Origin of the sequence: Parasphingomonas caseinilytica (genome assembly GCF_036663755.1) — a bacterium.
Lineage (GTDB): Bacteria > Pseudomonadota > Alphaproteobacteria > Sphingomonadales > Sphingomonadaceae > Sphingomonas.
This window is the reverse complement of the sequence record NZ_JAXOJL010000001.1, coordinates 457,268-570,476: the sequence shown is the minus strand read 5'-3', so window position 1 is coordinate 570,476 and position 113,209 is coordinate 457,268. Positions and strand designations below refer to the sequence as shown.

At 65.0% G+C, this 113,209-nt stretch carries 106 protein-coding genes, 1 tRNA gene and 2 pseudogenes (2 of these 109 cut by a window edge); 53 read left to right on the top strand and 56 right to left on the bottom strand.

The window, feature by feature from the left end:
• A protein-coding gene (rimO, locus tag U1738_RS02625) for a 30S ribosomal protein S12 methylthiotransferase RimO (RefSeq protein WP_332787470.1) crosses the window boundary here: on the bottom strand, positions 1-1,221 show its 5' portion. It extends 108 nt beyond the left edge of the window; the window shows 1,221 of its 1,329 coding nt (coding positions 1-1,221); it begins with the start codon at positions 1,219-1,221; the stop codon falls past the left edge of the window.
• 212 nt (positions 1,222-1,433) lie between these two features.
• On the opposite strand from rimO, the gene U1738_RS02620 reads away from it, so the two are divergent.
• The 5 genes from U1738_RS02620 to U1738_RS02600 all read left to right on the top strand — a co-directional run bounded on the left by U1738_RS02620 (position 1,434) and on the right by U1738_RS02600 (position 4,172).
• Entirely contained in the window at positions 1,434-1,733 is a 300-nt protein-coding gene (locus tag U1738_RS02620) for a GIY-YIG nuclease family protein (protein WP_332787469.1), read from the top strand.
• Positions 1,649-2,308, top strand: coding sequence for a DOMON-like domain-containing protein (locus tag U1738_RS02615; protein ID WP_332787468.1), 660 nt, complete (start codon positions 1,649-1,651; stop codon positions 2,306-2,308). The genes U1738_RS02620 and U1738_RS02615 overlap by 85 nt, the downstream gene beginning before the upstream one ends.
• Positions 2,305-3,501 (top strand): exo-beta-N-acetylmuramidase NamZ family protein, encoded by a 1,197-nt coding sequence (locus U1738_RS02610; RefSeq protein ID WP_332787467.1) that lies wholly within the window; start codon positions 2,305-2,307, stop codon positions 3,499-3,501. Before U1738_RS02615 ends, U1738_RS02610 begins: the two co-directional genes overlap by 4 nt.
• A gap of 56 nt (positions 3,502-3,557) precedes the next feature.
• Complete coding sequence (locus tag U1738_RS02605; RefSeq protein WP_332787466.1) at positions 3,558-3,899, top strand: PilZ domain-containing protein; 342 nt, start codon at positions 3,558-3,560, stop codon at positions 3,897-3,899.
• A gap of 129 nt (positions 3,900-4,028) precedes the next feature.
• Positions 4,029-4,172 (top strand): hypothetical protein, encoded by a 144-nt coding sequence (locus tag U1738_RS02600; protein WP_332787465.1) that lies wholly within the window; start codon positions 4,029-4,031, stop codon positions 4,170-4,172.
• A gap of 4 nt (positions 4,173-4,176) precedes the next feature.
• On the opposite strand, the gene U1738_RS02595 is transcribed toward U1738_RS02600, so the two are convergent.
• From U1738_RS02595 to U1738_RS02540, 12 genes are all read right to left on the bottom strand, one after another.
• Complete coding sequence (locus U1738_RS02595) at positions 4,177-4,479, bottom strand: hypothetical protein (protein ID WP_332787464.1); 303 nt, start codon at positions 4,477-4,479, stop codon at positions 4,177-4,179.
• Between the two features lie 40 nt (positions 4,480-4,519).
• Positions 4,520-5,698, bottom strand: a complete 1,179-nt coding sequence (locus U1738_RS02590; RefSeq protein ID WP_332787463.1) for a vWA domain-containing protein — start codon at positions 5,696-5,698, stop codon at positions 4,520-4,522.
• 22 nt (positions 5,699-5,720) lie between these two features.
• Positions 5,721-6,833 carry a hypothetical protein gene (locus U1738_RS02585; protein WP_332787462.1) on the bottom strand — a complete coding sequence of 371 codons (1,113 nt, stop codon included), beginning with the start codon at positions 6,831-6,833 and terminating at the stop codon, positions 5,721-5,723.
• 72 nt (positions 6,834-6,905) lie between these two features.
• Positions 6,906-7,472, bottom strand: a complete 567-nt coding sequence (locus tag U1738_RS02580) for a CHAP domain-containing protein (protein ID WP_332787461.1) — start codon at positions 7,470-7,472, stop codon at positions 6,906-6,908.
• A 203-nt stretch (positions 7,473-7,675) separates the two neighbouring features.
• A complete protein-coding gene (locus tag U1738_RS02575; RefSeq protein WP_332787460.1) occupies positions 7,676-8,530 on the bottom strand; it encodes a DUF817 domain-containing protein in 855 nt (284 codons plus the stop codon).
• A 12-nt stretch (positions 8,531-8,542) separates the two neighbouring features.
• On the bottom strand, positions 8,543-9,397 hold the full coding sequence (locus U1738_RS02570; protein ID WP_332787459.1) for an AAA family ATPase: 855 nt from the start codon (positions 9,395-9,397) through the stop codon (positions 8,543-8,545).
• 202 nt (positions 9,398-9,599) lie between these two features.
• Positions 9,600-10,265: a DUF6975 family protein gene (locus U1738_RS02565; RefSeq protein ID WP_332787458.1), complete on the bottom strand. Its 666-nt coding sequence runs from the start codon at positions 10,263-10,265 to the stop codon at positions 9,600-9,602.
• A gap of 110 nt (positions 10,266-10,375) precedes the next feature.
• Entirely contained in the window at positions 10,376-10,888 is a 513-nt protein-coding gene (locus U1738_RS02560) for a PAS domain-containing protein (RefSeq protein WP_332787457.1), read from the bottom strand.
• Between the two features lie 267 nt (positions 10,889-11,155).
• The gene (gene rpoD / locus U1738_RS02555) at positions 11,156-13,183 is read right to left on the bottom strand and encodes an RNA polymerase sigma factor RpoD (protein WP_332787456.1); all 2,028 of its coding nucleotides are present in this window, start codon (positions 13,181-13,183) and stop codon (positions 11,156-11,158) included.
• The gene (gene dnaG / locus U1738_RS02550) at positions 13,183-15,063 is read right to left on the bottom strand and encodes a DNA primase (RefSeq protein ID WP_332787455.1); all 1,881 of its coding nucleotides are present in this window, start codon (positions 15,061-15,063) and stop codon (positions 13,183-13,185) included. Before dnaG ends, rpoD begins: the two co-directional genes overlap by 1 nt.
• A gap of 6 nt (positions 15,064-15,069) precedes the next feature.
• Positions 15,070-15,435 (bottom strand): endonuclease domain-containing protein, encoded by a 366-nt coding sequence (locus U1738_RS02545; protein WP_332787454.1) that lies wholly within the window; start codon positions 15,433-15,435, stop codon positions 15,070-15,072.
• 126 nt (positions 15,436-15,561) lie between these two features.
• Positions 15,562-16,014, bottom strand: a complete 453-nt coding sequence (locus U1738_RS02540) for a GatB/YqeY domain-containing protein (protein WP_332787453.1) — start codon at positions 16,012-16,014, stop codon at positions 15,562-15,564.
• Positions 16,015-16,152: 138 nt separating this feature from the next.
• Here U1738_RS02540 and carA point away from each other — a divergent pair, with 138 nt between their 5' ends.
• The 6 genes from carA (at position 16,153) to U1738_RS02510 (ending at position 22,618) form a co-directional block, all read left to right on the top strand.
• Positions 16,153-17,340, top strand: coding sequence for a glutamine-hydrolyzing carbamoyl-phosphate synthase small subunit (gene carA, locus U1738_RS02535; protein WP_332787452.1), 1,188 nt, complete (start codon positions 16,153-16,155; stop codon positions 17,338-17,340).
• On the top strand, positions 17,337-17,717 hold the full coding sequence (locus tag U1738_RS02530; protein WP_332787451.1) for a hypothetical protein: 381 nt from the start codon (positions 17,337-17,339) through the stop codon (positions 17,715-17,717). Before carA ends, U1738_RS02530 begins: the two co-directional genes overlap by 4 nt.
• Entirely contained in the window at positions 17,714-18,088 is a 375-nt protein-coding gene (locus U1738_RS02525) for a ribonuclease E inhibitor RraB (protein WP_332787450.1), read from the top strand. The genes U1738_RS02530 and U1738_RS02525 overlap by 4 nt, the downstream gene beginning before the upstream one ends.
• A 2-nt stretch (positions 18,089-18,090) precedes the next feature.
• On the top strand, positions 18,091-21,423 hold the full coding sequence (gene carB, locus U1738_RS02520) for a carbamoyl-phosphate synthase large subunit (protein ID WP_332787449.1): 3,333 nt from the start codon (positions 18,091-18,093) through the stop codon (positions 21,421-21,423).
• 78 nt (positions 21,424-21,501) lie between these two features.
• Positions 21,502-21,978 (top strand): transcription elongation factor GreA, encoded by a 477-nt coding sequence (gene greA, locus U1738_RS02515; RefSeq protein WP_332787448.1) that lies wholly within the window; start codon positions 21,502-21,504, stop codon positions 21,976-21,978.
• Positions 21,979-21,988: 10 nt separating this feature from the next.
• On the top strand, positions 21,989-22,618 hold the full coding sequence (locus U1738_RS02510) for a rhomboid family intramembrane serine protease (RefSeq protein ID WP_332787447.1): 630 nt from the start codon (positions 21,989-21,991) through the stop codon (positions 22,616-22,618).
• A 157-nt stretch (positions 22,619-22,775) separates the two neighbouring features.
• On the opposite strand, the gene U1738_RS02505 is transcribed toward U1738_RS02510, so the two are convergent.
• The 5 genes from U1738_RS02505 to U1738_RS02485 form a co-directional block, all read right to left on the bottom strand.
• Positions 22,776-23,000 (bottom strand): DUF4170 domain-containing protein, encoded by a 225-nt coding sequence (locus U1738_RS02505; protein WP_332787446.1) that lies wholly within the window; start codon positions 22,998-23,000, stop codon positions 22,776-22,778.
• Between the two features lie 195 nt (positions 23,001-23,195).
• On the bottom strand, positions 23,196-23,645 hold the full coding sequence (locus tag U1738_RS02500; protein ID WP_332787445.1) for a hypothetical protein: 450 nt from the start codon (positions 23,643-23,645) through the stop codon (positions 23,196-23,198).
• Positions 23,642-24,001 (bottom strand): DUF3618 domain-containing protein, encoded by a 360-nt coding sequence (locus U1738_RS02495; RefSeq protein ID WP_332787444.1) that lies wholly within the window; start codon positions 23,999-24,001, stop codon positions 23,642-23,644. Before U1738_RS02495 ends, U1738_RS02500 begins: the two co-directional genes overlap by 4 nt.
• Positions 23,998-24,339: a phage holin family protein gene (locus U1738_RS02490; protein ID WP_332787443.1), complete on the bottom strand. Its 342-nt coding sequence runs from the start codon at positions 24,337-24,339 to the stop codon at positions 23,998-24,000. Before U1738_RS02490 ends, U1738_RS02495 begins: the two co-directional genes overlap by 4 nt.
• A 23-nt stretch (positions 24,340-24,362) precedes the next feature.
• Entirely contained in the window at positions 24,363-24,788 is a 426-nt protein-coding gene (locus U1738_RS02485) for a hypothetical protein (RefSeq protein WP_332787442.1), read from the bottom strand.
• A gap of 246 nt (positions 24,789-25,034) precedes the next feature.
• Between U1738_RS02485 and eno the strand changes: the two genes are divergently transcribed.
• Both eno and U1738_RS02475 read left to right on the top strand, forming a co-directional pair.
• On the top strand, positions 25,035-26,315 hold the full coding sequence (eno, locus tag U1738_RS02480; protein WP_332787441.1) for a phosphopyruvate hydratase: 1,281 nt from the start codon (positions 25,035-25,037) through the stop codon (positions 26,313-26,315).
• Positions 26,316-26,380: 65 nt separating this feature from the next.
• Entirely contained in the window at positions 26,381-26,692 is a 312-nt protein-coding gene (locus U1738_RS02475) for an FtsB family cell division protein (protein ID WP_332787440.1), read from the top strand.
• Positions 26,693-26,872: 180 nt separating this feature from the next.
• Here U1738_RS02475 and U1738_RS02470 read toward each other — a convergent pair whose 3' ends face one another.
• Positions 26,873-27,745, bottom strand: coding sequence for an alpha/beta fold hydrolase (locus U1738_RS02470; protein WP_332787439.1), 873 nt, complete (start codon positions 27,743-27,745; stop codon positions 26,873-26,875).
• A gap of 129 nt (positions 27,746-27,874) precedes the next feature.
• On the opposite strand from U1738_RS02470, the gene U1738_RS02465 reads away from it, so the two are divergent.
• The gene (locus tag U1738_RS02465) at positions 27,875-29,599 is read left to right on the top strand and encodes a DUF885 domain-containing protein (protein WP_332788203.1); all 1,725 of its coding nucleotides are present in this window, start codon (positions 27,875-27,877) and stop codon (positions 29,597-29,599) included.
• On the opposite strand, the gene U1738_RS02460 is transcribed toward U1738_RS02465, so the two are convergent.
• Both U1738_RS02460 and U1738_RS02455 read right to left on the bottom strand, forming a co-directional pair.
• Entirely contained in the window at positions 29,596-30,990 is a 1,395-nt protein-coding gene (locus U1738_RS02460) for an MFS transporter (RefSeq protein WP_332787438.1), read from the bottom strand. The two genes, U1738_RS02465 and U1738_RS02460, sit on opposite strands and share 4 nt — an antisense overlap.
• Positions 30,987-31,439, bottom strand: coding sequence for a cupin domain-containing protein (locus U1738_RS02455; protein ID WP_332787437.1), 453 nt, complete (start codon positions 31,437-31,439; stop codon positions 30,987-30,989). The genes U1738_RS02460 and U1738_RS02455 overlap by 4 nt, the downstream gene beginning before the upstream one ends.
• A gap of 88 nt (positions 31,440-31,527) precedes the next feature.
• On the opposite strand from U1738_RS02455, the gene U1738_RS02450 reads away from it, so the two are divergent.
• On the top strand, positions 31,528-31,872 hold the full coding sequence (locus U1738_RS02450; protein ID WP_055780721.1) for a hypothetical protein: 345 nt from the start codon (positions 31,528-31,530) through the stop codon (positions 31,870-31,872).
• Positions 31,873-32,458: 586 nt separating this feature from the next.
• Here U1738_RS02450 and U1738_RS02445 read toward each other — a convergent pair.
• Entirely contained in the window at positions 32,459-32,746 is a 288-nt protein-coding gene (locus U1738_RS02445) for a hypothetical protein (RefSeq protein ID WP_332787436.1), read from the bottom strand.
• A 345-nt stretch (positions 32,747-33,091) separates the two neighbouring features.
• Between U1738_RS02445 and U1738_RS20360 the strand changes: the two are divergent.
• Both U1738_RS20360 and U1738_RS02435 read left to right on the top strand, forming a co-directional pair.
• Positions 33,092-34,174 (top strand): annotated as a pseudogene (locus tag U1738_RS20360) (DUF4062 domain-containing protein); the annotation flags it as partial.
• A gap of 87 nt (positions 34,175-34,261) precedes the next feature.
• A pseudogene (locus tag U1738_RS02435) lies at positions 34,262-34,432 on the top strand (GcrA family cell cycle regulator); the annotation flags it as partial.
• 17 nt (positions 34,433-34,449) lie between these two features.
• On the opposite strand, the gene U1738_RS02430 reads toward U1738_RS02435, so the two are convergent.
• Positions 34,450-36,771: an ATP-dependent helicase gene (locus U1738_RS02430; RefSeq protein WP_332787435.1), complete on the bottom strand. Its 2,322-nt coding sequence runs from the start codon at positions 36,769-36,771 to the stop codon at positions 34,450-34,452.
• Between the two features lie 103 nt (positions 36,772-36,874).
• On the opposite strand from U1738_RS02430, the gene U1738_RS02425 reads away from it, so the two are divergent.
• From U1738_RS02425 to U1738_RS02400, 6 genes are all read left to right on the top strand, one after another.
• Complete coding sequence (locus tag U1738_RS02425) at positions 36,875-37,273, top strand: GFA family protein (protein ID WP_332787434.1); 399 nt, start codon at positions 36,875-36,877, stop codon at positions 37,271-37,273.
• A gap of 90 nt (positions 37,274-37,363) precedes the next feature.
• Positions 37,364-38,617, top strand: a complete 1,254-nt coding sequence (locus tag U1738_RS02420; protein ID WP_332787433.1) for a BtaA family protein — start codon at positions 37,364-37,366, stop codon at positions 38,615-38,617.
• Positions 38,618-38,642: 25 nt separating this feature from the next.
• Positions 38,643-39,275: a class I SAM-dependent methyltransferase gene (locus tag U1738_RS02415; RefSeq protein ID WP_332787432.1), complete on the top strand. Its 633-nt coding sequence runs from the start codon at positions 38,643-38,645 to the stop codon at positions 39,273-39,275.
• Positions 39,276-39,323: 48 nt separating this feature from the next.
• Positions 39,324-39,716 (top strand): nuclear transport factor 2 family protein, encoded by a 393-nt coding sequence (locus U1738_RS02410; RefSeq protein ID WP_332787431.1) that lies wholly within the window; start codon positions 39,324-39,326, stop codon positions 39,714-39,716.
• Between the two features lie 83 nt (positions 39,717-39,799).
• The gene (locus U1738_RS02405) at positions 39,800-41,449 is read left to right on the top strand and encodes an inorganic phosphate transporter (RefSeq protein ID WP_332787430.1); all 1,650 of its coding nucleotides are present in this window, start codon (positions 39,800-39,802) and stop codon (positions 41,447-41,449) included.
• Between the two features lie 163 nt (positions 41,450-41,612).
• Positions 41,613-42,884: an MFS transporter gene (locus U1738_RS02400; RefSeq protein WP_332787429.1), complete on the top strand. Its 1,272-nt coding sequence runs from the start codon at positions 41,613-41,615 to the stop codon at positions 42,882-42,884.
• A 131-nt stretch (positions 42,885-43,015) separates the two neighbouring features.
• On the opposite strand, the gene rsmD is transcribed toward U1738_RS02400, so the two are convergent.
• Together rsmD and U1738_RS02390 are read right to left on the bottom strand one after the other, a co-directional pair.
• Entirely contained in the window at positions 43,016-43,552 is a 537-nt protein-coding gene (gene rsmD / locus U1738_RS02395) for a 16S rRNA (guanine(966)-N(2))-methyltransferase RsmD (protein ID WP_332787428.1), read from the bottom strand.
• 3 nt (positions 43,553-43,555) lie between these two features.
• The gene (locus tag U1738_RS02390; RefSeq protein ID WP_332788202.1) at positions 43,556-44,788 is read right to left on the bottom strand and encodes a pseudouridine synthase; all 1,233 of its coding nucleotides are present in this window, start codon (positions 44,786-44,788) and stop codon (positions 43,556-43,558) included.
• A gap of 268 nt (positions 44,789-45,056) precedes the next feature.
• On the opposite strand from U1738_RS02390, the gene U1738_RS02385 reads away from it, so the two are divergent.
• The 3 genes from U1738_RS02385 to U1738_RS02375 all read left to right on the top strand — a co-directional run bounded on the left by U1738_RS02385 (position 45,057) and on the right by U1738_RS02375 (position 47,659).
• The gene (locus U1738_RS02385; protein ID WP_332787427.1) at positions 45,057-45,494 is read left to right on the top strand and encodes a response regulator; all 438 of its coding nucleotides are present in this window, start codon (positions 45,057-45,059) and stop codon (positions 45,492-45,494) included.
• 84 nt (positions 45,495-45,578) lie between these two features.
• Positions 45,579-46,916 (top strand): AmpG family muropeptide MFS transporter, encoded by a 1,338-nt coding sequence (locus tag U1738_RS02380; protein WP_332787426.1) that lies wholly within the window; start codon positions 45,579-45,581, stop codon positions 46,914-46,916.
• The gene (locus tag U1738_RS02375; RefSeq protein ID WP_332787425.1) at positions 46,913-47,659 is read left to right on the top strand and encodes a tetratricopeptide repeat protein; all 747 of its coding nucleotides are present in this window, start codon (positions 46,913-46,915) and stop codon (positions 47,657-47,659) included. Before U1738_RS02380 ends, U1738_RS02375 begins: the two co-directional genes overlap by 4 nt.
• Here U1738_RS02375 and U1738_RS02370 read toward each other — a convergent pair.
• The 9 genes from U1738_RS02370 to U1738_RS02330 all read right to left on the bottom strand — a co-directional run bounded on the left by U1738_RS02370 (position 47,656) and on the right by U1738_RS02330 (position 54,972).
• Positions 47,656-48,099: a DUF6628 family protein gene (locus U1738_RS02370; protein ID WP_332787424.1), complete on the bottom strand. Its 444-nt coding sequence runs from the start codon at positions 48,097-48,099 to the stop codon at positions 47,656-47,658. The genes U1738_RS02375 and U1738_RS02370 overlap by 4 nt on opposite strands.
• 70 nt (positions 48,100-48,169) lie before the next feature.
• Positions 48,170-49,477 carry a bifunctional folylpolyglutamate synthase/dihydrofolate synthase gene (locus tag U1738_RS02365; protein WP_332787423.1) on the bottom strand — a complete coding sequence of 436 codons (1,308 nt, stop codon included), beginning with the start codon at positions 49,475-49,477 and terminating at the stop codon, positions 48,170-48,172.
• Complete coding sequence (locus U1738_RS02360; protein ID WP_332787422.1) at positions 49,477-49,908, bottom strand: endonuclease domain-containing protein; 432 nt, start codon at positions 49,906-49,908, stop codon at positions 49,477-49,479. The genes U1738_RS02365 and U1738_RS02360 overlap by 1 nt, the downstream gene beginning before the upstream one ends.
• A 44-nt stretch (positions 49,909-49,952) precedes the next feature.
• A complete protein-coding gene (gene accD / locus U1738_RS02355) occupies positions 49,953-50,807 on the bottom strand; it encodes an acetyl-CoA carboxylase, carboxyltransferase subunit beta (RefSeq protein WP_332787421.1) in 855 nt (284 codons plus the stop codon).
• Positions 50,804-51,607 carry a tryptophan synthase subunit alpha gene (trpA, locus tag U1738_RS02350; protein ID WP_332787420.1) on the bottom strand — a complete coding sequence of 268 codons (804 nt, stop codon included), beginning with the start codon at positions 51,605-51,607 and terminating at the stop codon, positions 50,804-50,806. The genes accD and trpA overlap by 4 nt, the downstream gene beginning before the upstream one ends.
• Positions 51,608-51,740: 133 nt before the next feature.
• The gene (gene trpB / locus U1738_RS02345) at positions 51,741-52,970 is read right to left on the bottom strand and encodes a tryptophan synthase subunit beta (protein WP_332787419.1); all 1,230 of its coding nucleotides are present in this window, start codon (positions 52,968-52,970) and stop codon (positions 51,741-51,743) included.
• Between the two features lie 200 nt (positions 52,971-53,170).
• Positions 53,171-53,809, bottom strand: coding sequence for a phosphoribosylanthranilate isomerase (locus U1738_RS02340; RefSeq protein ID WP_332787418.1), 639 nt, complete (start codon positions 53,807-53,809; stop codon positions 53,171-53,173).
• A gap of 135 nt (positions 53,810-53,944) precedes the next feature.
• On the bottom strand, positions 53,945-54,619 hold the full coding sequence (gene pyrF, locus U1738_RS02335; RefSeq protein ID WP_332787417.1) for an orotidine-5'-phosphate decarboxylase: 675 nt from the start codon (positions 54,617-54,619) through the stop codon (positions 53,945-53,947).
• Positions 54,619-54,972: a hypothetical protein gene (locus tag U1738_RS02330; RefSeq protein WP_332787416.1), complete on the bottom strand. Its 354-nt coding sequence runs from the start codon at positions 54,970-54,972 to the stop codon at positions 54,619-54,621. The genes pyrF and U1738_RS02330 overlap by 1 nt, the downstream gene beginning before the upstream one ends.
• Positions 54,973-55,114: 142 nt before the next feature.
• Here U1738_RS02330 and U1738_RS02325 point away from each other — a divergent pair, with 142 nt between their 5' ends.
• The gene (locus U1738_RS02325) at positions 55,115-55,621 is read left to right on the top strand and encodes a hypothetical protein (protein WP_332787415.1); all 507 of its coding nucleotides are present in this window, start codon (positions 55,115-55,117) and stop codon (positions 55,619-55,621) included.
• A gap of 86 nt (positions 55,622-55,707) precedes the next feature.
• Here the strand turns inward: U1738_RS02325 and U1738_RS02320 are convergent, their stop codons facing one another.
• The 9 genes from U1738_RS02320 to U1738_RS02280 all read right to left on the bottom strand — a co-directional run bounded on the left by U1738_RS02320 (position 55,708) and on the right by U1738_RS02280 (position 67,305).
• Positions 55,708-58,002: a patatin-like protein gene (locus U1738_RS02320; RefSeq protein WP_332787414.1), complete on the bottom strand. Its 2,295-nt coding sequence runs from the start codon at positions 58,000-58,002 to the stop codon at positions 55,708-55,710.
• A 334-nt stretch (positions 58,003-58,336) separates the two neighbouring features.
• Positions 58,337-59,032, bottom strand: a complete 696-nt coding sequence (locus U1738_RS02315) for an endonuclease/exonuclease/phosphatase family protein (RefSeq protein WP_332788201.1) — start codon at positions 59,030-59,032, stop codon at positions 58,337-58,339.
• Positions 59,033-59,062: 30 nt separating this feature from the next.
• A tRNA-Thr gene (locus tag U1738_RS02310) sits at positions 59,063-59,138 on the bottom strand.
• A gap of 94 nt (positions 59,139-59,232) precedes the next feature.
• Positions 59,233-60,942, bottom strand: a complete 1,710-nt coding sequence (nagE, locus tag U1738_RS02305) for an N-acetylglucosamine-specific PTS transporter subunit IIBC (protein ID WP_332787413.1) — start codon at positions 60,940-60,942, stop codon at positions 59,233-59,235.
• Positions 60,939-63,449: a phosphoenolpyruvate--protein phosphotransferase gene (ptsP, locus tag U1738_RS02300; protein WP_332787412.1), complete on the bottom strand. Its 2,511-nt coding sequence runs from the start codon at positions 63,447-63,449 to the stop codon at positions 60,939-60,941. The genes nagE and ptsP overlap by 4 nt, the downstream gene beginning before the upstream one ends.
• A gap of 3 nt (positions 63,450-63,452) precedes the next feature.
• On the bottom strand, positions 63,453-64,598 hold the full coding sequence (gene nagA / locus U1738_RS02295; RefSeq protein ID WP_332787411.1) for an N-acetylglucosamine-6-phosphate deacetylase: 1,146 nt from the start codon (positions 64,596-64,598) through the stop codon (positions 63,453-63,455).
• Between the two features lie 11 nt (positions 64,599-64,609).
• On the bottom strand, positions 64,610-65,617 hold the full coding sequence (locus U1738_RS02290; protein WP_332788200.1) for an SIS domain-containing protein: 1,008 nt from the start codon (positions 65,615-65,617) through the stop codon (positions 64,610-64,612).
• Between the two features lie 101 nt (positions 65,618-65,718).
• Entirely contained in the window at positions 65,719-66,456 is a 738-nt protein-coding gene (locus U1738_RS02285; protein WP_332787410.1) for a GntR family transcriptional regulator, read from the bottom strand.
• Positions 66,457-66,537: 81 nt separating this feature from the next.
• A complete protein-coding gene (locus U1738_RS02280; protein ID WP_332787409.1) occupies positions 66,538-67,305 on the bottom strand; it encodes a copper homeostasis protein CutC in 768 nt (255 codons plus the stop codon).
• Positions 67,306-67,692: 387 nt separating this feature from the next.
• On the opposite strand from U1738_RS02280, the gene U1738_RS02275 reads away from it, so the two are divergent.
• The 10 genes from U1738_RS02275 to U1738_RS02230 all read left to right on the top strand — a co-directional run bounded on the left by U1738_RS02275 (position 67,693) and on the right by U1738_RS02230 (position 91,701).
• On the top strand, positions 67,693-70,488 hold the full coding sequence (locus U1738_RS02275; protein ID WP_332787408.1) for a TonB-dependent receptor: 2,796 nt from the start codon (positions 67,693-67,695) through the stop codon (positions 70,486-70,488).
• 89 nt (positions 70,489-70,577) lie between these two features.
• Positions 70,578-72,767 (top strand): glycoside hydrolase family 2 protein, encoded by a 2,190-nt coding sequence (locus U1738_RS02270; RefSeq protein WP_332787407.1) that lies wholly within the window; start codon positions 70,578-70,580, stop codon positions 72,765-72,767.
• The gene (locus U1738_RS02265) at positions 72,764-75,046 is read left to right on the top strand and encodes a beta-N-acetylhexosaminidase (RefSeq protein ID WP_332787406.1); all 2,283 of its coding nucleotides are present in this window, start codon (positions 72,764-72,766) and stop codon (positions 75,044-75,046) included. Before U1738_RS02270 ends, U1738_RS02265 begins: the two co-directional genes overlap by 4 nt.
• Positions 75,046-77,637, top strand: a complete 2,592-nt coding sequence (locus tag U1738_RS02260; protein ID WP_332787405.1) for a beta-mannosidase — start codon at positions 75,046-75,048, stop codon at positions 77,635-77,637. The genes U1738_RS02265 and U1738_RS02260 overlap by 1 nt, the downstream gene beginning before the upstream one ends.
• Positions 77,634-80,279 (top strand): beta-mannosidase, encoded by a 2,646-nt coding sequence (locus tag U1738_RS02255; RefSeq protein ID WP_332787404.1) that lies wholly within the window; start codon positions 77,634-77,636, stop codon positions 80,277-80,279. The genes U1738_RS02260 and U1738_RS02255 overlap by 4 nt, the downstream gene beginning before the upstream one ends.
• The gene (locus U1738_RS02250; protein ID WP_332787403.1) at positions 80,276-82,822 is read left to right on the top strand and encodes a glycoside hydrolase family 3 protein; all 2,547 of its coding nucleotides are present in this window, start codon (positions 80,276-80,278) and stop codon (positions 82,820-82,822) included. The genes U1738_RS02255 and U1738_RS02250 overlap by 4 nt, the downstream gene beginning before the upstream one ends.
• Complete coding sequence (locus U1738_RS02245; protein WP_332787402.1) at positions 82,819-84,255, top strand: glycoside hydrolase family 125 protein; 1,437 nt, start codon at positions 82,819-82,821, stop codon at positions 84,253-84,255. Before U1738_RS02250 ends, U1738_RS02245 begins: the two co-directional genes overlap by 4 nt.
• A complete protein-coding gene (locus tag U1738_RS02240) occupies positions 84,252-86,558 on the top strand; it encodes a GH92 family glycosyl hydrolase (protein ID WP_332787401.1) in 2,307 nt (768 codons plus the stop codon). The genes U1738_RS02245 and U1738_RS02240 overlap by 4 nt, the downstream gene beginning before the upstream one ends.
• Positions 86,555-88,921, top strand: a complete 2,367-nt coding sequence (locus tag U1738_RS02235; RefSeq protein WP_332787400.1) for a glycoside hydrolase family 95 protein — start codon at positions 86,555-86,557, stop codon at positions 88,919-88,921. The genes U1738_RS02240 and U1738_RS02235 overlap by 4 nt, the downstream gene beginning before the upstream one ends.
• Positions 88,918-91,701 carry a family 78 glycoside hydrolase catalytic domain gene (locus U1738_RS02230; protein WP_332787399.1) on the top strand — a complete coding sequence of 928 codons (2,784 nt, stop codon included), beginning with the start codon at positions 88,918-88,920 and terminating at the stop codon, positions 91,699-91,701. The genes U1738_RS02235 and U1738_RS02230 overlap by 4 nt, the downstream gene beginning before the upstream one ends.
• Positions 91,702-91,716: 15 nt before the next feature.
• Here U1738_RS02230 and U1738_RS02225 read toward each other — a convergent pair whose 3' ends face one another.
• The 3 genes from U1738_RS02225 to U1738_RS02215 are packed head-to-tail and all read right to left on the bottom strand — an operon-like array spanning position 91,717 to position 94,243.
• On the bottom strand, positions 91,717-92,586 hold the full coding sequence (locus tag U1738_RS02225; RefSeq protein WP_332787398.1) for a hypothetical protein: 870 nt from the start codon (positions 92,584-92,586) through the stop codon (positions 91,717-91,719).
• Entirely contained in the window at positions 92,583-92,933 is a 351-nt protein-coding gene (locus U1738_RS02220; RefSeq protein WP_332787397.1) for an MmcQ/YjbR family DNA-binding protein, read from the bottom strand. The genes U1738_RS02225 and U1738_RS02220 overlap by 4 nt, the downstream gene beginning before the upstream one ends.
• Positions 92,930-94,243, bottom strand: coding sequence for a replication-associated recombination protein A (locus U1738_RS02215; protein WP_332787396.1), 1,314 nt, complete (start codon positions 94,241-94,243; stop codon positions 92,930-92,932). Before U1738_RS02215 ends, U1738_RS02220 begins: the two co-directional genes overlap by 4 nt.
• 216 nt (positions 94,244-94,459) lie before the next feature.
• On the opposite strand from U1738_RS02215, the gene U1738_RS02210 reads away from it, so the two are divergent.
• Genes U1738_RS02210 through U1738_RS02200 form a run of 3 tightly spaced genes read left to right on the top strand, consistent with a single transcriptional unit; the run spans position 94,460 to position 95,753 of the window.
• Positions 94,460-95,074, top strand: a complete 615-nt coding sequence (locus U1738_RS02210) for a PadR family transcriptional regulator (protein WP_332787395.1) — start codon at positions 94,460-94,462, stop codon at positions 95,072-95,074.
• Positions 95,071-95,403, top strand: coding sequence for a DUF2218 domain-containing protein (locus tag U1738_RS02205; RefSeq protein WP_332787394.1), 333 nt, complete (start codon positions 95,071-95,073; stop codon positions 95,401-95,403). The genes U1738_RS02210 and U1738_RS02205 overlap by 4 nt, the downstream gene beginning before the upstream one ends.
• A gap of 56 nt (positions 95,404-95,459) precedes the next feature.
• Positions 95,460-95,753, top strand: a complete 294-nt coding sequence (locus U1738_RS02200) for a hypothetical protein (RefSeq protein ID WP_332787393.1) — start codon at positions 95,460-95,462, stop codon at positions 95,751-95,753.
• On the opposite strand, the gene U1738_RS02195 is transcribed toward U1738_RS02200, so the two are convergent.
• The gene (locus U1738_RS02195; protein ID WP_332787392.1) at positions 95,750-96,901 is read right to left on the bottom strand and encodes a glycosyltransferase family 4 protein; all 1,152 of its coding nucleotides are present in this window, start codon (positions 96,899-96,901) and stop codon (positions 95,750-95,752) included. The two genes, U1738_RS02200 and U1738_RS02195, sit on opposite strands and share 4 nt — an antisense overlap.
• Before the next feature lie 69 nt (positions 96,902-96,970).
• On the opposite strand from U1738_RS02195, the gene U1738_RS02190 reads away from it, so the two are divergent.
• Positions 96,971-97,675 (top strand): glutathione S-transferase N-terminal domain-containing protein, encoded by a 705-nt coding sequence (locus tag U1738_RS02190; RefSeq protein WP_332787391.1) that lies wholly within the window; start codon positions 96,971-96,973, stop codon positions 97,673-97,675.
• Between the two features lie 66 nt (positions 97,676-97,741).
• On the opposite strand, the gene U1738_RS02185 is transcribed toward U1738_RS02190, so the two are convergent.
• A complete protein-coding gene (locus tag U1738_RS02185; RefSeq protein ID WP_332787390.1) occupies positions 97,742-98,398 on the bottom strand; it encodes an outer membrane protein in 657 nt (218 codons plus the stop codon).
• A 162-nt stretch (positions 98,399-98,560) separates the two neighbouring features.
• On the opposite strand from U1738_RS02185, the gene radA reads away from it, so the two are divergent.
• The 7 genes from radA (at position 98,561) to U1738_RS02150 (ending at position 104,462) form a co-directional block, all read left to right on the top strand.
• Positions 98,561-99,937 carry a DNA repair protein RadA gene (radA, locus tag U1738_RS02180; RefSeq protein ID WP_332787389.1) on the top strand — a complete coding sequence of 459 codons (1,377 nt, stop codon included), beginning with the start codon at positions 98,561-98,563 and terminating at the stop codon, positions 99,935-99,937.
• Between the two features lie 57 nt (positions 99,938-99,994).
• Positions 99,995-100,552 (top strand): CvpA family protein, encoded by a 558-nt coding sequence (locus U1738_RS02175; protein ID WP_332788199.1) that lies wholly within the window; start codon positions 99,995-99,997, stop codon positions 100,550-100,552.
• Positions 100,553-100,625: 73 nt separating this feature from the next.
• Entirely contained in the window at positions 100,626-101,063 is a 438-nt protein-coding gene (locus U1738_RS02170; RefSeq protein WP_332788198.1) for an iron-sulfur cluster assembly scaffold protein, read from the top strand.
• Positions 101,063-102,841, top strand: a complete 1,779-nt coding sequence (locus U1738_RS02165; RefSeq protein WP_332787388.1) for a cation:proton antiporter domain-containing protein — start codon at positions 101,063-101,065, stop codon at positions 102,839-102,841. Before U1738_RS02170 ends, U1738_RS02165 begins: the two co-directional genes overlap by 1 nt.
• Positions 102,838-103,206: a diacylglycerol kinase gene (locus tag U1738_RS02160; RefSeq protein ID WP_332787387.1), complete on the top strand. Its 369-nt coding sequence runs from the start codon at positions 102,838-102,840 to the stop codon at positions 103,204-103,206. The genes U1738_RS02165 and U1738_RS02160 overlap by 4 nt, the downstream gene beginning before the upstream one ends.
• A 2-nt stretch (positions 103,207-103,208) precedes the next feature.
• Entirely contained in the window at positions 103,209-103,541 is a 333-nt protein-coding gene (locus U1738_RS02155) for a DUF423 domain-containing protein (protein ID WP_332787386.1), read from the top strand.
• Between the two features lie 141 nt (positions 103,542-103,682).
• The gene (locus U1738_RS02150; RefSeq protein WP_332787385.1) at positions 103,683-104,462 is read left to right on the top strand and encodes an SDR family oxidoreductase; all 780 of its coding nucleotides are present in this window, start codon (positions 103,683-103,685) and stop codon (positions 104,460-104,462) included.
• 48 nt (positions 104,463-104,510) lie between these two features.
• Here U1738_RS02150 and U1738_RS02145 read toward each other — a convergent pair whose 3' ends face one another.
• Genes U1738_RS02145 through U1738_RS02130 form a run of 4 tightly spaced genes read right to left on the bottom strand, consistent with a single transcriptional unit; the run spans position 104,511 to position 107,137 of the window.
• Positions 104,511-105,275 (bottom strand): MerR family transcriptional regulator, encoded by a 765-nt coding sequence (locus U1738_RS02145; RefSeq protein ID WP_332787384.1) that lies wholly within the window; start codon positions 105,273-105,275, stop codon positions 104,511-104,513.
• A gap of 42 nt (positions 105,276-105,317) precedes the next feature.
• Positions 105,318-105,476 (bottom strand): DUF2256 domain-containing protein, encoded by a 159-nt coding sequence (locus U1738_RS02140; RefSeq protein WP_332787383.1) that lies wholly within the window; start codon positions 105,474-105,476, stop codon positions 105,318-105,320.
• Positions 105,477-106,577, bottom strand: coding sequence for a 3-dehydroquinate synthase (gene aroB / locus U1738_RS02135; RefSeq protein ID WP_332787382.1), 1,101 nt, complete (start codon positions 106,575-106,577; stop codon positions 105,477-105,479). It lies immediately after the preceding gene.
• Positions 106,574-107,137 carry a shikimate kinase gene (locus U1738_RS02130; RefSeq protein ID WP_332787381.1) on the bottom strand — a complete coding sequence of 188 codons (564 nt, stop codon included), beginning with the start codon at positions 107,135-107,137 and terminating at the stop codon, positions 106,574-106,576. Before U1738_RS02130 ends, aroB begins: the two co-directional genes overlap by 4 nt.
• Positions 107,138-107,222: 85 nt before the next feature.
• Between U1738_RS02130 and U1738_RS02125 the strand changes: the two genes are divergently transcribed.
• The 4 genes from U1738_RS02125 to U1738_RS02110 all read left to right on the top strand — a co-directional run bounded on the left by U1738_RS02125 (position 107,223) and on the right by U1738_RS02110 (position 111,196).
• Positions 107,223-107,360: a hypothetical protein gene (locus U1738_RS02125; RefSeq protein ID WP_168371727.1), complete on the top strand. Its 138-nt coding sequence runs from the start codon at positions 107,223-107,225 to the stop codon at positions 107,358-107,360.
• Entirely contained in the window at positions 107,341-109,173 is a 1,833-nt protein-coding gene (locus U1738_RS02120; RefSeq protein WP_332787380.1) for a hypothetical protein, read from the top strand. Before U1738_RS02125 ends, U1738_RS02120 begins: the two co-directional genes overlap by 20 nt.
• Positions 109,174-109,300: 127 nt before the next feature.
• Complete coding sequence (locus tag U1738_RS02115) at positions 109,301-110,236, top strand: tyrosine recombinase (protein ID WP_332787379.1); 936 nt, start codon at positions 109,301-109,303, stop codon at positions 110,234-110,236.
• 12 nt (positions 110,237-110,248) lie between these two features.
• Positions 110,249-111,196 (top strand): acetyl-CoA carboxylase carboxyltransferase subunit alpha, encoded by a 948-nt coding sequence (locus tag U1738_RS02110; RefSeq protein ID WP_332787378.1) that lies wholly within the window; start codon positions 110,249-110,251, stop codon positions 111,194-111,196.
• Between the two features lie 29 nt (positions 111,197-111,225).
• Here the strand turns inward: U1738_RS02110 and U1738_RS02105 are convergent, their stop codons facing one another.
• The 3 genes from U1738_RS02105 to U1738_RS02095 all read right to left on the bottom strand — a co-directional run bounded on the left by U1738_RS02105 (position 111,226) and on the right by U1738_RS02095 (position 111,935).
• On the bottom strand, positions 111,226-111,396 hold the full coding sequence (locus tag U1738_RS02105) for a Flp family type IVb pilin (RefSeq protein ID WP_332787377.1): 171 nt from the start codon (positions 111,394-111,396) through the stop codon (positions 111,226-111,228).
• Positions 111,397-111,472: 76 nt separating this feature from the next.
• On the bottom strand, positions 111,473-111,640 hold the full coding sequence (locus tag U1738_RS02100; RefSeq protein WP_055779010.1) for a Flp family type IVb pilin: 168 nt from the start codon (positions 111,638-111,640) through the stop codon (positions 111,473-111,475).
• A 127-nt stretch (positions 111,641-111,767) separates the two neighbouring features.
• Positions 111,768-111,935 (bottom strand): Flp family type IVb pilin, encoded by a 168-nt coding sequence (locus U1738_RS02095; protein ID WP_332787376.1) that lies wholly within the window; start codon positions 111,933-111,935, stop codon positions 111,768-111,770.
• Between the two features lie 80 nt (positions 111,936-112,015).
• Here U1738_RS02095 and U1738_RS02090 point away from each other — a divergent pair, with 80 nt between their 5' ends.
• Complete coding sequence (locus U1738_RS02090; RefSeq protein WP_332787375.1) at positions 112,016-112,444, top strand: (deoxy)nucleoside triphosphate pyrophosphohydrolase; 429 nt, start codon at positions 112,016-112,018, stop codon at positions 112,442-112,444.
• On the opposite strand, the gene U1738_RS02085 is transcribed toward U1738_RS02090, so the two are convergent.
• On the bottom strand, positions 112,441-113,209 hold the 3' portion of the coding sequence (locus tag U1738_RS02085) for a hypothetical protein (RefSeq protein ID WP_332787374.1). Its footprint extends 29 nt past the window's final position; only the last 769 of its 798 coding nucleotides appear in the window; its start codon lies off the right edge, out of view — the gene reads right to left on this strand; its stop codon occupies positions 112,441-112,443. The genes U1738_RS02090 and U1738_RS02085 overlap by 4 nt on opposite strands.

The following is a 113,209-nucleotide window of genomic DNA, read 5'->3' as shown; positions in this document are numbered from 1 at the left end:
GATCTCGGGCGCATCGGCCTTTGAGCGGCCGGTGGCGCCACCGTCCTCGTCCACCGCATCGATGATCACATCCAGCGTGCGACCGATCTTGGCCTGGAGCTTTTCGGCCGAGATGCGCGCGGTGAGGTCCATCAGGCGGGCGTAGCGCTCCTCCTTGATCTCCTCTGGCACCTGGTTCGGCAGATCGTTGGCCGCTGCACCCTCGACCGGTTCGAAGCGGAATGCGCCGACGCGGTCGAGCTGGGCTTCCTCCAGCCAATCCATCAGATATTTGAAATCGTCCTCCGTTTCGCCGGGAAAGCCGACGACGAAGGTCGATCGGATCGCGATATCGGGGGCGATATTGCGCCAGTTCTTGATGCGCTCCAGCACCTTCGCCTCGTTGGCGGGGCGGCGCATCAGTTTCAGGACGTTGCGGCTGGCATGCTGGAAGGGGATGTCGAGATAGGGGAGGATCAGTCCCTCGGCCATCAGCGGGATGACCTGATCGACGTGCGGGTAGGGATAAACATAGTGCAGGCGGACCCACGCCCCGAGCTTGCCTAGTTCGCGCGACAGATCGGTCATGTGCGCGCGGACTTCATTGCCGTGCCACATGCGGGGTTGGTGGCGAATGTCCACGCCGTACGCCGACGTGTCCTGGCTGATGACCAGCAATTCCTTCGTGCCGGCTTCGATCAGCTTTTCCGCTTCACGCAGGATCGCATCGGGGCGGCGGCTGACGAGATCGCCGCGCAGGCTCGGGATGATGCAGAACGAACAGCGGTGGTTGCAGCCTTCGCTGATCTTCAGATAGCTGTAGTGGCGCGGGGTAAGTTTCAGGCCGCTATCGGGCACGAGATTGAGGAACGCACTGGGCGGCATAGGGGCCGCATCATGGACCGCGCCCACGACCTCTTCGTATTGGTGCGCGCCGGTGACGGCGAGGACGTTCGGGAATTTGGCGCGGATCATCTCCGCCTCCTTGCCCATGCAGCCGGTGACGATGACGCGGCCATTCTCGGCGATGGCTTCGCCGATCGCCTCGAGGCTTTCCTCCTTGGCGGAATCGAGGAAGCCGCAGGTGTTGACCAGCACGACGTCCGCCCCGGCATAGTCCGGCGACATGGCATACCCGTCCGAGCGCAGCTTGGTGAGAATGCGTTCGCTATCGACCAGGTTCTTCGGACAGCCGAGCGAAACCATGCCGATCTTCGGCGGGGAGGGGAGTATCGTTGCCATGGGAGGGGCGGCATGTAGGGCAAGCGGGGGGATTTTTCCAGCGTGTTGCTTTGCGTACCAATTCGCACAACTTTCGCGCTTCCCCGGCGAAGGCCGGGGCCCAGGAGTCGGGCGATGATTGGCGCATGCTGCGCTCAGTTATATCCACCTTCGCAACTGGGCCCCGGCCTTCGCCGGGGAAGTGCTCGTGTTGAGAGTAGGATGTTGCTGCAATGAAAGGAGGGCCAGCATATGTTTACATCATGGCCAGCCAGCGCAACGGCACAATTTACATAGGGTCCACAAACGAACTCGCGCGACGCGCTCGGGAACATCGCGAGGGGCTGATTGAAGGTTTCACCAAAACATACGGTTGCAAGTTTTTGGTCTGGTACGAGGTTCACGATACATCGGAATCCACGACAGTTCGAGAATTCCGGATGAAGGAATGGAAACGGGCGTGGAAGATACGGGAGATCGAAGGGCTGAATCCGAACTGGGACGATCTGTACGATCGGATCGCACAACCATGATGGACATTCCGACTGGGCCCCGGCCTTCGCCGGGGAAGCCCGAGTGGAGTTTGATTGTGCATCCGGATACGCCGTCGAAGGGCGTTCAGGCGGTGCGGGTCGAGGCGATTTATGATGGTTGCGCCTTGTTGCTCACTTTCATCGTCGAGGGCAGCGAGCATGTCGCGCTTCCCGATTGGGTGACCTCCGTCCGTGCCGATGGCCTTTGGAAGACGACGTGTTGCGAGCTGTTTCTCGCGCCGCTCGGGTCCGAAGCCTATTTCGAGTTCAACTATTCGCCCTCGACACAATGGGCTGCTTACCGGTTCGACGGGTATCGGGCCGGGGGCACGGATTTGACGCTGGCCGTGACGCCGCATGTCGATCGGGGTGATGATGAATCCGACTTTCTGGTCGAGGTGGATCAGGATCTGTCCGATCTTCCGTCGGGACCGTTGCTGATGGGTTTATCCGCCGTGATCGAGGAGATCGACGGGACGAAATCCTATTGGGCGCTTGCTCATGCGCCGGGGTCGCCGGATTTCCATAACCGGGATTGCTTTATCGCGACCCTCCCGGCACCACGCCGCCCATGAAATTCGGTATCGATCGCCTGCTCGCCGACCCAGACCTGCGCAAACCGCTGGAGGGGAAGCGTGTGGCGCTCCTCGCGCATCCGGCCTCGGTGACGGCGGATTTGACGCATAGCGTGGACGCGCTGATCGCGGCGGGGCTGAACGTATCCGCGATGTTCGGGCCGCAACACGGGGTGCGGGGCGATCTGCAGGACAATATGATGGAGTCTCCGGACTTCACCGATCCGCAGTACAATATTCCGGTGTTCAGCCTGTATGGCGAGGTGCGGCGGCCGACCGGGCAATCGATGGGCACGTTCGACGTGATGCTGATCGACCTGCAGGATGTCGGGTGCCGGATCTACACGTTCGTGACGACCCTGCTCTATGTACTGGAAGCAGCGGCCGCGCACGGCAAGGCGGTGTGGGTGCTCGACCGGCCCAACCCGGCGGGCCGGCCGATCGAGGGGCTGACGTTGCTGCCGGGGTGGGAGAGCTTCGTCGGGGCAGGGCCGATGCCGATGCGGCATGGCATGACGCTGGGCGAACTCGGGCACTGGTTCATCGCGCACTACAAGCTGGACGTAGAGTATCGCGTCGTGGCGATGGATGGTTGGCAGCCGGATACCGCGCCGGGCTTCGGCTGGCCGGAGGATCGGGTATGGATCAACCCCAGTCCAAACGCCGCCAACGTCAACATGGCGCGGGATTACGCCGGCACGGTGATGCTGGAGGGGACCAACCTGTCCGAGGGACGCGGCACGACGCGGCCGCTGGAAATGTTCGGCGCGCCCGATATCGACGCGAAGGCGGTGATCGCCGAGATGCGCCGGATCGCGCCGGATTGGCTGGCGGGATGCACACTGCGCGATTTCTGGTTCCAGCCGACATTTAACAAGCATGTCGGGCAACTCTGCCACGGCGTGTTCATTCACGCCGAGGGGGCGGGATACGACCATGCCGCATTCCGGCCGTGGCGGGTGCAGGCGGCGGGATTCAAGGCGATCCGTGCGCTGTATCCCGATTACGATCTGTGGCGCGATTTCCCGTACGAATATGAGTTCGGCAAGCTGGCGATCGACGTGATCAATGGCGGGCCGGGCCTGCGCGAATGGGTTGATGACGCGGCGGCGAAAGCGGGCGATCTCGATGCGGCAACGCGGCCGGATGAAGCGGCGTGGGCGGAGACAATACGGCCGTTTCTGCTGTATTGATTAACCCTTTTACAGGGGTTTTGGGCCAGAATATCGATCGAACAGGAGTTTGATCGATGAGCGAGACGGTTGCTGGCGGACGGGCGAAGCGCGACAGCGTGTTTCGAACCGCCGGCATCATGCTGGATGGCGGACGACGGATCGAGTGTCGCGTGCGCAACGTGTCGCCGACCGGCGTCGGGGTATCGCACAAGGGCGATCTCAGCACCGGAATGGCGATCCGCATCGCGATCGGAAAGACGCCCGAAGTCGCGGCAACGGTCGCCTGGGCGACCGAAGACCAGGCTGGCATCGCGTTCGGCGCCATGCCGAAATCGGATGACATCAAGATCGCGAGCGCGCTGCCGACAGTACAGGCGGGCTGGATGGCCGAAATCGACGATCGGTACAGGAAGTGACGGTGAATGACGCGACGCACAACGACTGATCGCGGACTCGCGTCATCCTGTCACAAAGCGTTGTGAACCGTCGTAATTTTGCAGCATGCCCCGAATCGACAGGGGAATTCGTTTGCGGGGACGACTTCGATGGTATCGGATCATCACTATTACCAACGGCGCGCGATGCAGGAGCAGGTCGCCGCGCGTAACGCGCTGACCGACGAGGCACGCGAGCGTCGGCTGGCGCTGGCGCAACTGTATCAGGCTAAACTGGCGGCGTTGACGGCCTGAACGACTAGCGTATCGGCTGGAGCTTCGGCCGAGCCTTGAGGGCGGGCCGATCATTGCCCTTGATGCCGATCCCTTCCCGCAAGACCACCGGCTGCGGACAGCCATCCACATTTCGATACACGGCGAGTATCTGAGCGGCCGAAGGCTCCCTGCTGAGCGGGCGGGCATTGAGAGGCTTGGCCGGATTGCCGACCAAAGTCTGTTCCGAACCGCATTTCGCATCCAGAGGCGAGTGGCGATCCGCGGCTTGCGCGGCGGACGGAGCAAGTGATGGGGCGATCAAAGCCAGCATCATCAGACGGCGCATGATAGTGATCCCTTCGCTTGCCTGTCGCCAGTTCACACCATCACCGCTTGCGCGTCAATTCCCGCATCGCATCGTCCAGCCCCGCAAGCGTCAGCGGGAACATCCGGTCGGTCATCAGTTCGCGGATGATGCGAACGCTCTGCGAATAGCCCCATTGGTCCTTCGGCACCGGGTTGAGCCACGCGGCCGCCGGGTAGGTATTGGTCACGCGATGCATCCAGACCGCACCGGATTCCTCGTTGAAATGTTCGACCGAGCCGCCGGGATGGCTGATCTCGTACGGACTCATCGAGGCGTCGCCGACGAAGATCAGTTTGTAATCATGGCCGAATTTGTGGAGCACGTCCCACATCGGCGTCCGCTCGGCGAAGCGGCGCTTGTTATCCTTCCACACGCCTTCGTACGGGCAATTGTGGAAGTAGAAGAATTCGAGATTCTTGAACTCGGTGGTCGCGGCGGAGAACAATTCCTCGCAGAGCTTGACCCATGGATCCATCGATCCGCCGACGTCTAAAAACAGCAGCAGTTTGACGGCGTTGCGGCGCTCGGCGCGCATAACTACGTCGAGCCAGCCCTGTCGCGCGGTGCCGTCGATCGTGGCATCGATATCCAGTTCGTCGGCCGCACCTTCGCGCGCGAACTTGCGCAGGCGGCGGAGCGCCACCTTGATGTTGCGGGTGCCGAGTTCCTTGGTGTTGTCGAGATTCTTGAACTCGCGCTGATCCCAGACCTTCAGGGCGCGCTTGTGCTTGCTCTCGCCGCCGATGCGCACGCCTTCGGGATTGTAGCCGCCATTGCCGTACGGGCTGGTGCCGCCGGTGCCGACCCATTTGTTGCCGCCCTGATGCCGTCCCTGTTGTTCTTCGAGCCGCTTCTTCAGCGTCTCCATGATCTCGTCCCACGATCCGAGCGACTTGATCGCCTCCATCTCCTCGGGGGTGAGGAATTTCTCGGCGACGGCCTTCAGCCAATCGGCGGGGATTTCGGCGTTCTGCGTGCCGAAGGTGGTGGCGATGCCCTTGAAGACCTTGGCGAAGACCTGATCGAACTTGTCGAGCAGCCCCTCGTCCTTCACGTACACCGCACGGGAGAGGTAGTAGAAATCCTCCGGCGTGCGATCGATCACCTCGGCATCGAGGGCCTCGAGCAGGAGCAGATGCTCTTTCAGGCTGGCGGGAATGCCGGCGGCGCGAAGTTCGTCGAGGAAGTTCAGAAACATACGCTCACCTTTGGCCGCGCGCTCATTTCAAGGCGTCGCTGTTGATCTCAATGCTGGTGTTTCCGTCCGTCGTAAAGACGGTACGCGAGCGACGCTTTCCGCCTTTCTTGTCGCTGCCGTCGAGCATTGCGGAAAGTTGAGCGTTGTTCGGCATGGTTTCGAAGCTGCCGAACACCTCCACTTGGGCGATGTCGTAGCGTTTTACGGTGTAGCCCTTCCCGAACAATACCGGTTCGGCGGTGATCATTCGCCCGGCGTCGTTCAGCAGGATGATCGCGACATTCCCATCCGCAGAGCTGGCCGGGCGCAATATGGCATGGCCGTCTTTCGTCGCACCACTGACGCAGAGCGCGGATCGCCCATTGTTCGGGAATGCGGGCAAGGATTTGTCTTTGGACGCTGTCCCCTTCTTCGCACCCTTCTTGTCTTCGAGCACGATGGATCCACCGATCAGCGATGCAAGCAACGCCATGCCAGCCTGATTCTTGTCGGCAAGCGTCTCGGCCCGGTTTGCGCTGGTTTCGGGGCAAGCCGCGGCCATCTTGAGCGGCATGGCCGGCACGGGTTTTGCCTTGCCGTCGAATCGCAACCCGGCGACCAACGTGTCGAAGGCGGCGTCCGCTTCTGCCCGGCGTGATGCCGGCGCGGTTACCCGCGTCACGACCATCCAGCTATCGGCCCGTACGAAGCCAGCCAGCGTGACCAGCGGTTTGCCAGGGGCAAGGGCGACATTGTCGTAGATCCGCTTGATGCCACCATCGGCGATGCCCGCGACCGGCACGACAGCGTCCAGCGCGATCGTCGGGTCCTTGCCGAAACGCTCGCGGATCGCGGCATCGGTAGCGTACGTTGCCAGCGCGGTATCCGCATAGGTCGGATAGAAAATGTAGACCGTGCCGAACACCTCCCCATCTTCCGACTCATACTGTGCGATATTGTCGATACCCTTGCCGTTCTCCGACGCTTCTCCGGTCTTGATCAGCGACAGCGCGCCAGCGCGAACCGGCATGGAGATTTGGGGCTTTGTGACGGTGGCGCGATCACGATCCGTTTTCCAGACCTCGGTCGGTGTCGGGTCCTTTGCAACCGCCGTTCCCGTGATACTCAAGGCAAGACCGAAGACCAGTGCGCGCATATAATCCCCCGACAGCCATGCTTGGCGATTGAGATTATGGCAGCCTCGTCGGCACTTACAATGCGTATGCGATCAGTATGCGTCGATCAGCGCGCCGACATAGTCCGGGTTGCGGCCGGTAAGTTCCGGGGCCGTGTGGGCGCGGGTGGCGGTTCGGGTGCCGTCGGGCGCGCCGTAGATGAAGCCGTAGACGGGGTAGATACTGCTGCCGAGGCCGTCGCGGTCACGGTACCAGACCTTCACCTCGGTCCAGTCGTTATCGGGGCTGACATCGGTGAGCGTCACATCCTGTTCGGCATGGCCGCGTTCGCCGTTCTGGCGCGACCAATTGGCGTGCGTGACCATGACGACGCGGCTGGTGACGACGCGGCTGACGACGGCGACATGGCCGAGGCGCAGGCGGGCGGATTTCTCGAACACGATGACCGCGCCGACCTTAGGGATGTCACCACGCTGGTAGCGGCCGTCGGCCTGGCCCCACCAGGTCCAGGCGTCGCCGTAGATCTGGATGCCGGAAGCGGCGCGGGCGAAGGGTACGCATTCGCCGACATAATCGAGGAGGGAGCTGGCGCGTGCGGGGGTTGTGGCGATTGCGGCCGCTGTGATCAGCGTCGACAGAAGTACGAAAATGCGTCTCATTTCCGAGACTCCCCTGGCCTTGTTTCGGCTGTCGGGAAGGTGGGGGATAATGGTTAACAAGACGTTAATTGGGACGGGTGAGGTTTGTCGTGGGGAATTACTTTGTCACCCAGGGGCTTGAACCGGGGACGTGCTGTTCTTCCTGCCGAGAAGAAGCGGGACCCCGGATCAAGTCCGGGGTGACGATGGGTGGTGGTCCCGCCTTACGCGTTTTTGCGAGGGAGGTGGGCCAGCGACACCAGCACGAACGAGATGATCATCAGCAGATACCAGGCGCCAAGCTTTTCCGGCGCGACGGGGGCCCAGCCGGCGGTCTGCGCGGGATAGACCCAGGCGCGGGAGAAGGTGGCGATGTTCTCGGCGAACCAGATGAAGGCGGCGACGAGCAACCAGCCGACCAGCAATGGCATCCAGCGTTCGCGGCGGAACGATATGAAATGGATGCGCGTGCGCCAGAACAATAGGGCGGTGGCGGCGAACAGACCGATGCGGATGTCCGGCAGCCAGTGATGGGTGAAGAAGTTTGCGTAGATCACGGCGGCCAGCACGATCGTCGTCCAGCGCGGGGGATAATGATCGAAGCGGAAGCGGAAGATGCGCCAGACGCGCGCGATATAGCTTCCGACCGCCGCGTACATGAAGCCGGAGAATAAGGGCACGCCACCGATCCGGAGCAGGCTCGGTTCGGGATAGGCCCATGATCCGTGCGCCGTCTTGAACACCTCCATTACGGTGCCGACGATATGGAAGGCCAGGATCAGTTTGGCTTCGCTCAGGCTTTCGAGGCGGAAGGCGAGCATGCCGAGCTGGATCGCCAGCGCACCGACGGTGAGTACGTCGTAGCGTGCGATCGGCGCATCGGCGGGATAGAGCAGGTGGGTCGCGAACAGCATGAGCAGCAACAGGGCGCCGAAAAGGCACGCCCAACCCTGCTTGAAGCCGAACAGCAGGAATTCATAAACCGCCGCCGTCCAGCCGCGCGTCGGTTGTTTCGCCTCCAGCGCGGCCCGGACGCGCGCGAACCGCGTTGCGCCCGGCGGTGCCGCATCATCGGTCAAATCGTGTAGCCTTCAGCCCTTATTCTGCGCCCGCTTGGCCATGAAGGCGAGGCGTTCGAAGAGCATCACGTCCTGTTCGTTCTTGAGCAATGCGCCGTGCAAGGGCGGGATCGCCTTGGTCGGGTCGCGGTTCTGGAGCACGTCCAGCGGCATATCCTCGTGCAGGAGCAGCTTCAGCCAGTCGAGCAGCTCGCTGGTGCTGGGCTTCTTCTTCAGGCCGGGCACGTCGCGGACGTCGTAGAAGATGTCCATCGCGCGGTTGACGAGGATCTTCTGGATGCCGGGGAAGTGGACGTCGACGATCGCCTGCATCGTGTCGCGATCGGGGAATTTGATGTAGTGGAAGAAGCAGCGGCGCAGGAACGCGTCGGGCAGTTCCTTCTCGTTGTTGCTGGTGATGACGACGATCGGGCGTTCGACGGCGCGCACCGTCTCCTTCGTCTCGTAGACGTGGAATTCCATCCGATCGAGTTCCTGCAACAGATCGTTGGGGAATTCGATATCGGCCTTGTCGATCTCGTCGATCAGCAGGACGGGGGGCTTGGGGCGGGTGAACGCTTCCCAGAGTTTGCCCTTGCGGATGTAATTGCCGATGTCGTGGACGCGTTCGTCGCCCAACTGGCCATCGCGCAGGCGGGCGACGGCGTCATATTCGTACAGGCCCTGTTGCGCCTTGGTGGTGGATTTGATGTTCCACTCGATCAGTTCGGCATCGACCGCCTTGGCGATTTCATAAGCCAGGACGGTCTTGCCGGTGCCTGGTTCGCCCTTCACCAGCAACGGGCGACGGAGCGTGACGGCGGCGTTGACCGCGACCTTCAGGTCGTCGGTCGCGACATAGCTCTGTGTGCCCTCGAAGCGCTTCATCCCGGCATCCAATCCCGTTTCGACTATCGGGTATGGCGATAGAGGGATTTCACGCGCGAGCGCAAGCGTGGCGGTGGAATATTGGAGATGGATGGTTTGCCTTCGCCGTTCGTCTTGAGCTTGTCGAAGGGCGTGCCCGGAACACGCCCTTCGACAAGCTCAGGACGAACGGGGCAAGAATGGGTTCGTCGGGGTGAGGGGCTTAGATGTGGTCGCGGGCGCTGGCGCGAGCTTCGAGCAAGTCCCACAGGCCGCGATGCTGGGCGAGCAATTGCTGCGCGCCGAACGCCATGGCGCGCTCTACACCCGGTGTCTCGCCGAGCGTGGCGATGACGGTGGCGATCTCATTGTCGATCGGCAGGACGCATTCCGGCGGCGTGATGCCGAAGCGGTGGGCGGCGAGATCGAGCATGGGGCGGATCGTGGCCCAATCGAGCAGCAACGCGGTGGCGGCTCCGGTGGCGCAGCCGGCGCGATCGGACTGGGCGAGCATGCCCAACGCGTGACGCTGCCCCAGGACGGCGGTTTCGGATTCAGCTTGGCCGGGGGTGGAGGGCGCGTGGCCGGCGGCGACGGCGAGCTTGGCGAGGTAATTGCGTTCCTCGGTAAAGGCGTCCGAGGCGGCGAACAGCCAATCGCGAGCGAGCGGCTGGGCATTGCGCTCCGCCGCGTGCTCAATCACGCCGGGGTGGCGACCGTGGAGCGTGCACAGCGCATGGACGGCATCGGCCAGGTCGCGCACCGAAACGGTTCGCGCCGACAACTTGGGCATGATCGGGTGAGTCGCGCTGCCGTCGGCGTCGGCCAGTGCGGCGATGATGCCCCAACTGCCCTGCGCCCGCGCCAGATTTAACGATTCGAAAACCATAGACCCCCGGTGGATGCCGGCGTCGCCCACATGCGCGCCCGAACCCCTGTTCGGGCAAAGGGTTATACCGAACCGCGTAAATACGTGGTGTACGCGGGGTTAGGGGTGTTTCAATCTAGGTTAAGAGGTGCGGAAACATCCTCGATGCGCATCGCAACGCCGCGACGGTGCGGTTCGATCGTCAGCGTGAGCAGGCCGTCGACGCGGCGCGGGGAAGGGAGGTCGACGATCTGCGTGACGCCGGCCGCCATGACATGACGCAGCGTCTTGAGCAGGACGTCGCGCGAAGGGATTGGTACGAGCGTGTCGAGCGAGATGCCGGGCGCGACGCCTTCGCCGAAATAGGCGCGTGCGCTGCGGCTGGTGGCGGTGATGCGCAGATCCGCGTCGGCGATGACCACCATGTCGCGCACGAGATCGAGCAGGGCGGTGGAGTCCGGCCCCTGGATCTCGCGATCGGGAATGTGCGGGGCGACGAGCGCCTCCATCACCTCGATCGAGGTGAGGACCAGACGGGGCCGGCCGCGGAACATGACATAGACCGGAGCGCGGGTGGCGCGTTCCTGCCAGAGGCCGAAATGGCGGACGAGTTCCGATGCGGTGACGATCTCGGACCGGGCCACGTCGGTGCGGGGGCGTGTGCTGGGGGAGCGCTCATGGGGTCACGCAACCATATCTTGCGTGGGCGATGCAATGAGGCCGATCCGTAGCGGTGGCAATTTTGGTTGGGGGCGTCGAACCTACCCGTCTGCCCTGAACTTGTCGAAGGGCTGTCTTTCTTCGCACCGCGGGAATTGCGGCATGAAGAAGGACAGTGCTTCGACAGGTTCAGCACGGACGGGGAGTTGATCGCGAAACCGCGCCCCGTTTCGCGGGAACGCGGTCGTGTTCTACTGGTCCAGGAAACTACGCATCTTGCGCGAGCGGCTCGGGTGCTTGAGCTTGCGCAGCGCCTTTGCCTCGATCTGGCGGATGCGTTCGCGCGTTACGCTGAACTGCTGGCCGACTTCCTCCAGCGTGTGATCGGTGTTCATGCCGATGCCGAAGCGCATGCGTAGCACGCGTTCCTCGCGCGGGGTGAGCGACGCCAGAACCCGCGTGACGGTTTCCTTGAGATTGGCCTGGATCGCGGCATCGACCGGGATGATCGCGTTCTTGTCCTCGATGAAATCGCCGAGGTGCGAATCCTCCTCGTCGCCGATCGGCGTTTCGAGGCTGATCGGCTCCTTGGCGATCTTCATCACCTTGCGCACCTTTTCCAGCGGCATGGAGAGACGCTCGGCCATCTCCTCCGGGGTCGGTTCGCGGCCCTGTTCGTGCAGGAACTGGCGGCTGGTGCGGACCAGCTTGTTGATCGTCTCGATCATATGGACCGGAATGCGGATCGTGCGTGCCTGATCGGCGATCGAGCGGGTGATCGCCTGACGGATCCACCAGGTGGCGTAGGTGCTGAACTTGTAGCCGCGACGATATTCGAACTTATCGACGGCCTTCATCAAGCCGATATTGCCCTCCTGGATCAAATCCAGGAACTGAAGCCCGCGATTGGTGTATTTCTTGGCGATCGAGATGACGAGACGCAGGTTGGCCTCGACCATTTCCTTCTTGGCGATACGCGCCTCGCGCTCGCCCTTCTGCACCATGTTGACGATGCGGCGGAATTCCGGGAGCGCCATGCCGGTCTGCTGGGAGATTTCGGAAATCTCCATGCGGATGCGATCGACCGAATCGGTCTCCGCAGCGACGAAGGCGGCCCATTTCTTGTCGAGCTTGCCGAGGTTCGGGATCCACTGCTCGTCCAGTTCATGGCCGATATAGCGATCGAGGAAGTCCTTGCGCGGCACCTTGTGGCGCTCGGCGAGGCGCAGCATCTGGCCGCCCAACGCGGTCAGGCGGCGGTTATAGGCGTAGAGCTGATCGACGAGATATTCGATCTTGGCGTTGTGGAACTGGACGCTCTCGACCTCAGCCGTGAGTTCCTCGCGCAGCTTCTGATATTTGCGCTCGTCGGCATTCGACAGCTCGCCGCCCGCGCCCATCGCGTCGAGGCGCTGAACCTGCATCTTGCTGAACTTCTTGTAGAGCGCCGTGATGCTGGCGAAGCGTTCGAGCGCGATCGGCTTCAGCTGCTCTTCCATCTGCGCGAGCGAGAGGGTGTTGTCCTCCTCCTCGTCATCGGACGGACGCGGCGTGCGCCGCTCCTGCATCGAATCCTCTTCCTCGTCGGCAGGGGCCTCTTCCGGCTCTTCCTCTTCCTTGAAGCTGGGGCCGGCGGTCTTCTCGCTGATCTCGCCCGAACCTTCTTCGTCGTCGGTGAGCGATTCGGGGGCGGGATCCTTGGACAGCATCGCATCGAGATCCATGATCTCGCGCAACTGCATCGTGCCTTCGTTGAGCGCGGTCGACCAGTCGATGATCGCGTTGAAGGTGATCGGCGATTCGCACAGGCCGAGGATCATCGTGTCGCGGCCGGCCTCGATGCGCTTGGCGATGGCGATTTCGCCCTCGCGACTGAGCAGTTCCACCGCGCCCATTTCGCGCAGATACATGCGCACGGGATCGTCGGTGCGATCGACGACCTCCTTCTTCTTGACGTCGATATGCTGCGAGCCGTCGTCCGACGCATCGACCGATTCGACCTCGTCGTCATCGGCGGGCTTCTCGTCGCCTTCCTCGCCGGCTTCGTCATTCTCGACGATGTTGATGCCCATCTCGCTCAGCGCCGAGGAGATATCCTCGATCTGATCGGACGACATCTCGCCCTGCGGCAGTGCTTCGTTGAGCTGTTCGTAGGTGATGTAGCCACGCTTCTTGGCGCGCGCGATCACCTTCTTGATCGATGCGTCGTTGAGATCGATCAGCGGAGCATCGCCGTTTTCCGTGATGTCGGTCGCTTCCGCCATGTCCGTCTTCGCCATTAATTGCCCTCAGCACCAAAAGCCCTGGCGTCTTCGTTCGCCTGCACCAGATTTGCAAGCCGAGCGTCGAGCGCCTGTTGTTCCATCACGAGCGCCACTTGCCGCTCGAACGCTTCATCAGAGTGAAGCCTTTGCATTTCCGCCGTTGCATCGGCCAGCGCCGCATCCACTTCGGGGCGCGCCACCAGGATTGCGATCGCCTCGTCGAGGTCCTCGCGCGCCCGTTGCGGCTCCGCATCCTTCAGGGTGAAGGAGAGCGAAAGCTGGTCCGGCCGAAGCAATTCGTGCGCGATTATATCAAATCCAGATGTCGCCAATATGGTGAGAAGGCGGTCACTATCAAGCGCCTGATCTTCTAACGCCAAATCTACGACCGCTTCGAACAGTCTGCCGAGCGCGCCATCGGCCAGTTTCAGGCTGCCGAGCACCTCCATGTGGCGGGCGATTTCGGCCGGGTGGCGGATCAATCCGGCGAGCACAGCCTTGGCGAGGACGCGATCGATGCCGCCGGCGCGGATGCCCTTGGGACCTTCTCCGACCGGGCCCGGCGGGGCTTTCCAGGGCTGGCCGGGTTTGCGTTGGCCGCGCGGCTGGGGCGTGAAGGGGCGGAAGGGTTCGCGCTTGCGGGCGTAGAGATCGTCGAAGCGGCGGCGGAATTCGGCGATATATTCGTGTTTGACGTTCTGATCCGCGATCAGGCCGGCGAGCTCGTTCAGGCGGTGTTTGAGGCCTGCTTTCTGTTCGGGCGTGTCGAGTGGTTCGAGCGCGAGTTCGTGCGCCCAGAGTTTGTCGACAAGTGGATCGGGGGTTTTCAGCAGCGTTTCGAAGGCGGCGGCACCTTGTGCGCGGACGAGATCGTCGGGATCCTGGCCCTGCGGCAGCGTGACGAAGGCGAGGCTGCGGCCGGGGCTGAGCATCGGCAAGGCGCGGTGGGCGGCGCGGATCGCGGCTTTCTGACCGGCGCTGTCGCCGTCGAGGCACAAGATCGGTACGTCGCTCATTCGCCACAGCCGTTCGAGCTGCGCTTCGGTAAGCGCGGTGCCCAAAGGCGCGACGGCTTCCTCGAACCCGGCCTGGGCTAGAGCGATGACGTCCATATAGCCCTCGACCACCAGCACGCGGCCCGACTTGCGCGCGGCTGGGCCGGCGCGATCGAGATTGTAGAGCGTGCGGCCCTTGTCGAAGAGCGGCGTTTCGCGGGAATTCAGGTATTTCGGTTCGCCGTCTCCGATGATGCGCCCGCCGAACGCGACGGTGCGCCCGCGCGGATCGCGGATCGGAATCATCAGGCGGCCGCGGAAGCGATCGTAGGGCGCTTTCTGCTCGACCGAGATGAGCAGGCCGGCCTCGACCAGCATCGGGTCGCCGTAGCTTTTCAGCGCCTCCTTCAATTTGGTGCGCGAATCGGGGGCGAAACCGAGCGCGAAGGCGCGGGCGGTCTCGGGCTCGATGCCGCGCTTTTCGAGGATCGTACGCGCCTCGGCACCGGCGATGCCGTTGAGCTGATCGGTGAACCAGATCGCTGCGTCGGCGCACGCCTCGTGCAGGCCCTTGGCGGCCTCGGCTTTCTCCGCCGCACGCGGGTCCATCGCGGGCATTTCCATGCCGGCGGACTGCGCGAGTTCCTTCACCGCATCCATGAACGGCAGACCGCGCTGGTCGGTCATCCAGCGGATCGCGTCGCCATGCGCGCTGCACCCGAAGCAATGGTAGAAGCCCTTGTCGTCGTTGACGTAGAAGCTCGGGCTCTTCTCGTTATGGAAAGGGCAGCAGGCACGATATTCGCGGCCGGCTTTCTGAAGCTTGGTGGTGCGGCCGATCAGCGCGGACAGGAGCGTGCGGGCGCGCAGTTCGTCGAGGAATTGGGGGGAGAGCGACATATCTTCTTACTCCCCCTGCCCGCTTGCGGGAGGGGGTTGGGGGGTGGGTTCCCGGCCGGATCGGGTCGCTGCGTTCACAATAGCCTCCAGCACACCCGCCATATTCGATGTCAGATCGTTGTTCCAGAACCGGATGACCCGGTAGCCGGCCTGTTCGATCGCGCGAGTACGGGCGGCATCATATTCTGTCGCATCGCCGTGCTGGCTGCCATCCAGTTCGACGACCAGCTTGCGCGACCGGCATACGAAATCGACCCGATAGCCGACGATCGGCATCTGGCGGCTGAATTTCAGTCCTGCGAGGCGACTGCCCTTAAGTTGTAGCCAAAGCATCGACTCGTGTGGGGTGGGATTGTTTCTGAGCGTGCGCACTTCCGCCGTTGGCCGGCCCAGTCTGAACCGCGAGCCCACCCCCGGCCCCTCCCGCAAGCGGGAGGGGGGAAGAAGTGGAGTGCCCTCCTCCGACGGTCGGGGAAGAAGAGGCGCGCGTTCTTCCATCTACGAAAGCGCCGCCTTCACCAGCCCGCTCGCCTTGCTCATGTCCAGCTCGCTCGCGTGGCGGGCCTTAAGCTCCGCCATCAGGCGGCCCATGTCCTTCATGCCATCGGCACCGATCTCGGCCTTGATCGCGGCGATGGCGGCCACCGTTTGCGCCTCGTCCATCTGGCGGGGGAGGAAGCGTTCGATCACCGCGACTTCGGCGGCTTCCTTGTCGGCGAGTTCCTGACGGCCGCCCTTCACGAACATGTCGATCGATTCGCGGCGTTGCTTGACCATCTTCTGCAACACTTCGATCACCAGCGCGTCGTCGCCCTCCGGGGCCTTGCCGGTGCGGGCCTCGATGTCGCGGTTCTTGATCGCCGATTGCATCAGGCTGATCGCGCCGCGTGCTTCCTTGTCGCCGGCTTTCATCGCGGTGATCTGTGCGGCCTTGATGTCGTCTCGAATCATTTCACGTCCTTAAACTTCGTGCGCGATGCCTAGCGGGTTTCGGCGATCGACGCTCGGTTTATCAGATTGACCTTGGCATCAACCGCCACTAGCCAACGCCGCTTAGCGACATCGAAAACAAACGGAGTGCCCGCCGACATGGCCGACGCCAAACCTATTGCTGCGCCTGAAGGAGCGACCGGAGTCCTGGTGCTCGCGAATGGCGAGGTTGCGTGGGGGCGCGGATTCGGCGCGGAAGGCGAGGCGGTGGGCGAGGTGTGCTTCCACACCGCGATGACCGGATATCAGGAGGTGATGACCGACCCCTCTTTCGCGGGGCAGATGGTGACCTTCACGTTCCCGCATATCGGCAATGTCGGCGCGAACCCGGACGATATCGAGGCGAACGACCCGCACGCTTTGGGCATCATCGTGCGCGAGGACGTTACCGCGCCGTCGAACTTCCGCAGCGTGGAGCATCTGGATGCGTGGATGGCGCGGCATGGGCGGATCGGCCTTTCGGGCATCGACACGCGCGCGTTGACGCGGCGGATCCGCACCGGCGGCGCGCCGAACGCGGTGATCGCGCATTCGGCTGCGGGCGTGTTCGACATTCCGGCGCTGCTGGAAAAGGCGCGGGCGTGGCCGGGGCTGGAGGGCATGGACCTCGCCATCGAGGTGACGACGCAGACGCATTATGGCTGGGACGGCGGCGTGTGGCGGCTGGGGTTCGGGTATGACGCGACCGACGAAGCGGGCGCTGAGCAGGCTGCGAGCCGACCCCACGTCGTGGCGATCGATTACGGTGCCAAGCGCAACATCTATCGCAATCTGGTTAAGGCCGGGGCGAAGGTGAGCGTGCTGCCGGCGACCGCGACGTTCGAACAGGTGATGGCGCTGCAGCCCGACGGCATCTTCCTGTCGAACGGCCCGGGCGATCCCGCCGCGACGGGCGAATATGCCGTGCCGGTGATCCGCGCGCTGCTCGAGACGCGCATTCCGCTGTTCGGCATCTGTTTGGGCCACCAGTTGCTGGCGCTCGCGGTGGGGGCGGAGACGACCAAGATGTTCCAGGGCCATCGCGGTGCCAACCATCCGGTGAAGCGCATCGCCGACGGCGTGGTCGAGATCACCAGCATGAACCACGGCTTCGCGGTGCGCAGCGAAACCCTGCCGGACACGGCGCGCGAGACACATGTGTCGCTGTTCGACGGGTCGAACGCGGGGTTCGAACTGACGGATCGGCCGGCGTTTTCGGTGCAATACCACCCGGAGGCGAGTCCGGGGCCGCAGGATAGCTTGTATCTGTTCGAGCGGTTTGTGGGGATGTTGGGGGACGAAAATTGACCTCCGGCGAGTTGCTCAACTGGGGCGGCCTGGCGTTATTCATCATTGTATCCACAACACTGATATTGCGGATGAGGCGAACGGAGCGTGAAGCCATAGAGGCTTTCGATACCGACGGCATGGAGCATTTCAAATGCGTCACCGACGATTGGAAATGCGAGCGGATCAAGAAGCGAGCAGTTAAACTCGGATGGGTGCCGATAGTAGATGATCGCACAGGGCATCATCAGGGGACCTTGATCCTAAAGCGCCAAGACGAAACGGCGGTATCATTGCGAGAACTTCTAGGAACGCTTCACAAAGCTGGATTGGCCTGCCGGCCACAGCGGATTGAATTGCCCTTCAGTGAAATGACCGATCAAAAGGCTCCATCATGACCCTCCCCGAAGTATCCCCCGAGCGCCTCGCCGAGGAATGGGCCGCCGATAAGGACGTGCTGCAAAGCCTCGCCGAGAATGGTGATGTCGCGCATCTCGTGCGGCCGATCGACGTGAGCTTTCGCGGGAGCGAGGCGGCGCTGGATCGCTTGGAGGAGAGTGCGGAGGAGCTCGGCTTCGAGGTGATCGAGCGCGAGGAGGATGAGGATGGCGAGATCTCGCTGTTCCTTGGCTGCGAGCAGGCCGCCGATGAGGCCGCGATCAAGGCGCTGACGCTGAAATGCCTGCAGATCGAATTACTGTACGACGTGGAATATGACGGCTGGGGCTGCACGTCAGAAGACGGCACCGGCGAAGACGGACAAGACTGACAATGCCAAAACGTACCGACATCTCCTCCATCCTCGTCATCGGCGCGGGGCCGATCGTGATCGGGCAGGCGTGCGAGTTCGATTATTCGGGCACGCAGGCGATCAAGGCGTTGCGCGAGGAGGGCTATCGCATCGTGCTGGTCAATTCGAACCCGGCGACGATCATGACCGATCCCGAACTGGCGGACGCGACCTATGTCGAGCCGATCACGCCCGAGATCGTGGCGAAGATCATCGCCAAGGAGCGTCCGGATGCGGTGTTGCCGACGATGGGCGGGCAGACCGCGCTGAACACGGCGCTGGCCTTGTTCAACGACGGCACGCTGGAGAAATACGGCGTGCAGATGATCGGCGCGGATGCCGAAGCGATCGACAAAGCCGAAGACCGGCAGAAATTCCGCGATGCGATGGACCGGATCGGGCTGGAAAGCGCGCGATCGATCGTCGCGCATACGCTGGACGAGGCAATGGCGGGGCTTGCGCATACCGGCCTGCCGGCGATCATCCGGCCGAGCTTCACAATGGGCGGATCGGGCGGCGGCATCGCGTACAATCGCGAGGAATTCGAGGCGATCGTGCGCTCGGGGCTGGACGCGTCGCCGACGACAGAGGTGCTGGTCGAGGAATCGCTGCTCGGCTGGAAAGAATATGAGATGGAGGTCGTGCGTGATCGCAACGACAATTGCATCATCATCTGCTCGATCGAGAATGTCGATCCAATGGGCGTGCATACTGGCGATTCCATCACCGTTGCGCCGGCGCTGACGCTGACCGACAAGGAATATCAGATCATGCGCAACGCGAGCATCGCGGTGCTGCGTGAAATCGGCGTGGAAACAGGTGGTTCCAACGTGCAGTTCGCGGTCAATCCGAAGGATGGCCGGCTGATCGTGATCGAGATGAACCCGCGCGTGTCGCGGTCGTCCGCGCTCGCGTCCAAGGCAACCGGCTTCCCGATCGCCAAGGTCGCGGCAAAGCTAGCGGTGGGGTACACGCTGGACGAGATCACCAACGACATCACCGGCGCGACCCCGGCGAGCTTCGAACCGACGATCGATTATGTCGTGACGAAGATTCCACGTTTTGCATTCGAGAAGTTCAAGGGTGCCGAGCCGATCCTGTCGACCGCGATGAAGAGCGTCGGCGAAGTGATGGCGATCGGGCGCAATATCCATGAGAGCATGCAGAAGGCGCTGCGTGGCTTGGAGACCGGTCTGAGCGGCTTCAACATGGTCGAGGCGCTGGCCGGTGCACCGCGGGCGGAGATCGAGGCGGCGCTGGCGCGGGCGACTCCGGATCGGCTGCTGGTCGCGGCGCAGGCGTTGCGCGAAGGATTCACGGTCGCCGAGGTTCATGCGATTGCCAAGTTCGATCCGTGGTTCCTGGATCGGATCGCGGAAATCATCGCCGCCGAGGAGCAGGTGTGCCGGCATGGCCTGCCGATCGAAGCGGCGGGGCTGCGCAAGCTGAAGGCGATGGGATTCAGCGACAAGAGGCTCGCTTATCTTGCTCTGAAATCGGTCAATTTGCGTGGTATGGAGCGCGGCATCGCGCGTGGGTCGGGCTTGATCCACGATGCGGTGGTGGCGATGAGCGGGGGCGTGACCGAGGACGAGGTGCGCGCGCTACGCCACCGGCTCGGTGTGCGGCCGGTGTTCAAGCGGATCGACACCTGCGCGGCCGAATTCGATGCGAAGACGCCATATATGTATTCGACTTACGAGGCTCCGACCTTCGGCGAGCCGGAGAATGAGAGCCAGCCGACCGATCGGCGCAAAATCGTGATCCTGGGCGGCGGGCCTAACCGGATTGGGCAGGGCATCGAGTTCGATTATTGCTGCTGCCACGCCTGCTTCGCACTTGGGGATGCCGGCTATGAGACGATCATGGTCAATTGCAATCCGGAGACGGTGTCGACCGATTACGATACGTCGGATCGGTTGTATTTCGAGCCGCTGACGGCCGAGGACGTGCTGGAAATCCTGCATGTCGAACAGCAGAACGGCACGCTGGTGGGCGTGATCGTGCAGTTCGGTGGGCAGACGCCGCTCAATCTGGCGCGCGCGCTGGAGGCGGCGGGGATCCCGATCCTCGGCACCAGCCCCGATGCGATCGACCTGGCGGAGGATCGCGAGCGCTTCTCGGCGCTGGTGACGAGGCTCGGCCTGTTGCAGCCGGCGAACGGTCTGGCGCGGAGCCGGGACGAAGCGGTCGCGGCGGCGGAGCGGATCGGCTATCCGGTGCTGATGCGGCCGAGCTACGTGCTGGGTGGGCGCGCGATGGAGGTGGTGGATTCGCTCCAGCAGCTCGACGACTACATTCAGACCGCGGTGCAGGTGTCGGGAGATTCGCCGGTGCTGATCGATCAATATTTGCGCGATGCGATCGAGGTGGATGTGGACGCGATTTGCGACGGCACCGACGTGACGGTGGCAGGCGTGCTCCAGCATATCGAGGAAGCGGGCGTGCATTCGGGCGACTCGGCCTGTTCGATCCCGCCTTATTCGCTCTCCCCCGAGATCATCGCCGAGATCGAGCGGCAGACGGTGGCGCTGGCGCATGCGCTGTCGGTGGTCGGGCTGATGAACATCCAGTTCGCGGTTAAGGACGGATTGGTTTATCTGATCGAGGTGAACCCGCGTGCCTCGCGTACCGTACCGTTCGTCGCCAAGGCGATCGGCGCGCCGATCGCCAAGATCGCGGCGCGAGTGATGGCGGGCGAGAAGCTGGCGAACCTGCCGAAGATCGACCGGCACATCGATTATTATGCCGTGAAGGAAGCGGTGTTTCCGTTCAATCGCTTCCCGGGTGTCGATCCGGTATTGTCACCGGAAATGAAATCCACCGGCGAAGTGATGGGAATCGATCGCTCTTTCCCGGTTGCTTTCTACAAGGCGGAACTGGGCGCAGGGACGGTGCTGCCGAAATCGGGCACGGTGTTCGTCTCGGTCAAGCCGAGCGACAAGCAGGTGATCCTGCCCGCCGCGAAGCTGCTGGCGGAGCAGGGCTTCAAGATCATCGCGACCGACGGGACGGCAGCATTCCTGATCGCCAACGGTGTAGCGGTCGAGCGGATCAACAAGGTGGGGCAGGGCCGCCCGCATATCGTGGACCGGATGAAGGATGGCGATATCGACCTGGTGTTCAACACCACCGAGGGCTGGCAGAGCCTGAAGGACTCGCAGCCGATCCGCGCCGCGGCGCTCGTTCAGAAGATTCCGCACTTCACGACTGCTGCCGCCAGCGTCGAAGCGGCACAGGCGATTATCGCACTGGCCAACCACGCGCTTGAAGTAATGCCGCTGCAATCCTATTATTCATCTTCGCACACTTAATCCCCCACAAACGAGAAACGTGCGGGCGGGTCTGACAAGGCCGGCCAACAGGGGGAATTTGACGAAGGACGAAAAGGGATGGCGACCGTCGAAAAGATGCCGATGCTGCAAGAGGGCTATGAAAAGCTCAATGCGGATCTGAAACGGCTGAAAGCGGAGCGCCCGACCATCGTCGACGCGATCGAGGAAGCGCGCGCGCATGGCGACCTTTCGGAAAACGCGGAATATCATGCCGCCAAGGAGCGCCAGGGACAGATCGAGGCGTCGATCAGCGATATCGAGGACAAATTGTCCCGTGCGCAGGTGATCGACCCCAAGGAACTGTCCGGCGACAAGGTCGTGTTCGGCGCGACGGTCACGTTGCTCGACGAGGACGACAAGGCAGCGACGTATCAGATCGTCGGCCAGACCGAGGCGGACGCCAAGGGCGGTCGCATCTCGTACAACTCGCCGCTCGGCCGGGCGCTGATCGGGCGCAAGGTGGACGAAGAAGTCGAAGTGACCGTGCCGGCGGGCGACCGCTGGTATTCGGTCTCCAAGATCGAGTTCATCTAAACTGGACGGGGTGCATCTTCCGCGCGGGCGCGTCACCGATGCGCTCGTCGCCTTCGCATTGTTTGCGGCGGTGATGGTGGTTGCCGTGCTGGGCAGCCAGAACACGGCGATCCAGTACGGATTCATCCCGCAGGACTTTCTGGGCGGCGGCTGGGACGGCGATCCCGTGCGCGCCTGGCTGTCGCCGCTCGCGTCCGCGTTCATCGCGCGGGATGTGTTGTCGGCGGCGTTCAACATCGTGCTGCTGCTGATCACCGGGCGTTACGTCGAAAAGGCGTTGCGGCCGGCTGGGTTGCTGATCGTGGTGGTGGCCGGGATCTATGGCAGCGCGCTGGCGCGGTTGATCCTGACGCCGGGATCGACGGTGCCGGGCGCTGGCCTCGATCCGGCGGTGTTTGCGCTGATCGGGGCGTATTTCATGCTCTACGGTTTGCCAGCGGCGTTGCCGATCGGTGCGGGGCAGAGCCGTGCGGTACGGATCGCGATGCTGGCGGGGATCTGGTTCGCGATCCAGGCGGTGTTCATGCTGATCTCGCAGAGTTTCGAGATGTCGGTGACGTTCGTCGAGCCGATCGGCGCGCTGGTTGCCGGAATGGCGCTCGCGCAGCCCTTGTTGAAGTGGCAGTACCGGCGGGCTTGATAGGCGCGCGAGTGTTGCGCAGCCCCGGCGGAGGCCGGGGTTCAGTCGCGAAGGTCTAGATTGCTGCGCGCAACGCCCGATCACTTCTGTTTCCCGACTGGGCCCCGGCCTCCGCCGGGGAAGGGCGGACGGTGATCGAGACATCCGGCCGGAACAGTCAGGGCTTGTCGATCAGATCGGGCTGCACGAGGCGGTGCAGGTGGACGACGACGTACTTCATTTCGGCATCGTCCACCGTGCGTTGCGCGGCTGCTCGCCAGGCCTTTTCGGCGCTCGTGTAATCGGGAAACATGCCGACGACGTCGATCGAATTGAGGTCGTCGAAGTCGAGAGTTTGCGGATCGCTGACGCGGCCGCCGAAGACGAGGTGGAGCTTGCTCATGATCGTGAATTTCCCGGGAAGCAGAAGTCACGATTCCCTTAGCGCCACGAGGGGGCGGGGGCTAGAGTGCGATGGTATGTCGCCGTGCGGGTTTGATCGTTTCCGACAACCTCTGGACACCAAAAGGAAGCGGGGCCCCGGGGCGAGCCCGGGGCGGCGGGACGGGGAGGGTAGACCTCACCCGTCTCCTGCGGTTCAGACTGCTTTCTTCGCGCTGGCGTCCTTCGATGCGGCGACCGCTGCGGTTCCGGCCGTGGCCAGCGCCTTCAGGATGTTGCCGACCAGCTTGCCGGCCTGATCGTTGAGGGCCGATTTCGAAAGGCCAAGCGCACCGAGTTCGTTGATACCGACATCCTTGGCGGCCGAAACGGCACCGCTGGTCGTCGCGCGGATGCGTTGGCCGACGGGGGCGAGCAATTCGGCTTCGCGTTTGTTGCGCGGGAGCAGCGCACCGGCCAGTGCGCCGATCGCGAGGCCGCCGACCAGAACCGGAATGGGGTTGGAGTCGATCGCCTTGACGGTGCGATCGGCGGCGTCACGGGCGCCGTCCAGCGTGCGGTCGAGCGCCTTGTTGGCGGCGGCACGGGTCTTGGCGACGGTGGATTTCGGCGCCGGCTTGCGCGTGGTCGATGCGGGATCGGTCATTCTGGCTTCCTTCTGGCGGGGGCTGGGGGCCGCTTGGGGTTCAAACTGTTTCGATCGGCAGGGGTTGCATGTCGGCTACGCGTCAGGAGGCGCGACAAGGGACGGCGGGCGAACAACAGTCCAGCCGCAGCCAGAGCACCCGCGATCTTGAACGGGTGCCGTTTGGCGGCATCCACGCCTTCGGTGGCGATCTCCTGACCTTTGGCGATCAGGTTGCTTGCGGCTTCCTGCGCCAAGGCCTTGGGGCTGAGGCGCGATTGCAGCAGCGACAGCGTCGCGGCGAGGCGGGACCGAGCCGCGGTCGAGCGGGCCTCGGCGATCTGGACGATCCGCTCGTGCATCGGGCCGTCGCTCACTTCGGCATCCTTTGCGAGATCAGGCGCTTGACGTGTCGGGTGGCCAACCAACCGAACACCCCGGCGATCGCCAGCGTGCCCAGTACGACGATAACGGTCGCCCATAACGGCCCGACATGATGTTGCAGAATGAGGAGAAGCCCGACGAACAAGGCGATGACCGCCGAATTGACCAGCAGCAGGGCAATAATGCCATACGTCGCGACGATCTTCGCCTGAGCAACCCAGCCGAGGATTTGCGCGCGATACAGTGCCACCTCGGCACGGGTCGATTCACGCAAATCATCGACTAACCGGCTGAGCAGTTCGCCGATGCTTTCCGACGGAGGCTGGTCCAAAACTATACCCCCAGACGCGAAATTCAGGCTTTGCCGTCGGTGTCGGCGTTGAGGCCGGACTGGACGAGACGGATCAGCACGAAACCGATCGCCGCCGCGGTGCCGATGGCGATGGCCGGGCTCTTCTTCACGAAGCCGGTCGCATCGGCGATCAGATCGTCGACATTCTTCGACTTGAGCGATTCCGAGAAACCGGAAACTGCTTCGGCAGCGGTGCGGGCATATTGGCCGTATTGCGCGCCGACCTTCTCGTCCACCGTACCGGCGGCGTCGGTCATTAGCTTGGCGAGTTCGTCGAGCGCAACGCCAGCACGGGCCTTACCATCCTCGACATACGTGCGGGCCTTGGCTCCGGCATCCTTCGAAATCTGTGCCGCGCCGTCCTTGAGCGTCTGGGCCGGGCCAGCGGTTTTCTCGGCAGTCGGACTTTCAAGCGTTTCGGTGCTCACTACAGGGCCTTTCGGTTTTGCGGTTCGGGGCTTGGACGCAGCCGCGCGGGGCTTTGCGGCGGGCGCCTTGGGCTTGGGAGCGTCTTCGGCCATCACGAACCTTTCATATGCTCAGCCCGTAACCGGCCAGTGACCGTTACGGTTCCATATCCACGGGCGAATTGCCGCGTGACAGATTAGCCGATAGAGGCCTGCGCGACATTCGTCCGACCGTCATCAGACAGCCATGATTAGAAGGATCGTTCCGTGACCGCAATCATCGACCTGCACGCCCGCCAGATCATCGACAGCCGGGGCAACCCCACGGTCGAGGTGGACGTGATGCTGGAGGATGGCAGTTTCGGCCGTGCCGCTGTGCCGTCCGGCGCATCGACCGGCGCGCATGAGGCGGTGGAGCGCCGTGACGGCGACAAGAGCAAGTGGCTCGGCAAGGGCGTGCAGGGCGCGGTGGATGCGGTGAACGGCGAGATCGCCGATGCCGTTTTGGGCATCGACGCCGAAGATCAGGCCGATGTCGATCGCGCGATGATCGAACTGGACGGGACGGAAAACAAGGGTCGGTTGGGCGCGAATGCGATTTTGGGCGTGAGCCTGGCCACGGCGAAGGCGGCGGCGGATGCGCGTGGGTTGCCGTTGTATCGCTATGTCGGCGGGGTCGCGGCGCATGTGTTGCCGGTGCCGATGATGAACATCATCAATGGCGGCGAACATGCCGACAACCCGATCGATTTCCAGGAATTCATGATCGTGCCGGTCGGCGCGGACACGCTGTTCGATGCGGTGCGCTGCGGGTCGGAGATCTTCCACACGCTGAAGAAGGGGCTGCACGACAAGGGGCTGGCGACGTCGGTCGGCGACGAGGGCGGCTTCGCGCCGAACATCGCCAGCACGACGGATGCGCTCGACTTCATCATGTCGTCGATCGAGAAGGCCGGATACAAGCCGGGCGACGACGTGATGGTCGCGCTCGATTGCGCGGCGACCGAATTCTACAAGGATGGGATCTACAATATCTCGGGCGAGGGCAAATTGCTCTCCAGCGGTGAGATGGCGGAGTATCTGGCCGATCTGACACGGCGTTACCCGATCTTCTCGATCGAGGATGGCATGGCGGAGGACGATTGGGCCGGGTGGAAGGCGCTGACCGACCTGATCGGCGATAAGGTGCAGCTGGTCGGCGACGATCTGTTCGTAACCAACCCGAAGCGCCTGAAGCGCGGTATCGACGAGAAGACCGCCAATTCGATCCTGATCAAGGTCAACCAGATCGGCAGTCTGACCGAGACGCTGGAGGCGGTGTCGATGGCCAATCGCGCGGCTTACACCGCCGTGATGTCGCACCGTTCGGGCGAGACCGAGGATGCGACGATCGCTGACCTCGCGGTGGCGACGAATTGCGGGCAGATCAAGACCGGCAGTCTCGCCCGGTCCGACCGGTTGGCGAAGTACAACCAGTTGATCCGCATCGAGGAGGAGCTGGGCGATGCGGCGGTCTATGCTGGGCGGAGCGTGTTGCGCTCGCGCTGAACTCCGACTGAATCGTGGTTAAAAAAGGCTTGATTGCGCGGGCGGAGACTGACAGGAATCGTGGAATGGCAAAGCGTTCCACCTTCAACGTCATGCTCCGCCGCGCGATCGTGCCGGCGGTGGCGGTTATCGTGATCGCGGGCCTCGGCGCGTATACGATGTTCGGGCCGAACGGCGCGCGCGCTTATGGCGATGTGAAGCGCAAGCTGGCGGTGAGCGAAGTGCGGCTGGCGGCGTTGACCGCGAAGCGCGCGGAATGGCAGAACAAGGTTGCGCTGGTCGATCCGCGCAAGGCCGATCCGGATATGGTGGATGAGCTGACGCGCAAGAAGCTGAATGTCGTTCATCCGGATGAGATGATCGTTCCGTTGAACTGAGTGGTCTGAGACCGAACTCCCTCTTCCTATCGTCATCCCGGCGGAGGCCGGGATCTCTGTGGGGCGAATGCTACGCGCGCCTCCTTGAGATCCCGGCCTGCGCCGGGATGACGATCGGTGGTGGCTTAGAAAAGGCGGCATCTCTCGTGAGACGCCGCCTTTTTTCCTTCGGGATCAGGCTCAGCCCGTAATCAACTGCGCCTCATGATCGCCGCGCGCGTCGTCGCGACCACGACCGAGGAACGTCAGCAGATCGTTCGTGAAGCGGTCGCTTTCCGTCAAAGTCAGGCCGTGCGGAGCGCCGTCATATTCGACCAGTTGCGCGCCAGCGATGCCCTTGGCCGCTGCGCGACCGGTGGCGTCGATTGGGACGGTCTTGTCGGCCGTGCCGTGGACGACGAGCGTTGGCACGCGGAAGGCGGGCAGGTCGCCGCGGAAGTCGGTGTGGCCGAAGGCGTTGGCGCATTGCAGGATCGGCTTGAGCCCCGCCTGCATTGCCGTGCGCCAAGCCCATTGCAGCGTTTCATCGCTGACGGGCGACGAGATCAGGCCGACGCCCAGGAAATCCTTGAAAAAGCTGGTCCAGAAACCGAACCGGTCTTTCTTGATGCCATCGCCAATGCTTTGCAGCGTCTCTTCCGGCACGCCGTTCGGATTGTCTTCGGTCTTGAGCATGTACGGCACGACGGACGAGATCAGGCCGGCGGCGATCACGCCCTTGCCCTCGTGGCGGCTCATGTAGCGCGCGACTTCGCCGCCGCCCATCGAGAAGCCGACCAGTGTCGCATCGCTCTCCGCGCCGGTTTCCTTGAGCACATCCGCCAGATCGTCCGACAAGGTATCATAATCATAGCCGTTCCATGGCTGGCCCGAACGCCCGAACCCGCGCCGGTCATAGGCGATGGCGCGGAAACCTGCTTCGGCCAGCGCCATCGCCTGCGCGTCCCAGCTGTCGGCGGAGAGTGGCCAGCCGTGGATCAGCACGACCGGGCGGCCGCTGCCCCAATCCTTGACGTAGAGATCGGTGCCGTCGCGCGTCTTGATATAGGGCATGGGGAAGTTCCCGTTTCAACAGAGGGGTACCGGGCCTGAACGAGCTTCCCACGCGGACGTTCCACCAGGGTGGCGTGCTTTGCCGCAACCTGCCAGCATCCGGGCGCAGAACGACTCGAGAGGATGAATATGCGGATCAAATTGCTCGGCGGCATCGCGATGCTGGCGTTCGCGGCCAGTGTGCCGATGGCGCCCGCTTCGGCCGATACGGCAGCCGCATTGCCGCTGCCGACGGCGAGTTGGGCGGGTTTCCGCGATGCCTTTATCGAAGACTGGTTCAAGCTGGATCCGGCCAATGCCGTCTATCAGGGGCGGCACGATTTCGATGGCGGGCTGGCCGATTGGAGTGCCGCCGGGCTGAAGCGACAAGGCGATTTCCTGAAGGCGGCGATTGTGGAGGCGCGCGGTTTCAAGAAGCTGACCGGGCGGGACGCGTTCGAGCGCGATTACCTGATCAACGTCGCGGAAGGTAAACTGTTCTGGCTGGAGGATGCCGACCAGCCGCACACCAATCCTGCCTGGTATATCGGCAATGGCCTCGACCCCAACGTGTATGTCGCGCGGAATTATGCCGATGCGGCGACGCGGATGAAGGCGATGATCGCGTTTCTGCAGTGCGTTCCGGGGGCTGCGGCCAATATCCGCGCCAATCTGAAGACGCCGATGCCGCTGAGCTTCATCTCCTATGGCGTGGCCGGGTTTGGCGGCTTTGCGGATTATTATACTGGCGACGCGAAGAAGGCGTTTGCGAGTGTGGCGGATCCCAAATTGCAGGCCCAGTTCGATCAGGCCTCCGTTGCGGCGGCGAAGGCGATGAAGGATCTGGCAGGCTGGCTGGAGAGTCAGAAGCCGACCGCCACGCAAGGCTTTGCGCTGGGCACCGAACGCTTCTCCCGCATGGTGAAGATGACCGAGGGCGTCGACGTGCCGCTGGCCACTTTGGAACAGGCCGGCAAGGCCGATCTCGCCCGCAACCAGCAGGCGCTGAAGGCGGCGTGCCAGCAATTCGCGCCGGGCGCGACGATTCCGGTGTGCATGGACAAGATGAACGCGAACAAGCCCGAGGGTGGCCCGGTCGCCGAAGCGCGGCGGCAGATCCCGGAACTGACCGCGTTCGTGATCGCCAAGGATATCGTGACGATCCCCGACAAGGAGAAGGCGCTGGTCGAGGAGAGCCCGCCCTATAATCGGCAGAACAGCGCGTACATCGATCCGCCGGGGCCGTTCGAGAAGGGCGTGCCGTCGATCTACTATATCTCGCCGCCCGATCCTTCATGGAGCAAGGCGGAGCAGGACGGCTTCATTCCGGGCAAGAAAGACCTGCTGTTCACCTCCGTTCACGAGGTGATGCCGGGGCATTTCCTGCAGTTCCGCCATGCCAATGCCTCGCCGTCGTTGTTCGGGCGGTTGTTCGTCGGATACGCCTTTGCCGAGGGCTGGGCGCATTATGCCGAGGAGATGATGTGGGATGCCGGCCTGCATGCGGGGGATGCGGAAACGCACATCGGGCAGCTGTCCAATGCGCTGCTGCGCGATTGCCGCTTCCTGTCGGCGATCGGGATGCATTCGGGCAGGATGACGCAAGAGCAGTCGCGCCGGATGTTCGTCGAGCAATGCTATCAGGACGAGGGCAATGCGAAGCAGCAATCGGCGCGGGGCACGTATGATCCGGCCTATCTCAACTACACGATGGGTAAGCTGATGATCCGCAAGCTGCGCGACGACTGGACCGCGACGCGGGGCGGGCGGAAGGCGTGGAAGGCGTTCCACGACGCGTTCCTGCAATATGGTGGACCGCCGATCCCGCTGGTGCGCAAGGCGATGCTGGGCGGGGACGGCAAGGCGGTGTTCTAGCGCGCCTGTTTGAGGGTGGAGACCTGTTCCTCGACCTCTTCCCTTGGCGGATTGCGGATCGAGGGGCGCAGGCGGGCGAGGCTGCATAGGCCGGCGACCAGTGCCAGGCCGGCGGCGACCAAAGCCGGCACCTTGCCCGCGCCGATGCCCATGGCGAGCAAGGCGGCGACCAGGGTGGCGCCAGTCGTCTGGCCGACGAGACGGACGGTCGAGACCAGCCCGCCCGCCGCCGCGGCGCGTTCGCGTGGGGCGCTGCCGATGATGAGGCGGGCGTTGGGTGGCAGGAACGTGCCGAAGCCCGATCCGCATAGCGCCATGCGCCACGCGACGTCGAAATAGCTCGGGTCTTCCGGCATGAAGCCGAGCAGCAGCAGAGCGGTGATCGAGATAGCCATGCCGATCCCGCCCAATATCCCGGCCGGGATGCGATCCGACAGCCAGCCGGCGAGCGGGGCGACGATCATGTTGGTGAGCGGCCAAGGCGCGATTGCCGCGCCGATCTGGGCGGGGGTGAAACCTAGTTGAGCCAGTCGAAACGGGGTGGAGAGCAGCAACGTCATCGAGGCGATGAAGGCGGTGTAGGCGCCGATCACGGACAGTGCGAGGACGGGGCGGGCGAGCAGATCGATCGGCAGGATCGGATCGGCCTCGGTCTTTTCGCGGCGCACGAAATAGACTCCGATGATCGCGCCGATCAGCACGATCGCGGCGGAGACGACGGGCGAATCGCCGTGCACGGCGCTTTCCAGTCCGCCGATCACCAGCCCGAACATCGCCGCGCACATCACCGCGCCGAGCACGTCGAAGCGCGTGTCGCGCGGCTGGGGGGCGGGCAGGGAACGGCCGAGGAACAGCGACAGGATCGCGAATGGCACGGCGCTGGCGAACACCCAGGGCCAGGGCGCGATGCCCAACACCAGCCCGCCGATCGTCGGGGCGGCGGCCGCGGCGCTCGATACGATCACCGAATTGATGCCGAGTCCGCGCCCCAATTGCTTCGCCGGATAGACCTGGCGGATGAGGGCGGAGGACACGCTGAGCGCCGCCGCCGCGCCCGCCGCCTGCATCACGCGGACGATGAGAAGGAAGGGCAGGCTCTTGGCGAAAAAGCACAGGATCGTCGCGACGGTGAAGACCAATTGGCCGACCTGATACATGCGCTTCAGGCCGATGCGGTCGCCGAGACCGGCAAAGGGCAGCAACAGCATGACGAGGGTGAGCTGATAGACGGTGACGACCGCGACGACCGCGCTTTGCCCGACCTGCAGGTCCCGTGCGATGGTCGGCAGGGCCACGGTGGCGACGGCACCGTCGATGATGATCAATGCGGTGCCACAACACAGGGCGCCGATCGCCAGCAGGCGGCGGGGCATGGGAAGGCCGTCGGTCATGATGCCACCGATGACGCCTCCGCACCGGGATCGCAAGCCGGGGACCAGCCCGGTGCGGCGAGTTCGAACCCCGAAAAGTCGAACGCCGGGGTGACGACGCAGCCGACCAACGCCCAGCCGTGAAGCGCCTCGGCGGATTGCCAGGCGTGCGGCGGGACGAGCGCCTGCGGGCTGTGGCCGGCGAGGACATCGGGGCCGAGCAGATGTTCTTGTGCTGCGCCGTCATGGATGGCGAGCCGCAGCGGATGGCCGGCATGCCACATCCACAGTTCGGCGGCATCGACGCGGTGCCAGTGCGAGCGTTGCCCATCCTCGAGCAGGAACAGGATCGCGGTGGCGAGGCCGCGTCCGCCATCGGGCGCGGGCTGTCGGAATGTTTCGCGATACCAGCCGCCTTCGGGATGCGGCGTCAGCTGCAATCGCGCGATGATCGCGGTTATGTCTGACAAACTGGAAATGCTGTGTTTCCGAACGCGGGGACAACGTTTACCGTGAATGCGACTTGCTGCACTGCAGCGCAACGTTTAAATGGAGCGGATGACGACCTTGACCGCCGAGCGCCCGCCTGCCGCCGTACCGACCACGACGCCGATCCTCTTCGAGGCGATCGTGCGCAAGATGTGCATCGCTGCGACCTACAACAAGGTCGAGATGACTCTGGCGCCGCACGTGATCTACACCAAGCATGACGAGCTGTTCATTGACGCCGAAGTGCTGGCGCGCGACGGCAAGCCGCCCAAGGAGCCGAAGATCGGCACGTTCAAGCTGGTCGGCCTGACCGGCGTGCGCATCACGCCGCGCGCGTTCACCGTCAGCGCGCTGTTCGATCAGGGCAGCTTCAAATATGCCGATACGACGCTGATGGCGGTAGAGCCGGACTGAACGTCGCCTGGCTCCTGTGAGGGGCTGGAAAGTTACGAAAGTTGCACCAATCCCCATGTGAACGAGGGGGGCAAGATTTGCAGGGACCCGTAGCACATCGTGTTACGGTGCTTTTTTGGAGCGCGGGCCTAGATCGCGATAACTCCAAAATGAACCGTTCGTGCTGAGCTTGTCGAAGCACGTATTCCACAATCTCCGGCGCGTGTGAAACACGTCCTTCGACATGCTCAGGACGAACGGAGAGGGATCTTTCCATCTCGCATCGACATGATTCGACACCTCGTCGAATGCCCGTTTCCACAGATCGATCTTGCGGGACTATACCCCGCGGAGATGGGGACACAGTCCCAGTTCCCGCCTTCGCGGAAGGACAAGATGCTGGGCACACCATTCTTTTTGCATCCCGGCATTGTAGATGATGCGGCACGAGGTTTGTGGCAGCGCAACCGCCCGGCCATATGTGTGAATATGATCCGACGATGTCAAAAAGCCACGAACCGGACGGCGTAAACGCGCTTCCCGGTGTAGGGCAGCGCGTTTTCACCTTTACCGGGAGGCGTGAACGCCTCCCGGAGGTCGCAGTGTTTTAGCGGCAGAGGGTGTAACGGTTGCCGTGGCGATAGACGACACGGCAATGGTTCCGCCCGCGATCCCCGCGCCAGCCGTTGTGGCGGCCGCGATCGTGGCGACCCCAATTGCGATCGCGGCGGTCGTCGCGGCGATCCCAGCGACGGTCGTCCCGGCGATCACGATCGTGGCGATCGTACCGCACCTCCTGATTGTATCCGCCGTCATAACGCTGCGCCGACGCCTCGGTCGAAACGCCGATGCCGGCGACCATCAGGGCGGCGGCGAGCATGTGAGTGATCTTCATGATCCATATCCTCTCGTTCGGCCCGGTATGGGCCTTGCGACGGGAGTACGCCCGGACGCGGATATCGTTGCTGAATGTGTCTGTAGGGTGAGGTACAGGTTGGTTAGGCGGGCATTTAGATGGGTCTGTCTTTCCAAGTACCATACCAAAGCCTAATTTCATTAATGCTGAATTTTATTTTTCACTGTTAAAACAATTAAACCTCGTGGCAACGATGTAAAATCACCCAGAGCGAACCAGAGATCAGAAAGCCATATTGTCCGTTTTTCTCACTCGCCATGCCTAATGATATAATTTATTATGGCTTTAACGACAAAAATGTCATTTTAAATCAAGGTGTTTCCGATGGCCGGACTCGGCGTTTTTGTGTCTTCAACGTGTTTTGATTTGAACGCACAACGGTTGCAGATAAGAAATCTGCTTTCCAGTATCGGATATGATCCGATTATGAGTGATCACTCTGACGTTTTGTTTGATCATAGGCATCACACTCACACAAGTTGTGTGAAAGAAATTTATAACACCGACATGGCTATATTGTTAATTGGTTCAAGATTTGGTGGTGTTGCTGTACCCGAGGCCATGTCAGAACTAAAAATTTCAGAAATAGAAAACTCGTCAAATAAAACAAAAATATTTGACAATATGGATAATATATCAATAACTCAGCTTGAAGTAATGAAGGCAATAGAGCTTAGGATACCGATTTTCGCATTTGTGGATTCTAAGGTATATTCATATCATTTGACATATCAAAAGAACAAAGACAAGAAATTCGTAGATGAAATCGTATATCCATCCATTGATAAACCTGAAACTTCAAAATACATATTTGAGTTTATAAATTATATTACTCACAGATTTTCAAATAACGCTATAGTATCATATTCCAATTTTTCAGATATAGAAGGTCATCTTCTAAAACAATGGTCACTGATGTTTCAAAGGCTTCTAAGAGACGAGCGAGGCAAATCTGTTGATTTAAGAAAATCTGACGCCATACTGGAGCAAATACAAGATTTAAAAACAGCTGTATTGCAGTCAATAAGTGCGGGATCTGGTCGAAAGATAGCGGGAAGCGTTATAAAGTATAGAAGGCTGGCGGATTTCCTTTTGTCACTGAGGAATTCAAAGCCGGATGTTGATATTGTAAATTTTTCTGGTCCTTTCGAGGATCTTCTTTCGGAATTTGGTGTAGTAGATTTCAAAGTTCAAGGGATAGGCAACAGGGACATGTCGTTGCCTAGAACAATTCTGATTTTGCAGGACGGTACATATCTTCGGGTAAGGATACCCGATAAGAGATTTGCTGAATTCTTCAATCAGTGGAAATCATTTTCTATTTTGGAGAAAGATACAAAATCTGCTGTACTAGATGGAGTCGCAGACGTCGAATACATTGGCCCTAGTCTGATTGATCACTTTAATACGACATTTCAAGATGATGCTGCCGCGATACTGCCGGATGAAATAGAAGGCGAATTGCAGGACGATTTTACTAGAACTGAACGTAAATTGACCGGATGGACTAATGATAGATTGGAAACACTTATGATGATGTGGTCTGATGGGGCTACAGCTAGTCAGATCGCTGATAAACTGGGAGGTATTAGTCGAAACGCAGTAATTGGAAAAGCTCACAGGTTGGGCCTTCAACCTAGGCCTTCACCGGTAAAGCCTAGCGATATAGAATAGCATGCTCATCACCCCACCGTCACAAACGTATCCATCACCCGCTTCCGCCCCGCAGTCTCGAAGTCGATCTCCAGCTTGTTGCCTTCGATCTCGGCGATTTCGCCATAGCCGAACTTCTGGTGGAAGACGCGCAGGCCGACCGACACGTCGTCGCGGCCCTTGTTGCCGAGGCTGATGGCGCTGGCTCGGGCTTCCACGACGCGGGAGGGTTCGCGGGAGAAGGTGCGGCTGGTGAAGGCGCCGCCGGGTTTGGCGGGGTCGATCCCCGCGCCCAGACCCGCCGCGCGTTGCCAGCCGGGGCCTCGGCCGGTGCCTCTGGCGACGTCGGCGAAGGGATCGGCGCGTTCGGACCAGTTTGCTTGCCATAGGCTCGCGCCGCCGGACATGGTGGTCTCGCTCTCGATGTGATCGGCGGGGAGTTCGCCGACGAAGCGGGAGGGGATGGAGCTGGTCCACTGGCCGTAGATGCGGCGGTTGGCGGCGTGGATGATGATGGCTTTGCGCCGCGCGCGGGTGATCGCGACGTACGCCAGGCGGCGTTCCTCCTCGAGGCTGGCGAGGCCGCCTTCGTCCAACGAGCGTTGCGAGGGGAACAGGCCCTCTTCCCAGCCGACGAGGAAGACGGTGTCGTATTCCAGGCCCTTGGCGGCGTGGATCGTCATGATCGTGACCTTGGGATCCTCGGCATTGTTCTCGTTGTCCATGACGAGCGAGACGTGTTCGAGGAACGCGCCGAGATTTTCATATTCCTCCATCGCGCGGACGAGTTCGGTGAGGTTTTCGAGCCGGCCGGCGGCTTCGGCGCTCTTTTCCGCCTGATACATCGCGGTGTAGCCGCTTTCGTCCAGGATCTGGCGGGCGAGATCGGGGTGCGGCATGTCGCCGGCCATGCTGCGCCAGCGCGCCATGTCCGCGACGAGGTTGCCGAGCGATTTGCGCGCGGCGCCGGTCAGCTCGTCGGTATCGAGGATGCGCGCAGCGGCGGTGGTGAGCGGGGTGCCGGTGGCGCGGGCGAGCTGGTGGACTTTCTGCACCGCCTTGTCGCCGAGCCCGCGTTTGGGGACGTTGACGATGCGTTCGAAGGCGAGATCGTCGGCCGGCTGCGCCACGACGCGGAGATAGGCGAGTGCGTCGCGGATCTCGGCGCGTTCGTAGAAGCGGAAGCCGCCGACGATGCGATAGGGCATGCCGATGGCGATGAAGCGGTCCTCGAACTCGCGCGTCTGATGCTGCGCGCGAACGAGGATGGCGACCTCGTCGAGCGACTTGCCGGTGCGCTGCGTGCCCTCGATCTCGTCGCCGACGCGGCGGGCTTCCTCCGGGCCGTCCCACACGCCGAGAACCTTCACCTTCTCGCCGACGTCGAGATCGGTCCAGAGCTGCTTGCCCAGGCGGCCGCTATTGTTGGCGATGACGGCGGAGGCGGCGCCGAGTATGTGGGGCGTGGAGCGGTAATTCTGTTCGAGCCTGATGACCTTGGCGCCGGGGAAATCCTTCTCGAATTTCAGGATATTCTCCACCTGCGCGCCGCGCCAGGAATAGATCGACTGATCGTCGTCGCCCACGCAGCAGATGTTCTTGCGCTCCTGCGCAAGCAGGCGGAGCCAGAGGTACTGGACGCTGTTTGTGTCCTGATATTCGTCGACCATGATGTATTTGAAGCGGCGCTGGTACTCGGCCAGCACTTCGCGGTCGCGCTTCAGGATGACGAGCATGTGGAGCAGAAGGTCGCCGAAATCGCAGGCGTTGAGCGCGATGAGGCGGGCCTGATAGGCGGCGTACATCTCGCCGCCGCGGCCGTTGGCGTAGAGTTCGGATTCTCCGGCGTCGATGTCGGAGGGGGTGAGGCCCTTGTTCTTCCAGCCGTCGATCACGCCGGCGAGCTGGCGCGCGGGCCAGCGTTTCTCGTCGATATCGGCGGCGAGGATGAGTTGCTTGAGCAGGCGCAGCTGGTCGTCGGTGTCGAGGATGGTGAAGTTCGATTGCAGGCCGACGAGTTCGGCGTGGCGGCGGAGCATCTTCGCGCCGATCGCGTGGAAGGTGCCGAGCCAGGGCATGCCCTCGACCACGTCTCCGACCAGTCGGCCGACGCGGTGCTTCATCTCGCGCGCGGCCTTGTTGGTGAAGGTGACGCTGAGGATCTCGGAGGGCCAGGCGCGCTTGGTGAACAGCAAATGCGCTAGGCGGGCGGTGAGCGCGGCGGTCTTGCCCGTGCCGGCGCCGGCGAGGACGAGGACCGGGCCTTCGGTGGTCAGCACGGCCTCGCGCTGCGGCGGGTTGAGGCCGGAGATATAGGGCGGTTCTTGCTGCGATACGGGGGTAAGCGACATTCGTGAACAGGTAGGGAACGGTGGCGCGGGGGGCAAGCGGGAATGGGGTTGCGTTCGCGCGGGCAATGTGGAACAAATTGGCAACTTTTGAGAGGAGGTTGCGATGACGATCACCGGTGGATGCCGTTGCGGCGCGGTGCGCTACACGGCGGAGGGCCAGCCCGATCACAATGCGTTGTGCCTGTGCGAGCAGTGCCGGAGGTCGGCGGGAGCGCCGATGGTCGGATGGGCGCTGTTCGCAGCGGATGCGGTGACGATTACGGGCACGCCAGTGAGCTACAATTCATCGGGTGATGCCGAGCGGCAGTTTTGCGGAACGTGCGGGACCGGTCTGTTCTACCTCAGCGAAACGGTGTTTCCGGGCAAGATCGATATCCAGACCGGCAGCTTCGACAATCCCGACGCGCTGGCCCCGCAGGCGGTCATCCAGATGGCCGATGCGCCGCGCTGGATGGCCGGGCTGGAGGCGCTGCCGAAGTTCGAGCGCTATCCGGGGGCGTAGCGCAACGCGTGTCATGCGGGCGACGCGGGTTCGTCATCGCATGGTCACGCGAAAGTCCTAGCGACGACGTCATTCCATCGGGAGGGCGGCATGGCGAACCTGAAGCTAGGCGACGTGAAATTCCATCGGGCGACGGCGGCCAAGGTGGGCGCGGCGGTGCACCAGCACGAGAGTGCCAGCAAGGCGGGGCTGCTGGAGCGCGCGTTCACGTTTGCGTTTCGGGGGCTGGTCTATGCGCAGATCTGGGAAGATCCGGTGGTGGACATGGAGGCGCTGGCGATCACGCCGGAGTGCCATGTGGTGACGATCGCCAGTGGCGGGTGCAACGTGCTGTCGTATTTGACCGCCGATCCGGCGCGGATCACGGCGGTGGATTTGAATACCGCCCATGTCGCGCTCAATCGGTTGAAGGTGGCGGCGGCGGCGCGATTGCCCGACCATGATATGTTCCACCGCTTCTTCGGCGAAGCGGATCACAAGGCCAATGTCCGTGTGTACCAATATATGGTGCGGCCGCATCTGGACGATGTGACGCGGCGCTATTGGGAAGGGCGCGACCTGAGCGGCAAGCGGCGCATTCGGGGCTTTTCCAGCAACATCTACAAGCGCGGTTTGCTCGGCGGGTTCATCCGCAGCGCGCATCTGGTGGCGCGGCTGTACGGCATCGATCCGCGCGAAGTGCTGGCGGCGGAGACCGTGGAGGAGCAACGCCGGGTGTTCGAGGAGCGGCTGGCGCCGGTGTTCGACAAGGGCTTCGTGCGCTGGCTGATGGACCAGCCGGCGTCGTTGTTCGGGCTGGGCATTCCGCCGGCGCAATATGCCGCGCTGTCGAACGACGATCCGGGCGGGATCCGGGCGGTGCTGCGCGGGCGGCTCGAGAAATTGGCGTGCGATTTTCCGGTGGGCGACAATTACTTCGCGCAGCAGGCGTTCGGCCGGCGTTATGCGAGTGGCGCGGGGCATTCGGTGCCGCCGTATCTGGAACCGGGCCATCATGCCGATATCGTCGCGCGGGCCGGGCGGATCGAGGTGTTGCATGCGAACTTCACCGAACATCTGGAGAGCCTGGCGGCGGGCAGCCGCGACCGGTACGTGCTGCTCGACGCGCAGGACTGGATGACTGATGCGCAGTTGAACGACCTGTGGGCGGAGATCACGCGCACCGCCAAGCCGGGTGCGCGCGTGCTGTTCCGCACCGCCGCCGCGCCGAGCCTGTTGCCGGGACGGGTGGCGGATGCGGTGCTCGATCGCTGGGACTATCGGGCGGAAGAGTCGCTGGATTTCACCGCACGCGATCGATCCTCGATCTATGGCGGCGTGCATTTGTATGTGTTGAAGGGCTGAGCCGGTGTCCGGTCAGGCGGCGCGGATGGACGCGATATATGCGCGGCAACGGCATTTCTACGATCTGACGCGGAAATATTATCTGCTCGGGCGCGACCGGTTGATCGCGGGACTGGACCTCGCCGAGGGCGGCAGCGTAATCGAGATCGGGTGCGGCACGGCGCGCAACCTGATCGCGATCGCGCGGGCATGGCCGGAGGCGCGGCTGTTCGGGATCGACCTGTCCGAGGCGATGCTGACGACGGCGCGAGCGAATGTTGCGCGGGCCGGGTTGAGCGAGCGGATCGTGCTGGCGCAAGGGGATGCGACGGGGTTCGATGCGGTGGCTATGTTCGGCGAGGACGGGTTCGACCGGGTGGTGCTGTCCTACACGCTATCGATGATCCCGGATTGGCTGGGGGCGATGGGCCAGGCGGCACAGGTGGCGCGGGGGCGAGTGGAGATCGTCGATTTCGGGCAGCAGGAGCGGTTGCCGGGGGTGTTCCGACGCGGGTTGTTCGCGTGGCTGGACCGGTTCGACGTGACGCCCCGGGGGAATTTGGCCGAGGCGTTGACCGAGATTGCTGCGCAGGAGAGGCTGGTGCCGAGTTTCACGGCGCTGCATCGCGGCTATGCCTGGATGGGGCGGCTGGAGCGGGCATCGACCGTCGCCGCCTGAGCCTGTATCGTTCGCCGGCGGCCGATGAGAGCCGGGTGGAGGATGCTGATGGACTTGATCGAACTCGGGATCGAACGCTGGCACGCTTATGTCGAGAATCACGACCCGGCCGCGCTGGATGGGATGATCGCCGAGGATTGCGTGTTTCACTCCCCCGCGGTGCACACGCCGCAGGCCGGCAAGTCGATTACAATCAAATATCTGACCGCGGCGATGACGGTGCTGAAGCAGCCGGATTTCCGCTATGTCGGCGAATGGCGCGCGGAACGGTCGGCGGTGCTGGAATTCAAGCTGTCGATCGACGGGATCCAGATCGACGGGGTGGACATCATCACCTGGGGTGAGGACGGGCTGATCACCGAATTCAAGGTGATGATGCGGCCGTTGAAGGCGCTGAACACGATCCTGCCGTTGATGGGTGCGCGGCTGACGGCGGCCTGAAAATGCGCCGGTCCGGGACATAGCGGGCGGTGTCATGGAACCGTCATCAACGTGTAACGAAGCCCGGCGAAGGCGGGGTCATCATGGCAACACACGCTATCGCGGCTCCTGAGTCGCCCATCGACGCGCCCGAACGAACCGGGTTCGATCGCCCGATTTCGCCGACCGCGCGGCTGCTGTTCCTGGCGGCATTGATCGGCGGGCTCGGCTATGCCGGGTTCAGCGTGTTCGTGGATACGCGGCAGGTGGGCGAGAGCCTGGCGCTGGGCGTGTTCGCGTTTCTGGGGCTGGCGCTGCTGATCGCGTTGGGGTTCGAATTCGTCAACGGCTTCCACGATACCGCCAATGCCGTGGCGACGGTGATCTACACCAATTCCATGCCGGCGCATCTGGCGGTGGTATGGTCCGGGTGTTTCAACTTTCTGGGCGTGATGCTGTCCAGCGGCGCGGTGGCCTATTCGATCATCACGCTGTTGCCGGTCGATCTGATCCTGAACGTGGGCAGTGCGGGCGGGTTCGCGATGATCTTCTCATTGTTGCTCGCTGCGGTGCTGTGGAATCTGGCGACCTGGTATGTCGGGCTGCCCAACAGTTCCAGCCACACGCTGATCGGGTCGATCCTGGGCGTGGGCGTGGCCAACCAATTGCTGTCGGGCGGCGGTGCGGGCGGCACGTCCGGGCTGGACTGGGCACAGGTGCAGAAGGTGATGACCGGGCTGTGGATGGCGCCGCTGATCGGGTTTGCCGCCGCGCTGATCCTGCTGTTCGTGATGCGGCGCGTGGTGCGCAATCCGACGTTGTACACACCGCCGGTCGAGGGATCGCCGCCGCCCAGGGGCATTCGCGCGCTGCTGATCTTCACCTGCACCGCCGTCAGCTTCGCGCATGGCGGGAATGACGGGCAGAAGGGCATGGGGCTGATCATGCTGATCCTGATCGGCTGTGCGCCGACCGCCTATGCGCTGAACCGCACGCTGCCGGGCGACGCGACGCCAGCCTTCGTGGCCGCAGCGACGAGTGTGGCGGGCACGTTCGATACCAAATCGGGCGGGATGAACATGGCCCCGACCGAGGCGCGCGTCATGCTGACGGCAGCGCTCAAGGCGAAAAAGGTCGAGGGTGCGCAAGTTTACGGCGCGGTCGAGACTGTGTCGCGCGATCTGGCGGCGCGGGTCGGCAGCTATGGCGCGCTGAGCAATGTGCCGGCGGGCGTGGCCTCGAACGTACGCAACGACATGTATCTGGTGCTGGATACAACCAAGCTGATGACCAAGGACAAGGATGCGGCGAAGCGCTTCACCGCGCCCGAGTTGAAGGCGATCGGCGATTATCAGGGCATGCTGGAAACCGGCACCCGGTTCATTCCTTTATGGGTGAAGATCAGCGTGGCGATCGCGCTCGGGCTGGGCACGATGGTCGGGTGGAAGCGGATCGTCGTCACGGTCGGCGAGAAGATCGGCAAGAGCCACATGACCTACGGCATGGGCGCAGCGGCGGAGATCGTCGCGGCATCGGTGATTTTGCTGGCCGAACGGTTCGGGTTGCCGGTGTCTACGACGCATATCCTGACGTCTGGTGTGGCGGGGGCCTCTGTCGCGAACGGGCAGGGGCTGCAGATGCGCACGATCCGCAACATGGCGCTCGCCTGGGTGATGACGTTGCCGGCGGCGATGTTGCTGTCGGGTGGATTGTATTGTGGGTTGTTGACGGCGGTGCGGGTTTACGGGGGGTAATATCCTTTCGATGCGCTTCCCCGGCGAAGGCCGGGGCCCAGTGGCGGTTGTCGATGTAACTTAGCGCTGCGCTTGCCAATTTCTGTTTCCCGACTGGGCCCCGGCCTTCGCCGGGGAAGAAGTTGTTGGTTGACCGGCGGACCGCAGCGGGCAGAAGCATTTCATGCAAGCCAGCTCTCCAGTCTCCCCCATGCGCGCCCACCGCCGTATCCTGATCGCCAGCCTGATCGGCACGTCGGTCGAATTCTACGATTTCTATATCTATGCGACGGCGGCGGCTTTGGTGTTCGGGCCGTTATTCTTCCCGTCTGAGAGCGCGTCGGCGCAGGTGATGCTGTCCTATGCCAGTTTCGGGCTGGCGTTTTTTGCGCGGCCGTTGGGGGCGGCGGTGTTCGGGCATTTCGGGGATCGGCTGGGGCGCAAATCGACCCTGGTCGGATCGCTGATGCTGATGGGCGGGGCGACGGTGGCGATCGCGTTCCTGCCGACCTATGCGCAGATCGGCTGGATCGCGCCGATGTTGCTGTGCGTGCTGCGGTTCGCGCAAGGCTTCGGGCTTGGCGGCGAATGGGGCGGGGCGAGTTTGCTGGCGGTGGAGAATGCGCCGCCGGGGTTTGAAAATCGCTATGGCATGTTCCCGCCGCTTGGCGCACCGATCGGCTTCATCGCGGCGAACGGGTTCTTCCTGTTGCTCGGTACGATGCTGGACGAGCAGCAATTCCGCGACTGGGGCTGGCGCGTGCCGTTTCTGGCGAGCGCGGTGCTGGTCGGGCTGGGGCTGTGGGTGCGGTTGAAGCTGACCGAGACGCCGGCGTTTCGCGAGGCGGCGGCGCATGATGCGTTGCCCAAGGTGCCGATCGCCGAGCTGTTCCGGTCGCATCTGCGCCCGACCATCGCGGGGACGGTGGGGGTGATCGCGTGCTTTGCCCTATTCTACCTGACGACGGCGTTCGCGCTGAGCTACGGCACGACGACCTTGGGCCACGGGCGGCAAGCGTTTCTGGGCGTGGAGATCGCCGCGATCCTGTTCCTGGCGCTGGGGGTGATCGCGTCCTGCACGCTGGCGGACCGAACAGGGGCGCGGGCGATGTTGCGCCTCGGGTTCGTCGGGTGCGTGATCGCCGGGTTGCTGATGGGGCCGATGCTGGGCGCGGCGAGCCTGTGGGTGGTGTTCGCGTGGCTGGCGTTCGGGCTGTTCGCGATGGGCTTTGCGTACGGGCCGCTCGGTGGGTGGCTGCCGTCGCTGTTCGAGCCGGGGGTGCGCTATACCGGCGTATCGATCGCGTTCAATCTGGGCGGGATCTTCGGCGGGGCGCTGGCCCCGATCGCCGCGACCGCGCTGGCGGCGCGGGGCGGGCTGGCGCTGGTGGGGGCGTATCTGGTGGTGGCTGGGGTGTTGAGTTTGGGCGGGTTGATGATCTTGCGGCGGGGGTGAGCCTCATCCGCCTCAACTCGTCATCCCAGCGAAGGCTGGGATCTCAATGAGGTGCGCGCAGCACCCGCCCCACAGAGATCCCAGCCTTCGCTGGGATGACGGGTGGGGGAGTGGGATGACGAGTGTGGTGCTTAGACCGCCCGCAAGATCGTAAGCTTCGCCTTGCCGGAATTACGTTCGACGTCGATCTCGAAACCATCCACCGCGATCGTTTCGTCGCGCGCCGTTTCGATGCTGATCCAGGTCGCGGGGCCGGTCCAGCCTAGCCGCGACAGCTTGTCGAGCGCGACCGCGCCGGCGCCGGTGGCGTAGGGCGGGTCCATCAGGATCAGGTCGAGCGGCTGGGTGACGCGGGCGAGGGCGAGGACGGATTGTGCGCGGACATCGGCTTTCGCTTCGAGCTTGGCGATGTTGGTGCGCAGCGCGTCGAGCGCGGGCTTGTCCTGTTCGACGAAGATGCAACTTGCCGCACCACGCGACAGGGCCTCGAGGCCGAGCGCGCCGGAACCGGCGAAAAGGTCTGCGATGGCCAGCCCCTCGAAGCTGCCGAGGCGGCTGGTGAGCATGGAGAACAGGGTTTCGCGGGTGCGGTCCGCGGTGGGGCGGGTGGCGTCGCCCTTGGGGGCGATGATCTGGCGGCCGCGCCAGAGACCCGAAATGATGCGCATGACTTACTTCCGGCTGCGGGGCGGACCTTTTCCGCCGGTTGGTTTGCCCGTGCCCTTGGGCGTGGGGCGGGAGGATGGACGGGCGGGGCGGGCAGCGTCGCTTGCGCCTTCGCGCGCGGGCCGGGGCGGTTTGGCGCGCACGTTGCGGCCGAGTTCGGAATTGAACACGCGCGCAGGACGGTCGCCCGAGCCTTCGCCCTCGCGGGCTTTGGGTGGCTTGGCGTCGTAGAAGCGTTTCGGGCGGACGCTGCCCGGCGCAGGGGTTGGTTCGCGCGGGGTGTGGTCGATCGCGGGTTGCCAGCCGGGGGATTTGGCGGGCGCTTTAGCAGGGCGTCCACCGGCGCGGGTGCCACGATTGGGATTGTCGACAAAGGCGGCGCGGTCGGCGGCGGAGGCGACCTCACGCGTGATGCGGGTGGCGGGCTTGCCGGCCTGAACCGGGCTGGGCTTACGCGCCATGTTAGGTGATCCGGGTGCGGGGCGGGGGCCGCCCGGGCGGGGCTGGGCGGTGCCGACCTTGACCGGCTCTGCTTTGGGACGCTGGCTGAACTTCTCGTCGCGGCGCAGGCGTTCGGGCGGCGGGTTCTTGGTCGGGTTCTTGCGGAAGGCGGCGACGTCGTGCCCCTTCACCTCGCCCACGCCGCCGACCGGCAGATCGGCGAGCAGGAACGGACCGTAGCGCGTACGGATCAGGCGGCTGACCTTGAGGCCGAGATATTCGAGCACGCGGCGGACTTCGCGGTTCTTGCCCTCGGTGAGGATCATCTCGATCCAGACATTCGCGCCGGTGCGGCGTTCGAGGTTGGCGTTGATCGAGCCGTACCGCACGCCCTCGATCTCGACGCCGTGGATCAGGTCCTCGAGCTGCGCCTGCGTGACGTTGCCATAGGCGCGGGCGCGATAGGCGCGTTCGACGCCGGTCGCGGGAAGTTCGAGCTGGCGCTTCAGTTCGCCGTCGGTGGTGAGGAGCAACAGCCCCTCGGTATTCAGATCGAGTCGGCCGACGGGGACCAAGCGGGGCAGGTCCTTGGGCAGCTTGTCGTAGATCGTCGGGCGGCCGCCAGGGTCGCGCTCCGTGACCAGCAGGCCGGAAGGCTTATGGTAGAGGAACAGGCGCGCGGCGGTAGGAGCTTCGACGGGAACGCCGTCCACCGTGACGCCGTCGAGCGAGGTGAGGATGGTCGCCGGCGTATCGATGATTGTCTCGTTCAGGGCGACGCGACCCTCCTCGATCATGCGTTCGATTTCGCGGCGCGAGGCGATGCCAGCGCGGGCGAGCAATTTGGCGATGCGCTGTCCGTCGCGCGGAGCTTCCTGGGCGGCGGCCTTAGGGGCATCGGGAGATTTGAAAGATTTGGTCACGGATGCGCTGATACAGCCTAAATGCGCGCTGACAGGAAAAAAAGTTGCGACCAACTTTCGCGGCGCGCGTTAAAGACGCGGGCGTAACGATGTCGCGTGTGGTTTAATCACGCGCGACCAGGGCAAAGGCGGTGTCCGGACCATGTTCGGCAAGAAGAAACGGCGCATCACCAGACTGCTCATCGTCGAGGACGAGCCGTTGGTGGCGTTCGACACCGAGCATTTCCTGCGCGACGAGGGATTCGAGATCGTCGCGACGGTGGACCGTGTCGCCGATGCGATGCGCGTGATTCGCGGCGCGGCGCAGGATGGGGGCGAAATCGATCTGGTGCTGGTCGATGTCAGCCTGGCCGATGGCAGCGGCCTCGATGTCGCGCGCGTGGCGCACGAGACGGGAATTCCGGTGATGTTCGTGACCGGCCAGTGCCCGGTGGGGGCGAGTGAGGTGGCGGTGGGGTGTCTGTCGAAGCCCTATGCGCAACGCAGCCTGCTCGCCGCGATCGGCGCGATCGAGGCGATGTTGGACGGTCGGACGCCCAAGCGGTTGCCGGCCGGGTTCCGGTTGTTCGAGCCGGCGTAAACATCGCCTTCCTTCGCTGGCGGGGTTTCATATTCCGGGCGCTCGTCTAGTCTCCGCGCGTAAAGCGTTGGGAGCGAGGGGCGAATGAACGAAACGATTGTGCGTGGCCCGACCTGGCTGGACGGCCTGCGCCCCTATGTCGAGAAAGGCCCGATCGCGGCGTTCACGCTGGGCCTGTCGTCCGGCTTCCCGATCGCGATGATCGGCGCGACCCTGACCAGCCGGCTGGCGCAGGACGGGTTGGACAAGAAGACGATCACCGCGTTCACGCTGGGGTTCCTAGTCTATAATCTGAAACCGTTATGGGCGTGGATGGTCGATGGCGTGCGACTGCCGCTGATCGGCGGGCTGGGGCAGCGTTTATCTTGGCTGATCTTCGCCGGTCTGCTGGTGGTCGCGGCGGTGACCAATCTCGCCTTTGTCGATCCTAAGACCAATCTGTCGGCGACGATCGTTGCTGCATTGCTGGTAGGGCTGGCCGGCGCGACGTTCGATATCGTGATCGACGCGTACCGGATCGAGCAGTTGCAGCCGCACCAATTGGGTGTCGGCTCGGGCATGTCGCAATATGGCTACCGGATCGGCAACGTGGCGGCGGCGTCGCTGGCGCTGGTGCTGGCGGCGCGGTTCGGCTGGGGCGTTGGGTATCTGGCCTGCGCGATGTTCGTGTTGCCGGCGATCCTGACCGGCTTCTGGCTCGGCGAACCCGAACGGCGACGCGACCCGGCCGAGCGGCGCGGGGCATCGGAAATCCTGGCTTCGATCGTTGGGCCGTTCGCCGAATTCTTCCGGCGGCGGGGCGCGATCATCATCCTGTTGTTCATCCTGATCCACAAGATCGGCGATACGCTGGCCAATATCGTGCTGCGGCTGATGCTGAACGATCTGGGGTTCAGCAATGACGAGATCGCGATCTACGACGTCGGTGTCGGTTTCTGGGCGTATCTGATCGGCGTGTTCATCGGTGGCGTGCTGTACGCGCGGCTGGGGTTAAAGCGATCGGTGCTGTTCAGCCTGTTCCTGATGGCCGTATCGAATGCCAGTTTCGCGCTGCTCGCCGGGGCCGGGCACAGCAATCTGGGGCTGGCCGGGACGATCGGGTTCGAAAATCTGTCGAGCGGGATCGGTAGCGTCAGCGTGGTCGCCTATTTCTCGGCGCTGTGCGACCTGCGCTATACCGCCGCGCAATTCGCGCTGATTTCGGCGGCATCGAGTGTCATCGGGCGCCTGCTGACCGCTGCCACCGCCGGGGCGTTGGTCGAGCGTATGGGCTATGTCGATTTCTACTGGATGACGACGATCATCGCGTTCCCCGGCGTGCTGCTGTTCTGGTGGATGAGCAAATCGGGCATCGTCGACCGATCGATCGGCGATGCCGGGACGGCAGGCGAGGGCGATGCGCGGGAGGGTTCGCCTGCATGATCGTCTATCTGGCGATCCTGGCGGTCCAGGTGATGCTGATCATCGATGTGATCCGCAACGGGCGCAACCAGTTGTGGATCATGGCGCTGATGTTCCTGCCCGGGCCAGGCACGATCGCGTATCTGGTGCTGGAAGTGTATCCGCGCTTTCAGGGCAATCGGCATGTGCGCACCGCGCGGGCGGGGGTGATCGCCAAGCTCGACCCGGAGCGGGAGGTTCGCGCGGCGCGCGATGCGCTGGATTTGGCGGATACGGCGGCCAACCGTATCCGGCTGGGTGATGCGCTGGTCGCGCTCGGCCGTCATGATGAGGCGCTGGCGCTGTTCCGTGAGGCGACGCGGCGTGGACCGACCGACATGCGGACCGGCGAGAAGATCGCGCGGGCCGAGTTCGAGACCGGGGCGGTGGCGGAGGCGCTGGCGACGCTCGACGCCAATCCGCCTGCGACGTCTCAGGGCGACAAGGATCGGCAGGCGCTGCTGCGCGCGCGTATTCTGGAAGCGTTGGGGCGCAAGCCGGAGGCGCTGGAATTGTATGACGATCTGGTCACGCGGTTGCCGGGTGAAGAAGGGCGATGCCGCTATGCCGCGTTGCTGTTGGCCGCGGGGCAGGAGAGCAAGGCTCGCATCGTGCTGGAAGAGGTCGAGGCGCGGATGAAGCGGCTCGACCGGCAGCAACGTGCGGCGGAGGCGGATATGTACCGCTGGGCGACGGAGCGGCTCGCGGAATTGCGCGCACGCTAGACCGCGATCGGCCGCCCGGCGTCAGTGAACGCCAGCGACGCGGCGGTTGCGCTCGCCAATACGCCATCGATGCGGCGGATGCCGAGCAGGTCGGCGAGCAGCAGACGCGCGCTTTCGGGGGCAGTTTCGGCGCGGCTAAGGATTGTGAGCATCGCGTGTTCGGCCGAGGTGATGCGGGCGCAGCAGCAGGGCGCTATGGCGATGGGGCAGCTGGACTGTGCGGCGAGATCAGCCATCAGGGCGCGCATCAGGACCAGCGGACGGCGGAAACCCTCGCCAAAACCGTTGACGAAGGCGTGCGCGACGTGCGCGTCGGACAGGCCGTGCGCGCCCATTCGCCGCACCGCAAACAGCGCCAACCGCGCATTGGGGCAGGGCGGCATCGCGTGCGGCAAGGCCGCGGCGGTGTTTGTAGCGATCGGGCTGGGAACAGTGGTCATGACAGGCGACTCCGCTTTGCGTGTGAGCAAGGTCGCCTGTTCGTTATTGCAAGTCAATATCAATAAGAGATCAGGTCGGCGGTTCGTCGTTGGCGGCGAGCACTTCACCGGCGAGATAGAGCGTGCCGGCGATCAGCACGACGCGGGGCGCATCGTCCAGCGTATCGATCGCGGCGTCGAACGAGCCGGCGGTTGTGGCGGTGAGGCCGAAGGAGCGCGCGAGATCAGCGAGCGAATCGGGCGCGTGATGCGCGTGGCCGGGAACTGGCACGGCGATGACGTGCGCGAGTTGTGGCGCGAGCTCGCGCAGGACGCCGGGTGCATCCTTGTTGGCGAGCATGCCGGTGATCAGCGTGACCGGGCGGCCGCGCGCGATGCGGCGTAGCGCCTTGGCGAGGGGCTTGGCGGCGGCGGGATTATGCGCGCCGTCGAGCCATATTTCGCTGCCGGTTGGCAGGCGCGCGGTGAGCGGGCCGTCACCGAGGCGTTGCATGCGGGCGGGCCAGTGTGCCCAGTCGGCAGCGGCGCGGAGCGAGGCTTCGGGGATGTTCAGTGCGCCCTGATGACGCAGCATGGCGATGGCGAGCGCGAGGTTGCGCGACTGGTGTGTGCCGACGAGGCGCGGGCGGCGGGTGACGACCGAGAAGCCGGCATCGGCGTAGCGCATCGTGCTGCGCGCGGTTTCGCTGGTCCAGGCTTTGCCGCGCGCAAGGACGGGAGCGTTGGCGGCAGCGGCCACCCCGGCGATCTTCTCGCGCAGTTTCCGGGGGTAATCCATTGTGACCAGCGGCACGCCGGGCTTGGCGATGCCGGCTTTTTCTCCGGCGATTTCGAGCAAGGTATCGCCGAGGAAGCTCTGGTGATCGATGCCGAGTTGCGCGATGCCGGTGACGGCGGGGCGGGCGATGACGTTGGTCGCGTCCAGCCGGCCACCGAGGCCGACTTCGATGATGCAGGCGTCGGCTGGCGTGCGGCTGAAGGCGAGGAAGGCGGCGGCGGTAGTGACTTCGAAGAAGCTCGCGCCGATGCCGTCGGCGACGTCGAGCACTTCCGCTAGCAGTGTGGAGAGCGCGTCGTCATCGATCTGCGTTCCGGCGATGCGGATGCGTTCGTTGAAGCGGACGAGGTGTGGGCTGGTATAGACGTGCGCGGTATGGCCGGCGGCCTCGATCGCGGCACGCAGGAACGCGCAGGTCGAGCCTTTGCCGTTGGTGCCGGCGACGTGGAACACCGGGGGCAGGTTTTCGTGCGGGTTGCCGAGGCGGGCGAGGAGCGCGGTGATGCGTTCGAGGCCGAGGATGTCGGCGCCGGGGGAGAGCGACCAGAGGCGGTCGAGCTGGCGCTGTACGGCGGGGGCGGAGGAGGTGGCGTGGTCCATTAGCTCCCCTCCCGCTCGCGAGTGACGGGTGAACGATGCCCCGCATCGTTCAAGCTGTGCCGGGGGCACAGCTGACCCGTCACTGGGTTGGGGGAGGGCGTGACCGTAAGGATGCGTTCGATTTCCGCGATGACGCCTTCCAGATTCTTGGTCACGTCATCGTTCCAGAAGCGGATCACACGGTATCCTTCGTTTTCGAGATATCGGGTTCGGGCCGCGTTCTGTTCTGTTGTCGCAGCATGTTGGCCGCCATCGACCTCAATGATGAGGCCGGCGCTGCGTGACACGAAATCGCAGATAAAGGGACCGATCGGCACTTGCCTGTTGAAGCGCACGCCCGAAACCTTGCGGGCGCTGATCGCGCGCCACAGCCTGATTTCTGCTTCGGTCGGGTTTGCCCGTAATTCTCGGGCTCTGGTTCTTTGTTCCATGCCCTCCCCCAACCCCTCCCGCAAGCGGGAGGGGAGTCTTAAGTCTACGCCGCCTGCTTCACGCCAAGGTAATCCACCACCTTCGCCAGCGTCGCGCGCAATTCCTTGCGGTGGGTGACCATGTCCAGCATGCCGTGATCGAGCAGATATTCGGCGCGCTGGAAGCCTTCGGGGAGTTTCTCGCGGATCGTCTGTTCGATCACGCGTTGTCCGGCGAAACCGATCAGCGCGCCGGGTTCGGCGATCTGCACGTCGCCGAGCATCGCATAGCTTGCGGTGACGCCGCCGGTCGTCGGATCGGTCAGCACGACGATATAGGGCAGGCCGGCGTCATGCAGCATCGCGATCGCCACGGTCGCGCGGGGCATCTGCATCAGGCTGAGAATGCCTTCCTGCATGCGGGCACCACCGGCGGCGGTGAAGATGATGTAGGGGCAATTGTCGAGGATCGCATTCTCGATGCCGCGAATGAACGCCTCGCCGACCGCGAGACCCATCGACCCGCCCATGAAGGCGAAATCCTGCACGCCGACGACGACGTTGTGGCCATCGATCGTGCCGCGCGCGTTGATCAGGGCGTCGCCCTCCGAGGTGGCGGCGCGGGCGGCCTTGATGCGGTCGGCATATTTCTTGGTGTCGCGGAATTTCAGCGGATCGTCCGGCACCTTGGGCAGCGGGATGATCGTATAGCTGCCGGGATCGAACGTGTAGGCGAAGCGCGTGACGGGACCGATGCGATCGTGATGTTCGCAGTGCGGGCAGACGTGGAGATTGTCCTCCAGTTCCTTCAGGAACACCATCTGGCCGCAACCCTTGCACTTGTGCCACAGGTTTTCCGGCGTGTCCTTCTTGGGGACGACGAACGACAGCGCGTTGCGGACGTTGGTGAGCCAGCTCATCGGACTTCTTCCATGCGGGCGGCGCGGATCGCGCGCGCGAGAGACTGGATATAGGTGCGCACGGCTTGCGGCGCATCTGCGCCGTGTTCCGCCACGAGATCGACGATTGCGGAGCCGACGACGACGCCGTCCGCGACCTTCGCGACGGCGGCGGCCTGTTCCGGCGTGCGGATGCCGAAGCCGACGGCGACGGGGATCTGCGTGGCGGCCTTAAGACGGGCGACGGCGTCCTCGATCGAGGATTGCGCCGCCTGTTGCAGCCCGGTGATGCCGGCGACCGAGACGTAATAGAGGAAACCGCTCGCGCCATCCAGGACGGCGGGCAGGCGCGCGACATCGGTGGTGGGGGTGGCGAGGCGGATCAGATCGATGCCGGCGGCGCGGAGTGCGGGGCCGAGTTCCTGATCCTCCTCGGGCGGGATATCGACGCAGATCACGCCGTCCACGCCGGCATCCTTCGTGGCGGCGGCGAACCAGTCGCCGCCACGGATCGTCATGGGGTTGGCATAGCCCATCAGGACGAGCGGCGTTTCCGGGTGGCGGGCGCGGAAGGCCTTGGCGATGGCGAGGATGTCGGCAGTTTTCGTGCCGGCGGCCAGGCTGCGCAGGTTCGCGGCCTGGATCGCGGGGCCGTCGGCCATCGGATCGGTGAACGGCATGCCGAGTTCGATCACGTCCGCGCCGCCTTCGACCAGCGCGTCGAGGATCGCCGCGGTGGCGTGCGGCGTCGGATCACCGGCGGTGACGAAGGTGATGAGGGCGGGGTGGGCCTTGGCGAAGGCTGCGGAGAGGCGGGTCATTCCGCCGGCTCCGTAATTCCAGCTTCCCCGATCGTCACCCCAGCGCAGGCTGGGGTCTTTATGGGGCAGGTGCTGCGCGCGCCAACTGGGAGATCCCAGCCTTCGCTGGGATGACGGTGGGGAAGGGCGCGCATCACATCTCCACTCCCAGTGCTTCCGCGACGGTGAAGATGTCCTTGTCTCCGCGCCCACACAAATTGGCGAGGATGATCTGGTCGCGGTCCATTTCGCGTGCGACCTTCGCCACGGCGGCGATGGCGTGGGCGGGTTCGAGCGCGGGGATGATGCCTTCGGTGCGGCAGAGCAGTTGGAACGCGTCGAGCGCCTCGACATCGGTGGCCGAGGTGTATTGGACGCGGCCGATCGAGTGCAGCCACGAATGCTCCGGGCCGATGCCGGGATAATCCAGGCCGGCGGAGATCGAGTGCGCCTCGGTGATCTGGCCGTCCTCGTCCTGCAACAGATAGGTCTTGTTGCCGTGGAGGATGCCGGGAGAGCCGCCTGCGAGCGACGCGGCATGTTCCTTGTGCAGGCCGTGGCCGGCGGCCTCGACGCCGAGCATCTTGACGTCGGCGTCATCGAGGAAGGGATGGAACAGGCCGATCGCGTTCGATCCGCCACCGATCGCGGCGACGAGCAGATCGGGCAGGCGATCGATGCGGCTCAGCATCTGTTCGCGCGCTTCCTTGCCGATCACCGACTGGAAATCGCGCACCAGCTCCGGATAGGGATGCGGGCCGGCGGCGGTGCCGATGATGTAGAAGGTGTCGTGGACGTTGGCGACCCAGTCGCGCATCGCCTCGTTCATCGCGTCCTTCAACGTATGCGCGCCGCTCTTAACCGGGCGGACCTCGGCGCCGAGCAGCTTCATGCGGAATACGTTCGGTGCCTGACGCTCGACGTCCTTGGCGCCCATATAAATGACGCAGGGCAGGCCGAAGCGCGCGCAGACCGTGGCGGTGGCGACGCCGTGCTGGCCCGCGCCGGTCTCGGCGATGATCCGAGTCTTGCCCATGCGCATCGCGAGCAGGATCTGGCCGATGCAATTGTTGATCTTGTGCGCGCCGGTGTGATTTAGTTCGTCGCGCTTGAACCACACTTGCGCGCCTTTCCCCTCCGGCGCGGATTCGCGCAGCGCTTCGGTGAGGCGTTCCGCGTAATAAAGCGGGCTGGGGCGGCCGACATAATGTTCGAGCAGATCGTCGAACTGCGCGGCGAAGGCGGGGTCCTGCTTGGCGGCGCGGTAGGCCTTGTCGAGGTCGAGCACGAGCGGCATCAGCGTTTCCGCAACGTAGCGGCCGCCGAAATCGCCGAAATGGCCGCGATCGTCGGGTTGCGCGCGGTAGGAGTTTGGGGCGTTCATGGGGGGCATTTAGCATCCCCGCCGGGTGTGTCGAGGGACAGCTCTGTTTGACTTGTCCCCGCCGCTGACCACTTCTGCGCCCCGCACGTCGTCACCCCAGCGAAGGCTGGGGTCTCAAGCGGCTCTTGTCCCGCGCCTTCGCCCGAGATCCCAGCCTTCGCTGGGATGACGGTTTGGCGGGGATCGTGGCTCGATACGGTTCACGCTGCTTCGATCGCCCGCAGGAATGCGGTGATCTTGCCCGCGTCCTTGATGCCCGGCGACGATTCCACGCCGGACGACACATCCACCAAGTCCGCGCCGGTCACGCAGATCGCCTCCGCGACGTTGAACGGATCGAGCCCGCCGGACAGCGCCCAGGGCAAGGGATGGCGGAAGCCCTCCAGCAGGGTCCAGTCGAAGCGGACGCCCATGCCGCCGGGCAACGTCGCGCCGGGGGGCGTCTTCGCGTCGTACAGGATGCGGTCGGCCACGCCCGCGAAGGTGGCGGCGGCGGCGAGGTCGGCGCGTTGCTTGACGGCGACGGCGGCCCAGATCGGGAGGCTGGTCTTCGCACCGATCGCGGCGGCGCGGGCGGGGGTGGTGGCGTGGAGTTGCAGCGCCTGGAGGCTGCCGGCGGCGATCGCCGAGTCGAGCAGCGCATCGTCGGGGTCGACGAACACGCCGACGCGGGTGACGTGATCGGGCACGCGCGCGGCGAGCTGCTGGGCGCGTTCGCGGGCGAGGTTGCGGGGCGAGGGGGCGAAGAAGACGAAGCCGACATGGCTCGCCCCGCCCCGGATCGCCGCGTCGAGCGTTTCGGGGGTGGAGAGGCCGCAGATCTTGGCGTTGGTTGGCATTCCGGTCCTTTACACCTCTCCCAACGGGAGAGGGAGGGGCCCGCCGCGAAGCGGTGGGAGGGTGAGGGTGAATGCAGGCGTCGCCCTCACCCGGCCTTGCTGCGCGCGGCCACCCTCTCCCGATGGGAGAGGGATTTAGAGTGTCGCCTCGATCTCGCGCGCCGCCATGTCGGGGTCTTCGGCTTGCGTGATCGGGCGGCCGATGACGAGGATCGAGGCTCCGGCATCCAATGCGCTGCGCGGGGTTACGACGCGTTTCTGGTCGCCGATGATGCCGTTCGACGGGCGCACGCCGGGGACGACGAAGAAGCCTTTTGGCCAGAGCTTGTGCGCCGCGCCGACCTCCGCGCCGGAGCAGACGATGCCGTCGACCTTGGCGTCCATCGCCAGTTCGGTGAGGCGCAGAACCTGATCGTGCGCGCTGCCGCGTACGCCGGTGGTGGCGAGATCGGTGTCGTCGAGGCTGGTGAGCATCGTGACCGCGACGACCTTGGTGCCGATCGGTGCGGCGGCCTTTGCGTCTTCCAGCATCGCGCGACCGCCCGAGGCATGGACCGTCAGGATCGCGGGTTCGAGATCGCCGAGCGCCTGGATCGCCTTGGCGACGGTGTTGGGGATGTCGTGGAATTTGAGGTCGAGGAAGATCGGCAGGCCGAGATCGGCCATCTCGCGCACCCCGGCGCGGCCATTGGCCATGAAGAATTCGAGGCCGAGCTTGATGCCGCCGACATGGTGATGGACGCGCGCCGCGAGCGCCTTGGCCTTGGCGAGGTCCGGCGTGTCGAGCGCGACGTAGATGCGGTTGCTCATCACGCGCCGCCGGGCGGCACGGCGGTGGGCACCGACGCGGGAGGAAGCTGGGCCGACGAGCTCGTCGGCTCGAGATCGGGGCGGAGCACCGGGGTGGCGGCCGTGCCGCGCAGCGTATCGACCGCGTTCTGCGCGGTGGCGAGGCGTTGGCGCAGGCGCCAGCGGATCGTCTGGTAATAGAGCATGGTCGGCAGCAGGCCGAGCAGGAAGACGATCAGCAGCAGCAGCGGGAGGTTCACTTCGGCGATCAGGCCGCCCCACAGCTTTATCTGAACGTTCGTCCAATTGCCGATGGTGAAGATCGCCGCGAGGAAGGCGAGCAGGCACCAGAAAAGGATTTTCAGGAATTGCATGGGATGCAGGCTAACGTGCGTGGGGCCGGTTGACCAGTGGGTTGCCGCCACCGAAACATCGCTGGCCGCGGCCGGGCGTTCCGCGCGCGTCCTATAATGACCGGAAGGGGCCCTCGCATTGGCCGTTCCACCGGAGACGATCATGGGATTTCAGATAAGCAGCAGCGCCGGCGTCAGCCCGTTCGGCCAGGTCGGTGGATCGAAGCAGAATCGCGAGACCTTCTCGACCCTGATGACCGCCGCGAAATCCGGCGACATCGAGACCGCCAAGGCGGCGTTCAAGGAATTCACCGCCAACCGCAAGCCGCCGGCCGATAGCCCGCTCGCCAAGCTTGGTGCCGCGATCGAGAGCGGCGATGCCGCGGCGATCAAGGATGCGGGCCAGGCTTTGCAGCAGGCCCGCAAGGGCTCGAAACGCCCGGCGGCGGCCCCGTCGATCTCGACCGTCCAGCCCGGCGTCACGGCGGAGACCGCCAAATCCGCCCGCATCGCGACCCCGCCAGCAATCTCCACGGTGCAACCCGTCGGCACGGTCGAGGATGTTCCTCTGATCAACGTCGCCCAGCGGCGGGAAGCTCAGCCGGCAATCTCGACGGTGCAGAATGGCGGTACGCTCGACGCGGGGTATTCGGTCAATATCCTGGCTTGATCGGGGGGCGTTAAAGCGTTTCATGGACGCTTCCCCGGCGAAGGCCGGGGGAGCGCAAATGTTGTAACGGCTATCCACCGCGCGCCTCAACCGATCTCGCGCCGTAGCCCTTCGATCAACCCCGGCACCGCCGTCAGCTTGGCTTCCTCCTCGTCGAGGATCGCGATGAATGCGGCGCGTTTCACCGCCGCGACGCGGCCGGGTTTCAGGCGGACCTTGTCGGGCAGGGTGGAGACGATGATGTCGATCATCCGTTCCGCGCCGTGCAGCCGGCCCCAGAGATAATCATTCTCGCGGTAGGCGCGGCTGAAGAAGGCGCCGAACTTGTTGAACTGAATGCCCTTCAGCGACGCCTCCGCCCCGCCGGCGCGGATCGATTTTGCGTCATCGGGCGAGATGCGATCGACCTTGATCGGATCGAATTCGTCGGTGCCCTCACCCTGCAACAGCGGGAGGGTGGCGACATCGAAGAACGGGAAGCCGAGATAGGTGAGCAGGATTGGGCGGCGGGTTTCCCTGGGCAGGCCGGCAAAGGCGATGGCCAGCCGGGCGTCGGTCTCCGCATCGAGCCGCTTAAGATCGAGTGAGTCGCCGAGCCGATCGAGCAACGCGCCGGCATCGCCGCGCAAAGATCGCACGTCGCGTTGCAGATGGCCGTGCGCCTCGGTGCGCTTCACATCGAGATAGGCGGCGAGCGATTCGTAGATCGCATCGCGCATGCCGCCAAGATCGGCATCATCGTAGTCTGCCTCGATTTCGGTCAGGCGGCGGCCGAGCAGGCGCAGGCGGCGGATGCGGAAGGCGAGATCGTAGGTGCGCAGGAACTCGACCGTTTCCTTGCTCGCGCCGCTGCTGAACGCCGCGCCGATCGTGTCGGAGCCGCGCTCGGCCACGGCGGCGGTGATATGGCCGCGAATGCGATCCCATTGGCCGGTGCCGAGTTCGCCGCCGGCATGGTAGAGCAAGGCGGTGACGCCCTCGATCACGCCGGCGATCTTGAGATGGCCGTAAGCGGCATAGCCGTAGCCGGCGCGGGTCGCGGCGGCATTCTGCGCGCGGCGACGCCAGTTTGCGAGGCGCGCGGTGGTCGGCGAATCGAGGAACAACGTGTAGCCGAATAGCGATTCGACCTGAGTTTCGACGTCGCTGCGGATCGCGGCGGTGATCGCGCGCATACGCTCGATCCGTTCCGATCGCTCGGCAATCGCTTCGAGATTGTCGCGGATCGGCTGCTGGCGTGGCAGTTCGGAGACCGCGCCAAGGATCGTCTGGAAGAAACTGGGGCGATCGAGCGCGGTGTTGCCGAAGTGGATCTTCATGCCGGGCGAGGGATCGATGTAGATGAAGCGCCGGTCGATCTCGCGCCGCGCCGGGCGTTCGCGCAGCGCGTCGATCGCCGGGCGAAACGGGGCGTTGGCGAGGACCGAACCGTCGATAAGGACCGCCCGGTCGGCGGCGTTGGCGGCAAACTGACGCGGCAGGATGCGTTTGAGGAAGGCGAGCCGATCGGGCCAGTCCGCCTTGCGTTTCTTCAACACCGAATCGAGTTCGCCGACCATGAAGGGCGGAAAGGCGCCGGGAAAACTGCTGGTCGCGCGACCGGCAAAGGCCAGTTCGGCGGGGTGGGCGAGCCTTTCGCAGCGCACGCCGTGATCGGTGAAGGGCACGATCAGACGGTGTTCGGTCTCCATCACTTCGGCCGGGGAATGGAGTTGCAGGCGTTCCGGATGGCCGCGGAAATCGGTGACGGTGACGAACAAGTCGAGCGGCTGGCCATCGGGCAATAGGCGCGGGCCTTTCGGGCCGGCGGCCATCGCATCCAACGCATCGAGGATCAGGCCGGTGAAGCGCTCGCCGCCGAAGGGCGGTTCGAACCAGCGCGAGCGGACGAAGTGCGACAGCTTGCGCTTCACCTCCTCGCGCGTTTCGGGATCGACCGTATCGTCCACCTTGCCGCCGCCCCGCCCCGCCGCCATCCAGGCGAGCGGGATCGCCCAGGCCTTGGACAGGCGCGAGTGCGGCGCGGCCTCATCATCGATCAGCGCCTCGACATCGGCGGAATCGAGCCACAATTTGGTCAGCGGTTCGATGCTCTGGCCGGTGGCGATCGCCTGCGCCAGAAACACGCCGTTGAGGCCGCCGGCGCTGGCCCCGGCGATGATATCCACCAGCACGCGCAGGCGCAGGCCGGTATCGTCCTGAATTTCCTGGAGCAGCGCGCGGTAGACGCCCTGGCTGCCGGTGGCGGGCGGGCTGTCGCTCAGGAAGCCTTCGCTGGCGCGGGCGAGCCGCCAGATCTCCTTGGAAATGCCGTGCATGTAGACGGCGAGGCTGATGCCGCCGTAGCAGACGAGCGCGAGGCGAAGTTCCTTTTCGCGCATCTGGTGTCGCTTTCTCTCCGAATCCGGTCGTCCTGCGCTCGGGGCGCGGGATCGTATCTCTTATTGTAGGTGGAAAAGACAGGGGTGGGGTTTTGGTTGCGCGCGGATCCGGAACCTGCCGTTTAGGAAAGTTGCCGGTCCGCGCCTCGGCGGCAGCGATAAGAAGATTTTTTCACACAAAGACACGAAGGCACAAAGAAGAAGAACGACTTTGGAAATTCTCTTCTTTGTTCGTGTTTTTGTGTCTTTGTGTGAGCAAATCTTCTTGCTGCCGCCAGCCTGCGATAAACGTCGCGCACGAGCCGGTTTCGCAAGAGTTCTGACCGTCCCCAACTCAGACCGGCTCCAGCATCGCCCAGATCGGGAGGTGGTCCGACGCCTTGCGCGAGGTTGCGCTCTGGTGTGCGCCGCAATCGACCACGCGGAGGTCGCGGGAGACCATGATGCGGTCGAGCCGGGCGACCGGGCGGCGGACATGGAAGCTCGCGCCCGTTGCGGCGAAGGCGTAGTCCTTGCCGAAATCGCGCAGGCAGCCGCTGCCCGCGCTCCATTCGTTGAGGTCGCCCATCAGCACGGTGGGGCGGCGTTCCGCGCTGGCATCGACATGCGCCAGGATGGCGTGCGCCTGCCGCCGGCGCCACAGGCCCGACAGATCGAGGTGCATGCCAACGATGCGGATCGGCGTTCCGTTCGCGCGCACATCGGCCATCACCGCGCCGCGCGGTTCGAGCGCGGGCAGGTGGATCGCCTCGCTGTCGATCACGGCCGAATCCTTGCGCACCAGCAGGACGTTGCCGTGCCAGCCCATCGATCCCGCCCGTTTGCCGAACGGAATAGCCTTCCACGGCGAATGATCCTCAAGCGCGTGGAGCGGGATGATACCGGTCTTGGCACCGAAGCGGCGGTCGGCCTCCTGCAAGGCGATGACGTCGGCGTCGATTTCGCGCAGCACATCCAGGATGCGCATCGGATCGCGACGGCGATCCAGCCCGATGCCCTTGTGGATATTGTAGCTGGCGACCTTTATCATCTGGATGCGGTAACGCCGGTTGAGGGAAAATGGTGCCGGTTGCAGGAATCGAACCCGCGACATCCAGTTTACAAAACTGGCGCTCTACCAACTGAGCTAAACCGGCACACCGATGGGAACCACGGAATTCCGCGCCTTTCGCAAGTATCGAGCGAGGGGGTTCGAGGTCAAGGCAAAATCGGGGCGATTGGCCGCGACTTCTATTCGGGTTCCACGATGCGATGCATCGTTTCGGGGGCGGGGAGGAGGTGGACCAATCCGGCGGGCAGGCGCACGATCGCGCGGATGCCGAGCGCTTCGAGCGCGGCGTTCGACATGCGGTTCGCGTCGCTCAGCGTGATGCGCAAGCGGTTGCCGTGGCGGCTGGAGCCATGGCAATTGTCCGCACCGCCGAGCGCCGCGATTGCCGCCGGGGTCAGCGTGATATCGTTCGTGGCGGGAGGTGCGATCACGGCTGGAGCAGCCACCGCGCCGCCGGCGATCGCGTCGCGGATTTCGACCGCGACCACGTCCGCGATCGGGCCGAGGACGATTTGCAGCGCGTTCGCCGAGGGGCGGATCAGGCCGCGCGCGCCGAGCGCCTTGAGCCGTACGTCGTCGACCGCTGCCTGGTCCGCGACGATCAGCCGCAGGCGTGTCGTGCAGGCGCTGACGCTCGTCAGGTTCGCCGCGCCGCCCAGCGCCTCGGCGAAGGCCGCGCCACGACCGCCCTTGGCGACGGTCGCAGCCTCGACCGGCAGATCGCGCTCGCGGCCCGGCGTGGGCAGGTCGAAGCGGCGGATGACAAAGCGGAACAGTGCGTAATAGATTGCGAAATAGGCCAGGCCGACGGGCAGCAGCAACAGCGGGCGCGTCGCCTTGCCGTAGTTCAGCACGTAATCGAACAGACCGGCCGAGAAGCCGAAGCCGAGCTTGACGCCGAGCGCGTTCATCAGCGCCATCGAGATGCCGGTGAGCACCGCGTGGATCGCGTAGAGCGCCGGGGCCAGGAACATGAAGCTGAACTCGATCGGCTCGGTCACGCCGGTCAGCGCCGAGGTGAGCGCGAGGCTGAGCAGCATGCCGCCGACCGCCTTGCGCCGATCGGGCGCGGCGGCGTGGTACATGGCGAGGCAGGCGGCGGGCAGGCCGAACATCATCACCGGGAAGAACCCGGCCATGAACGCGCCAGCCTGCGGATCGCCGGCGAAGAAGCGGCCGAGATCGCCCGTCTTGCCGTGATAATCGCCGACGACGAACCAGGCGATATTGTTGAGCAGATGGTGCAGCCCGGTGACGAGCAGCAGGCGGTTGAGCAGCCCGAACGCGAACAGGCCGTATCCGCCCGCGCCGATCACGGCATAGCTGAGGCCATCCACACCTGCGCTGATCGCTCCGAAACCCAGACCGACGATCAGCGCGAGGCCGAGACCGGCAAGGCCGCTGACGATCGGCACGAAGCGGCGGCCGCCGAAAAAGGCGAGATATTCGGGCAGCGCGATCGTTGAGAAGCGATTGTAGAACCCGCCGCCGATCAAGCCGGACAGGATGCCGAGCGGCACGTCGATCCGCGCGACGGCCTTGGCCTTGAACGCGGCGGTGGCGAGCGCGACCGCGGGGCCGGTAAAGCCGGTGAGCGCGGCGGGCGGCACGGCGATCAGCGCCTGCGCGCCCTGCGACGCGACGAGATAGCAGACCACGCCCGCCAGGCACGCCGCGCCGTTGCCGTCGCGCGCGAACCCGGTCGCCACGCCGATCGCGAACAGCAGGCCGAGGTGGGAGAAGATGGCGTCACCCGCCGCGCTCAGCACCGCGATGTCGAGCAGATCGGGCTGGCCGAGCCGCAGCAACAGACCGGCGACGGGCAGCACCGCGATCGGCAGCATCAGGGCGCGGCCGAGGGGCTGGAGCGTTTCGAGCACGGACTTCATGAGCGGAACTCCCGGGCGAGCGCGCGGACCTCGGCGGCCGAACCGCACAGCAATGCGTCGTGGGCGAGCGACCGGCAGGCGGGCAGGGTCAGTGTGGCGACCAGCGCCTTGATCTCGGGCACCAAAGCCGGAGCGCTTGACAATTCGGTGACGCCCAGGCCGATCAGGATCGGCACCGCGAGCGGATCGGAGGCGAGGCCGCCGCACACGCCGGTCCAGCGACCGTTCGCCGCGCCGCCATCGCAGGTCTGGCCGATCAGGTTGAGCACCGCCGGGTGAAGCCCGTCGAGCGATGCGGCAACGGCGGGATTGCCGCGATCCATCGCCAGCACATATTGCGTCAGATCGTTGGTGCCGATCGACAGGAAATCAGCCTCCCGCGCCAGCAACCGTGCGGTGACGGCGGCGGCGGGCGTTTCGACCATGATGCCGAGCGAGACCGGGTGATCATGCCCCGTAGCGGCGATCGCCCGGTCGAGCGCGGCGCGGACGGCGCGCAATTCGGCGAGGCTGGCAACCATCGGCACCATGATGTGGCATTGCCCGGCGGGGCGCACCGCGAGGATCGCGCGCAACTGGGCGTCCAGCATGTCCGGGAAAGCGAGGCCGACGCGAATGCCGCGCAGGCCGAGCGCGGGATTTTCTTCCGCCGCGATCGGCAGATACGGCGCCGGCTTGTCGCCGCCGATATCGAGTAGCCGCACGATCAGCGGACGGCCCGCGAGCGTATCGGCGATGCGCTGATAATCGGCGGTCTGTTCGCTGATATCGGGCGCGGAGTCGCGTTCGAGGAACAGGAATTCGGTGCGCAGCAGGCCGCAGCCCTCCGCACCGTTGCGGATCGCGACCTCGGCATCGTCGGCCGATCCGAGATTGGCGAACGCCTCGATCCGGACGCCGTCCTGCGTGCGGCATTCGCGGCCCGCATCGGCGAGCGCGGCGGCGCGGCGTTCGCGTTGCGCGGCGAGCGCGGTTTCGGCGGTGGCGCGTGCCGCCGCATCGGGTGCAACGTGCAGCAGTCCCGCGCCGACATCGAGGATCAGCGGCGTGCCGGTGGCGATCTGCGCCAGCGCCGGGCCGACCGCGACGAGCGCGGGCAGGCCCATCGTCGCGGCGAGGATCGCGACGTGCGAGGTCGGCCCGCCACGTTCGACGCAGAAGCCGACGATCGTCGTCGTGTCGAGGCCGAGCAGATGCGACGGCAGCAGGTCGTCGGCGAGCAGGATCGTGCCGGGCGGAAAGGCGATCCGTTCCTCGGGATCCTCGCCGGCGAGCGAACGCAATACCTGACGTTCGAGATCGAGCAGATCGTCGGCGCGTTCGGCCATCCGGGCGTTTCCGGTCGCGCGGAGGGCTTCGGCCTGCGCGCGGGTCGCGCTGCGCCAGGCGAAGCCCGCGCTGTCGCCGCGGTCGATTGCGGCAAACGCTGTGTCGGTGAGCGCCGGATCGCTGAGCAAGGCGGCGTGCGCCTCGCGGATCGCGCACTCGGCTGCGGTCGCATCGGCGGACCGGACGGCGAGGCGGCCGAGTATCGCGGCGAGAGCGACGTCCAGCGCGCTACGTTCCGCTTCGATCCCGGTGCCGGCTTGCGTGACCGGAATCTCGGCGAGGCGAAACAGCCCCGCCTGGCCGATCGCGATGCCGGGCGACGCGGTCACGCCGGGCAGGCGGCCATCGGCGGGCAGGGTGGTGATTGCGGGCGTTACAGGGGGAGGGGCAGGCGTGCTTGCCGCGGGCGAACCCGCGCCTTCGCCCATCCCGCCGAGGATGAGATCGGCAACGGCGGCGAGCGCCTCGGCGGCGTCCGGACCGGTCGCGTCGATCGTCACGTCGTCGCCCAGCCGGATACCCAGCGCCATCAGTGCGACGGGGCTGCGCACGCTGGCGCGTCGATCGTCCTTCGCGATGCTGACTTCGGCCACGAAACCGCGCGCCGCCGCGCCGATCCGCGCCGCCGGGCGGGCGTGGATGCCGTGGACCAGAGGGACGACGATCGTTCGCCGCACGCTGTCGCCCTCGACGATCGCCGCGTCCGGTGCGGTGTCGTTGCGCAGGGCGAGCGTCATCAGCGTTTCGCCCATGCCGACCAGCCGGTCGGTTTCGCGGCGCTGGATCGTGAAGCGATCGGGATTGGTCACGATCACCGGTGTGATCACCGCCGGCGCCTCGCGCACCAGCAGATCGAGATCGAAGCGGATCAGCGGATCGCCGCGATCCACGCTCGCGCCCTCTGCAACTAAAGGCGTGAAGCCGCGCCCGCCGAGCGCCACCGTGTCGAGCCCGACATGCATCAGGATCTCGGCACCTTCCGGACTGCGCAGCGTGATCGCATGGCCGCTCGCGTGGAGACTCAGCACGACACCGTCGCAGGGCGCGTGCAGGCAGTCACCGGTCGGGTCGATCGCGATGCCGTCGCCCATCATCCGTTCGGCGAACACCGGATCGGGCACCGCATCGAGCGACGTCGCCCAGCCCTGCATCGGGGACGTCAGGATGATCTGGGCCATGCGTCAGACCCCGTCGCTGATCTTGGTGCCGCCGATCCAAGTGCCGGCCGGCGCCAGATCGCAGGTAAGGTGCACCCAATCGGCGCGCAGGCCCGGCGCAAGGGCGCCGCGTTCGTGCGACAGGCCGAGAAACGCGGCCGGGTTGGTCGATGCCATCGCCACGGCGGTCGCTACGCTCGCGTCTGTGCGCTGCACCAGATTGCGCACCGCGCCCGCCATATCGAGATCGGAGCCGGCGAGCGTGCCATCCTCGCCGACGCATTTGCCGTCCGCGACGCGGATCAGCCGGCCCTGCAACCAGAAATCCTTCTCGACCGCGCCGACCGAGGGCATGGCGTCGCTGACCAGCATCAGCCGATCGTGCGGCCGGGCGTTGAGCGCGAGGCGGAGCGCCGCGTCGTGCACGTGCAGCCCGTCGGCGATCAGCCCGCAATAGACCTGCCGGTCGTCGAGCGCCGCGCCGACGACGCCGGGCGCGCGGTGGAGCAGGGGGGACATGGCGTTGAACAGGTGGGTGATGCCGGTCATGCCGGCCGCGATCGCCGCGACGATCGTGTCGTAATCGGCATCGGTATGGCCTGCACTGACGATCACCCCGGCCGCGACCAATCGGGCGATCGTCGCGGGATCGGTCAGTTCGGGGGCGAGCGTGACCATCACCCGGCCGCTGCGCGGGCGGGTCAGCAAGTCGATCGTTGCCTCGTCCAGGCGGCGGAATTTCGCCGGATCGTGGATGCCCTTGCGCGTGAGGTTGATCCACGGCCCCTCGATATGCGCACCGACCACGCCGGGCACGCCCGCCGCGATCGCCGCATCCATCGCGTCCAGCGTGGCCGCGATCACGTCCGGCGTATCGCTGATCAGCGTCGGCATGAAAGCGGTCGTGCCGTAGGTCGCATGCGCCGTGCCGATCGCGGCAATGCCTGCGACGGTCGGCGCATCGTTGAGCAGCACGCCGCCGCCGCCATTGACCTGCGTGTCGATGAAGCCCGGCACCAGCCAGCCGCCGTCCAGATCGATCGGTTCGCCCGTGCCGCTATCCAACGGTGCGATTGCCGTGATCCGGTCGCCGTCGAGGGCGATCGTCGCGCCATCCAGCGCGCCGTCGGCCGTCAGAATCGTTCCGTTCGAGAAACGCATCGCGCTCATGCAATTCCCGCTCATACCGTCTTGGTCACCTTGCTGAGATGGAGCGGCGCATCGGGATCGAGCCCGCGCCGCAGCGACAGCCGGTTGGCCATGCGATAGAAGCTCTGGATCATCAGGATCGGCTCGATCGCGGGATGTGCGGCGAGCGCGGCGGGGGCGTGGTCGGTGCTGGCCCTGGCATCGGCCAGACAGACGACCGCACCGCGACCCGCAAACTCGGTGGCGGCGGTGCGGACCCCGTCGCCCGCCGTGTCGGAGGTGGCGAACGCGATCACCGGAAAACCCTCGCCGACGATCGCCATCGGGCCGTGGCGGACTTCCGCGGCGCTGAACGCCTCGGCATGCAGCGCGCAGGTTTCCTTGAGCTTGAGCGCGGCCTCCTGCGCGATACCATAGCCATAGCCGCGACCGATCACGAACAGGTTGGTCGCCTCCGCCAAGGCATCGACCACGACGTTCCAGTCGAGCGCAAACGCCTCGGTCAGGCGATCGGGCAGCGTGGCGAGCCCGTCGCGCAGATCCACGTCGTCGGCCCATTCCGCGGTCAGCGCGGCGAAGGCGGCGAGCGCGCAGATGTAGGATTTGGTCGCGGCGACAGATCGTTCCGGCCCGGCCTTCAGCGCGATCATCACGTCGGCGTTCTTGGCGAGCGGCGACGTTTCGTCATTCACCAGAGCGACGACATAGGCTCCGGCGGTGCGATAGGCCTCGACGGTGGCGAGCAGATCGGGGCTGCGGCCGCTCTGCGATACCGCGATGATGATCGCCGCGCCCGGTGCCATCGGTGCGGCATAGACCGACGATACCGATGGTGCGGCGGATGCGACGGGCACGCCGACCAGGGTTTCGATCAGATATTTGCCGTATGTCGCGGAATGATCGGACGAACCGCGCGCGCAGGTGACGACGACAGCGGGCGGGGTGGCACGCAGCCGGGCACCGAGCGTGGCGAACGCGTCGCGATTGGCGGCGAGCATCCGCGCGACCGCGGCGCTCGCCTCGGCCGCCTCGCTGTGCATCAGCGTGGTGGGGATGGATTGTTCGACAGGCGCGGCGTGGCGCGGTTGGTCGGTCGTCTCGATCACTATAAGCCCCCCGGCCGACGCATTCCGCGCCGGCGTCAGATATCGTTGAGTTCGGCGACGAGGTCGTAGGCGTCGCCACGGTAATAGGATTGCGTGAATTCGGCCGCGCGCCCGTCCCGCAGGAAGCCGCGGCGTTCGATGAACAGCCCGGCATGGCCAGCATCGACGCTCAGCATGCGCGCATGTTCGGGGCTGAAATGCACCGCGCGCAGGCGCTGCAGCGCGCGCACCGGGCGATTGCCCGCCGCATCCAGCGCGGCGTAAAGCGAATCCTCCACCGCATCCACGGTGGGCAGGCAATAGCCGGCGATCGTCGAATATTCGAGCGCCATCGGCATGTCGTCGGCATAGCGGATGCGCTGGAAACGATAGACCATCGAGCCGGGCGAAAGGCCGAGCGACAGCGATTCCTCAGGCGTCACCAGCCCGGAGGTGCGACTGACCCATTCGCTGGTCGGGGTGCGGCCGCGCGACAGCATGTCTTCGGAAAAGGACGAGAGTTTGGAAAAGCTCTTTTCGACCCGCGTCGCGACGAACGTGCCCGCGCCACGCCGCCGGGTCAGCAACCCTTCCTCGACCAAGCCGCCGATCGCCTTGCGCACGGTGATGCGCGAAACGGCATATTCGACCGCGAGATCGCGCTCGGCCGGGATCGCATCGTCCTTGGCCAGCACGTTGCGATTGATCGCGTCGCGGATCAACTGCTGCAGCTGGACGTACAGCGGCGCAGGATTGTCGGCGCGGAACCGACCGATGCTCGTGGAAAAGGACATGGTGAGACTTTCGATGATGCCAGACGACCGATTTGGGCCGACCATCCGAGCAACGGTTCATGGATACGTCATGGATTGGTATTATTCAAGCGTTGGCATGCGAGCATTGTTCAATCGTGCCTTGAGAGCGCGCACCCGCGCAACATCCGTATGACGATGATCGGGATTGACGAAGCCGAAGCGCCGTTCGCGCAAGTCGGCGGGGGATGGGGCGATGACCGAAACGGCACCGCACGAAGCATGGATCTCGTCGATTCCCGTGCCGAGGATGACATCGACATTGCTAGAATCGATGCCACTGCCCGCCAGGATGATGATCCGTCCGGCGGCCTGGCGGTGCAGCCGGGCCAGCATCGGCAGCGCATCGATGGCACGCGGTTCGCCGCCGGAGGTCAGGATGCGATCGTATCCCAGCGAAATGGCGGTTTCTAGGGCTGCTGGCAGATCGGCGCACAAATCGAAGGCGCGGTGAAGCGTAAGCGAGAGAGGCCGTCCGCGCGCGGCACCTAGTGCATGGGTGTGCGCGACGAGTTCGGCCAGCAAGGTCGTATCCAGCACTCCGCCGCGATTCGCACCGATCGCGATGCCGGCAAGTCCGGCCTGTGCCGCGGCATCGATATCGGCGGCCAGCATCGCCGCCTCGCGCGCGTTATGATCGAAGCCGCCCTCGCGCGGGCGGACCAGCATGTGCACGGGAACCGGGCTGGTCCCTGCGGTGGCAATCAAGGACGGCGGCGGTGTGAGCCCGCCAACGGACAAAGCGGAACACAGTTCGATCCGGTCGGCTCCTCCCGCGATCGCTGCATCCAGCCCGATCGCATCACCGACGCAAACTTCCAAAGTCGTCATAGGCCCGCCGGCCGATCGTGACTGGGGAAACGTCTTCGAATCGCTGTGCGGTAGGAAATGAGGTCAACCAATCCTGTCATCAACTGGTCCTAACATGGATCGTGTTCTGCTGACATATCCCAAGCATCGAAGCGCGTTCGGACATAACCGATCCGGCCATAAATCATTGAGAATGCGGCGGAGCGACGGGGTTGATAGGATATTTCGCTGGGGTCATCAAAATGTAAAATTTTGCGATAGCTTGTTGTGATTGGATTGGTTATACATTGCTCGTACCACGTCACGTTAAATGTAACCAAAGAGATACCGCGTGCCGATGGGTCAGAGCGATGCAGTTATCCTGCGTCGGGGACGACGCGAAAGCGTCGATTGGAAGGGGGCTAAGCAATGAATCTTCGCAAGCATATCCTACTCGCATCGAGCGCCACGATCTTCATCGTGGCGGCAATACCCGCCTTCGCGCAGGACGCGCCGGCGCAATCGAACGACGATTCCGAAGTCGTCGTCACCGGCATCCGCCGCAGTCTCCAGGATTCGATCGCGACAAAGCGCCGCGCGGATTCGATCGTCGAAGTGATCAGCGCCGAAGCGGTCGGCAAGCTGCCCGATACCAATATCGCGGAATCGCTAGCGCGGTTGCCAGGCGTCACCGTCGATCACCAGTTCGGCGAGGGTGAGCAATTGTCGATCGCCGGTGTCGAGCCCGCCCTCAATCGCCTGACGATCGATGGCCACTCGGTCGCCTCCGCCGATTGGGGTGGCAATCCGTCGGATCGTTCGAGCCGTTCGTTCAACTATTCGCTGCTGTCCCCGACGATCATCAGCCAGGCGATCGTCTACAAGACGCCCGAGGCGCGCATGCAGGAAGGTGCGATCGGCGCGACCGTCGATGTCGTCACGCGCAAGCCGCTCGATCTGAAGGCTAACACGATCGCGGCCACCGGCGGTTACGAGTACAATGATCGCGCCAACCGCGGCAGTTTCCGCGGATCGGCACTATATAGCTGGCGCAATGCCGATGAAACTTTCGGCATCCTCGCATCCGTGAATTATGATAAAGAGCAGCTCAGCCGCGCGGGTGTCGCCAGCTATTATTACGATAAGGGCAGCATCCTTCTCGGCAGCTATCCCAAGGATGCCAATGGCAACATCGTTTACAACGGCCCCAACGGCACGGTGACGAGCGGCGCGACGATCAACGGCTCGCTTCCGAATGCGGCGACGATCACGGCGTTCAGCAATGCGCGCTATGCCGCGATCCTGGCGCGTGAATTCTTCCGTCAGGAGCGCAAGCGCATCGGCTTCAACGGTGCGATCGATCTCAAGCCGACCGACAATTTGCGGCTGACGGCCACCGCGCTGGTGATCCGCGGCAATTACGACAACGTGTCCAGTTCCGAATATACTTATGGGTTTCAGGGCCAGTATCTGACGGCGGCGACGCTACTGCCGGCTTCGGGCACCAACACAGGCATCATCAGTTCGGCGACCTTCGCCACGATCCCCGACAAGATCAATGGGCAGACGGTGGTTGCCGCAAGCGGCCAGCTCGACACCAACTATCGCCGCACGCGCATCAAGAACGACACATATTCGATGATGTTCGACTGGAGCCCGGGCGAATGGTCGGTCACCGGCAATGTGGGCTACACGCGTGCATCCGGCGGCAAGGATCCGGAATATCTGCTCGATTTCCGTACGAAGCAGGGCTTTACGGCAGGTGCGGTCGGGCGTGATACCAACGTCAACTGGGTCAACCCCGGTACCGATGCGACCAAGTGGACGAGCAACTTCACCACTTATGGCGGCGAGAACGTGACCGCGACCAACGGCTCGACCTTCTTCGGCCGGCAGATCGGCGGTATTCCGACACAATCGGGTTTCACGCTCGACAAGGAAGTGTACGGCGAAATCAACGTCAAGCGTGACGTGAACTGGGGGCCGATCACGACGCTGCGCTTCGGCGGCCGGCTGGTCGATCACGAGAACAGCAACACCACTTACAGCAATGCGGTGTTCACCAACCAGAACTTCACGCTGGCCGATCTCAACCCCTACGTGATTTCCAACGATTTCTATGCCGGTCTCGGCGTGACGGGCAATGGTACGCCTTATGCCACGCTGGATCGTGACGGCATCATCGCTGCGCTGAAGAAATACGGCACATTCACCGACGATCGCGGTCTCGCCAAGGGTGAATATTGGTTGGTGAAGGAGCGCATCGCTGCGGGTTACGTCCAGGCGAATTTCGAACTGGGCAAGTTCCGCGGCAATATCGGCGGCCGCTTTGTGTCGACCCGGGATGCGTCCAGCTTCTATCTGTCGAGCGCGGGCACCTTTGCCTTCACCAAGGTGACGAACACCGACAACCGCTTCCTGCCTGCTGCGAACCTTATTTTCCAGGCAGGCGATGACGTCGTGCTGCGCGCATCGGCAGCAAAGGTGATCGCACGTCCCCGCTTCGGCGATCTTGCCGGCTCCGTTTCGCTGACCGATATCGTCAGCACCGGCTCCAGCAATGTTACCGGCACCGGCAGTGGTGGTAACCCCAATCTGAAACCCTATGCGGCGACCAATTACGGCGCGACGGCAGAATGGTATTTCGCACCGGGAAGCCTGCTCTCCGCGGAATTCTTCTATCGTGACATCTCGAACTATATCGGCAGCCAGGTCGATGACGGTGTCCAGTTCACCAATACGGTGACGGGCAGGACGGGAACCTATTCGATCACCCGGCCAGTCAACGGCGGCAAGGCATCGGTTACCGGTTTCTCAGTGTCGGGCAATGCCAACCTGATCTGGGGCTTCGGCATCATGGGCAATTACACCTTTGCGGATGCCGATGCCGGTTCCTCCGCAACGGGCCTGCCGTTCCTGTCGCGCAACACCGTGACGATCCAGCCCTATTTCGAAAGCGGGCCGTTCCAGGCACGTGTCAGCTACAACCGCCGGTCGAAATATTTCTATCGCATCGGCCGCTTGCAGTCGCAGGATTATACCGACGCCTATCGTCAGATCGATGCGCAGGTGTCCTACAATATTCGCGAAGGCATCTCGCTGACGGCCAGCGCAAGCAATCTGCTCGACGAGACGTACTATCAGTACAGCTCGGACCCGCAGTTCCCGACGTCGATCTACAAGAACGGCCGCGTATTCTCGCTCAGCGCCACGTTCAAAATGTGATTGGTTGTGCCGTCGCGTTATCAGGCGCGGCGGTATATTTTGCCGGATCAAGATGCTGTTGCAATGACGATGGGGTATCGTGACCCGGCATGACCGAGATTGCCAAATATCTTCCTTCCCCACTGCGGGCGTTGCGGCGTGCCGTGGCGCTCGCTTTTTTTTGTCTGTGGTGCGCGGCGGGGCCGGCGATGGCCGAACGGGTCGATCTGGACGACGGCTGGTCGTTCTGGCTGGCTAAGAATGCGCCTGCCGAGGCACCTCCGGCAGCGGCGTGGCTGATGACCGATCCCGCCGGGGCCGAGGCGGTGGCGGTGCCGCATAGCTGGAACCTAACGCGTGGCGCGGAGGCCGATGGCGTGGGCTGGTATGCGCGCACCCTCATCATGCCGGACGGGTTGGCGGGCCGGCATCTCGAAATGCATTTCGGCGCGGTCTTCTATCGCGCCCGCGTCTGGGTGAACGGCGTCGCGGCGGGCGCGCACGAAGGCGGTCACACCGCATTCGATGTCGACGTGACGCGGTTGCTGAAGCCGGGTGCCAACCGCATCCTTGTCGCCGCCGATGACCGGCCCGGCTTCGCGACCATTCCCGGTTATGCCATGCGCCTCGCCGGATCGGGCAACGTCTGGTACGATTGGTGGCGGAACGGCGGGATCACGCGCGACGTTTCGCTGCGCATCGCCGAGGGCGGGCTGATCCGCCGCCAGCATGTTCGTCAGGCGCTGATCGCCGACTCCGCACGGTTGAACACCGCAGTGGCGATCGAGAATATCGACGATCGCGCGCACGCCTATCGGTTGACCGCGATCGCGATCGATCCCGATGGCGGCGAGGCTGCGCGCAGCGAAACCAAGGTGACCGTCGCGGCGGCTGGCGCTGCGCAGCCCGTCGTGACGCTGGCGATCGCCAAACCGCAATTGTGGAATATCGGCGCGGGCAAGCTCTATCGCATCGCCGTGGAACTGCGCGACGAGACTGATCGGCTGCTCGACCGTCGTGAGGACAGTATCGGCCTGCGCACGATCGCGATCCGCGACCGGCGGCTCTATGTCAACGGCGTGGCCGTGCGGCTGACCGGAGTGACGCGGCATCAGGATTCGCCGTGGGAAGGTGCGGCGGAAACGCGCGGCACGATCCTGCACGACATGCGCGATCTTGCGGCGTTGCACGTCACGCTCACACGGCCGGTGCATTACCCGCAGCCGCAGGCGGTGTTCGACGCCGCCGATCGCGTGGGCATGTTGCTGATCCCCGAAATCCCGATCTGGCAAATGAAGGCGGCGCAACTCGGCGATCCGCGTCTGCTCGCTTTGGCCAAGGCGATGATGGGGGAAATGATCGCGGAGAGCGGCAACCATCCGAGCGTGTTGGGGTGGAGCGTGATGAACGAAGGCGATGCGGCATCGCCCGAGGGGCTGGCCTTCGTCCGCGCGATGAAGGCGCATATCCGGAGCCTGGACCCGGATCGCTTCGTCACCTTCGCGGATTCCGACATCGCGATCCGCCCGGTACGCGTGCCGGCGCTGGCGGAGGCCGATTTCGTCATGGCCAATGCCTATTTCGGCACGTGGAGCGGGGCGGCGAACCGCGTCGAACCTTGGCTTGATGCGTTCGGCAAAAGCTATCCCGACAAGATGCTGGTGATCTCCGAATTCGGCTGGCCGGGGCCGTTCTCGGCGGACAGTGCCAGCGCCGATGCCGCGCGCACCGCGAACCTTCAGGAGCAGCTTGCCGCGTTTGCCAGCCGCCCGTTCGTCGGCGGGGCAATCTTCTGGAGCTATCAGGATTATCGCTCGAACAAGAACCTGTTTGCGGGGCAGGCGGACGGGTTGGTCGATCACGGGCTGGTCGATGGCGATCGTCAGCGTCGGCCAAGCTATTTCGCGTGGGAACGCGCGACGCGCGCCGTTTCTGCGAGCGTCGGCTGGACGATGGCGGGCGACACGCCCTCCGGGTTCACCGCGACCGTCGCGGGGGGAGCGGCGGGCGCGCTGCCGTCATATCCGCTGGTCGGCCACCGGTTGCACTGGCGCGCGATCGGCGGCGACCGCGTGCTGCTGGGCGAGGGCGAGCAGAGCCTTGCCACGATCGCACCCGGCACCACCGCATCGTTCACCGCCGGCTGGTCGGCGCGCGCGACCCCCGTGACGCTGACGATCGATATCCTGACCGCCGACGGCACCCGCGCCGGCGGCGTGGTCGAGACGTTCCGCCCGTTCAAGGCGGGGTCCGCCGCCTATCCGCCCGATCCCGCCCAATTGCCGAAAGTCTCGCAATGATCCGATTTCGCACCCTCACGCTCGCGCTGTTGTTGTCCTCAACCGCAGCTTTGGCCGACATGCCCAAACTGATCCCGATGCCGGCGTCGATCGAACTGGCGAAGGGCAGCCTGCGCATTGGCGACGGCGCGGGGATCACGGCGGCGGATGCGGGGGCGGGTGTCGCCGCCAGGCTGCTCGTGCAGCGGGTGAAGGTCGATCGCGGGATCACGCTGCGCACCGATGCGCCCGGCCCGATCCATATCGTGCGGGATGCCGCAATCGCGGGCGACGAAGCCTATGTGCTGACGATCGACGGCAAGGGCGCGACGATCGCGGCGAGCGGCGATGCCGGGCTCGTCCACGGCGCGATGACGCTGGCGCAATTGCTCAGCCCGGATGCGGCGATCGGCAAGCCGGTGAATTTGCCGGCGCTCGTCATCCGCGATGCGCCGCGTTTCAAGTGGCGTGGCGTGATGGTCGATCCGGCGCGGCATTTCGTGCCGCTCGCAACGATTTACGGCATCGTCGATCAGCTCGCCGCGCAGAAGCTGAACGTGTTGCACCTGCATTTGACCGACGATCAGGGCTGGCGCGTCGAGATCAAGCGTTATCCGGACCTGACGCGGATCGGAGCGTGGCGCACGCCGCCATCGTCCGGCCAGACGCCGACGGCGAAGGTCGGCGGCTTCTACACGCAGGACGAGCTGAAGGCACTGGTCGCCTATGCCAAGGATCGCGCCATCACGATCGTGCCGGAGATCGATATGCCGGGCCATGCGCAGGCGGCGGTCGCCTCCTATCCCGAGATCGGCGTGCTGGGGGACCGGCCCGAAGTCGGGCACGATTGGGGCGTCAATCCGTGGCTGTTCAGCCCGGACGACCACAGCATGGCCTTCATCAAAAACGTGCTCGACGAACTGATGGAGGTTTTCCCGTCCGAATTCATCCATGTCGGGGGCGACGAGGCGGTCAAGGACCAGTGGGAACGGTCGCCGGTCGTGCAGGCGAAGATGAAGGCGCTCGGCCTGAAGACCGAGATGGAGATGCAGAGCTGGATGATCGACCAGCTCGGCGAGTATCTGGCGAAACATGGCCGCCGCCTGATCGGCTGGGACGAGATTCTCGAAGGCGGCCTGCCGCCCTCGGCATCGGTGATGTCGTGGCGCGGTGACAAGGGCGCGGTGATGGCCGCCAATGCCGGGCATGACGTGGTGCTGAGCCCTGCGCCGACTTTGTATCTCGACAGCCTGCAAAGCGACCATGCCGACGAACCGCCCGGGCGACTGTCCGGTGGCAAGTCGATCGTGACGCTGGCCGATATCTACAAATACGATCCCGCGCCGGTCGGCCTCGCGCCGGACAAGGCCAAGCATGTGCTGGGGGCGCAGATCAATGCGTGGAGCGAGTATCTGGTGACTCCGGAACAGGTGCAGCACGCGATGTTCCCGCGCGCATCGGCATTCGCCGAACTGACCTGGTCGCCCAAGGACAAGCGCGATTTCGCCGGTTTCGTCACCCGGATGGAGCCGCAATTGGGGCGTTACGCCCGCGCCGGCATCGCCGCCGCCGACAGCGCATTCTCGGTCGATATCAAGCTGCAAGGCACGCGTGGCGACGCGCTGCGTGGCGGCAAGGTGCCCGTGGCGATGTCGACGCAGACCGGCTTCGGCACGATCCGCTACACGCTCGACGGCAAGGCACCGACCGTGCGCTCCAAGGCCTATACCGCGCCGCTGTCGGTCGCGTCGGGAACGATCATGCGCGCCGTCGCCCTCGCCGCCGACGGCCGGATGACCGCCACGCCGCGCAGTTTCGACACGAGCCGCGCGGCGCTGCTGCTGCGCACCGCATCGGATTTCGCCGCCTGTCCCAAAGGCGATCTCGGCCTGCGCGTGCCGCTGACGGCGGACGCCCGGGTCAACGCCCCGGTGTACAACGTCAATATCTTCGACACGTGCCAGATGTATCCGGCCGCGCCGATCGATATCGCAGGCGCGTTCACCGTCGATGTGGCGCGGCTCGCCCGCCATTACGGGCTGGCGCACGACACCAGCAAGCAGAAGCAATATTACAAGGTGACCGAGCATGGCGAGCTGGTCGTGCGCAGCGGCGGCTGTAGCGGCCCGGTGGCGGCGACCTTCCCGCTGCCCAGTCCCGCGACCAGCCCCAATCGCATGACGTTCAAGGGCACGCTTCCCAAGGGAAGCGGGGATGCCGATTTGTGCATGCAGTTCACATCCTCGCTCGACGAACCGTTCTACGCGGTCGAGGCGATGCAGCTGAGCGAGCGCGACTGATGCGCTATCTGGCACTGATGCTGGCGCTGCTGCCGGCGAGCGCCTGGGCGGCACCGCGCGATGCCGTTCCGCTGACGAGCGGCTGGACGATGCGCATCGATCCCGCAGACCAAGCGGCGGCGAAGGCGCATCCCAAGGCCGCACGCTGGCTGCGCGCGACCGTGCCGGGCAGCGCGCAGACCGACCTGATCGCGGCGAAGATCATTCCCGATCCCCATGTCGGGCTGAACGAGGCGCAGGTGCAGTGGGTCGGGCTGACCGACTGGCAATATCGCACCACGTTGCGCGCCACCCCCGAATTGCTTGCACGCGGTCATGTCGATCTGGTGTTCGACGGGCTGGATACCTTTGCCGAGGTGCGGTTGAACGGTGCGAAGCTGCTTGCCGCCGACAATGCGCATCGTCGCTGGCGGGTGCCGGTCAAGGCGTTGCTGAAACCCGGCGCGAACGATCTGCTCGTCACGTTCCGATCCCCCATTCGCACGTTGCAGCCGATGGTGCTCAAGACCGCCAACCCGCTGCCCGGCGAATATGATTCGATGTTCGGCGACGAGCCGGCGGGCAAGCAGACCTCGCCCTATATCCGCAAGCCGAAATACCAATATGGCTGGGATTGGGGCCCGCGCATCGTGACGCAGGGCATCTGGCGCGCGGCGCGGATCGAGGCGTGGGACGATGCCCGGATCGAGGCGATGCGGGTGGTTCAGGAAGGCCTGACGCGGGCCGAGGCGCTGCTGACCGCCGAACTGGATGTCGTGGCGGGCGCGGAGCGGCCGGTGACGATCCAGGTCGCCGTTACGGCGCCCGACGGCGCGATCACGCGCGCCACGCGAACGGTGACGGTCGCGGCGGGGGCGAGCCATGTCGCGGTGCCGGTGGCGATCGCCGATCCGAAGCTCTGGTTCCCGGCCGGTTACGGCGCGCAGCCGCTCTACACCGTCACGGCATCGATCGCGGGAAGCGATACGGCCACGCGTCGCACGGGCCTGCGCACCGTCGAACTGCGTCGCGACAAGGATGCGCAGGGGCGCGGCATGGCGTTCGTCGTCAACGGGATACCGATCTTCGCTAAGGGCGCGAACCTGATTCCGTTCGACATGGTGCCCGCGCGCGTGCCCGTCTCGCAGATCCGAACCGTGCTGGCCGGTGCGCGCGACGCCAATATGAACATGATCCGTGTGTGGGGCGGCGGCTATTATCTCGACGATGCCTTTTACGATCTGGCCGACGAGATGGGCCTGATGGTGTGGCAGGACTTCATGTTCGGCGGTGCCGTGACGCCGCCCGACCGCGAGTTCCGCGAGAGCGTGCGGATCGAGGCCGAGGAACAGGTCGACCGGCTCCAGGCGCATCCCTCGATCGTGATCTGGGCCGGCAACAACGAGGTGCTGAGCGGCTGGGATCGCTGGTCCGATCGCGTCGCGTTCAAGAAGGCGGTCGGCGCGGACGAGCAGGAGCGGGTCGGCGTCGGCATGGCGGTGTTGTTCGGTCAGGTGTTGCGCGATGCCGCCGAACGGCGCGATCCCGACGCGGTGTATTGGCCCGGATCGCCGAGCAGCAATTACGAAGGCCGGCCCGATACCGACAGTGATGGCGACCGGCATTATTGGGATGTGTGGGGTGGCAAGAAGCCGGTCGAGGCGTATCTCGACAGCTGTCCGCGCTTCATGTCCGAATATGGCCTGCAGGCGATGCCCGATCTGCGCACGATCGCCACCTTCGCACAGCCAAGCGATCTCTCGCCGACCTCGCCGGTGATGAAGGCGCACCAGAAATTCATGAAGGGCGAGGGCAACGATCGGCTGTTGTTCTATATCCGCCAGAATTACCGCGAGCCGCGCGACTTCGCCGAGTTCGTCTATCTCAGCCAAGTGATGCAGGCCGAGGGGATCGCGCTGGCCGCGCTGCACCACCGCGCGTGCCGCCCGGTGACGATGGGATCGCTCTACTGGCAGTTGAACGACGTCTGGCCGGGCGCGTCCTGGTCAAGCATCGATTATTATGGCCGGTGGAAAGCGCTGAACTTCAACGCGCGGCGATTCTTCGCGCCGCTCGCGATCACCGCCGAGCGCAAGGATGGGGCGACGAAGGTCAGCCTGATTTCGGACGCCACCGCACCGACCGAAGCGCGCTGGCGGGTGCACACGATCGATGTCGACGGCAAGGTGCTGGCGACCCGCGAGGCGGCGGTGACTTTGACCCCGCTGTCGGCAAATGCGGTGGCGACCTTGTCCGACGCGGCCTTGTTCGGTGGCGGCGATCCGGCCCGCACGATCGCGGTGGCGGAGCTGCTGGTCGATGGCCGGTCCGTCTCGCGCACGCTGGCGACGGCGGTCGCGCCGAAGGACATGGCACTGCCCGATCCGGGCATCACCGCGCGCTGGGACGGTGATCGGCTCACGCTCGGCGCGACCCGGCTGGCGCGCGCGGTGTGGATCGATTTTCCCGGGCTGGACGCGACGCCGTCCGACAATGCCTTCGATCTGTTGCCCGGCGAAACCCGCACCGTCACGGTGTCGTCGACCGCCTCCGCCACGGCGCTGACCCGCGCCCTCACCGTTCGCACGCTTGCAGGCCTGTCTCCCCTATGATGCGATTCCTTCTTGTCCTGCTCGGCCTTTTGCTGGCGCCGTTCGCCAATGCCCAACCGGTCGCCGCGCCGATCACGCGGACGCTCGACGCCGGCTGGCAGGTTCGCCTGCTGCCCGGCGATGCCAGCGCGAAGGCGCACAAGCGCGCAGCCCGCTGGTTGCCCGCGACCGTACCGGGATCGGTGCAAACCGATTTGATGGCCCAGCGCCTGCTCGCCGATCCGTGGGTCGGCGAAGGTGAGCGTGCGGCACAGTGGGTCGGGCTGTCCGACTGGCAATATCGCAATGTCTTCACGGTCGATGCCGTTACGCTGGCGCGGCGCGATGTCGATCTGGTGTTCGACGGGCTGGACACGTTCGCGACGGTGCGCGTGAACGGCACGCAGGTGCTGGCCACCGACAATATGTTCCGCACGTTCCGGGTGGCGGCGAAGGCTTTGCTCAAGCCGGGTGCGAACGTGATCGAGATCGATTTCGCCTCGCCGATCAAGAAATTGCTGCCGATGGCGCTGGCGCTGAAGAACCAGTTGCCGGGCGCGTACGACACAGCGTTCGGCGACGAGCCGAAGGGCGTCCAGACGGCCAATTACGTGCGCAAGCCGGGCTATCATTTCGGTTGGGATTTCACGCCCCGCATCGTGACGTTGGGCATCAGCAAGCCGGTGCGGATCGAGGCCTATGACGGGGTGCGCCTGTCCGGCTTCCATGTGCAGCAGGTGCATCTGGACGATGATGTCGCGGTGCTGGATGCGAAGGTGGAAATCACCGCCGGCGCGCCGCGCGACATCGAGGTGCGGGTCGATCTCACCGCGCCTGACGGGAGTGTGCAGACGCTGACGCGCAAGGTCACGCTGTTCGCCGGCACCAACCCGATCACCTTGCCCGCACGGATCGAGAAACCGCGCCGCTGGTGGCCGGTCGGCTATGGCGCGCCCGATCTCTATGCGGTCAAAGCCACCGTGACCGCGGAGGGCGAAACTTTGGGCCAGGCCGCGCACAATATCGGTCTGCGCACGGTCGAGATGCGGCGCGAGAAGGACCAATGGGGCCGCAGCATGGCGTTCGTCGTCAACGGCGTGCCGATCTTCGCCAAGGGCGCGAACTTCGAACCCGCCGACAGCATCCCCTCGCGCGTGCCGGCGTCGCGCACCGATGCCGCGCTGGAGGCGGCGGTCGCCGCCAACATGAACATGCTGCGCATCTGGGGCGGCGGCTATTATCCCGACGATGCATTGTTCGATAAGGCCGACCGGCTGGGGCTGATGCTGTGGCAGGATTTCATGTTCGGCAACGCCGTGCCGCCGAACGATCCGGTGCTGCACGAAAGCACCCGGCAAGAGGCGATCGATCAGGTCCGCCGCCTGCGCGATCACCCCTCGCTGGTGATCTGGAACGGCAACAACGAGGTGCAGACCGGCTGGGAGCGCTGGGGCGACCGCAAGGCCTTCCAGAAGGCGCTCGGGCCGGATGGACAGGAAATCTTCGGCGCCAGCATCCGCCGGCTGTTCGACAAGGATCTGCGGGCGATCGTGAAGGAACATGCGCCGGGCACGCTATATTGGGGCGGATCGCCGACCACCGATTATGACGGCCCGGCCGAACAGATGACCGATGGCGACGTGCATTACTGGAAGACATGGTCGGGCGCGCCGCTCGACGACTATCTGACGGTGGTGCCGCGCTTCATGTCCGAATTCGGGCTGCAATCCATGCCCGGCCTGCGCACCACGCGCGATTTTCTCGGTAAGCGCAGGCCGGAGGATATGCCGGTGCAGATCGTCGGCAGCGCCTATGACAGCGGCAAGGGCAATGGCCGCATCCTCGGCTATCTGCGCGACGATTATGGCGATCCCAAATCGTTCGTCGATTACATCTATCTGTCGCAACTGTTCCAGGCCGAAGGGCTGGAACTGTCGGTGATCCGCCAGCGCGCGTCGCGCCCGCAGAGCATGGGCACGTTGTACTGGACCCTCAACGATACCTGGCCGGGCCTGATCAATTCGATCTGGGCGGGGCAGGCCTGGGGCAGCATCGACTTTCACAATCGCTGGAAGGCGAGCCATTATCGCGCACGGCGTTTCTATGCGCCGGTCACGATCGGCGCACAGCATATCAAGGGCGAGACGATGGTCACCTTGATCTCCGACAAGCGCGAGGCGTTCGGGGCGACATGGCGATTGCGCGTGCTGGATCGTGACGGGAAGACGCTGTCGGAACGTGGTGGCGACGTGACCGCCGCACCGCTCGCCGCGACGCCGCTCGCCAAGATCGCTGATGCCGAACTGCTCGGTACGGCAGACCCGAAGCGCAGCGTCGCGGTCGCCGAACTGATTCTGGACGGCAAGACGGTCGCGCGGCAGTTCAGCTATTTCGTCCATGCCCGCGAACTGACGTTGAGCGAGCCGGGACTGGACGTGAAACTCGTCGCCGCGCCGGGGGGTGGCTATATTCTGACCGTCTCGGCCAAAGCGCTGGCGCGGGGCGTGTGGATCGATTTCGGTGATCTCGACGTGGCGTTGTCCGACAATGCGTTCGATCTCGCGGGTGGGGATAGCGTGACGATCGCGGTCACCTCGAAGGCATCGCTCACCGCGCTGAACCGCGCGCTGTCGGTGCGCAGCTTTTATGGAGCGACCAAGTGAAGCGTAAGATCATCTTGGCCGCCTTGTTGTCGGCAACCTCCGCTCAGGCCCAGACCGTCGACCCCGCCATCGCCGGTATGACGCTGGACGAGAAGGTCGCGCAGTTGAAGAGCGGCGCGCCGTCCATTCCGCGGCTCGACCTGCCGGCTTATGATTATTGGAATGAGGGGCTGCACGGCCTGGCGCGCAACGGCGTCGCCACCGTGTTTCCGCAGGCGATCGCGCTGGCCGCGACGTGGGACACGGCGCTGGTCCAGCGGGTCGGCGATGTAATCTCGACCGAGGCGCGGGCCAAGTCCAACGCTTTGCCCAAGGGTGATCGCAAGCGCTATCAGGGGCTGACGATCTGGTCGCCCAACATCAACATCTTCCGCGATCCGCGCTGGGGCCGGGGGCAGGAAACGTATGGCGAGGATCCGTTCCTGACCGGCAGTATGGGCGTGGCGTTCGTGCGCGGCTTGCAAGGCCCCGATCCGCTCCACCCCAAAGTCATCGCCACGCCCAAGCATCTTGCGGCGCATAGTGGGCCGGAGGCGGGGCGCGATGCGTTCGACGTCGATATCAGCCCGCACGACCGCGAGGCGACGTACCTGCCCGCGTTCCGCATGGCGCTGACCGAAGGCAAGGCGCGATCGGTGATGTGCGCGTACAATTCGATCCACGGCGTGCCGGTGTGCGCGTCGGATGCGCTGCTCGCCCAGACGGTGCGCAAGGACTGGGGCTGGCGCGGTCTGATCGTCTCGGATTGCGACGCGATCGGTAACATCGCGACCTATCATTATTATCGTCCCGATGCCGCATCCGGCTCCGCCGCCGCGATCACCGCCGGCATGGATCTCAATTGCGGCCGCACCTATGCCGCCCTGGGTGATGCCGTGCGGCGCGGATTGGTGCCTGAGGCGATGATCGACACCAGCCTGTCGCGCGTCTTCGCCGAACGCCGCGCGCTGGGCGGTGCCTTCGGCGCGACCAGTCCGTGGGATAAGATCAAGCCGGATCAGATAGATACGCCGGCGCACCGCGCGCTCGCGCTGGAGGCGGCGCGTAAGGCGATGGTGCTCGTTTCCAACAACGGCGTGCTCCCACTGAAGCCCTCCGCGCGCATCGCCGTGATCGGCCCCAACGCCGACAGTATCGACGTGTTGGAGGCCAATTACCACGGCGCCGCCGCCGCGCCCGTCACCCCGCTGACCGCGTTGCGCGCCACCTTCGGCAACATCCGCTACGCCCAGGGCGCGAGCATCGCCGACGGCGTGCCGGTGCCGGTGCCCGATAGCGCGCTATCGCTGCGCGGCGAATATTTCAACGGGCCCGCCTTTGCCGGTACGCCCGTCGTACGGGCCGACCGGACGATCGACTTCGACTGGGATCGCACCGCACCGGCTGCCGGCATCGACCCAACATCCTGGTCTGTGCGCTGGACCGGCACGCTGACCGCGCCGGCGGCGGGCGATTATGTCCTGCGGCTGGACGTACCGCGCTGCTTCGACTGCAAGGGGCACGATCCCTCGCGGCTGTGGATCGATGGCAAGCTGATCGCCGACGATGACGGCAGCGGCACGAAGGTCGAAGTGCCGGTGAAGCTGACCGCCGGCGCGCACGATATCAGGATCGAACTCGTCCATAGCGGCGAGGATCAAGGCCTGCGGCTGACGTGGATCGCACCGCCTGCCGCGCAGATCGCCGAAGCAGCGACCGCCGCGCAGGATGCGGACGCGATCGTCGCGTTCGTCGGGCTCTCCCCCGCCGTCGAGGGGGAAGCGTTGGGCATCGAAGTGCCGGGCTTTTCCGGCGGCGACCGTACCGATATCGGCCTGCCCGCCGCGCAGGTGCGCTTGCTCGAAGCGGCCAAGGCGACCGGCAAGCCGTTGGTCGTCGTGCTGATGAGCGGCAGCGCCGTCGCGCTGCAATGGGCGAAGGATCATGCCGACGCGATCCTGGTCGGCTGGTATCCGGGGCAGGCGGGTGGGCAGGCGATCGCCGATACGCTGACCGGCAAGAACAACCCCGCCGGGCGCTTGCCGGTGACCTTCTATGCCCGGACACGCGATCTGCCGGCGTTCATCGACTATAACATGCGCGAGCGGACCTATCGCTATTTCACCGGCAAGCCTTTGTGGGGCTTTGGGCACGGTCTCAGCTATACGCAATTCGCCTATGCCCCGCCGGTGTTGAAGCCGAATTTGGCAGCGGGCGAGACGCTGATCGTCGAGGCGCGCGTCACCAACAGCGGCAAGCTGGCGGGCGACGAAGTGGTGCAGGCCTATCTCGTGCCACCGGCCCCCGCGATGAAGCCGGGCTTCAACGATCCCGTGTTGCAACGGCAACTCGTCGCCTTCCGCCGCGAGACGCTGAAACCGGGGCAGACGAAGCGGGTGAGCTTCACGATCGATGCGCGCGCGATGAGCAGCGTGGATGCCGGGGGCAACCGCCGTGTGATGCCGGGCGAATACCGCCTGCATATCGGCGGCGGACAGCCGGGTGACGGGCCGGGGATCGATACGGTCTTCACCGTCACCGGAACACAGGATGTGCCGAAATGACCGCCCCCCTGATCGATCGTCGGACGCTGATCGCCGGGGCGGCTGCGCTGGGCGTGGCCTCACCGCTCCGCGCCGCGCCGTCGGTCTTCGCGAGCAAGCGTCCCAAGCTCGCCGATCGCCGCTTCACCAGCCCGGCGGTGGAACGCGAGATCGCGCGGGTGACGGCGAAGATCGCCGATCCCGAACTCGCCTGGATGTTTGGCAATTGCTATCCCAACACGCTCGACACGACGGTGTTCATGGGGCGCGAGGACGGCAAGCCCGATGCCTTCGTCATCACCGGCGATATCGATGCGATGTGGCTGCGCGACAGTTCGGCGCAATTGCATCCGTACCTGCCGCTGGCGGCGAAGGATGCGGCGCTGCGCACGCTGTTCCACGGACTGATCGCCCGGCAGGCGCGATCGATCCTGATCGATCCCTATGCCAACGCCTTCATGCACGATCCCGCCGCGCCGACGAACCTGTCCTGGTCGCTGAAGGATGTGACCGACATGAAGCCCGGCGTCGCCGAGCGGAAATGGGAACTGGATTCGCTGTGCTATCCGATCTGGATCGCGCACGGCTATTGGCAGGCGACCCGCGACACCGCGCCGTTCGACGCGCTGTGGGCGGAGGCCGCGCGCGCCTCGATCCGCACGATGCGCGAGCAGCAGCGCAAGGACGGACCCGGCCCGTATCGCTTCCTCCGCGCATCGAAGATCCCGAGCGAGACACTGATGCTCGACGGCTACGGCCCGCCCTCGCGCGCCGTCGGCCTGATCCATTCCAGCTTCCGCCCGGCCGACGACGCCTGCCTCTTCCCGTTCCTGATCCCCTCCAACCTGTTCGCCGTTTCCGCGCTGCGGCAATTGGCGGTGCTGGCGACCGAGGCGCGGCCCGAGCCGAAGCTGGCGGCGGATGCGCTGGCGCTCGCGGCCGAGGTGGAGGCGGCATTGCGCCAATACGGCACGATGCGCGATACCGACGGGCAGCAGGTCTGGGCCTATGAGGTGGACGGCATCGGCAACGCGCATTTCATGGACGACGCCAACGTGCCGAGTCTGTCGGGGCTCGCCTATCTCGGCTGCGTCGATCGCGACGATCCGCTCTGGCGGCGTACGGCGGAGCGGGCGTGGAGCCGGCGCAATCCGTATTTCTTCTCCGGCAAGGTGGCGGACGGCATCGGCAGCCCGCATACTTGGCTGAAGCAGATATGGCCGATGGGCATCGTGATGCACGCGCTCAACGCCCGCGACGACGCCACCGTCGCACGTTGCCTCGGCTGGCTGAAGGCGACGCATGGCGGCACCGGCTTCATGCACGAATCCTTCGATCAGGATGACGGCGCGAAGTTCACCCGCAGTTGGTTCGCCTGGGCGAATGGTTTGTTCGGCGAACTGATCCTGGACGTTGTGGCCCGCCGCCCCGCTTTGCTGAAAGCCCCGTCATGAATATCACCCGCCGCACCCTTCTGGCCGGCACCGGCGCGCTGGCGCTGATGTCGCGCAAGGCCTTTGCCGTACCGAAAGTCACTGCCCGGCCGGACCTGTTCATCGGCACCGGCGGGCACGGCCATACCTATCCCGGCGCCACGCTGCCGTTCGGCATGGTGCAGCTTAGCCCGGATACCGATGTCGAGCGGTGGGATGCGTGTTCGGGCTATCACCGCACCGACACGTCGATCATGGGCTTCAGCCACACGCATCTCTCGGGCACCGGGATCGGCGACATGCTCGATGTGCTGGTCGTGCCGACCGCCCATAAAGACAGGAACGCGCCGGTGAAGCTGGTGCCCGGTACGCTCGCCGATCCGGCGGCGGGCTATCGCCAGCATTTCAGCGCCGAACAGGCCGAGCCGGGCTATTATGCGGTGACGCTGGAATCGGGCGTGCGCTCCGAACTTACCGTCACCGATCGCACCGGCATCCAGCGCCACAGCTTTCCCACGGGCGCGGGGCATATCCTGATCGATCTGTCGCACCTGATCCTCGACAGTTCGGACACGAAGCCGCTGGTCGATGAGGCCGCGCTTGCGATCGACGATACCGGGTTGCTGACCGGCAGCCGGCGCGTTTTCCGTTGGGCCAAGGGCCGCCGCATCCATTTCGCGATGCAGCTATCCCGCCAGCCCGACCGGATTCAGTTCTACGGTGACGGCGATACGCCGGCTCCTGCGGCGGCAAAGGGCGTTACCGGCAAGCGCCTGAAGGTCGTTCTGCATTATGACGATGCGGGTGCCGCGCCGATCGTTATCCGTACCGGGATCTCGGCGATCGATGTCGCCGGCGCGCGCGCGAATCTGTCGGCGGAGGCCCGGCACTGGAACTTCGATCGTTATCGCGCCGACGCCGCACGCCGCTGGGCACCTGCTTTGGATACGGTGAAGGTCGAAGGCGGCACGCCGGACCAGCGCACCATCATGGCCAGCGCGCTGTATCACGCACAGCTCGGGCCGACGCTCTTTTCGGATGTGGATGGCCGCTATGTCGGGCTGGACCGGCAGGTGCATCGGATCGACGGCAAGGCTCGCGCCTACAGCACCTATTCGCTGTGGGACACGTATCGCGCGCTGCATCCGCTGCTGACGCTGATCCAGCCGGATCTGAGCGCCGAACTGACCGGCGACCTGATCCGACAGACACAGCAAAGCCCTTACGGCCCGCCGGCCTGGCCGCTTCAGGGGGTGGAGACGGGCTGCATGATCGGCTGGCACGCCGTATCGGTGCTGGCCGAGGCGCGCGCCAAGGGCATCCCCGCCGATTACGCCGCCGCCTGGCCGAACGTGCGCCGCCGATCGTTCGACTTCGCCATGCCCGACAAGGACCACAGTTTGGGCCGCGAGCAATATGACCGGCTGGGCTTCATCCCCGCCGATCAGGTGTGGGAATCGGTCTCGCGCACGCTCGAATATTCCTACGATGATTATGCCTCGGCGCACCTCGCCGACGCCGCCGGCGCGACCGGGGATGCTGCGCGCCTGCGCCGGCGCAGCGGCAACTGGCGCAACGTGTTCGATCCGAAGACCGGCTTTGCGCGTCCCCGGCTGGCGAACGGCGACTGGGCCTTGCCCTACGATCCGATCGCGCTCGGCCATTCGAAGAAATGGCGCGACTTCACCGAGAGCAATGGCTGGCAGGGCACGTTCGTCAACCAGCACGACGTCCACGGCCTGATCGCGGTGATGGGCGGCGATGCGGCGTTCGAGGCCAAGCTGGATGCGCTGTTCAACGGCCCCTCGACGATGCCGGCGGACGCGCCGCCCGATATCAGCGGGCTGGTCGGCCAATATGCCCATGGCAACGAGCCGAGCCACCACGTCGCCTATCTCTACGCATATTGTGGCGCGGCGTGGAAGACGCAGGCCATGGTCCGCCGGCTATTAACCGAGATGTACAAGGCCGATCCCGACGGCATCATCGGCAATGACGATTGCGGGCAGATGAGCGCATGGTTCGTGCTCAGCGCGCTGGGTCTCTATCCGGTCGATCCGGTGAGCGCGAACTATGTGCTGGGCAGCCCGTTGTTCGATCGCGCCGAGATGCAGGTGGGCACAAGGCGGTTGGTGGTCGAAGCGCGTGGCAACGCACCCGACCGGCCCTATGTCCAAAGCGTCACGTGGAATGGCCGCCCCTGGACGAAAAGCTGGATCGCGCATGCCGATCTGGTTCGCGGCGGTACTCTGGTGTTCGAGATGGGCAGCAAACCCAACCGCGAATTCGGCCGCGCACCGGCCGATCGTCCGCCAAGAACGTGACGACCCGCCGCACCGTCCTCGCCGGGATGGCGGCCGGGCTGCTGCCGGATTGGACGCAGATGGCGTTTGCGCGGATGACGCCGGGCGACGACACGCGCGCGTTGCGCTTCACCACGCCGGCGGCAAAATGGCTGGAGGCGTTGCCAGTCGGTAATGGCCGGATCGGCGCGATGGTGCATGGCGGGATCGCCGAGGAGCGAATCGCGCTCAATCATATCGAATTATGGTCGGGCCGCGCGTCGGACGACGATAGGCCCGAGACGCTCGCCGCGTTGCCGGAGGTCCGCCGCCTGCTTTTTGCCGGGCAATATGCCGAGGCCAACGCGCTCGCGCAGGCACAGATGATGACGCCGATGACTCCGGAGACCTACGGGTCGTACCAGATGCTCGGGGACCTGCTGTTGGCGTTCGATCACGGCGAGGCGGTGACGGACTATGAGCGGACGCTCGACATGGCGACGGGGGAGGCGCGCGTGGCCTACACGATTGGCGGGCATCGTCTTGTACGGACGATCCTGTGTTCGCATCCCGATGCGGTTCTGGCGATCCGGCTGACGACTACCGCGCCCGCGGGGCTCGGCCTGACGGTGCGGCTGCGGCGTACGCAGGATGCGGTCGTCACGCAGACTGGCACTATTCTGCATCTGCGGGGCCAGCCGAAGCCGCACGGCGTGACCTTTGCCGCCGATCTGTCCTGCGATGCCGAGGGAGGCAGCGTGACGGCGATCGCCGAGGGCATCCGCATCGCGGGCGCGCGCAGCGTAACGCTGCTGCTGACCGCCGCGACCGATCTCCTCGCTCCCGATCCGATCGGTAAAACGGCCGGCGCGATCGCTGCGGCCCGCCGCAAGCCCTGGCCGGCGCTCGTCGCCGCGCATCGGGCCGATCATCGCGCGCTGTTCGATGCGGTCGCGCTGGACCTTGCGCCTGCGGTCGGCAGCGGGGCACCGCCGCCCGCGCTGGCGCAGGGCGGCGACGAACACGCACTGGTCGAGCGGTACTTCAATGTCGGGCGTTATTTGTTGATCGCGTCGTCGCGGCCCGGTTCGCTGCCCGCCAATCTGCAGGGGCTGTGGGCGGACGGGTTCGCCCCGCCCTGGAGCGCGGATTATCACATCAATATCAACCTGCAGATGAACTATTGGCCGGCCGAGGTCTGCGGCCTCGGTGCGCTCACAGCGCCGCTGTTCCTGCACGCCGAACGGCTGTTACCGCATGCGCGAACGACGGCGCGCGTCGCCTATGGCTGTGCCGGTGCGGCGGCGCATTACACCAGCAACCCTTGGGGTCACACCGCGCTGAAAGGCGACCTGCTCTACGGTATGTGGCCGGAGGGGCTGGCATGGCTCTCGCTGCATTTCTGGGAGCATTATCTGTTCGGCGGCGATCACGACTTCCTGCGAGATCATGCCTATCCGATGCTCAGGGCCTGCGCCGACTTCACGCTCGACTACCTCATGCCGCATCCGGAGACGGGGAAGCTCGTGGCCGGGCCGGCAACTTCTCCTGAAAACAGCTATCGCTTACCCGACGGACGGAAGGGTGCCATCGTTATGGGGCCGGCGATGTCGCAGTCGATCGCTTATGCAGTGCTCAGCCGCTGTCGCGATGCGGCAGTGGTGCTCGGCGAGACGGCGATGGCGAAGCGTTGCGACGATGCGATTGCCAAGCTCCAGCGGCTGCGCATCGGCAGCGATGGGCGGATCATGGAATGGCCCGAGCCGTTCGCCGAGACGGAGACCGGGCATCGTCACATCTCGCACCTGTTCGGCCTGTATCCGGGCGACGAGATCGACGTGGATACGACGCCCGAACTCGCAGTCGCGGCGCGGAAGACGCTGGCGGCGCGGCTTGCGGGCGGCGGCGGGCAGACCGGGTGGAGTGCGGCTTGGCTCACGATGTTTCGCGCGCGGCTGGGCGAGGGGGATCAGGCCTGGGCGATGCTCCGCAAACTGTTCCGCGAATCGACGGCCCGCAATTATTTCGACACGCACCCGGCGGATGACGGGCCGATCTTCCAGATCGACGGTAATCTCGGCGCGACGGCGGCAATCGTCGAGATGCTGATGCAGAGCCATGATGGCCGGCTGCGCATTCTGCCCGCATTGCCCAGCGCATGGCCGGACGGCAGCATCACCGGCATCCGCGCTCGTGGCGGCGTTGCGGTCGATATCGTCTGGCGTGGCGGCCTGGCGCGGCGTGTTGCGCTGCGACCCGAGCGAGACGTGACGTTCGCACTCGTTCCGCCGCCGGGCCAGAGGCTCGTGCGCGTGCTCAAGGATGGGCAGGCACATGCGACGGGAACCGCGCTCCAAATGCAGGCCGGTCACTCCTATGTTTTGATGTTTGGCCCCCGGAAATGACCCGCCTCACGCGGCGCGAAACGCTGGCGGTGCTGACTGCGACGATCGGAACTCCGCCGCTTGCTGCACATGCCGAAGCGCCCGGCACGCTTCTGCCCCGCGACTTGCGCATCGATCATCGTATCGCGCCGGCGGGACTGGCGAGTACACGGCCGAGATTCGGCTGGACGCTGGCCGCGCGCGATCCGGCGCGTCGCAATCTAATCCAATCTTCCGCACGCGTCCGCGTCTCCGATCCGGGTGGTGTGACGCTGTTCGACAGCGGTCGCATCGATGGCCCGTCGCTCGCTCTGGTGCCGCCCGGCGACCTCGCGCTTCCGGCGCAGACTCCGCTCGACTGGCGTGTGATGGTCTGGGATCGTGAGGGACGGGCATCGCCGTGGAGTGCACCCGCCCGGTTCGTGACCGGTGTCGAGGGTGCGTGGCGGGGGAGATGGATCGCGGCGGAACAAGATGGCCCGATCACCGCGCCGCCCAGCGAAGGTGCCCCGCCCGCCACATCTGCCTACGCCCTGCCGTTGCTCCGCCGCGCCTTCCGCATCGATCGTCCGGTACGACATGCGGTGCTGTGCGTTTCGGGGCTGGGCGCGCATGCGCTCAGCATCAACGGCCGCGAGCCGTCGGCGGCTTTGCTCAATCCCGGCTGGACCGATTATCGCAGGACGGTGCTGTACGAGACGATCGACGTCACCGATCATCTGCGTCCGGGTGCCAATATGCTCGGCGTCCGACTCGGCGGCGGGATGTATGATGTCGCAAAGCGGCCCGGGCGTTACACCAAATTCGTCGGGTCGTTCGGTGCGCCCAAGCTGATCCTGCAACTCCGCATCGTGCATGAGGATGACAGCGAACGCTGGATCGTCAGCGATGATGAATGGCGGACGCGACCGGGGCCGATCCTGTTCTCATCGATCTTCGGCGGCGAGGATCACGATGCGCGCTGCGAACCGGTCGGCTGGGATAGGCCGGATGCACGCGACGAGGGCTGGGTGCCGGTTATCGCGACGACGGGGCCGGGCGGGACGCTACGTCCGCAGACGACGCCCGGTCTGACCGTCGCGGAAACGTTGAAGACCGTCGCGATAACGCATCCTGCCCCCGGCATCGCGGTGCACGATCTTGGCCGCAACATCGCAGGTCGCCCGCGTCTGACGGTACGCGGCAAGCCCGGCAGCACGATCCGCATTACGCCGGGCGAGTTGCTCGACGCCGCCGGCCGCGTGACCCAGGCGAGCATGGGCGTTCCCGAGGGCGACGTGATCCGGTTCGATTATACGCTCGGCGACGCTCGCGACGGGGGCGGCGGCGAACAGGTCTGGACGCCGCGCTTCAGCTATACCGGCTTCCGCTATCTGGAGGTCGAGGGTGACGGCGTCGTCGCGCTGGATGGCGAATTCGTTCGGGCCGATCTGGCGTCGAGCGGCGGCTTCGTTTGCAGCGCGCCCCACATCAACGCGATCCACGGCCTGATCCGGCAGGCAGTGCTGAGCAATGTAGCAACCGTCCTCACCGATTGCCCGCACCGCGAAAAGCTCGGCTGGCTCGAACAGACGTGGCTCAACGCGGGCACGGTGTTCCATATTGTCGAAGCGCTGCCGCTCTACGACAAGACGATCGGCGACATCATCGATGCGCAGCGGGAAGACGGCATGGTGCCGTCGATTGCCCCCGAATATATCCGCTTCGTCTATCCCAATGGCCAGGATTCGCCGTTCCGGCACTCGCCCGAATGGGGTTCGGCGGTGGTGCAGAGCTCATGGGCGGCGTATCGCTTCGGGGGCGATCCGGCGATCCTCGCCCGGGCATGGCCGGCCATGCGGCGGTACATGGAGTATCTGGCGACGCGATCGGTGAATGGCATTCTCGATGTCGGCCTGGGCGACTGGTACGATATCGGCCCGAACCCGCCGGGCGCAGCGCAACTGACCAGTCGCGCCTTCACCGGTACCACGATCTGGTATGCCGATCTGCTGGCGATGCAGGCGATCGCGACGATCCTGAGCAAGCCGGCGGATGCGGCGGCACTTGCCGGCCAGGCCGAGCGTTTGAAAGCGGTTATCAACGCCCGCTTTCTAAATTCCGCGACCGGCGCTTACGATCGCAACAGCCAGACGGCCAACGCGATGGCGCTGGTCCTCGAACTGGCACCAACGGAGCGCCGCGATGCGGTGCTCGGCCATCTGATCGCCGATATCCGCGCGCGTGGCGATCATGTGTCGGCGGGCGATATCGGCTTCCATTATGTCGTCCGCGCACTTGGCGATGCGGCACCCGATCGGCTGGCTGCGATGCTCGCGCGGCGCGATGCGCCCAGCTACGGCGCGCAGCTTGCTGCGGGCGCGACCGCGCTGACCGAAGCATGGGATGCCAATCCGGCATCGTCGCAAAACCACTTCATGCTCGGCCATGTGATGTCGTGGTTGTACACCGGGTTGTGCGGAATCGACTGCGATTTCACCCGCGGCACGGAGGATGCTTTGTTGATCGCGCCCACGCCGGTCCCAGGTATCACCGCCGCCGCCGCATCGCTCGCCACGCCGTTCGGCACGGTGCGGACGCGTTGGCGAACATCGCGCGACCGCCTCCATCTCGACGTCACCATACCGCCCGGTGCAAGCGCCCGAATCCGCATGCCCAACACCGTCTCCGAGACGATCCGGGAGGGCGGGCGTCCGCTGACCGCGCGACCGGAGATCGGCATATCGGCAGGTCCGAAAGGGAGAATCGATCTGCGCGTCGGATCGGGCACTTACAGGGTGGCTGCATCGCTTTCGACATGAAACGCTTTCGAGCGTTCAGGGCACCCCGAACGTCCAACCTTCGGTCCGCGCGATGTGGGGGGTAAGGGCGGCTGGATGCCACAGTTCGGGTCGGTTCGCGACGGCGCGAAGCCAAGCGGTGGTGAGGATCGCGTCCGTGGCATGGTCGTCGTATTTTGCGAGCGGGGCATGCGGTCCGGTTTCAAGCGCCCCGAGTGCGGCGTCGAGCGTTTCGCTGTCGCGGATCTTGCTGATGCCTTTGCGCAGCCGGGCGGCGCGGGCGGCGATCGTCGTGTAGATTTCCACGATCACCGGGCCGGTTTCGGGGATCTGGTCGAACGGCCAGACGGGGACGATCCCATTCAGGCGGTGGAGGACGCGCATACCGGTGAGGCTGGATTTTCCGACCTGTGCCGCACCTACGAGATTGAAGCAGCTCGACGGCGACAAACCCATGGCTTGCTGACCCGACTCGCAGATTCGCAGTCGCCCGCGGCCACCGGGGAAAAGATCGCCACAATCGAGATGCTGGCGGAAATGGCGGCGCACTTCGGGATCCAGCAGGAAGCTCGATGCGGCGAGATGGTCGTCGTTGGCGGATGCCGTGTCGACGAGCGCCCAGAGCGTCTTCGCATCCGGCGGCGACGCTGCCCAATCAGGAAAATAGGCACCCTCATCGACGAACGGCAATGCGGGGGAAAGATCGAGGCCGATCAGAATATCGGTGCGCGCCTCGGCATGGCGCCGCAGCCAATCGAGGATCGCTCCACGCGACCAACCGCCCTCCGGCGCGAGGAGATGCGGCGCGGCATTGCCGGTGACGGCATGGGCGACGGCCAGTCCTTTCGGCCTGGCGACGGCCTGCCCAGACCAGTCGATCACCGAGAAATGTCCGAACGTCCTCAAGGCCGGTCGCCGAACGCCCTGCGTTGCGCCGCCGATGCCTTGTCCCACCAGGCGCGGGTGATGACGATGCGGATGCGATCGGGATCGGCGCTGCCGTATCGCACCAGAAGGCCGGACCAGCCTTCGTAATGCGGCGTTTGCCAGAAGGTGTCGGGATCGGTTTCCAGGAGGATCGTTTTCTCGTCCTGCGGGCACATGACATGGAAGCTGTCGGGCTCGCGTCCGGTGGAGACGAAGGCCTTCTTGTTCACCTTCGGACACGACGTGCCGTAGAACGGATCCATAGAGGTATCCGGCAGCGCAAGCGCGAAGGCGGTGACGTCACTCCACCGCTCGAAGCGCGTCATGTCTGCCGCTTCCGCAATTCATCCCACCACGCCATGCGTTCGGAGATGCGTTTTTCCATGCCGCGTTCGGTCGGTTCGTAGAAGGTCTGCGGCGCCATTTCGGCTGGCCAGTAATTGGCGCCGGAAAAGCCCTCCTCGGTATCGTGGTCGTAGGCGTAGCCCTTGCCGTAGCCGATGTCCTTCATCAGCTTGGTGGGGGCGTTGAGGATGTTTTCGGGCGGCATCAACGACCCGGTCTCCTTCGCCGAACGCCAGGCCGCTTTCTGCGCCTTGTAGGCGGCGTTCGATTTGGGCGCGGTGGCGAGGTAGAGGCAGGCCTGCGCGATGGCGAGTTCGCCTTCGGGGCTGCCGAGGAAATCGTACGTGTCCTTGGCGGCGATGCATTGCACCAGCGCGTTCGGGTCGGCGAGACCGATATCTTCAACCGCCGCGCGGGTGAGGCGGCGGAGCAGGTAGAGCGGTTCCTCGCCCGCCGTCAGCATGCGGGCGAGATAGTAGAGCGCGGCCTGCGGGTCGCTGCCCCGGATCGATTTGTGGAGCGCGCTGATGAGGTTGTAATGGCCATCGCGATCCTTGTCGTACACCGCGACGCGGCGTTGCAGGAAGGCGGAGAGGCCGGCGGGGTCGAGCGGTTCGGGCAGGTCGACCGAGAACAGGGTCTCGGCCTGATTGAGCAGGAAGCGGCCGTCGCCATCGGCTTGCGCGACCATTGCGTCGCGTGCTGCCGGGGTGAGGGGCAGGGGACGGCCTTCGGTCGCCTCGGCGCGATCGAGCAGTTTGGTGAGTGCAATTGCGTCGAGGCGGTGGAGGATCAGTACCTGTGCGCGGCTGAGCACGGCCGCGTTGAGTTCGAAGCTTGGATTCTCGGTCGTCGCGCCGACCAGAGTGACGGTGCCGTCCTCGACATAGGGCAGGAAACCATCCTGCTGCGCGCGGTTGAAACGGTGGATCTCGTCCACAAACAGCAATGTGCGTTTGCCGATCCGGGCATGTTCGCGGGCCTCGGTAAACGCTTTCTTGAGATCCGCCACGCCCGAGAAGACGGCGGAGATCGCGACGAAGCGCAGGTCCACCGCATCGGCGAGCAAGCGGGCGATCGTCGTCTTGCCGGTACCGGGCGGCCCCCACAGGATCATCGACGACAGGCGGCCGGCGGCGACCATCCGACCGATCGCACCTTCGGGGCCGGTGATGTGATCCTGCCCGACGACCTCGGCGAGGTCACGCGGGCGCAGGCGATCGGCAAGCGGGGCGTTCTCGGGCGGAGCCTCGCGGGCGGGGGGATCGAAGGGGGCGAAGAGGTCGGGCATTGAGGGGAAGATAGGCGTTGGGGCGTCCGCTCACCACCCCGTCTGCCGGACTTGATCCGGCATCCAATGTGCCGCGAGAGTTTCCGGCGTTGTGTTTGTGGGACGTTGGATCCCGGATCGAGCCCGGGATGACGAAATTTTGTTGAGGAAGCCCCTTGCCAAAACCCTTTCATGATATATCTTAGCGCTATCGTGTTATTGAAAGGACGAACTCACATGATAGTTTTCGAAAGAGGCGGCCGTGGCTGCCACAACAAGCATGGCATGCGGCATGGCGGCCCCGGCGGCCGCGTTTTTGGCGGGCGGGGTGGTTTCTCCGTGCGCTGGGGCGGCGGCGATGAAGGCGGGCCGCGTGGTCCGGGCCGCGGGCGTCGTATGTTCGACAGCGGCGAGCTTCGCCTCGTATTGCTCAAGCTGATCGAAGAGCAGCCACGCCATGGCTACGACCTGATCCGCGAGATCGAGAGCCGCACCGGCGGTGCCTATGCGCCCAGCCCCGGCGTGGTCTATCCGACGATCACGATGCTCGACGATATGGGCATGATCGAGGAGCAGAAGGCCGATGGTGCCAAGAAGCAGTTCGCGGTCACGGTGGCGGGGCAAGCCCTGCTGGCCGAACGCGAAGCCGAGGTCGAGGCGCTGTTCGCGCGGCTGGCCGAGGTTGGCGCCGAGCGTCAGCGCACCGATGGCGGGCCGATCCGGCGCGCGATGGGCAATCTGCGCCAGGTGCTGCAACAGCGGTTGACCGCCGATGATATCGACGCGGATCGGCTGCATGAAGTGGCGGCGTTGCTCGACGAGGTCGCGCAGAAGATCGAGCGGCTCAAGTGAGCGGCCGGGTCAGCGCAACGGCCGCGGTGCCGACGACGAGCGGGAGCAAATATCTCCAGCAATTGTGCAAGCATTGGCAGCACAATCTGGCGGTCGAGTTCACGCCCGATCATGGCACCGTGGTGTTCCCGAAGAATGCGCGCGGCGCGGACTGGCCGGCTGATGGGCTGGTGACGTTCGATGCGAAGGCGGATGTGCTGGAGGTACGGATCGACGCCTCGATCGAGGGGCAGCTGGACGGGCTGAAGGGCGCAGTCGCCCGGCATCTCGACCGGTTCGCCTTTCGAGAGGCACCGCTTGCGTTCGACTGGCGGCCACTTCCCGCCTGATAACGATTTGCGAACACCTGACATGCTATCGCGTCCTGTCTTTCGGGAGAGGCGCGGTGGCAGTTGGCGGCGTTGACTATGCCTCACCGGTGACGGTGCATGGTTTTTCGTGCCGCAATTGTGCGGAGGTCGATCTCGCCACCAAGAACATCGATCCGTCGCATCCGAAGTCGGGACCGAACAACAAGGATGCCGCGAGTGATGCAAGCCGGGGCAGCACCGATCCGGTCAAGGTGGAGGCGGCGCGAAAAGCCGCCGAGACGTCGATGAAGCAGGTCGTCGGATATTCGGCCGCTGGCGTCAGGACCGCCGATGTGTCGGCAGGGGCCTTGTTCTCGATCACCGCCTAGGCGCGGCGCTCCGTCAGCAGTTCCAGATAGGCATCCAGCACCGACTGGTTGACGCTGTCCCACTGATAGGTCGCCGCCTTGGCGTGGCCCGCTGCGCCTTGGGCGTGGCGGGCTTCGTCGTTTTCGACCAAGCGCTGGATCGCGTCGGCATAGGCCTCCACGTCGCGGGGCGGGACGAGGAAGCCGTTCACGCCATCCTCGATCAGATCCACCGCGCCGGTCGCACGCGCCGCGACCACCGGTACGGAGGCGGCCATCGCCTCCAGCGTGACATTGCCGAACGTTTCGGTAACGCTCGGGTTGAAGAACACGTCCATCGAGGCGACGGCGCGGCCAAGATCGTCGCCACGCTGGAAACCGGCAAAGGCGGCGTCGGGGACGCGTTCGGCGAACCAGTCGCGCGCCGGGCCGTCCCCGATCACCAGCACGCGGTGCTTCACGCCCCGCGCCTTGAGCGCGGTGACGACATCGGCGAAGATGTCGATGCCTTTTTCCAGCACGAGCCGGCCAAGAAAGCCGATCGCCACCTCGTCGTCGGCGATGCCGAGCGAGCGGCGCCAGGCGAGATCGCGCGCCTTGGGCGAGAAGCGATCGTGATCCACGCCGCGCGACCAGATCGAAATCGGCGTCGTCACGCCCCATTCGCGGATCAGATCGGCCATCGACTGGCCCGGCGTGACCACCCGATCGACCCGGTTGTAGAAACGCGTCAGCAACCGGATCGCGGCGGGCGCGAGCCAGCCGATCTTGTAATAGCTGCCATAGGTTTCGAAGCGGGTGTGCAGCGATGCGAGCGAGCGGATGCCGTGCCGTCGCGCATAGCTGACCGCCGCGTGGCCGAGGAATTCCGGTGCGGCGACGTGGATCACGTTGGGCGCGAAGGCCGCCAGATCGCGCCGGGTGGCGGGCGGCATGCCCCAGGCGAGCTTGTATTCGTCACGTCCGCCGGGGATCTTGAACGCCGGCACCTTGATCAGGTCTCCGGTCGGCGCGAAGGCGGGACGGCTGCTGGTCGGCGAATAGACCCGTACCGTCACCCCTTTCGACAGCAGATAGCCGACGAGCAGGTTCAGCGCCTGATTGGCGCCGTCTCGCGTGTAATTGTAGTTGCCGCTGAAGAGGGCGACGCGGAGGTCCGTCGGCTGCATGGTGGCGCGGCCATAGCGAAGCGCGGGCCCCGTGACTATCTCCCGCTCGAATCAACGGAGTGCTGCGCCATGACCGACCTGTCCGCCTTTCCGATCACCACGCGCTGGCCGGCGGAGGATCCGACCCGCATCCAGCTCTATTCTTTGCCCACGCCGAACGGGGTGAAGGCGTCGATCATGCTGGAGGAAACCGGGCTGCCGTACGAGGCGCATCTGGTCGATTTCGCGAAAAACGATCAGAAATCCGACGCGTTCGTCTCGCTCAATCCCAACGGCAAGATCCCGGCGATGATCGATCCGGACGGTCCGGGCGGGCAGCCGATCGGGGTGTTCGAAAGCGGTGCGATTCTGCTGTATCTGGCGGAGAAGACGGGCGCTTTGCTCGGCAGCGGACCGGCTGATCGCTGGCAGGCGATCCAGTGGGTGATGTTCCAGATGGGCGGCGTCGGGCCGATGTTCGGGCAACTCGGCTTCTTCAACAAGTTCGCCGGTAAGGATTGGGAGGATGAGCGGCCCCTGGGGCGCTATGTCGATGAGGCGAAACGGCTGCTCGGCGTCATGGACGCGGCGCTGGCTGGGAAGACCTGGTTTCTGGGCGATGACTATTCGATCGCCGATGTGTCGATGATCGGGTGGGTGAACAATCTGATCACGTTCTACGAGGCGCGGGAGATCGTGGGTTTCGAGGCCTACAAGGGTGTCGGCGCTTGGCTTGAGCGTGGCTTGGCGCGGCCGGCGGTGCAGCGCGGGTTGAAGATTCCGGCGCGGGGCTGACGGCTTGGTGACAAAAGAAAACGGGCCGGCGGATATTTCCGCCGGCCCGTTCCCATTCCGCTCAACTTATTTGAAGCGAAGGCCGACGCCCAGCAGCACGCGCTGACGCGACGTGTGATCGTTGTAGTTCGAATAGACGTACTGACCCGACACATACAGGCCGGACATCGCGCCGGAGAACTTGTCCGCCATCGACAGCTCAACGCCGCCACCGACCTGATAGCCGTCTGTGCCGAAATGCTCGTACGTGCTGTTCTGGGCCAAAGGCGCGGTGAAGCGCGAGCGTTGTTCGTTGTTCACGTAACCGCCCTTGCCGAATACCAGCAACTGCGGCGTGACGAGAACGCCGGCGCGAACGGCAACGCCATATTCCTCGAACGACCGGACGCTGCGCGTGCCGCCGTTCACGGACGTGTTGTTCTCGTTCCAGCCGTCCGCACGCCAGTAGCTGCCTTCCGGACCGATCACGATACGATCGCCGATCATGCCGTCGAAGCCGATCGTGCCACCATAGCCGAGCTTGTCGTTATGGACTCCCTGCGACTGGAAACGATCGCCGCCGACATTGCCTTCGATGCGGATGCCACGGAAGCTGGTTGCCGGTGCAGCGCTGATGTCGGTGGTCGACATTTCGGTTGGGGCGGGGGCGACATCTTGCGCCATCGCGGGCGAGGCGGCCAGTGGCAGCAGGATGGCGCAGGAGGCCAGGAACAGATTACGCATTGCAAACCCTTATGTTTTTGTAGTGATCGGAGCGGGCGCAACGATGGAGCTGCGGGTTGGTTCCGCCTATTTTTGTGCAAGCGCTAACAGGTTGGAGAAATCTGCCGGAACGGACGCCTAAAATGGTTTGTTCCCGTATCGTTCTTCGTTTAAAGGCTGATCATGGCTAAACCCCAGAAACGCTATGTCTGCCAATCCTGCGGTTCGGTGTCGCATCGCTGGGCCGGGCAGTGTGCCGATTGTTCCGAATGGAACTCGATGGTGGAGGATGCGGGCGGCGGGAACGTCACGCCGTTTCAGGCCAAGCACAATCTGCAATCCGGCGGGCGGACGATGCAGCTGGTCGGGCTGGATGCGGAGATCGCGCTGCCGGAACGCATGCCGAGCGGTATTGCGGAGCTGGACCGGGCGTTGGGCGGCGGATTCGTCGAAGGGTCGGCGACGTTGATCGGCGGCGATCCGGGCATCGGCAAATCGACCCTGTTGTTGCAGGCGGCGGCGAAGATGGCGTTGGCCGGGCTGAAGGTTGCTTACGTTTCGGGCGAGGAAGCGGCGGATCAGGTGCGGTTGCGTGCGCGGCGGCTGGGGCTTGGCAATGCGCCGGTGCAACTGGCGGCGGCGACCTCGACGCGCGATATCCTGACGACGTTGGGGAGCAGCCAGCCGCCGGCGCTGCTGGTGATCGATTCGATCCAGACGATGCACAGCGACCTGATCGAGGGGGCGCCGGGGACGGTGAGCCAGGTGCGCGCCTCCGCTCAGGAATTGATCCGCTTCGCCAAGGAGCGCGGCACGGCGGTGGTACTGGTCGGGCATGTCACCAAGGATGGCAGCATCGCGGGGCCGCGCGTGCTGGAGCATATGGTCGATACGGTGCTGAGCTTCGAGGGCGAACGTAGCCACCAATATCGTATCCTGCGCGCTATCAAGAACCGCTTCGGCGGGACGGACGAGATCGGGGTGTTCGCGATGGTCGCCGAAGGGCTGGCGGAGATCGCCAACCCATCGGCGCTGTTCCTGACGCAGCGCGACGAAAGCGTGACGGGGACGACGGTGTTCCCGGCGCTGGAGGGGACTCGACCGGTGCTGGTCGAGATCCAGGCACTGGTCGTGCGGCTGGCGAGCGGGGCGACGCCCAGGCGGGCGGTGGTCGGCTGGGATTCGGGGCGGCTGGCGATGGTGCTGGCGGTGCTGGAGGCGCGCTGCGGGCTGAGTTTCTCGTCGTGCGAAGTGTATCTGAATATCGCGGGTGGATATCGCGTGTCCGATCCGGCGGCCGATCTGGCGGTGGCGGCGGCGTTGGTGTCGGCACTGAGCGAGCGGCCGGTGGCGGTGGATGCGGTGGCGTTCGGCGAGATCGCCTTGTCGGGCGAACTCAGGCCAGTGGCGCATGGTGCGCTGCGGTTGAAGGAAGCGGGCAAATTGGGGTTCGAACGCGCTTTGGTGCCCTCCGCGCTGGCGGGCGAGAAGAGCCCGTTGAAGCTGACCGGGTTCCGCACGCTCGGGGCTTTCGTTGACCATATGCTCGGGCGTGGGTAGCGGTTTCGGAGCCGTTATTTCCGCTTGCGTCGAGCGGCGGGGGCTTTGGGACATATGATGGGACTTTCCGCACTCGACATCCTCGTCCTGATCGCCGTGCTGGGGTCTGCGATCATGGGGCTGATGCGCGGCTTCGTGGCAGAGGTGCTGTCGCTGTTCGCCTGGGTGGCGATCGTGTTCGTGGTGAAGCTGTTCCACACGCCGCTCGCCTCCGCGCTGTCGGGCGTGGTGGGGACGGTTTCGGGCGCCGCGGTGCTGGCGTTCGCGATCCTGGCCGGGCTGACCTATTTCGGCGGGCGGATGGTGGCGAACGCGCTGGGATCGCGCACCCGGACCTCGATCCTCGGGCCACTGGATCGTGCGCTCGGCTTCGGTTTCGGCGCGATCAAGGGGTTGATCATGTCGAGCCTCGTCTTCCTGCTCGTCGTGCTGGTGACCGACACGATGAGTGGCGGGCCGTCCCGGCGTCCGCTATGGTTGAAGGACTCGCAGACCTATCCGTTGCTCAATGCCACCAGCGCGAGCATCGCCGATTTCGTCGATCGGCGACGCAAGGGTCTGCCGGTGTTCGGGCCGCATGATGCCGGCGGCACTGCGGACAACAATTCGTCCTGAGGCGATGCCACAACGCTTTGCGGCAGAACGCTTTGGGGGTGTGCCGACGCGCAATGTCGCCTACATCGCGGGAATGAATGCGCCGCTCTACAATACCGAAATCCTGCGCCTTGCCGCGACGATACCATATCAGGAGCGTCTCGCCGATCCGATGGGCACGTCCGAGAAACGCTCGCCGATCTGCGGAAGTCGCGTGACGGTGGATATCGATCTCGGGCCGGACGGTCGGGTGGGCGCGGTCGGGATGCTGGTGCGGGCCTGTGCGTTGGGGCAGGCATCTTCGTCTTTGCTATCGGCGGACGTAATCGGGAAATCGCCCGGAGAACTGGCCGAAGCGCGCGATGCGGTCGCGGCGTGGCTGGCGGGCGAGGGGCCGTTGCCCGATTGGCCGGGGTTCGACCTGTTCACGCCCGCGCTGAGCCATAGCGCGCGCCACGCCTCGATCCGACTGGCGTTCGAGGCCGCCGCCGAAGCCGCCGCACTTGCCGCCGCAAAAGACGGGACCGCCTGATGCACGACGCCGGTGATGCCGTTTCCCTGCTGCGTGATGGCGTGGTGCTGCTCGGGTTCGGGCTGGTCTTCGTGCTGCTGTTCCGGCGGCTCGGCCTGGGTGCGACCCTGGGCTATCTCGTCGCGGGTGCCGTTGTGGGGCCGCACGTGCTGGGTTTGGTGGGGGACGCGGAATCGAAGATCGGGGTGGCCGAACTCGGCATCACTTTGCTGTTGTTCATCGTAGGGCTGGAACTGAACCCCAGCCGGTTGTGGCGGATGAAGCAGGAGATTTTCGGGCTCGGGCTGTTGCAGGTTGTGCTGTGCGGCGCTGCTGTATCGGCGGTCGTCCTGTTCGCGACGCATAGCTCGATTGCGGCGGCGCTGGCGCTGGGCCTGCCGCTCGCTTTGTCCTCGACCGCGCAGGTGTTGCCGATGCTGCAATCGGCCGGGCGCATGCGCACGCCGTTCGGTGAGCGGGCGTTTTCGATCCTGCTGTTTCAGGATTTGTCGATCGTGCCGCTGATCACGATCGTCGCGGTGATGTCGCGCAATCCGGCCGATGCGAACGGGCCGCCGGGCTGGCTGCTGTTCATCTATACGGTGCTGGCGGTCGGCGGGCTGATCGTCGCGGGGCGTTTCATCCTGCGCCCGCTGTTCCGCATCATCGGCAATATGGGCGAGCGAGAGATGTTCGTGTTCGCCGGTCTGTTCACGGTCATCGCCAGTGCGGCGATCATGGAGGCGTTGGGGTTGTCGACGGCTCTGGGCGCGTTCGTCGCCGGCGTGATGCTGGCCGACAGCCCGTACCGGCACGAACTGGAAGCGGATGTCGAGCCGTTCCGCTCCATCCTGCTCGGCCTGTTCTTTCTCGCGATCGGCATGATGCTCGATCTGCATGCGATCGCCGAACGGCCGCTGTTCGTCGCCGGTATGGCGCTCGCGCTGATCGCGACCAAGGCGGTGATCATCTTCGGCATCGGCATGGCGTTCCGGATGCCATGGCGCGGTGCGCTGGCACTGGGGCTGTTGCTCAGCCAGGGCGGCGAATTCGGTTTCGTATTGTTCGCGCAGGCGCAGAACGCGCTGCTGATCAAACCCGAGGCGGCGAGCCTGTTCGGCGCGATCATCACGCTGTCCATGGCGACCACGCCGTTCCTGATGACGATCACCCGCCGCATCCGCGCCCAGCCGGTGGATAGCAGCGACCGCGAGGGGCCGGTGGCGGACGGTGCCAATGCGCTGATCGTCGGCTATGGCCGCTTCGGCCAGACGGTGGCGCAGATGCTGATCGCGCAAGGGATTCCGGTGACGCTGATCGACACCGATATCGAGATGATCGACGTCGCCAGCGGCTTCGGTGCGAAAGTCTATTATGGCGACGGGACGCGGATGGACCTGTTGCGTCAGGCAGGTGCTGGCGAGGCGGAACTGATCATGTTCTGCACCGATGGCGACCAGTTGAGCGCCGAGCTGATCGACGGGGTGCATGAGTCTTTTCCCAAGGCGGCAATCTTCGTGCGCGCGTTCGATCGACGGTCTTTGCTGAAGTTGAAGGGTGCGCATGTCGATGGGGTGGTGCGCGAGGTGATGGAATCGGCGGTAAAAATGGCGCGGATGGCGATGAAGAGCATCGGCGTCGACGATAGCGAGATCAACCGCAGCGAGGAGCATTATCGCGCCCGCGACAAGGAACGGCTGAAGGCGCAATACGAAACCGGCGATCTGCGTGCGGCGCGCGACCGGATCATCACGCAGGATGCCCGGCCGGATACCGGGATCGGAGGGGGCGGCAAATGAAGAACCGATCGCTGATCGAGCGGACCGGCTTCGCGTTCGCCGGCTGGTGCGCGGCGTTCAAGCGTGAGCGCAGTTTTCGTGCGCACACGCTGATGGTCGCGCTGGCGGGGCTGATCTTGCTGGTGCTGCGTCCGGAGCCGATCTGGTGGGCGATCGTCGCGCTGATCTGCGCGCTGGTGGTGGCGATCGAACTGGTTAATTCGGCGATCGAGGCGCTGGCCGATCTGTTGCATCCGGACCTGCATCCCGAGATCAAGGCGGTAAAGGATATGGTGGCGGGGGCCGTGCTGGCGGTGAGCGTCGGCGCGATCGTGGTGGCGGCGGCAATGGTGGTCGATCACTGGCCGCGCCTGATGGGGCATTGAACGTGAACTGGATCGTGATCCTGGCCGGCCTGTCCGGCGCGCTGGCGGTCGGGGCGGGGGCGTTCGGTGCGCATGGCGCTATTGGCGAAGCGGCGGATTGGCTGAAGACCGGTGGGCAATATCAACTGATCCACGCGGTTGCGGCGCTGGTGGCCCTGCGGCTCGAGGCTAAGGGGCCGGCGGTGCTGTTTTTGGCGGGCGGGGCGATTTTTGGGGTATCGCTATATCTGATGGCGCTGGGCCTGCCACGCTGGTTGGGCGCTGTGACGCCGATCGGCGGGGCGCTGCTGATCGGCGGGTGGTTGTGGCTGGCGTGGAGTGGCGCGCGGGGCTAGCCTTGCCCTGGTAGTATCTCGCCTTTAAACCGTGGGCATAGTTCGGAGTTCTCGACATGATCCAGCGTCACCGCTGAAGCGGCAAACCTTTCAGCCGGCGGACTATATTCCGCCGATCCGGACTCTGGTTTCGAGACTGATATGCCAAGATTGAATGGAAAGACCTGCGTCGTTACCGGCGCGGCGCGCGGGATCGGACGTGCGATTGCCGCCGCCTTTCATGCCGAGGGTGGCGAAGTGATCCTTACCGACCGCGATAAAGATGCGGGGCGGGCCGCCGCCGAGGGGATCGGTTGCCGCTTCGAGCCGCTGGACGTGCGCGAGGAGGCGGACTGGAACCGTCTGGCGGGGCAGGTCCCGCGCGCAGATGTCGTGGTCAACAATGCCGGGATCACTGGGTTCGAGGACGGTGCGGTCGCGCACGATCCCGAACATGCCGATCTGGAGGATTGGCGCGCGGTGCATCGCGTCAACCTCGACGGCACGTTCCTCGGCTGCCGCTATGCGATCGGCGCGATGAAGGCGCGAGGGACGGGATCGATCATCAACATCTCGTCGCGATCGGGGCTGGTCGGCATTCCGATGGCGGCGGCTTACGCGTCGTCCAAGGCGGCTGTGCGCAACCACAGCAAGAGCGTCGCGCTGTATTGCGCGCAACAGGGCTGGACGATCCGGTGCAATTCGATCCATCCGGCGGCGATCCTGACACCGATCTGGGAACCGATGCTCGGCACCGGCGCGGATCGCGAGGCCCGGATGCATGCGCTGGTGGCGGACACGCCGCTCAAGCGCTTCGGCCTGCCCGAGGAAGTCGCGGCGATCGCCGTGCTGCTGGCGTCGGATGAAGCGACGTACATCACCGGGGCGGAACTCTCGATCGACGGGGGGCTGCTCGCCGGGTCTGCCGCAACGCCGGGATGATATGAGCGGGCCGTTCCGCGTTATCGCAGAACGGCCCGCTCGCTAGGGCTAGCCCTGCGCCACCCGAGCGGGGCCGGCCGATTTGATGAACGCCCACACCTCCGCCGAGAAGGGCGGCTTCTGTTCGTCCTGCCAATTGTGCATGCCGTCATACATCTTGCCGACGCCCTGCATCATCGCCGGGCTCGCGACGGCGGTGAACGGAGCAAGCAGCGCGATCCATTCGGCGTAGAAGGCCTGCGCCTGGGCCGACTTCGGATCCATCGGCAGGGCGGCTTCTATCCGGCCGGTTAAGTCGTCCCACTTGGCGGAATAGGCCGTCTGATCGAAATCGGCCGGCATCTTCGGAAGCGAAGCGGCGAAATCGTCCTTCGCCTCGTCGGATAGGTAACGGTCGCTGATCGCCTTCCAATTATCGTGTTCCATTGTCGTGTTTCCCTTCGAAATCAGCGAGCAGAGGATCGCGACGTCGATCGGCTCGCCGCGATCGATGCGGGACATCACGGTGGACAGTAAAGCGCGCGTATCTGCGAGATCGGCGGCACGGGCATCGACCTCGGCGATCTGCGCGGCGACGAGGCGGCCGAGATCGGTCTCGCGCCCGGCAAGCAGTCGCTGGATCGCGGCCAGCGTGAAGCCGGCTCGTTTCAGCGCGACGATCGCGGTGAGCCGCGCCAGTTCTCCGGCGCCGTAGCAGCGGCGGCCATTCGCGGTGCGCAGCGGCTGCACCAGCCCGCGCGCCTCGTAAAATCGCAGCGCACGCGCGGTGAGCCCGGTGCGTTTCGCGACGTCGGCTGTGTCTAGACTGTCCATGCGAATCACCCCTAGCGGATGACGTTAGGTCAACTTCAAGCGCTATTTGTCAGGGCTGGCCTTGCCCGTTCGGCGGCAGCGTTCGGAGCAATAGATCACGCTGTCCCAGTCGCGTTCCCATTTCTTGCGCCAGGCGAAGGGGCGCTGGCAGACCGGACATATCTTTGTCGGAAGGTTCGCCTTGGCGACGCCGCGCGGCACTTAGCGGGGTTGGGCATCGAGGAAGCGAGCAACGGCCTTCAGATCGACCGTCTTGTCGACATAGGTCTGGCCGATACCCTTCGCGAGCAGGAATGGCAGCGTGCCGGCGGACATCTTCTTATCGTGCATCATGTGCGCGACCAGCGTCTCCCCGCTATCCGTGCTGCCCGCCGCCGCCAGTCCGTCGGGCAGGCCTATCGTGCGCAGATGGGCAGTCACGCGATCCGCGTCGGCGGCGGGGGCAATGCCCTGTGTCGCCGAGAAGCCATAAGCCAGCGCCATGCCCGCCGCGACGCCTTCGCCGTGAAGCAGGCGATCGGAGAAACCGGCTTCGGCCTCCAGCGCATGGCCGAAGGTATGGCCAAGGTTGAGCAAGGCACGGCGACCGGTGGTTTCGAATTCGTCCTCGCCGACGATGCGGGCCTTGGCGGCGATGCTGTGGCCGATCGCGTAGGTCCGCGCCTCGGTGTCGCCCGCCAGCAGGGCGGCGGCGTTCGCTTCGCACCAGGCGAAGAAGTCGGGATCGTCGATCAGGCCGTATTTCACCACTTCGGCATAGCCGGCGCGGACCTGTCGGGCGGGCAGGGTGTCTAGCGTCGTCGGATCGACCAGCACCAGCGCCGGTTGATGAAACGCGCCGACCAGATTCTTGCCGGCGCGCGAATTGATCGCGGTCTTGCCGCCGACCGACGAATCGACCTGTGCCAGCAAGGTCGTCGGGATCTGCACGAAGCCGCAGCCGCGCTTGAGGATGGAACAGGCGAACCCGACCAGATCGCCGATCACGCCGCCGCCGAGTGCGATGACATGATCGCCGCGTTCCACGCCGAGATCGAGCAACCGGTCGGTCAGCGTCTCAAGCATCGCCCAGCTCTTGCTGCCCTCGCCCGGCGGCAGGACAATGGCCTCGCTCGCGACGCCGGAGGCGGTGAGGGAGGTTTGTAGGGTGGAGAGATGGGGCAGCAGGTTTTCGTCGGTGACGATCGCCATCGTGCGCCCGCGCGACAGCGGGGCGAGATGCTCGCCGGCGCGTGCGAGCAGGCCGTTCTCGACGATGACGTCATAGCTGCGATCGCCCAGAGCGACGGGGATGACGGTCATAGTCCGAGAGCTTTCAGGATGGCGGAAACGGTGTGGTCGTGCGGTGCCTGGTTGCTGGCGATGCGAATCGGGGCCAGCGCGTAGAACGGATTGCGGACGCGGGCCAATTCCATCAGCACGGCGCGTGGATCCTTCCCGCGCAGCAAAGGGCGGGTGTCGCGGCGGCGCACGCGTTCGGCGAGCACGGCGGCATCGGCATCGAGCCAGATCGCCACCGCCTGTTCGAGGATCAGCGCGCGCGTGTCATCGTTGATGAACGCCCCGCCGCCGGTCGCGATCACCTTGCGCGTGCCATCGAACAAGCGCGCGATCACGCGGCGTTCGCCGTCCCTGAAATGCGCCTCGCCGAACCGTTCGAAGATATCGCTGACCGACATGCCGGCCGCCGTCTCGATCTCGTTATCGGCATCGACGAAGGGCAGGTGCAGGCGTGCGGCGAGGCGGCGGCCGACGGTGGATTTGCCCGCGCCCATCAGCCCGACGAGCACGATCGGGCGCCCGGCATGGGGCGGCGGAGGGGTGGTGGACCCCGGGTCCGAAGGAGGATGGCTTTGCAACATCGCGCCGGGGCTATACAGCGGCCCCGCGTCTGCGGCAAAAGACTATGGCGCGCCGCTTCGTCCTTCGTTCGTACAGGGTTTTGTCATGTCTCGCTTGGTCGTCACGCTCGTCGTCATTCTGGTCGTGGTGGTGGGCGGATTGTTCGTGCTGTCCGGCATGGCGCATGAAAAGTCCCCGGTGCGCGTGGAGAAAGTGGTGCCGCTTGCGAATCTCTCGAACTAACAGCGCGCGCCTCGCCATTGCCGTCTGCCTGATCGGCGCAGGAATTCCTGCGCTGGGGCAGGACAGCCCCGAATCGCTGCTGCCGCCCGGTTTCAACGATCCCGCGACACCGCGCCCGCGCCCGACATCGCCCGGCGGACTGACGCTCAACCCCGCGACGCTGGGTCGACCCGCAGCGGCACCGACGCCCGCGCCGACTCCTTTGCCCGGCGCGACGCCTGCGGCGGTGGATGGTGAGGTGGTCGATCCGGTGGTCGCCGCAGTGCTGGCCGATGCGCAGGCCGCCGCTGCCGTGCGCGCCGCAGAGGCCTATGCGCGAGCATTGTCGGCGCACCGCTCGCTCGACACGGTCGGCGTGGCCGGGCCGCAACAGGGTGCGCTTGCGCCCGATGCTTTTCGTGGCGTGGACGGGATTTACGTCGAGGAATTGATGCGGCGGCTGAACGCGCCGATCGCGTCGCGCTGGCTGTCGATGGCGCTGCGCAAGACATTGGTCTCGCGGCTCGACACGCCGGCGCGCGTCAACGGCGCGGATTTCGCCGCCGAGCGCGCCTGGCTGCTGGTGCGGATGGGCGAATCGGTTTCCGGCCGGGCGGTCGCGCAAAGCGTGGATCCGGAGAATTATACGCCCAAGCTGTACAATGCGCTGATGCAGGCGGGTCTGGCGACGGGCGATCCGGGCGCGTTCTGCCCGGTGGCGGACAAAGCGGCGGCGGTCGCACGCGAGCGTGGTTGGGTGGTCGCCAAGAGCATCTGCGCCGCACTGGCCGGGCAACCGGCGACGCAATTGCTGGCGGCCAACGAGAAGGCCGGTGCGGCGCGCGGGATCGACATGCTGTTGGCCAAGAAGGTCGCCGGGATGGGCGCGCGCGGGCGGCAGGCGGTGACGATCGAATGGGATTCGGTCGAGCAATTGACCGCGTGGCGCATCGGCATGGCGTTGGCCAGCGGCACCGATATTCCGGACACGCTGATCGCGACGGTCAATCCGCGCGTACAGGCGTGGCGGGCCCTGTCGCCGATGGTCGACGTGCGGGCGCGGATCGCGCCGGCGGATTATGCGGCGGCGCGGGGCGTGCTGTCGAACGCGGCGATGGTCGATCTGTACGGTGCGCTCGACAATGACGACGATCAGGCGAGCGCCGAACTGGGCATCGCACGCGATTTGCGCACGGCCTATTCGGCCGGCACGCGCGCCGAGCGGATGACGGCGCTCACCGGCCTGTGGGACGAACCGAAGACGGCGGACGGGCGCTATGCGCGGCTGATCCTCACGGCGCGGGCGGCGGCGCGCCTGCCGCTGGACACCGAGGGTGCGGATGTCGACCGGCTGGTGAAGGCGATGCTGTCGGCGGGGCTCGATCGCTCCGCGCTGCGCTGGTCGGGCAAGGCGGACAAGGGTGGCGACGCCTGGGCGATGCTGGCGCTGGCCGACCTCGATCTGGGCGCGCGCTACACGATGGGCGATGTCAACGGCTATTCGGGCAAGGACGATTCGGACGGACTGAAGCGGCGCATGCTGTTCGCGGGGCTCGCCGGGCTGGGGCGGCTGTCGCGCGAGGATATCTCGAGCGGAGCCGAATCGCTGGGGGTCAGGATCGGTGCGGAGAATAGCTGGACGCAGGCGATCGACCGGGCGGCGCGGAACAACCAGCCGGGTCTGGTGGTGCTGCTGGCCGCGACAGGCATGCAGACGACGCAGTGGCGCGGGGTGCCGCCGGAAGTATTGTATCGCACGATCTCCGCCATGCGCGCCGTGGGCCTGGGCGGACAGGCGCGGATGATCGCCGCCGAGGCGATCGCGCGGCTTTGACCGCCGCCTTTCTTAAGCCCTTCCCCTTCAGGGGAGGGTTTGGGGTGGGGCCGTGCCGCAAATTCCTTGCTTGGGACTCGCGGATAGGCCCCACCCCAACCCCTCCCCTGAAGGGGAGGGGCTTCGTATGAACGACCGCGCGCTGATCGAGCGGTTCCTGGAAATGATGGCAGCCGAAGCGGGCGCGGCGAAGAACACGATCGCGGCGTATCGCAGCGATCTGGCGCTGGCGTCGGAATTTCTCGAATATCGGCTGGGCGAGGCGTCCGCCCCTGATCTGTCGCGTCTGGGCGAGCATTGGCTGGACCTGTCGCGCTCCAGCGTGGCGCGGAAATCTGCGGCGCTGCGGCGGTTCTTCGCGTTCCTGGCCGATGAGGGGATCCGACCGGACGATCCCGGTGGAGCGTTGCCGCGACCGGGGGCGCAGCGCGCGCTGCCCAAGACGCTGGACCATGCCGATGTGGATCGGCTGTTCGCCGCCATCGCCGGCAGGATCGCCCGCGACCCGCCCGACCCTAACGACCTGCGGCTCGCGGCTTTGGTGGAGTTGCTCTACGGATCGGGGCTGCGCGCGACCGAATTGGTCTCGCTGCCGCGCAACGCGATCTCGCCCGACCGGCCGTATCTGATTCTGCGCGGCAAGGGTGGGCGCGAGCGGCTGGTGCCGATTTCCGATCGCGCGCGGGCGGCGGTGGCGGCATGGCGGGCCTATGTCGCGGTCGACCGGGCGTGGCTGTTCCCGTCGGGCAAGGCGTATCTGTCGCGGGTGCGGCTGTATCAGTTGTTGAAGGGGCTGGCGGCGGAGGCGGGCATCCCGCCCGAACGCGTCTCCCCGCACGTCCTGCGCCATGCCTTCGCAACGCATCTGCTGGAGGGTGGGGCGGATCTGCGCGCGCTGCAATCCATGCTGGGTCATGCCGATATCGCGACGACGGAAATCTATACGCACATCGACAGCGCCCGGCTGGTCGCGTTGGTCAACGAACGGCATCCGCTCAACGATCGCACTGGCGGAGACCGTCCGAAGCCGCCACGCGTTGACGTCGGCAAGCAGGGGGCTTAACCGCCCGGCGCTATGGCAAGCTTTCTCGATTTCGAAAAACCCATCGCCGAACTGCAGGGGCGGATCGACGAACTGCGCGAAACCGCCGCCGACGGCACAGTCGATATCGACGCGGAAATCGCCAAGTTGCAGGCAAAGTCCGACAAGGCCCTGCGCGATACCTATGCGCGGCTGACGCCGTGGCAGAAGACCCAGGTAGCCCGTCACGGCGAGCGGCCGCACTTCAAGGATTACGTCGCCGGGCTGTTCGACGATTTCACGCTGCTGGCCGGCGACCGCGCGTTCGGTGACGATCAGGCGATCCTCGGCGGCTTCGCGATGTTTCGCGGCACGCGTGTGATGGTGATCGGCCATGAAAAGGGCGACGATACCGCCAGCCGCCTCCGTCACAATTTCGGCATGGGCAAGCCCGAGGGATACCGGAAGGCCATCCGCCTGATGGAATTGGCCGACCGTTTCGGCCTGCCGGTCGTGACGTTGGTCGATACGTCGGGCGCGTTCCCCGGTGTGCAGGCCGAGGAGCGCGGGCAAGCCGAGGCGATCGCGCGTTCGACCGAGACGTGCCTGTCGCTCGGCGTGCCGATGGTCGCGGCGGTGGTGGGTGAGGGCGGTTCGGGCGGCGCGATCGCGCTGGCGGCGGGTAATCGCGTGCTGATGTTCGAACATGCCGTCTATTCGGTGATCTCGCCCGAGGGTTGCGCTTCGATCCTGTGGCGCACCGCCGACAAGGCACCGGACGCGGCCGAGGCGATGAAGGTGACGGCGCAGGATCTGAAGGGTCTGGGTGTGATCGACACGATCGTGCCGGAACCGTTGGGTGGGGCGCACCGCGATCCGGCCAAGGCGATCGCCACGCTGGGCGATGCGATCCAGAATGCTTTGGGCGGCCTGGCCGGCCTGGACGAGGTCGCATTGCGCCGCGATCGGCGCGAGAAGTTTTTGGCGATGGGCCGGCTGTAACGCACCGGCCCTTTACGCCAACTGGAGCTTCAGCTCGCTTTCATATTCGACGAAACATTGCCGAACGTGGTCTTCAGGCGATTGCCGAGACCTTGCATGGCGGCGATGGCCGCGACCGCGATCAGTGCGGCGATCAGGCCGTATTCGATCGCTGTTGCGCCGCGCGTATTGCGCAACGCGCTCAAGATGAAGTGTATCATTATCCACCCCTGGACAAGAAAAGGGGCGACGAAACCAAAGTTTCGCCGCCCCCGAACTTCGATAAGCTTTAGAAGCTTACGAAGCCTTCATGTTCGACGAGACGTTGCCGAACGTGGTCTTCAGCTGGTTGCCCAGACCCTGCATGGCAGCGATGGCGGCGACGGCGATCAGAGCGGCAATCAGGCCGTACTCGATTGCGGTTGCGCCCTTGGAATTCTTGATGAAGTTGCGAATCTTCTGCATTTTCGGTCTCCAGTTTCAGTCTTCAGTCACCCGGCCGAACCGGAGAACCGGCATCGACGCATTAAGATTTAGGCGGGCAGGGTTGAGGAAAACTTAAAGACGGAAAATATTTTCGGGCGCTTGGAACTTATTGCCCGTTGCGGGCGCGTTCCATCTTGGTGTTCACGTTGCCCCACATGCCGACCGTCGAATTCGCGACCTCGACAAAGGCGGCGATCATCGTGATGACGACGAGGGACAGGATCAGACCGTACTCGATCGCCGTACCGCCCTTGCGGTCGCGGGCCAGCCGCATGAGGAATCGTGTGAACATTCGGTTGCGCGCCCCGGACCGAGTACATCTGAATGCGAAATCTAGTTCTGGAGCGTTAATGAATGACGAATAGGTCCGACCAAATCGTGGCGACCAGCCTGTTCCCGGTGGTCGCGGCGGCGCTGGTCGATGCGTCCGGCCGGGTGCTCGTCCAGCAGCGCCCGCCGGGCAAGCAGATGGCGGGCTTGTGGGAATTCCCGGGCGGCAAGGTCGAATCCGGCGAAACGCCCGAGGCGGCGCTGGTGCGAGAGCTGGCGGAGGAGTTGGGTATCAAGGTCGATGCGGCGGCTTTGACGCCTGCTACGTTTGCCAGCGAGCCACTTGGTGGAAAGCATCTCTTGCTGTTGCTGTATGTCTGCCGCGACTGGATCGGCGAACCGGCCGCGCTGGACGCCGTGGCGCTCAAATGGGTCACGCTGGCGGAGATGCGCGGGCTGGACATGCCGCCGGCCGATGCGCCGTTCATCGACACGCTGGAGCGGTTACTCTAGCGCCCGGTCGTGACCTGTCCGCCATCCATCAGGGTGATGCGGATGCTGACCCACGCCCCGATCTGCTCCTTGCCGCCCACGCGCGGCGGGCGGACGCGGAATTGCCACGCCGCCTGGCGGAATGCGCGCGCCAGTCCCGAGCCGAGCGGCGATTCGTCCAGCGCGCGACAATTCTCGACATGGTAATTCTCGATCGTCTTGCAGGCGATCAGGCCCCAGCCAGGTTGCACGCGCGGCGGAAGATAGCCGTTCAACTCGGCGTTCGACGGTTCGCGATACCATTCCGCATTGTACAGCCGCTCGCCGCCCGGGCCGGATCCGGGGCCATAGGCCGATCCGCTATCCTTGCCGGCCACCGCCTGGCCATCGCCATCACCGTCACGACCGGGGCGCGACAGGGCGGTGCCGACGGCGTTGAACATGTCCTTGCCGCCGATCAACTGGGGGAGTTCGATCGGCTTGGGTGGCGTCACCGGCGGTGCCGGGGGCTTGGGCGGTTCGGGTGGTGCCTTGGGCGGCGATCCGCGATCGGTCTCACGCGCCTTGTCGACCTTGGGTGTCGCGGGGCCGGGCGTGGGGGCGGGGTTCGGCACCTCGGTCAGCGTAAAGGTGGTGGGCGGTTTCTCCTCCACCTTGTGCGTCACGGACGGGGCAAGCCGCAGCATCACCAACAACACCAGCAGATGCGCGATGATCGCGAACGCCAGCCCGGTCGCGCGGCGGCGATCCGACGCCGAGCGATAGCCCGATGAATAAGGTGGGTCC

What these genes read in the sequence shown, in the direction of transcription:
- U1738_RS02380 (WP_332787426.1), top strand. Translation starts at nt 45,579, where the DNA reads ATGAACGAAACGATTGTGCGTGGCCCGACCTGGCTGGACGGCCTGCGC.
- U1738_RS02100 (WP_055779010.1), bottom strand. Translation starts at nt 111,640, where the DNA reads ATGCAGAAGATTCGCAACTTCATCAAGAATTCCAAGGGCGCAACCGCA.
- U1738_RS02185 (WP_332787390.1), bottom strand. Translation starts at nt 98,398, where the DNA reads ATGCGTAATCTGTTCCTGGCCTCCTGCGCCATCCTGCTGCCACTGGCC.
- U1738_RS02470 (WP_332787439.1), bottom strand. Translation starts at nt 27,745, where the DNA reads ATGCCCTATATCAAGACGCGCGACGGCACCGATCTCTACGTCAAGGAT.
- U1738_RS02385 (WP_332787427.1), top strand. Translation starts at nt 45,057, where the DNA reads ATGTTCGGCAAGAAGAAACGGCGCATCACCAGACTGCTCATCGTCGAG.
- dnaG (WP_332787455.1), bottom strand. Translation starts at nt 15,063, where the DNA reads ATGTCGCTCTCCCCCCAATTCCTCGACGAACTGCGCGCCCGCACGCTC.
- U1738_RS02210 (WP_332787395.1), top strand. Translation starts at nt 94,460, where the DNA reads ATGATAGTTTTCGAAAGAGGCGGCCGTGGCTGCCACAACAAGCATGGC.
- U1738_RS02605 (WP_332787466.1), top strand. Translation starts at nt 3,558, where the DNA reads ATGAGCGAGACGGTTGCTGGCGGACGGGCGAAGCGCGACAGCGTGTTT.
- radA (WP_332787389.1), top strand. Translation starts at nt 98,561, where the DNA reads ATGGCTAAACCCCAGAAACGCTATGTCTGCCAATCCTGCGGTTCGGTG.
- U1738_RS02220 (WP_332787397.1), bottom strand. Translation starts at nt 92,933, where the DNA reads ATGACGCGCTTCGAGCGGTGGAGTGACGTCACCGCCTTCGCGCTTGCG.
- nagA (WP_332787411.1), bottom strand. Translation starts at nt 64,598, where the DNA reads ATGAGCGCGATGCGTTTCTCGAACGGAACGATTCTGACGGCCGACGGC.
- U1738_RS02255 (WP_332787404.1), top strand. Translation starts at nt 77,634, where the DNA reads ATGATGCGATTCCTTCTTGTCCTGCTCGGCCTTTTGCTGGCGCCGTTC.
- rpoD (WP_332787456.1), bottom strand. Translation starts at nt 13,183, where the DNA reads ATGGCGAAGACGGACATGGCGGAAGCGACCGACATCACGGAAAACGGC.
- U1738_RS02375 (WP_332787425.1), top strand. Translation starts at nt 46,913, where the DNA reads ATGATCGTCTATCTGGCGATCCTGGCGGTCCAGGTGATGCTGATCATC.
- U1738_RS02475 (WP_332787440.1), top strand. Translation starts at nt 26,381, where the DNA reads ATGGCAAAGCGTTCCACCTTCAACGTCATGCTCCGCCGCGCGATCGTG.
- trpB (WP_332787419.1), bottom strand. Translation starts at nt 52,970, where the DNA reads ATGAACGCCCCAAACTCCTACCGCGCGCAACCCGACGATCGCGGCCAT.
- U1738_RS02090 (WP_332787375.1), top strand. Translation starts at nt 112,016, where the DNA reads ATGACGAATAGGTCCGACCAAATCGTGGCGACCAGCCTGTTCCCGGTG.
- carA (WP_332787452.1), top strand. Translation starts at nt 16,153, where the DNA reads ATGGCCGACGCCAAACCTATTGCTGCGCCTGAAGGAGCGACCGGAGTC.
- U1738_RS02430 (WP_332787435.1), bottom strand. Translation starts at nt 36,771, where the DNA reads ATGTCGCTTACCCCCGTATCGCAGCAAGAACCGCCCTATATCTCCGGC.
- U1738_RS02465 (WP_332788203.1), top strand. Translation starts at nt 27,875, where the DNA reads ATGCGGATCAAATTGCTCGGCGGCATCGCGATGCTGGCGTTCGCGGCC.
- U1738_RS02420 (WP_332787433.1), top strand. Translation starts at nt 37,364, where the DNA reads ATGGCGAACCTGAAGCTAGGCGACGTGAAATTCCATCGGGCGACGGCG.
- U1738_RS02610 (WP_332787467.1), top strand. Translation starts at nt 2,305, where the DNA reads ATGAAATTCGGTATCGATCGCCTGCTCGCCGACCCAGACCTGCGCAAA.
- U1738_RS02190 (WP_332787391.1), top strand. Translation starts at nt 96,971, where the DNA reads ATGACCGACCTGTCCGCCTTTCCGATCACCACGCGCTGGCCGGCGGAG.
- U1738_RS02540 (WP_332787453.1), bottom strand. Translation starts at nt 16,014, where the DNA reads ATGATTCGAGACGACATCAAGGCCGCACAGATCACCGCGATGAAAGCC.
- U1738_RS02215 (WP_332787396.1), bottom strand. Translation starts at nt 94,243, where the DNA reads ATGCCCGACCTCTTCGCCCCCTTCGATCCCCCCGCCCGCGAGGCTCCG.
- carB (WP_332787449.1), top strand. Translation starts at nt 18,091, where the DNA reads ATGCCAAAACGTACCGACATCTCCTCCATCCTCGTCATCGGCGCGGGG.
- U1738_RS02105 (WP_332787377.1), bottom strand. Translation starts at nt 111,396, where the DNA reads ATGATACACTTCATCTTGAGCGCGTTGCGCAATACGCGCGGCGCAACA.
- U1738_RS02290 (WP_332788200.1), bottom strand. Translation starts at nt 65,617, where the DNA reads ATGCACAGCGAGGCGGCCGAGGCGAGCGCCGCGGTCGCGCGGATGCTC.
- U1738_RS02260 (WP_332787405.1), top strand. Translation starts at nt 75,046, where the DNA reads ATGCGCTATCTGGCACTGATGCTGGCGCTGCTGCCGGCGAGCGCCTGG.
- U1738_RS02165 (WP_332787388.1), top strand. Translation starts at nt 101,063, where the DNA reads ATGCACGACGCCGGTGATGCCGTTTCCCTGCTGCGTGATGGCGTGGTG.
- U1738_RS02580 (WP_332787461.1), bottom strand. Translation starts at nt 7,472, where the DNA reads ATGAGACGCATTTTCGTACTTCTGTCGACGCTGATCACAGCGGCCGCA.
- U1738_RS02595 (WP_332787464.1), bottom strand. Translation starts at nt 4,479, where the DNA reads ATGCGCCGTCTGATGATGCTGGCTTTGATCGCCCCATCACTTGCTCCG.
- U1738_RS02330 (WP_332787416.1), bottom strand. Translation starts at nt 54,972, where the DNA reads ATGCAATTCCTGAAAATCCTTTTCTGGTGCCTGCTCGCCTTCCTCGCG.
- U1738_RS02425 (WP_332787434.1), top strand. Translation starts at nt 36,875, where the DNA reads ATGACGATCACCGGTGGATGCCGTTGCGGCGCGGTGCGCTACACGGCG.
- aroB (WP_332787382.1), bottom strand. Translation starts at nt 106,577, where the DNA reads ATGACCGTCATCCCCGTCGCTCTGGGCGATCGCAGCTATGACGTCATC.
- U1738_RS02125 (WP_168371727.1), top strand. Translation starts at nt 107,223, where the DNA reads ATGTCTCGCTTGGTCGTCACGCTCGTCGTCATTCTGGTCGTGGTGGTG.
- U1738_RS02620 (WP_332787469.1), top strand. Translation starts at nt 1,434, where the DNA reads ATGAAAGGAGGGCCAGCATATGTTTACATCATGGCCAGCCAGCGCAAC.
- U1738_RS02150 (WP_332787385.1), top strand. Translation starts at nt 103,683, where the DNA reads ATGCCAAGATTGAATGGAAAGACCTGCGTCGTTACCGGCGCGGCGCGC.
- nagE (WP_332787413.1), bottom strand. Translation starts at nt 60,942, where the DNA reads ATGAAGTCCGTGCTCGAAACGCTCCAGCCCCTCGGCCGCGCCCTGATG.
- U1738_RS02415 (WP_332787432.1), top strand. Translation starts at nt 38,643, where the DNA reads ATGGACGCGATATATGCGCGGCAACGGCATTTCTACGATCTGACGCGG.
- U1738_RS02590 (WP_332787463.1), bottom strand. Translation starts at nt 5,698, where the DNA reads ATGTTTCTGAACTTCCTCGACGAACTTCGCGCCGCCGGCATTCCCGCC.
- U1738_RS02265 (WP_332787406.1), top strand. Translation starts at nt 72,764, where the DNA reads ATGATCCGATTTCGCACCCTCACGCTCGCGCTGTTGTTGTCCTCAACC.
- U1738_RS02315 (WP_332788201.1), bottom strand. Translation starts at nt 59,032, where the DNA reads ATGATAAAGGTCGCCAGCTACAATATCCACAAGGGCATCGGGCTGGAT.
- U1738_RS02570 (WP_332787459.1), bottom strand. Translation starts at nt 9,397, where the DNA reads ATGAAGCGCTTCGAGGGCACACAGAGCTATGTCGCGACCGACGACCTG.
- U1738_RS02325 (WP_332787415.1), top strand. Translation starts at nt 55,115, where the DNA reads ATGGGATTTCAGATAAGCAGCAGCGCCGGCGTCAGCCCGTTCGGCCAG.
- greA (WP_332787448.1), top strand. Translation starts at nt 21,502, where the DNA reads ATGGCGACCGTCGAAAAGATGCCGATGCTGCAAGAGGGCTATGAAAAG.
- trpA (WP_332787420.1), bottom strand. Translation starts at nt 51,607, where the DNA reads ATGACCCGCCTCTCCGCAGCCTTCGCCAAGGCCCACCCCGCCCTCATC.
- U1738_RS02500 (WP_332787445.1), bottom strand. Translation starts at nt 23,645, where the DNA reads ATGACCGATCCCGCATCGACCACGCGCAAGCCGGCGCCGAAATCCACC.
- U1738_RS02585 (WP_332787462.1), bottom strand. Translation starts at nt 6,833, where the DNA reads ATGCGCGCACTGGTCTTCGGTCTTGCCTTGAGTATCACGGGAACGGCG.
- U1738_RS02270 (WP_332787407.1), top strand. Translation starts at nt 70,578, where the DNA reads ATGACCGAGATTGCCAAATATCTTCCTTCCCCACTGCGGGCGTTGCGG.
- U1738_RS02240 (WP_332787401.1), top strand. Translation starts at nt 84,252, where the DNA reads ATGAATATCACCCGCCGCACCCTTCTGGCCGGCACCGGCGCGCTGGCG.
- U1738_RS02230 (WP_332787399.1), top strand. Translation starts at nt 88,918, where the DNA reads ATGACCCGCCTCACGCGGCGCGAAACGCTGGCGGTGCTGACTGCGACG.
- U1738_RS02160 (WP_332787387.1), top strand. Translation starts at nt 102,838, where the DNA reads ATGAAGAACCGATCGCTGATCGAGCGGACCGGCTTCGCGTTCGCCGGC.
- U1738_RS02400 (WP_332787429.1), top strand. Translation starts at nt 41,613, where the DNA reads ATGCAAGCCAGCTCTCCAGTCTCCCCCATGCGCGCCCACCGCCGTATC.
- pyrF (WP_332787417.1), bottom strand. Translation starts at nt 54,619, where the DNA reads ATGAGCAACCGCATCTACGTCGCGCTCGACACGCCGGACCTCGCCAAG.
- U1738_RS02370 (WP_332787424.1), bottom strand. Translation starts at nt 48,099, where the DNA reads ATGACCACTGTTCCCAGCCCGATCGCTACAAACACCGCCGCGGCCTTG.
- U1738_RS02275 (WP_332787408.1), top strand. Translation starts at nt 67,693, where the DNA reads ATGAATCTTCGCAAGCATATCCTACTCGCATCGAGCGCCACGATCTTC.
- U1738_RS02410 (WP_332787431.1), top strand. Translation starts at nt 39,324, where the DNA reads ATGGACTTGATCGAACTCGGGATCGAACGCTGGCACGCTTATGTCGAG.
- U1738_RS02110 (WP_332787378.1), top strand. Translation starts at nt 110,249, where the DNA reads ATGGCAAGCTTTCTCGATTTCGAAAAACCCATCGCCGAACTGCAGGGG.
- U1738_RS02525 (WP_332787450.1), top strand. Translation starts at nt 17,714, where the DNA reads ATGACCCTCCCCGAAGTATCCCCCGAGCGCCTCGCCGAGGAATGGGCC.
- U1738_RS02130 (WP_332787381.1), bottom strand. Translation starts at nt 107,137, where the DNA reads ATGTTGCAAAGCCATCCTCCTTCGGACCCGGGGTCCACCACCCCTCCG.
- U1738_RS02390 (WP_332788202.1), bottom strand. Translation starts at nt 44,788, where the DNA reads ATGATCGAGGAGGGTCGCGTCGCCCTGAACGAGACAATCATCGATACG.
- ptsP (WP_332787412.1), bottom strand. Translation starts at nt 63,449, where the DNA reads ATGGCCCAGATCATCCTGACGTCCCCGATGCAGGGCTGGGCGACGTCG.
- U1738_RS02320 (WP_332787414.1), bottom strand. Translation starts at nt 58,002, where the DNA reads ATGCGCGAAAAGGAACTTCGCCTCGCGCTCGTCTGCTACGGCGGCATC.
- U1738_RS02460 (WP_332787438.1), bottom strand. Translation starts at nt 30,990, where the DNA reads ATGACCGACGGCCTTCCCATGCCCCGCCGCCTGCTGGCGATCGGCGCC.
- U1738_RS02405 (WP_332787430.1), top strand. Translation starts at nt 39,800, where the DNA reads ATGGCAACACACGCTATCGCGGCTCCTGAGTCGCCCATCGACGCGCCC.
- U1738_RS02285 (WP_332787410.1), bottom strand. Translation starts at nt 66,456, where the DNA reads ATGTCCTTTTCCACGAGCATCGGTCGGTTCCGCGCCGACAATCCTGCG.
- rsmD (WP_332787428.1), bottom strand. Translation starts at nt 43,552, where the DNA reads ATGCGCATCATTTCGGGTCTCTGGCGCGGCCGCCAGATCATCGCCCCC.
- U1738_RS02095 (WP_332787376.1), bottom strand. Translation starts at nt 111,935, where the DNA reads ATGCGGCTGGCCCGCGACCGCAAGGGCGGTACGGCGATCGAGTACGGT.
- U1738_RS02195 (WP_332787392.1), bottom strand. Translation starts at nt 96,901, where the DNA reads ATGCAGCCGACGGACCTCCGCGTCGCCCTCTTCAGCGGCAACTACAAT.
- U1738_RS02170 (WP_332788198.1), top strand. Translation starts at nt 100,626, where the DNA reads ATGAATGCGCCGCTCTACAATACCGAAATCCTGCGCCTTGCCGCGACG.
- U1738_RS02445 (WP_332787436.1), bottom strand. Translation starts at nt 32,746, where the DNA reads ATGAAGATCACTCACATGCTCGCCGCCGCCCTGATGGTCGCCGGCATC.
- U1738_RS02450 (WP_055780721.1), top strand. Translation starts at nt 31,528, where the DNA reads ATGACGACCTTGACCGCCGAGCGCCCGCCTGCCGCCGTACCGACCACG.
- U1738_RS02565 (WP_332787458.1), bottom strand. Translation starts at nt 10,265, where the DNA reads ATGGTTTTCGAATCGTTAAATCTGGCGCGGGCGCAGGGCAGTTGGGGC.
- accD (WP_332787421.1), bottom strand. Translation starts at nt 50,807, where the DNA reads ATGAGCTGGCTCACCAACGTCCGCAACGCGCTGTCGTTCGTCGTCCCC.
- U1738_RS02245 (WP_332787402.1), top strand. Translation starts at nt 82,819, where the DNA reads ATGACCGCCCCCCTGATCGATCGTCGGACGCTGATCGCCGGGGCGGCT.
- U1738_RS02600 (WP_332787465.1), top strand. Translation starts at nt 4,029, where the DNA reads ATGGTATCGGATCATCACTATTACCAACGGCGCGCGATGCAGGAGCAG.
- U1738_RS02360 (WP_332787422.1), bottom strand. Translation starts at nt 49,908, where the DNA reads ATGGAACAAAGAACCAGAGCCCGAGAATTACGGGCAAACCCGACCGAA.
- U1738_RS02340 (WP_332787418.1), bottom strand. Translation starts at nt 53,809, where the DNA reads ATGCCAACCAACGCCAAGATCTGCGGCCTCTCCACCCCCGAAACGCTC.
- U1738_RS02115 (WP_332787379.1), top strand. Translation starts at nt 109,301, where the DNA reads ATGAACGACCGCGCGCTGATCGAGCGGTTCCTGGAAATGATGGCAGCC.
- U1738_RS02615 (WP_332787468.1), top strand. Translation starts at nt 1,649, where the DNA reads ATGGAAACGGGCGTGGAAGATACGGGAGATCGAAGGGCTGAATCCGAA.
- U1738_RS02505 (WP_332787446.1), bottom strand. Translation starts at nt 23,000, where the DNA reads ATGAGCAAGCTCCACCTCGTCTTCGGCGGCCGCGTCAGCGATCCGCAA.
- U1738_RS02145 (WP_332787384.1), bottom strand. Translation starts at nt 105,275, where the DNA reads ATGGACAGTCTAGACACAGCCGACGTCGCGAAACGCACCGGGCTCACC.
- U1738_RS02365 (WP_332787423.1), bottom strand. Translation starts at nt 49,477, where the DNA reads ATGGACCACGCCACCTCCTCCGCCCCCGCCGTACAGCGCCAGCTCGAC.
- U1738_RS02280 (WP_332787409.1), bottom strand. Translation starts at nt 67,305, where the DNA reads ATGACGACTTTGGAAGTTTGCGTCGGTGATGCGATCGGGCTGGATGCA.
- U1738_RS02175 (WP_332788199.1), top strand. Translation starts at nt 99,995, where the DNA reads ATGGGACTTTCCGCACTCGACATCCTCGTCCTGATCGCCGTGCTGGGG.